At 64.4% G+C, this 97417-nt stretch carries 78 protein-coding genes and 1 pseudogene; 31 read left to right on the top strand and 48 right to left on the bottom strand.

The annotated features are described in order from the left end of the window. The 4 genes from Q1L59_RS14465 to Q1L59_RS14450 form a co-directional block, all read right to left on the bottom strand. On the bottom strand, positions 1–214 hold a 214-nt coding region (locus tag Q1L59_RS14465; RefSeq protein WP_300333458.1), incomplete at its 3' end, for a hypothetical protein. An 11-nt stretch (positions 215–225) separates the two neighbouring features. Further along, entirely contained in the window at positions 226–552 is a 327-nt protein-coding gene (locus Q1L59_RS14460; RefSeq protein ID WP_300333456.1) for a response regulator, read from the bottom strand. Further along, complete coding sequence (locus tag Q1L59_RS14455) at positions 552–2024, bottom strand: PAS domain-containing hybrid sensor histidine kinase/response regulator (protein ID WP_300333454.1); 1473 nt, start codon at positions 2022–2024, stop codon at positions 552–554. Before Q1L59_RS14455 ends, Q1L59_RS14460 begins: the two co-directional genes overlap by 1 nt. A 102-nt stretch (positions 2025–2126) precedes the next feature. Then, positions 2127–3050 carry a DUF3616 domain-containing protein gene (locus Q1L59_RS14450; protein WP_300333452.1) on the bottom strand — a complete coding sequence of 308 codons (924 nt, stop codon included), beginning with the start codon at positions 3048–3050 and terminating at the stop codon, positions 2127–2129. A 374-nt stretch (positions 3051–3424) separates the two neighbouring features. Here Q1L59_RS14450 and Q1L59_RS14445 point away from each other — a divergent pair, with 374 nt between their 5' ends. From Q1L59_RS14445 to Q1L59_RS14430, 4 genes are all read left to right on the top strand, one after another. Beyond that, on the top strand, positions 3425–3913 hold the full coding sequence (locus Q1L59_RS14445; protein ID WP_300333449.1) for a hypothetical protein: 489 nt from the start codon (positions 3425–3427) through the stop codon (positions 3911–3913). 105 nt (positions 3914–4018) lie between these two features. Continuing rightward, positions 4019–4471 (top strand): hypothetical protein, encoded by a 453-nt coding sequence (locus Q1L59_RS14440; protein ID WP_300333446.1) that lies wholly within the window; start codon positions 4019–4021, stop codon positions 4469–4471. Positions 4472–4545: 74 nt separating this feature from the next. Next, positions 4546–6813 (top strand): hypothetical protein, encoded by a 2268-nt coding sequence (locus Q1L59_RS14435; protein WP_300333443.1) that lies wholly within the window; start codon positions 4546–4548, stop codon positions 6811–6813. A gap of 1194 nt (positions 6814–8007) precedes the next feature. After that, positions 8008–9402, top strand: coding sequence for a hypothetical protein (locus Q1L59_RS14430; RefSeq protein ID WP_300333441.1), 1395 nt, complete (start codon positions 8008–8010; stop codon positions 9400–9402). Positions 9403–10169: 767 nt separating this feature from the next. Here the strand turns inward: Q1L59_RS14430 and Q1L59_RS14425 are convergent. The 6 genes from Q1L59_RS14425 to moaC form a co-directional block, all read right to left on the bottom strand. Continuing rightward, positions 10170–11612 (bottom strand): bifunctional 2-methylcitrate dehydratase/aconitate hydratase, encoded by a 1443-nt coding sequence (locus tag Q1L59_RS14425; RefSeq protein ID WP_300333438.1) that lies wholly within the window; start codon positions 11610–11612, stop codon positions 10170–10172. Between the two features lie 106 nt (positions 11613–11718). Continuing rightward, on the bottom strand, positions 11719–12876 hold the full coding sequence (gene prpC, locus Q1L59_RS14420; protein WP_300333435.1) for a 2-methylcitrate synthase: 1158 nt from the start codon (positions 12874–12876) through the stop codon (positions 11719–11721). 117 nt (positions 12877–12993) lie between these two features. Further along, complete coding sequence (locus tag Q1L59_RS14415; RefSeq protein WP_300333432.1) at positions 12994–13443, bottom strand: 6-carboxytetrahydropterin synthase; 450 nt, start codon at positions 13441–13443, stop codon at positions 12994–12996. Positions 13444–13511: 68 nt separating this feature from the next. Then, entirely contained in the window at positions 13512–13832 is a 321-nt protein-coding gene (soxZ, locus tag Q1L59_RS14410; protein ID WP_300333431.1) for a thiosulfate oxidation carrier complex protein SoxZ, read from the bottom strand. 15 nt (positions 13833–13847) lie between these two features. Beyond that, positions 13848–14342, bottom strand: coding sequence for a thiosulfate oxidation carrier protein SoxY (soxY, locus tag Q1L59_RS14405; RefSeq protein WP_300333429.1), 495 nt, complete (start codon positions 14340–14342; stop codon positions 13848–13850). Between the two features lie 4 nt (positions 14343–14346). Beyond that, a complete protein-coding gene (gene moaC, locus Q1L59_RS14400) occupies positions 14347–14829 on the bottom strand; it encodes a cyclic pyranopterin monophosphate synthase MoaC (RefSeq protein ID WP_300333427.1) in 483 nt (160 codons plus the stop codon). A 195-nt stretch (positions 14830–15024) separates the two neighbouring features. Between moaC and Q1L59_RS14395 the strand changes: the two genes are divergently transcribed. Beyond that, positions 15025–16488 carry a M48 family metalloprotease gene (locus Q1L59_RS14395; RefSeq protein WP_300333426.1) on the top strand — a complete coding sequence of 488 codons (1464 nt, stop codon included), beginning with the start codon at positions 15025–15027 and terminating at the stop codon, positions 16486–16488. 32 nt (positions 16489–16520) lie between these two features. Here Q1L59_RS14395 and Q1L59_RS14390 read toward each other — a convergent pair whose 3' ends face one another. The 6 genes from Q1L59_RS14390 to Q1L59_RS14365 form a co-directional block, all read right to left on the bottom strand. Next, positions 16521–17576, bottom strand: a complete 1056-nt coding sequence (locus tag Q1L59_RS14390; protein WP_300333424.1) for a 2-oxoacid:ferredoxin oxidoreductase subunit beta — start codon at positions 17574–17576, stop codon at positions 16521–16523. Position 17577: 1 nt separating this feature from the next. Next, positions 17578–19416, bottom strand: a complete 1839-nt coding sequence (locus Q1L59_RS14385; RefSeq protein WP_300333422.1) for a 2-oxoacid:acceptor oxidoreductase subunit alpha — start codon at positions 19414–19416, stop codon at positions 17578–17580. 9 nt (positions 19417–19425) lie between these two features. Continuing rightward, positions 19426–21279, bottom strand: coding sequence for an FAD-dependent oxidoreductase (locus Q1L59_RS14380; protein WP_300333420.1), 1854 nt, complete (start codon positions 21277–21279; stop codon positions 19426–19428). Between the two features lie 171 nt (positions 21280–21450). Then, positions 21451–21963, bottom strand: coding sequence for an O-acetyl-ADP-ribose deacetylase (locus Q1L59_RS14375; protein WP_300333418.1), 513 nt, complete (start codon positions 21961–21963; stop codon positions 21451–21453). 80 nt (positions 21964–22043) lie between these two features. Next, a complete protein-coding gene (locus Q1L59_RS14370) occupies positions 22044–23687 on the bottom strand; it encodes a methyl-accepting chemotaxis protein (protein ID WP_300333416.1) in 1644 nt (547 codons plus the stop codon). A gap of 193 nt (positions 23688–23880) precedes the next feature. Continuing rightward, complete coding sequence (locus tag Q1L59_RS14365; protein WP_300333413.1) at positions 23881–24354, bottom strand: rhodanese-like domain-containing protein; 474 nt, start codon at positions 24352–24354, stop codon at positions 23881–23883. Positions 24355–24675: 321 nt separating this feature from the next. Here Q1L59_RS14365 and Q1L59_RS16770 point away from each other — a divergent pair, with 321 nt between their 5' ends. From Q1L59_RS16770 to ureG, 13 genes and pseudogenes are all read left to right on the top strand, one after another. Further along, complete coding sequence (locus tag Q1L59_RS16770) at positions 24676–24834, top strand: NUDIX domain-containing protein (protein WP_366145663.1); 159 nt, start codon at positions 24676–24678, stop codon at positions 24832–24834. Positions 24835–25346: 512 nt separating this feature from the next. Next, positions 25347–26615 carry an urea ABC transporter substrate-binding protein gene (gene urtA, locus Q1L59_RS14360; RefSeq protein ID WP_300333410.1) on the top strand — a complete coding sequence of 423 codons (1269 nt, stop codon included), beginning with the start codon at positions 25347–25349 and terminating at the stop codon, positions 26613–26615. A gap of 64 nt (positions 26616–26679) precedes the next feature. Continuing rightward, the gene (gene urtB / locus Q1L59_RS14355) at positions 26680–28278 is read left to right on the top strand and encodes an urea ABC transporter permease subunit UrtB (protein WP_300333407.1); all 1599 of its coding nucleotides are present in this window, start codon (positions 26680–26682) and stop codon (positions 28276–28278) included. An 88-nt stretch (positions 28279–28366) separates the two neighbouring features. Beyond that, positions 28367–29464, top strand: coding sequence for an urea ABC transporter permease subunit UrtC (gene urtC / locus Q1L59_RS14350; protein WP_300333467.1), 1098 nt, complete (start codon positions 28367–28369; stop codon positions 29462–29464). Next, entirely contained in the window at positions 29461–30297 is an 837-nt protein-coding gene (gene urtD, locus Q1L59_RS14345; RefSeq protein ID WP_300333404.1) for an urea ABC transporter ATP-binding protein UrtD, read from the top strand. Before urtC ends, urtD begins: the two co-directional genes overlap by 4 nt. 7 nt (positions 30298–30304) lie before the next feature. After that, positions 30305–30997, top strand: a complete 693-nt coding sequence (gene urtE / locus Q1L59_RS14340; RefSeq protein ID WP_300333401.1) for an urea ABC transporter ATP-binding subunit UrtE — start codon at positions 30305–30307, stop codon at positions 30995–30997. Continuing rightward, on the top strand, positions 30994–31854 hold the full coding sequence (locus Q1L59_RS14335) for an urease accessory protein UreD (RefSeq protein ID WP_300333399.1): 861 nt from the start codon (positions 30994–30996) through the stop codon (positions 31852–31854). The genes urtE and Q1L59_RS14335 overlap by 4 nt, the downstream gene beginning before the upstream one ends. Positions 31855–31873: 19 nt before the next feature. Beyond that, positions 31874–32176, top strand: a complete 303-nt coding sequence (locus Q1L59_RS14330) for an urease subunit gamma (RefSeq protein WP_300333396.1) — start codon at positions 31874–31876, stop codon at positions 32174–32176. 33 nt (positions 32177–32209) lie between these two features. Continuing rightward, positions 32210–32518, top strand: coding sequence for an urease subunit beta (locus tag Q1L59_RS14325; protein ID WP_300333395.1), 309 nt, complete (start codon positions 32210–32212; stop codon positions 32516–32518). Next, positions 32515–34236, top strand: coding sequence for an urease subunit alpha (gene ureC, locus Q1L59_RS14320; protein ID WP_300333393.1), 1722 nt, complete (start codon positions 32515–32517; stop codon positions 34234–34236). The genes Q1L59_RS14325 and ureC overlap by 4 nt, the downstream gene beginning before the upstream one ends. A gap of 11 nt (positions 34237–34247) precedes the next feature. Then, positions 34248–34829, top strand: a complete 582-nt coding sequence (gene ureE, locus Q1L59_RS14315) for an urease accessory protein UreE (protein WP_300333391.1) — start codon at positions 34248–34250, stop codon at positions 34827–34829. A gap of 58 nt (positions 34830–34887) precedes the next feature. Continuing rightward, entirely contained in the window at positions 34888–35559 is a 672-nt protein-coding gene (locus tag Q1L59_RS14310) for an urease accessory UreF family protein (RefSeq protein WP_300333389.1), read from the top strand. Positions 35560–35578: 19 nt separating this feature from the next. After that, a pseudogene (gene ureG / locus Q1L59_RS14305) lies at positions 35579–36190 on the top strand (urease accessory protein UreG); the annotation flags it as partial. A 266-nt stretch (positions 36191–36456) separates the two neighbouring features. Here the strand turns inward: ureG and Q1L59_RS14300 are convergent. Then, positions 36457–42063 (bottom strand): AAA family ATPase, encoded by a 5607-nt coding sequence (locus Q1L59_RS14300; protein WP_300333387.1) that lies wholly within the window; start codon positions 42061–42063, stop codon positions 36457–36459. A gap of 383 nt (positions 42064–42446) precedes the next feature. Here Q1L59_RS14300 and Q1L59_RS14295 point away from each other — a divergent pair, with 383 nt between their 5' ends. From Q1L59_RS14295 to Q1L59_RS14275, 5 genes are all read left to right on the top strand, one after another. Beyond that, complete coding sequence (locus Q1L59_RS14295; protein ID WP_300333385.1) at positions 42447–42821, top strand: NUDIX domain-containing protein; 375 nt, start codon at positions 42447–42449, stop codon at positions 42819–42821. Between the two features lie 102 nt (positions 42822–42923). Continuing rightward, positions 42924–44048: a DegT/DnrJ/EryC1/StrS family aminotransferase gene (locus tag Q1L59_RS14290; RefSeq protein ID WP_300333383.1), complete on the top strand. Its 1125-nt coding sequence runs from the start codon at positions 42924–42926 to the stop codon at positions 44046–44048. 15 nt (positions 44049–44063) lie between these two features. Then, positions 44064–44312, top strand: a complete 249-nt coding sequence (locus Q1L59_RS14285) for an acyl carrier protein (protein ID WP_300333381.1) — start codon at positions 44064–44066, stop codon at positions 44310–44312. Next, positions 44302–45045, top strand: coding sequence for an SDR family oxidoreductase (locus Q1L59_RS14280; RefSeq protein ID WP_300333379.1), 744 nt, complete (start codon positions 44302–44304; stop codon positions 45043–45045). Before Q1L59_RS14285 ends, Q1L59_RS14280 begins: the two co-directional genes overlap by 11 nt. Positions 45046–45187: 142 nt before the next feature. Further along, positions 45188–47089, top strand: coding sequence for a protein kinase (locus Q1L59_RS14275; protein WP_300333377.1), 1902 nt, complete (start codon positions 45188–45190; stop codon positions 47087–47089). Between the two features lie 25 nt (positions 47090–47114). Here the strand turns inward: Q1L59_RS14275 and Q1L59_RS14270 are convergent, their stop codons facing one another. Together Q1L59_RS14270 and Q1L59_RS14265 are read right to left on the bottom strand one after the other, a co-directional pair. Beyond that, complete coding sequence (locus Q1L59_RS14270; RefSeq protein ID WP_300333374.1) at positions 47115–47669, bottom strand: OmpA family protein; 555 nt, start codon at positions 47667–47669, stop codon at positions 47115–47117. Positions 47670–47870: 201 nt separating this feature from the next. Next, the gene (locus Q1L59_RS14265; RefSeq protein WP_300333371.1) at positions 47871–50513 is read right to left on the bottom strand and encodes a CHAT domain-containing tetratricopeptide repeat protein; all 2643 of its coding nucleotides are present in this window, start codon (positions 50511–50513) and stop codon (positions 47871–47873) included. Positions 50514–50598: 85 nt separating this feature from the next. On the opposite strand from Q1L59_RS14265, the gene Q1L59_RS14260 reads away from it, so the two are divergent. Further along, positions 50599–51303, top strand: a complete 705-nt coding sequence (locus tag Q1L59_RS14260; RefSeq protein ID WP_300333368.1) for a thioredoxin domain-containing protein — start codon at positions 50599–50601, stop codon at positions 51301–51303. Continuing rightward, complete coding sequence (locus Q1L59_RS14255; protein ID WP_300333365.1) at positions 51300–51620, top strand: hypothetical protein; 321 nt, start codon at positions 51300–51302, stop codon at positions 51618–51620. The genes Q1L59_RS14260 and Q1L59_RS14255 overlap by 4 nt, the downstream gene beginning before the upstream one ends. Before the next feature lie 28 nt (positions 51621–51648). Here Q1L59_RS14255 and Q1L59_RS14250 read toward each other — a convergent pair whose 3' ends face one another. Genes Q1L59_RS14250 through Q1L59_RS14240 form a run of 3 tightly spaced genes read right to left on the bottom strand, consistent with a single transcriptional unit; the run spans position 51649 to position 55848 of the window. Continuing rightward, the gene (locus Q1L59_RS14250) at positions 51649–52866 is read right to left on the bottom strand and encodes a multifunctional CCA addition/repair protein (protein WP_300333363.1); all 1218 of its coding nucleotides are present in this window, start codon (positions 52864–52866) and stop codon (positions 51649–51651) included. A gap of 32 nt (positions 52867–52898) precedes the next feature. Then, on the bottom strand, positions 52899–53864 hold the full coding sequence (locus tag Q1L59_RS14245) for a complex I NDUFA9 subunit family protein (protein WP_300333360.1): 966 nt from the start codon (positions 53862–53864) through the stop codon (positions 52899–52901). A 40-nt stretch (positions 53865–53904) separates the two neighbouring features. Beyond that, a complete protein-coding gene (locus Q1L59_RS14240; RefSeq protein WP_300333357.1) occupies positions 53905–55848 on the bottom strand; it encodes a lytic transglycosylase domain-containing protein in 1944 nt (647 codons plus the stop codon). A gap of 44 nt (positions 55849–55892) precedes the next feature. Between Q1L59_RS14240 and Q1L59_RS14235 the strand changes: the two genes are divergently transcribed. Continuing rightward, positions 55893–56603 carry a 5-formyltetrahydrofolate cyclo-ligase gene (locus Q1L59_RS14235; protein WP_300333356.1) on the top strand — a complete coding sequence of 237 codons (711 nt, stop codon included), beginning with the start codon at positions 55893–55895 and terminating at the stop codon, positions 56601–56603. On the opposite strand, the gene Q1L59_RS14230 is transcribed toward Q1L59_RS14235, so the two are convergent. From Q1L59_RS14230 to Q1L59_RS14200, 7 genes are all read right to left on the bottom strand, one after another. Then, positions 56525–59671: an EAL domain-containing protein gene (locus Q1L59_RS14230; RefSeq protein ID WP_300333354.1), complete on the bottom strand. Its 3147-nt coding sequence runs from the start codon at positions 59669–59671 to the stop codon at positions 56525–56527. The two genes, Q1L59_RS14235 and Q1L59_RS14230, sit on opposite strands and share 79 nt — an antisense overlap. A 186-nt stretch (positions 59672–59857) precedes the next feature. Beyond that, positions 59858–60790, bottom strand: a complete 933-nt coding sequence (cysK, locus tag Q1L59_RS14225) for a cysteine synthase A (RefSeq protein WP_300333465.1) — start codon at positions 60788–60790, stop codon at positions 59858–59860. Between the two features lie 236 nt (positions 60791–61026). Continuing rightward, positions 61027–62022: a sulfate ABC transporter substrate-binding protein gene (locus tag Q1L59_RS14220; protein WP_300333463.1), complete on the bottom strand. Its 996-nt coding sequence runs from the start codon at positions 62020–62022 to the stop codon at positions 61027–61029. 115 nt (positions 62023–62137) lie between these two features. Continuing rightward, complete coding sequence (gene ilvA, locus Q1L59_RS14215) at positions 62138–63649, bottom strand: threonine ammonia-lyase, biosynthetic (protein ID WP_300333351.1); 1512 nt, start codon at positions 63647–63649, stop codon at positions 62138–62140. A 143-nt stretch (positions 63650–63792) separates the two neighbouring features. After that, complete coding sequence (locus Q1L59_RS14210; protein WP_300333350.1) at positions 63793–66000, bottom strand: EAL domain-containing protein; 2208 nt, start codon at positions 65998–66000, stop codon at positions 63793–63795. 84 nt (positions 66001–66084) lie between these two features. After that, positions 66085–66837 carry a PEP-CTERM/exosortase system-associated acyltransferase gene (locus Q1L59_RS14205; protein WP_300333349.1) on the bottom strand — a complete coding sequence of 251 codons (753 nt, stop codon included), beginning with the start codon at positions 66835–66837 and terminating at the stop codon, positions 66085–66087. Positions 66838–66859: 22 nt separating this feature from the next. Further along, entirely contained in the window at positions 66860–67714 is an 855-nt protein-coding gene (locus Q1L59_RS14200) for an outer membrane lipoprotein-sorting protein (RefSeq protein WP_300333346.1), read from the bottom strand. Between Q1L59_RS14200 and Q1L59_RS14195 the strand changes: the two genes are divergently transcribed. Further along, positions 67713–68552 carry an ABC transporter ATP-binding protein gene (locus Q1L59_RS14195; RefSeq protein ID WP_300333344.1) on the top strand — a complete coding sequence of 280 codons (840 nt, stop codon included), beginning with the start codon at positions 67713–67715 and terminating at the stop codon, positions 68550–68552. The two genes, Q1L59_RS14200 and Q1L59_RS14195, sit on opposite strands and share 2 nt — an antisense overlap. Further along, positions 68536–70065, top strand: a complete 1530-nt coding sequence (locus Q1L59_RS14190) for a DUF1302 family protein (RefSeq protein ID WP_300333343.1) — start codon at positions 68536–68538, stop codon at positions 70063–70065. The genes Q1L59_RS14195 and Q1L59_RS14190 overlap by 17 nt, the downstream gene beginning before the upstream one ends. A 33-nt stretch (positions 70066–70098) precedes the next feature. Here Q1L59_RS14190 and Q1L59_RS14185 read toward each other — a convergent pair whose 3' ends face one another. From Q1L59_RS14185 to Q1L59_RS14105, 17 genes are all read right to left on the bottom strand, one after another. Then, complete coding sequence (locus Q1L59_RS14185) at positions 70099–71085, bottom strand: zinc-dependent alcohol dehydrogenase family protein (protein ID WP_300333339.1); 987 nt, start codon at positions 71083–71085, stop codon at positions 70099–70101. 47 nt (positions 71086–71132) lie between these two features. Next, on the bottom strand, positions 71133–72086 hold the full coding sequence (locus Q1L59_RS14180) for a polysaccharide deacetylase family protein (RefSeq protein WP_300333337.1): 954 nt from the start codon (positions 72084–72086) through the stop codon (positions 71133–71135). 3 nt (positions 72087–72089) lie between these two features. Further along, positions 72090–72779, bottom strand: coding sequence for a hypothetical protein (locus Q1L59_RS14175; protein WP_300333334.1), 690 nt, complete (start codon positions 72777–72779; stop codon positions 72090–72092). Beyond that, positions 72776–74086 carry a putative O-glycosylation ligase, exosortase A system-associated gene (locus Q1L59_RS14170; protein WP_300333330.1) on the bottom strand — a complete coding sequence of 437 codons (1311 nt, stop codon included), beginning with the start codon at positions 74084–74086 and terminating at the stop codon, positions 72776–72778. The genes Q1L59_RS14175 and Q1L59_RS14170 overlap by 4 nt, the downstream gene beginning before the upstream one ends. A 140-nt stretch (positions 74087–74226) precedes the next feature. Beyond that, positions 74227–75447 carry a TIGR04063 family PEP-CTERM/XrtA system glycosyltransferase gene (locus Q1L59_RS14165; RefSeq protein ID WP_300333327.1) on the bottom strand — a complete coding sequence of 407 codons (1221 nt, stop codon included), beginning with the start codon at positions 75445–75447 and terminating at the stop codon, positions 74227–74229. Further along, entirely contained in the window at positions 75444–76664 is a 1221-nt protein-coding gene (locus tag Q1L59_RS14160; RefSeq protein WP_300333324.1) for a TIGR03087 family PEP-CTERM/XrtA system glycosyltransferase, read from the bottom strand. The genes Q1L59_RS14165 and Q1L59_RS14160 overlap by 4 nt, the downstream gene beginning before the upstream one ends. A 21-nt stretch (positions 76665–76685) precedes the next feature. Then, a complete protein-coding gene (locus Q1L59_RS14155) occupies positions 76686–78626 on the bottom strand; it encodes an XrtA/PEP-CTERM system amidotransferase (RefSeq protein ID WP_300333322.1) in 1941 nt (646 codons plus the stop codon). A 3-nt stretch (positions 78627–78629) separates the two neighbouring features. Then, positions 78630–79823: a TIGR03088 family PEP-CTERM/XrtA system glycosyltransferase gene (locus Q1L59_RS14150; RefSeq protein WP_300333319.1), complete on the bottom strand. Its 1194-nt coding sequence runs from the start codon at positions 79821–79823 to the stop codon at positions 78630–78632. Further along, positions 79820–81373 (bottom strand): exosortase A, encoded by a 1554-nt coding sequence (gene xrtA, locus Q1L59_RS14145; RefSeq protein WP_300333317.1) that lies wholly within the window; start codon positions 81371–81373, stop codon positions 79820–79822. The genes Q1L59_RS14150 and xrtA overlap by 4 nt, the downstream gene beginning before the upstream one ends. Before the next feature lie 82 nt (positions 81374–81455). Further along, positions 81456–82511, bottom strand: coding sequence for a FemAB family XrtA/PEP-CTERM system-associated protein (locus Q1L59_RS14140; protein WP_300333460.1), 1056 nt, complete (start codon positions 82509–82511; stop codon positions 81456–81458). A 23-nt stretch (positions 82512–82534) separates the two neighbouring features. Then, on the bottom strand, positions 82535–83401 hold the full coding sequence (locus Q1L59_RS14135; RefSeq protein ID WP_300333314.1) for an XrtA system polysaccharide deacetylase: 867 nt from the start codon (positions 83399–83401) through the stop codon (positions 82535–82537). A gap of 18 nt (positions 83402–83419) precedes the next feature. Further along, on the bottom strand, positions 83420–84589 hold the full coding sequence (gene wecB, locus Q1L59_RS14130) for a UDP-N-acetylglucosamine 2-epimerase (non-hydrolyzing) (RefSeq protein ID WP_300333312.1): 1170 nt from the start codon (positions 84587–84589) through the stop codon (positions 83420–83422). A 19-nt stretch (positions 84590–84608) separates the two neighbouring features. Continuing rightward, the gene (locus Q1L59_RS14125) at positions 84609–85706 is read right to left on the bottom strand and encodes an XrtA/PEP-CTERM system-associated ATPase (protein ID WP_300333311.1); all 1098 of its coding nucleotides are present in this window, start codon (positions 85704–85706) and stop codon (positions 84609–84611) included. Between the two features lie 9 nt (positions 85707–85715). Beyond that, on the bottom strand, positions 85716–87347 hold the full coding sequence (locus Q1L59_RS14120) for a TIGR03016 family PEP-CTERM system-associated outer membrane protein (protein ID WP_300333308.1): 1632 nt from the start codon (positions 87345–87347) through the stop codon (positions 85716–85718). Further along, on the bottom strand, positions 87328–88326 hold the full coding sequence (locus tag Q1L59_RS14115) for an XrtA-associated tyrosine autokinase (protein WP_300333306.1): 999 nt from the start codon (positions 88324–88326) through the stop codon (positions 87328–87330). The genes Q1L59_RS14120 and Q1L59_RS14115 overlap by 20 nt, the downstream gene beginning before the upstream one ends. A gap of 9 nt (positions 88327–88335) precedes the next feature. After that, positions 88336–89898 (bottom strand): XrtA system polysaccharide chain length determinant, encoded by a 1563-nt coding sequence (locus tag Q1L59_RS14110; RefSeq protein WP_300333303.1) that lies wholly within the window; start codon positions 89896–89898, stop codon positions 88336–88338. Positions 89899–90013: 115 nt separating this feature from the next. Then, positions 90014–90643, bottom strand: a complete 630-nt coding sequence (locus Q1L59_RS14105; RefSeq protein ID WP_300333302.1) for an XrtA/PEP-CTERM system exopolysaccharide export protein — start codon at positions 90641–90643, stop codon at positions 90014–90016. Between the two features lie 603 nt (positions 90644–91246). Here Q1L59_RS14105 and aceA point away from each other — a divergent pair. Next, on the top strand, positions 91247–92545 hold the full coding sequence (aceA, locus tag Q1L59_RS14100) for an isocitrate lyase (protein ID WP_300333300.1): 1299 nt from the start codon (positions 91247–91249) through the stop codon (positions 92543–92545). Between the two features lie 148 nt (positions 92546–92693). Here aceA and Q1L59_RS14095 read toward each other — a convergent pair whose 3' ends face one another. Further along, positions 92694–94031, bottom strand: coding sequence for a DUF1615 domain-containing protein (locus Q1L59_RS14095; RefSeq protein WP_300333298.1), 1338 nt, complete (start codon positions 94029–94031; stop codon positions 92694–92696). Continuing rightward, positions 94024–95814: a gamma-glutamyltransferase gene (gene ggt, locus Q1L59_RS14090; protein WP_300333296.1), complete on the bottom strand. Its 1791-nt coding sequence runs from the start codon at positions 95812–95814 to the stop codon at positions 94024–94026. The genes Q1L59_RS14095 and ggt overlap by 8 nt, the downstream gene beginning before the upstream one ends. A 179-nt stretch (positions 95815–95993) precedes the next feature. On the opposite strand from ggt, the gene Q1L59_RS14085 reads away from it, so the two are divergent. Together Q1L59_RS14085 and Q1L59_RS14080 are read left to right on the top strand one after the other, a co-directional pair. Next, a complete protein-coding gene (locus Q1L59_RS14085) occupies positions 95994–97064 on the top strand; it encodes an efflux RND transporter periplasmic adaptor subunit (RefSeq protein ID WP_300333294.1) in 1071 nt (356 codons plus the stop codon). A gap of 3 nt (positions 97065–97067) precedes the next feature. Next, positions 97068–97417 (top strand): efflux RND transporter permease subunit (locus Q1L59_RS14080; protein ID WP_300333292.1); only part of this gene is annotated, 350 nt, incomplete at its 3' end.

Below are 97417 nucleotides of genomic sequence, written 5' to 3'. Positions count from 1 at the left end.
TCTGCGCCGCGATCGGCGATGTCGTCGAGAACTGCTGTTCACCCAGCAGGTGCGTCATGTCCTCGCGCAAGGTGCGCGTGGCATAGCGTGTGAGCGACCAGACGGCAAGCAGAAACGCAGTCAGCGTGAGGACGCTGACGCGCGTCTTCAATGACCAGGAGAGACCTCGCTTGCCCAGGGCGGCGCTGATCGTTTGGCCGATACGTGCGAGCATGCCGGTCGTCGCTACCGCCGATAGCGCAAGGCCTCCTCGACCACGCGCAGGAAAGCGGTGACGTCGATCGGCTTGGTGATGTCGTCGCGAAAGCCGGCCGCCCGCCCACGTTCGATATCGCCCGCCAGAGCGTTGGCCGTAATCGCGATCACTGGTATGCGATGGGTGACTGGATCGCGCCGCAGGACGGCAAGCACCTCGTAGCCGTCCATTCCCGGCATGTTGACATCGAGCAGAATGAGATGCGGACGGTGGGCTAGCGCCAGATCGATTCCGAGCTGCGGTGCGTCCGCCGTCAGCAAGCGAAGGTCGGCGCGGCGACCGGGTATCTGGTTCATCAGCTTGAGGTTCGACGGGTTGTCGTCGATGCACAGGACGCGCCGCTCGTCGCTCGCTGGCAAGACTGCGTTCCCGCGCCTGGGCTCACGTTGCTGTGGTCGTCCGGCCGCGTAACGCTGGCATTGGGTAGTTCGATCCAGAAGCGGCTGCCGGCGCCGGCCTCGCTCTCGGCGCCAATCTCGCCCCCCATCAGTTCGATCAGGCGCTCGTCAGCAATGCCGATTCCGGTGTCCGCGACGCCGATGCGGGTGCGCGCTTCACGCTCGCTCTGGCGCATCTGGACAACGAGGTGAATCCGACCCTGCGCACGATTGTACTTGACGGCATTCGACAGCAGGTTGAGCAGCGCCTGCTTGAGGCGGACGCGATCGGCGGTCACCCACGTACCGGCGGGAACATCGATGAGCAGCGTAATGCCGCAGGGCGCCGCGAGCGGTTCGACCAGGTGCCAACAGTCGTCGACGACGGCGGCAACGTCAGTGGCTTCGAGCGACAGTTCGATGCGCCCCGATTCGATCCGGGCAAGATCGAGAACGTCGTTGATCAGGTGCAGCAGGTGGCGACTCGCCTTGAGAATCTCGTGCACGCTGTCATGCTGATCGGCGTTCAGGTCGCCATCGTACTCGAGCATTTGGGTAAAGCCGATGATCGCGTTCATTGGCGTTCGCAGTTCGTGGCTCATGCGCGAAAGAAAATCGGACTTGCCGCGATTCGCCGTTTCCGCCGCTTCCTTGGCCGCCGACAGCTCCAATGTGCGCTGCCCGACGAGTGCCTCGAGGTGCGTGCGGTAGCGTTCGAGTTCCCGCTCTGCTGCTCTGCGTTCAGTGATGTCCGCGCCTGAACTGAGCGTACCGACGATGCGTCCGGCGCGGTTGATCATCGTGATCCGTCCCTCGCAATCGAGTGCGAGCATCAGGCTTTGCACCGTGTCGAGAGAGAACTGTGCGAGGTCACGCTGATGCTGGACGAGTTGTTCTGCCGCCTTGCGCGCCGTAGCGTGGCGCAGCACGAGCAATACGTGCAAACGGCCGCCCGGCGGCTGCACGATGGTCGAATGTACCTGCAGCGTCCAGCGCTCGCCACTGCTGCAGGGTATTGTCCACTCGTCACCGCGCAGATGGTCGCCGCGGCGCATGCGCCGCGCACGCTGGCGAGCCTCCTGCTGCCGTGCTTCCTCAACCGGTAGCGCGCATTGCCAGCCCTTTTCGTTGACTGCGCTCAGGCTGTAGCCGGTCTGCTCCTGCATGGCCGGATTACAGACGGTAAAACGTACGTAAGGCGGCGTCGGTGGGTCATGGCACACACCGATGCCGTCGCCCATTGCCTCGACCCGGCAGTTGGTGAACTCGGCCTGCCGCTTGAGGACTGATTCCACCGTGGCGCGCAGGATGCCGCGCGCGTTCTGTGACTCGATCAGGATCGTGCGGATCGATTCACTGATCGGCGTTTTCCTCGACGGTACGCAACCCACCTCACGCCGGCGACCGCGGCGCCCCGCGGCGCCATCGGCTACCGCGGTAGACCAGCGCGCGCTCCGCGGGCGCCATGCAGCCAAGTGCCTGGCGCGCCCCGGTCAAGGACCGATGAGCAGTTCTTCGGGGCGCAGTACGAGATATCGCGCGCAGCGCCCGGCTGCTCGATTGCCGTCGTCACTGACCACGACGATGCGCGGCTGTCCGTCGAGCCGCGCCTGCGTCACGCCTTCTGCATGCTCGAGACCGGGTAGACCGGCAATATCGACCCGACGCGGGCGGTCGTGTGCGGCGCCGCTCCAGAACCACAAGGTAAAATCGACCTCCTGGCGCGCCACCGGGCCGCCGATCAACAGATAGCCCGCGAGGCAAGGCGCATACGCCATTGCGCGAATGCCGTTGCCGGTCAGATCGAGCGTCGTCAGCGCGCTGGCGATCTGCGGCTTGGCGCCGTCGTCGAAAATGGCGCGCGGATTCTCCAGGCTGGCGACGATTGCGCGTCCACCGAGCAGTGGACTGCGTAAGCCAATCAACAAGCGATTCTGATCAGCGCTCATCTCCAGAGCCTCGATGTTCAGACCGCCTTCGCGTTTGACGTCGCGGATTTCGGCGGCCACGGCCAGAGCCGGGTGCGCCGCGGTCAGCGCGCGCTTGAGGCTGTCGACGACCTGCGGTTCGACGACAGCGTCGCCCTCGATGCGAAAGCGCACCAGGCGCTCGCGTGCCGCGTGCACCTCGCCGTTACCATCGCGCGAATGCGATGTGATGGCATAGACATGGCCTGCCTGATCGGCGGTGACGCCTTCCAGGTCGTCGAGGTGCCAGAAGTCCCCCCTGCTCCACGGCCAGAACGGTGCTTCCAGCGGCGTGCGGTGAACCTGCCCGTCAGCGATACGAAGCAGGCTGAGCGCGTGCTTTTCTTCGTCCTCGATGACGATGAAGCGGCCGTCGGCGAGTTGCTGAATACCGGAGGGCTCGTAGACGCCGGTCAAGGGCTGAAAACGGGGTACGACTTGTGCGCGCATGTGGAAAAGTCTCCGAGACGATCGCCCGCGCGGCGCCCTGCACCCGAGGCAGGTCCGCTGGCGCTGCCCGCCATCTTAGCCGATCTCGCCGTTCCCGCGAGCGGCGTCGCGCGCGCTGTCCACTTCGAGCAAGGCCGTACCCAGAGCCTGGCGCAGCACAGCGGGCAGCGGCGGCGAGATCCTCCGCCATCTATTGCGTGGCAACGGCGGCCTTGCGGTTCAGCGCCGCATTGCCGCCAATTCGCTACTTTCAGCGCTGAACTCCTCGGTCTGGTACAAGGTTCACGCGATTGTCCGGCAGCACTCGCCAAGGGTCCGGGAAGGCGCGTGCGAATGTGCTAGCATGCGGCAACCGCAACGACCGGAGGGTGACCGTGAAAAAATTCATCGGCTGTCTGCTGCTCTGCTTGTTGACCGCAGCCTGGGGGGGAACCAAGGAGGAGGAAAACGCCGAAGCGCAGCGCGAGGCCGAGGAACTCGTTGCGCGTATCAAGGCCATGCTGGCGGACAAGGAGCGGCGCGCCAAGACGCTGCCCTATCCGGATGCGACGCAGGATATCGACTTGCGGCAAGAGCCCGAATGGATCTCGGGCTGGCGCCAGGAAGAGCAAAGCCGCTTCGCTGGCTATCTGAGTGGCTCCGAGATCGATACTCTGCTGGTCCCTTGTCAGGTTCAGGCGAATGGCATCGATACTGCCAATCGCTCGCTGATGACCGCTAGCCTGGCACAGGCTCTGTCGGGTTCGCTGAGGGTCGCCGACCCTTATCTGGTGGCGCGAGCTCTGGGAGACGGCGAGCGACGCCTCGATCCGCAGAACGTCCTGCGTTTGGCGACCCAGCTTGGCGCCAAACGGATCGTCTGATGCTGGGTCGGTCACAAGAACGACGACCGCCTCCATCTCTATTTTCAGGTGCAGGCACGCGAAGGCCAAAGTGCCTTCAAGGAGGCGAGGAACCTTCCCGGAACCGTGATCGATCACCTGGAGTTCAGCAACGATCTGCCGCCGATCAGCGTTTTTCGACAGCACTTGCCGAAGATCGTCGAGGCGCTCGGCTTCCGCTATGCGACCCCGCCGACCGCCTCGCCGGGACCACTGGCGACTGCACTCCCCGTCGGTATCGCCGCCCTGGTCGAAACGTCGCCGGGCGCCGCCAGCGACGCTTTGTACCTTCAGTTGCTTGGCAGCCTCGTGCCGGCGGACGCATCACGCCTTCGCGAGCGCCTTTACGAGCGTTCACTGTTGATCGCCAGGCAGCTGCCAGCCGATCAGCCGACGACCAGACGTCTGCTGGCGCGGGCGTATCAGGGCTTGCACATGCGCCCAGCCGCGCTGATCGCCCTCCGACCGGGACAAGCGGGTGCGGGTTCTGCCGCCCCAACGATGGCAATGGATTTGCCGGATGCCGAGGAACGAGCCTGATCGCCAGCCTGAACGGTGATCTACCGGCCATTGAGCAGGCGCTGAGCGAGATTCCTATTTCCGCGCAACGGATCATGGCCGAAATTGAGGCCACCGATATCCGATTTGCCTACTATCGCGATCGCGCCCGCCACGCGCAGGCGAGGCAAGCCTTGCTCGACGCGCTGCCAGCCGACTGGCGGCCATTTGTCGCGCGACGTTTCGCCGATGCCGACCCGGTCAAGCTTCGCCGTTTCGACAACTACGCGACGCTGCGCGCTCTCGGTCAGATTTTCCCGGCAGCGGGGGCCGGGATCGAGCAACAGCAGCTCGGCTGGCAGGTCACCGGCCACTCCGAATCGTCCGATCTGGACTTGGCCCTCGGCGCATACTTCTCGCCGGCGCTCGCCGGAGTTGAACGACGGCATTGCTGCGATTCCGCTCAATGGCGGCTTGACCGGCTTGACGTACTGGATTTCCTGGTCCAGAGCGGTGTCGCCAACATCGTTTACAAAGCGCGCCGGATGGCCGTTGCGCAGGCGCTGCCGCGCGAGACCCTGGACTACGTCAACGCCCTCGACGCCGTGTTCGGCACCCACCCGGCAATCATGCGCGTGCGCGCCATCGCCGAGAACGATCTGGCAAAGCGCGCTGCCGGGTACGTCAGACAGTCGATGCTCAACAAGGCGGAACGGAGCGCAGAACTTGCCCGGCACTGGGAAGACAACACAGCGCATACGCCGTCTGATCGTCCCAGCCATGTCACCCGGTGGCACTATGTCGCGGATCCGCACGGGCGGCGCAAACCTGACCCGCTGGGTCTTGACATCGCCCGCGCGGCCTTGGCCAACGCCCGTTTCGACAATGGGCCTCTGGTTGCCGCCTTTCATCTCACCAAGGACTTCGCCGAACGCGAACAACTGCTTCAGGCAATGGCGGGACGTTTCGTCGGCGATTCGACGGTGGTCCTGCTCAAAGCGGACTTGCTGCTTGCGCAGGGTAATCGCCGCGCGGCCATGGAGATTCTGGCCGCCGAGTTGCAGAGCAAGCCGGAGCCCGACGACCTTTATGTTCGACTCGGCGATCTGCTGATCGGCGAGCGCCGCTACCGCGAAGCAGCAGACGTCTTTGCCTCGCTGCCCGGGTTGACCGACGGCAGCGCGAACTCGCTGGCCATCGGCAACTACGCGTATCGCGCCGGATCACGCTTCTACCTGTGCGGCGAAACCGATCTGGCAATTCCCTTCTTCCGCATCGCTGCGGTGCAGAGCAATGGGTCACAGGCTGAAATGATCAGCCGAGCCCGCCTGGCGCTGCTCGACGAGGCCTACCTGCCGGCGCTCGCGGCCTTGTTCGAATCGGTTCAACGCTATTCGCAGCCACGGGATATCGCCGAGTACCTGAGCCTGCTCCATCTGACCGGCCAGTCGGCGGCAGCCGACAACGGCTTTCACTCGCTGGCGACGCGCATTGGCGCGCCGGAGGTGTGGCGCGCGGCGCTGGTCAGCAGCCAACGCCGCGGGTTCGACGAGCGGCGACTGATCGAGTGGAGCGAGCAGTTTGGTCGATCTCAGGGTCCGCAAGTGCACCGGTTGGCGGCCGAATTTCTCGCCATGGCAGTGGTCACCGATCGTACGCCGAGCGCGGAGGCAGGGCCCGCGATCGACCGCCTGCTCCACATGTCGAATACGCACCGCTCCGACCTTCGCGTCTTCGTCGAAGGACTGGCGGCACTGAAAGGCAAGGATTTCGCGGCAGCCAGGAAGGCGCTGTCGCAGACCGGTGAAACGCGCGCTGGCGAAGGCGCTTCGCCGGCGAGGACAGTCCTTGCCTACTACGCGATCGCCGCCATGAAGAGCGGCCAACACGCCGCAGTCGAACAGGTCGTTGCCGCCATTCCGGCCGAAGAACACGATTTGGACTACTGGCTGGCCAAGAGCGTCATCGCTGCGCTAAGTGGGAAGGCAGACGCTGGGAAGGCAGACGCGGTCGCGAACTTCCGGCAGGCCGTCAACCACCTCAACGAGAAGCACTTGCGTCTGCTGGGGGCAGAATACCAGCTCGCCGACGTCGCGCAAATGCTGCACGACCTGACCGGTGACAACGAGTTCCGCAAGTTGGCGCTCGAGGTCGCGCGCTTCAACCAGAAGATCCACCCGTGGGAGGCGTGGTCCTTTGCCTGGGAAGCTGCACTGACTGAAGACCGCGCACGCCGGGTGACGGCTCTGGACAAAGCTGTTTATCTCGATCGCCAATCGCAGATGCTGTTGCGTTTGCCGCCGCAAGAGGTCGAAGCGGCGGCTCGCCGTAGCGGGAAGACGCCACCGTTTCGGCTGGACAAGAAACCCGGACGAGCCGTCTGACCGAAGCGGCGTGCCGCTGTTGCTGCTCTCCAGCCACGAATGGATACGGAGGGGAGATTCAGCGCCGCGTCCCGGCGTGCAAGCGGTCCTTGCCGAGGTTGATCCGGAACGTCCTCGTGCGACCTTGGTCAGGCGATGCGCTGCTCGAATTCGTAGCGCGGTGCCGGTTGGCCTTGCGGGTCGGCCTCGCCCTGCTCGGCATTGGCCATCTCGCACAGCCGTGGACCCCGGGTCGGTATGATAGGCGGCGGTGATGTCGGCTCGCCCAGGTGCGCGAGGATCTCGCGCACGACGCACCAGCGGCGGTGATTTGCGCTGCGATTGGCGCAGTTTCCGTTTCAGTTGCTGTAACGAGAGGTGCGGTCGAACTCTTTGGCACGCCGGCAAGCGCGTTGATCTGTGCGCGTAGCGGAGCGTCGGGTGCCCGTATCCCGTAGCAGCGATGCCGATGACGGCGCGGGGGTGGAATCAGCGCTGCCCGGCGGCCGAACAGTTTGAGCGGCGGCAGCGGAAACGAGGGCTTCTCCGCCGTGCCCTCGCGCATCAGGCCTATCCCTTGCACTTCCGACTGAACGCGCGTGCGAATTGCCCATGGCCAAACTGGCTTTGCGGAAAGCCACTCGCGTCCTTGTTGTGGTCCAGTGGTAGCGAAAGGCGTGGATTGCCTGGAAAGGGCACTAGATTCAGTCCAGAACAGGAGACCCGGCGCCAATTCCACAGGCGTTTCCGCCGCGCAGGCGGGCGATCGTCGGTAGCGCGCCAGCCTTCCGCGGTCGTTCGGGCTGGATCGATGCAGCCTTTCTGTCTGGGCAAGACGCGGGAGGCTCGCGAGGGTGGCGTCCGATCCCATAGTCCTTCCTGGCAACTGTATGGGCACCTGTCGAGATTTCTTACACGAGCGCGCCCAGCCGTCCCGTGCGATCCTCCGACCGCACACGCAAGTCTTTTAGTTTCCGAGGATAATGGCTTTCCAGCACGAATGTTGCTTACCCTCTTGGCGCACTGGGGCAATGTCGTGGCTTTGACTTGGCGCGGCGGTCGCCGGAGCTGGGGAGCGTGCTTGCGCGATGTCCGCTGTGAATTGCTGTCGCGCGAGCCAAATCCGGCAACCCTGGTGCTGCCGGGCGGGTGGGTCGTGAGCGGCGCCGCGCAGCGAAACTCGCATCGCGTTGATACGTTCTCTCGGAGGAGGCCATGTTGGAAAAATGGGGTATGCGGGGCAATGCAAGCGCACTGCTCCTGGGACTTGCAGTGACCGCTGAGGCGGCGGCAGGGGTCGTCGGTTGGGTAAGGCAGGAGGTCGTTCAAGCGTCAGGGGTCTCCTCTCTATCGGCGCCGGCAGTTGCGGCAGGCGAGCTTGCGTACATGTTGGGTGACGCGCGGTTCGGCGGGGGCAGCACGCCGGGGGTTTACGTCCAACAGCCGTTTGTACCAGGTCAGCCGGTACGGCCGGTGGCGCGCACGGGAGAGGCTGCTCCCAATCTGGGAACGAGCTTCGACGATGCTTCGTTTTCTCCCGGCCAGACGCGTCCGGTGGTGTCGCCGGCAATCGACAGAGAACTTGGTGGGGTGAGCTTTCTCGCTACGGTGAATACACCCGCAGGGCGAAGCGGGGTTGTGTTCAGCGAATGGAGTGGCCGCGGCACTCTGGGGGCTGTGGCTGTTCCGGGAGTAACGCAGGTCGGTGGTTCGAACGCGCTGCTCACCGTTGCTGGCGTACCCTCGATCGCCTTTGGCCAGACCGTCTTTCAGGGTAGAGACAGCGTTGGCGAAGGCGTGTTTTCAGCGGACGCTGCCGGGCTGCGGGTTACGAAATGGGTGTCTTCAGGGGATGCAGCACCGACGGACCTGCCAATAAGCGGCGGCAGCTTTACCGGGTTTGGCGCATTTCCGATGGTCGACTGGAACGAGAGCAAGTCTCAGCTGACCACAGCGTTCCAGGCCTCCACGAATTATCTGAGCGGTTCATCCGGCATCTACGTCCGCACCGATCTTGCCGCACCCAAGGTCGTCGTCGAGACTCCGAAATTTCTGCCGGGGCAAAACAGCGAGCGATTCGCCAGTTTCCTGTCGCCAGCGATTGACGACGACATCGTCGCGTTCTACGCGGAGGGAACACTCGGTACAAAGGGAATATATACCGGCACCGCTGGCGCTGAGGTTTCGCTCGTCGCCGACACGCACACGCTGATTCCGGGCACGTCCAGCGTATTCTCCGGATTTGCAGACCGTCGCGGATTTGCTTACCCGTCGATCAATCACGAAGCGGTGGCCTTTATTGGTTTCGACGCCAACGGCGCTCCTGGTGTATACACCAATTATGCCGGCGCACTGAGCAAGGTATTTGATTTCAGTGATTTTCTGGCGCTCTTTCCGAACGAGCAACTGGACATGGACAGCATCGATCTCTTTCGCCAGGGACTCAGTGGCAATCAGATCGCTTTCCGGGTAGAGTCTTTCGACCCTGTTCAGCAAACGATCCGGGATCGGGTCTTCCTCGCTGTTGCCGTCGTGCCTGTTCCGCCCACGTGGTTGCTTGGCCTGACCGGTTTGGCTGTCCTGCTGCTTAGCCGGCGGCGGTTGCGCTAAAGAACTGCGGGCGTGCGGGCCGCATTTCGTGACGCAAGGCGCCGGGCGGCGCGTTCGCGGCCCGCACGCGACAGCGGCCGAAAACAAGGCTGGCTCAGATGACCTTGGCTGATCCGCCTTCGTGTGCTCCCGCACGCCAACCGCCGCCGGTCGGCGGCTGGTCGTGGCCGGCACCCGCTCGCCTCGGAGGCGCCGTTGCCTTGGCCAGGTTCAGGGCGAAGCCCTGCCGCGTGGCTTGCTGCTTGATGCCACATTCCGGGCGCACCGTTCTCTCGACCTTGGTGCGCGCAAACCTGGCGGCTGACCTCACCCACCAAGTGTCAGGCTGATACCGGCTTCGCGGGCAGCCGAGACCTTTCTTCTCCCGTGCGATACTGTCGCGTAGCCGCGACCCGTGCATTGCGCAGCGTTGCACTCGCGCTCGTGTGTGGTCAATTCGTTTCGCCGAAGGATGCAGTTGCGCGCGATCAGATCTTGGGCCGCTGCGAATCATTGGTCGCGACATTTAGCCAGCGTTGGACGACGAATTGGATCAGCGTCGGACGCATTCTTGTATAGGGCGGAACGTAACAAGTGGGCGCAGCGCGATCTCTGCCCGTGTTTACACCCCGCACTGGGGGCGATCGTCGTCAACGGGGCAGAGTTTCAATTTCCGCGTGACAGGTTGCCACGGGCTCCGCTCGAACGGAAGATTCCAGGGGCAGGGTGCCGGGGTTTCCTTAAGCCTGGCCAGCGACGCTTCGCATCCATGGCAAGTGGCTCATCGGCTAGGGCACGTACTGGTCGATGTACTCATTGACCGCCAGGTGGCCGAGGCGCTGCATGTCGAGCGACGATTCGACGATCACCTGCTGCTGCTCCGGGGTGAAGCGCCGTGCCAGATTGCGTCGGAACTTGTCGACCAGCACGGGAATCCCCTCCTGCCGCCGCCGACGGTGACCGAGCGGATACTCGACGAGCAATTCTTCGCTGCGGCTGCCGTCGTTGAAGACCACTTGCAGGGCATTGGCGATCGATCGTTTGTCTGGGTCGAGATAGTCGACCGAGAAGCGCTGATCTTCGCAGACGTGCATCTTTGCGCGCAGGGCGTCGATGCGCGGATCGGCTGCCGCAGCGTCCTCGTACGCTTCGCTGTGCAGGCTGCCATGGATCAGCGCATAGGCCACCATGTACTGCAGACAGTGGTCGCGATCGGCCGGGTTGTGCAGTGGTCCCTGCTTGTCGATAATGCGCAGCGCCGACTCGTGCGTTCGGATCAGCACCTGGTCGATTGCCTCGAGGCGATCCCAGACCAGGGGATGCAACCTGACCGCGCACTCGACCGCCGTCTGTGCGTGGAACTCGGCCGGAAAGCTGATCTTGAAGAGCACGTTCTCCATGACGTAACTGGCGTAGGGACGCGGAAAGCGAAACGCCTGCTGCTTGAACAGCACATCGTAGAAACCCCAGAGCGGCGCGCTGAGTGCGCTGGGATAGCCCATTTCACCTTTGAGCGAGAGAATCGCCAGGAAAACGCCGCGCGCGGTCGCGTCGCCGGCCGCCCACGACTTGCGCGAGCCAGTGTTCGGCGCGTGTCGATACGTGCGCAGCGGTGCGCTGTCGACAAAAGCCTGCGACACGGCGTTGACGATCTGCTCGCGGCTGCCCCCCATGAGCCAGGCGCAGACGGCGGCTGTCGCCACTTTGACGAGCAGGACGTGATCGAGCCCGACTCGGTTGAAACTGTTGTCGAGTGCCAGGATGCCCTGGATCTCGTAGGCTTTGATCGTCGCTTCGAGCACCTTCCACATGCGCAGAGGTTCGTCGCCGTTGGCCGCGCGGCGTCGGGAAAGCCAGTCTGCGGTAGCCAGAATGCCGCCCAGGTTGTCCGACGGATGGCCCCACTCGGCGGCCAGCCACGTATCATTGAAATCCAGCCAGCGGATCGCCGTACCGATGTTGAACGCCGCCTGGACCGGGTCGAGGCGAAAACGCGTGCCGGGAACGCGCACGCCGTGCGGGACGACAGTGCCCGCGACGAGCGGTCCAAGGAGCTTGCTGCAGGCGGGAAAATCCAGCGCTTCGAGCGCGCAGCCAAGCGAGTCGATCAGACAATAGCGCGCCGTATCGTAGGCACTGCTCGAATCGACTTCGAAGTCGAGCACATAATCAGCAATGTCGAGCAGGACCTGGTCCGGCTCAGGGCGGTTGGCAGGAATTCGTGTAGACATCTCGCAACTCTCCGTACCGGGTGGTCAAGTCGCCGCCGGAAGCCGTGCGCCGCTGGCGCAGGATCGTTCCGGAAAGTCTGCTGGTCGACGCGCCGGCCATGCCGCCTCAGTTGCGCTCGGCCAGCGCCGCGAAGTGCTGCGGCTCCGGCCCGACGTAGTTGGCCCACGGACGAATGATTCTCCCGTCGATGCGCTGCTCGATCACGTGCGCGGCCCAGCCGCTCGTCCGAGCAATGGCAAATAGCGGGGTAAACATCGGCGTCGGCACGGCGAGCATGTGGTAGGCGACGGCAGAGAACCAGTCGACGTTCGGGAACATCGCTTTCTGTTCCCACATCACGGACTCGATGCGGCTGGCAATGTCGAACAGCACCAGGTTGTCGCCGTCCGCGCACAACTGCTCGGCAACCGAACGAATGACCTTGTGCCGGGGATCGGCAATCGTATAGACCGGGTGACCAAAACCAATAATGATTTCACGGTTGTCCAGGCGGCGACGAATGTCGTGTTCGGCGTGCGCCGCATCGTTGTAGCGACTCTGGATCTCGAAAGCCACTTCGTTTGCGCCACCGTGCAGGCGACCGCTGAGCGCGCCGATCGCCCCGCCGATCGCGGCGTACATGTCGGCGCCGGTGCCGGTGACCGTGCGTGCGGCGAAGGTCGACGCGTTGAACTCGTGCTCGGCATACAGGATCAGCGACTTGTCCAGGCAGCGCGCATGCAGCGCCGTCGGCGGCTTGCCGCGCAGCAGGTGAAGGAAATGCGCCGCAATCGAATCGTCATCGGTCTCGGTGTCGATCCGACGCCCATTGTGCGACCAGTGATACCAATAAAGCAGCATCGAGCCGAAGCCGGCGATCAGCCGGTCGGCAATCTCGCGCGCGCCTCCCGGATTGTGATCCTGCGCCTCGGGCAGAATCGTGCCGAGCGCCGAACAGCCGCTGCGCAAGACGTCCATCGGATGCGCCGACGCCGGCAGGTTTTCCAGCATCGGCCGGAGCATGACCGGCAGACCGCGCAAGGTCTTGAGCTTTTTCTTGTACTGATTGAGCTGGGTGAGGTTGGGTAGACGCCCATAAAGCAGCAGGTAGGCAACCTCCTCGAAAGTGGCTTGCTCGGCGAGCGCGATGACGTCGTAGCCACGGTAATAGAGATCGTTGCCGGCACTACCAACCGAACAGATCGCCGTATCGGCGGCAACCACGCCGGACAATGCGACCGACTTCTTTATCCTCGGTGACTTCCCTTCAGGCAGTTCATCCATCGTTGTCTCCTCCGTCATGCATGCAGGACGGTCACGGCGGCGCTGGGCGCCTTGGCGGCCGAGCAAGACGGATGAGTATTCCGGGTCTTGCCGCCGGCGTCAACCGGCTGGAGGCGTTCAGTCCGGGCAGCGAACGACTTCTGCCCAGCAGCCGGGCGTTTCGTAGAGGCGCACGCGGGCGAGACGCAAGTGATTGCCGTAGGTATCTCGATACGCCGCGTCGAGGATGACGAAGGCCTGTTGCGCCAGGTTTTCGACGGTCGGTACGCAGTCGAGCAGAACCGTCTTGTGATCCGCCAGCGTACGTAGAAAGTCGACCACTGGGCGGTCGCCGGCGTAGGCCAGGAAGGCGTGGTCCCAAGCCTCGACCAGATGCTGCATGGCCAGCGCCTTGACTTCGGAAAAGTCCATCAGCATGCCGTTCGCCGGGTCTCCCGGCTGCTCGATGACCTCGCCCGCCAAGGTGATCTCAAGCGCATAGCGATGGCCGTGCAGATGTCGACACTGGCTCTTGTGGTCGGGAATGCGGTGGCCGGCGTCGAACTCCAGGCGGCGGGTAATGAACATCGGGAGAGCCGACAAAGGCGCGATTATAGCACTCCGGTTTCGCCCTCTCCCGCGCTGCCCGGCGAGCGCTAGGCGGCGACGACCGTCGCTTCATCGGCCCGCTGCTCGCCCCGGTTGTCCGACCATGCGACGCGCACGCGATCGCCCGGTTGGAGTCCCTTGCTCTGGAAGACGAACAGCGGATTGCGCGCAATCGAGGTATTGAGTTGGGCGTTGATCAGCACCTTGCCGTGCGCACTGACCGTGAACGTGCTAATGAAATGCGCCGGAATCTTCTGCCCGCTCGCCTGATCCCGGCGCAGACCGGTTTCCATCGGATGCTGCAACAGGATGCGAATCTCGGTGCTGTCGCCCTGCTGCACGGCGCGGATCTTGATCGGTTCAGGCACCGCTGCGTGCAGTCCTCAAGCGCCGCACCCGCCCAGCGTCACGCGCACCTCGCGACTGGCGTGATACGTTTTGCCGTCGCCCGCCCGGACGACGACACGGATGCGTGAGGACTCGGCCATCTTCAACTGCAGGCGAACGCGCGGCAGAACCCCCTCGGCGAAACTCAGGCTGGCCGCCAGCGGCATCGGGTTGCGCTCCACCAGAACGGCAATCGATTGTGTATCGGGGATCGAACTGATGACTTCGCAGGGGACCAGCGCGCCGTTTTCCGAGATCTCGACGCTCTTGATCACGATTGCGCCGCTTTCGGCCGAAGCCGCGGCACCGATTGCCTTGAGCGCTTCCGGCAGACTGGTTGCGGCAAAGCCGCTGCGGCCCCATTCGGCCGCCAGCACACGCGTCGGTTTCAGCAGCCCGGCGGCGCACAGTGCGCCGACGGCTGCGCTGGCGGCTGTCGACTTGATCAGCAAACGGCGCAGTCGATCGTCGCCGGTGTGGCGGGCCGACATCCCGCTAGCCTGCCGTCCAGGTGCCTGAACGACCGCCACTCTTGGTCAGCAGGCGGACCCCCTCGATCCGCATGCCGCGGTCGACTGCCTTGCACATGTCGTAGATCGTGAGGAGAGCGACGCTCACCGCGCACAGCGCTTCCATCTCGACACCGGTGCGCGCCAGGCACTCGGTCGTCACGCGGCACGTAATGGCGTTCCCGGCTCGGTCGAGGTCGAAATCGACCGACACCCGGGTCAGCGGGATCGGATGGCACAGCGGAATCAGTTCGGCTGTCCGCTTGCTCGCCTGGATTGCCGCGATGCGCGCCACGCCGAGAACATCGCCCTTGCTCGCCGAGCCTTCGCTGATCAGTTGCAGCGTTGCCGCCTGCATCACGATGCTGCCGCTCGCCTGCGCTTGCCGCAAGCTTTCCGCCTTGCCGCCGACGTCGACCATATGCGCCTGGCCTTGCGAGTTGAAATGGGTCAAAGCATCGGCGGACATCGGCACCTGCAAGCGCGATCGACGGACAAACGGTGTATTTGGTGGAGCGGGAACGAGGCAAAGCCAAGGTAACCCAAGGCAACTCTGAAGGTGCCGGCGGGCGGACGCTAACACTTTGTAACCGGCTTCGCCGCACACTTGGTTATCATAGCATCATCCCTTGCGATGCGTGACGAGTCGCGCCTGGAGTCCAACTTGAAGAGAAGCGTTCGTAATGCCGTGCTCGCCGTTCTCGCCATCACCCTTGGCAGCGCTCCGCCGGCGACCCTGGCCGAAGACCTGCCTGATCTGGGCGAAGCGGCGCGCGCCGAGTTGTCGCCGCAGACCGAGCGCAGGATCGGCGAGCGCATTCTGAACGAGATTCGCTTGCGCGAACCGAGCTATATCGACGATCCGGAGGTCTCGGATTACCTCAATCAACTGGGCAATCGACTGGTTGCGGCAAGTTCGAACCCGGCTGGCGACTGTCAGTTCTTCGCCATTCGCGACAATACGGTCAATGCTTTCGCCATGTTCGGCGGCTTCATCGGTGTCAACACCGGCACTATCCTGACTGCGCAATCGGAGTCCGAACTGGCGGCAGTGCTCGCGCACGAGGTCGCGCACGTGACGCAGAACCACTTGGCGCGGCAGATTGCGCGCGAGAAGCAGCAGTCGATCGCGACCATGATCGCCATGGCGCTGGCGGTTCTCGCCGCGCGCTCGAACTCGCAGGCGGCGAGCGCCGCCATCGCCTCGGCGCAGGCCGGAACGATTCAGGCACAGCTTGCCTACAGCCGCGATTTCGAACGCGAAGCCGATCGCCTTGGGCTGCACACCTTGAGCAATGCCGGCTACGATGTGCGCGCCATGGGCGACTTCTTTGCCCGCCTGCAGCAGGCCGGCCGGGTGTATGAGAACAGTGCGCCGGTCTACCTGCGTTCGCACCCGCTGACCGTCGAGCGCATGTCGGACATGCAGAACCGGGTGGACGGCGCGGTTTACCGCCAGGTGCCCGACAGCCTGGATTTCCATCTGCTACGTGCGAAGCTGCGCGCCCAGATGAGTCCTGCGCGCGAAGCGGCAAACGACTTCGCGCAACAACTGAAGGAAAGGAAGCACGCTTCGGAAGTGGCTGCGCGCTACGGTCTGGCCTACGCGCTGCTCAAGGCGGGCGATGTGGCGGGCGCACAACACGAGCTCGATGTGCTGCTGGCCAGCAAGGCGTCGTCGCCGATGATCGTCCGTCTGGCCGCCGAGGCGAAGATCGCCGGCGGCAACCCGGCCGCCGCGCTGACCCTCTTCCGCCAGGCCTTGCAGCGCTATCCGCAGTCCAGGGCACTGGTTTACGGCTACGCGGAAGCACTGCTCGGCAACCGCGAATACGATCAGGGCGTGCGTTTCCTCGATGCGCAAATCCAGCTCGCAGCGAGCGACTACAAGCTCCACGGCCTGCAGGCAAAGACCTTCGCCGCCGCCGGCAAGCGCCTGCAGCAGCACCGGGCGCAAGCCGAGTTCTATTTTCTGCAAGGTCAGCTCGGCGCTGCGGTCGAACAACTGCAGTTCGCGCAGCAATCCACCGACGGCAACTTCTTCGAGCAATCGGCAGTCGACGCGCGGCTGCGCGAGCTGCGCAAACTGCAGGCCGAAGAAGCGAAGCAGAAACGCGGCGGGAGCTAGCGCCGGCTTCTGGCCCGCTCCCGGCCTGATCCCTAGCGCAGGCTGGCGTTGATCCTGGCGAGCGCCGCCGAGCCCGGGCAGAGTTCAGCCGCACCCAGCGCATTGAGCGCTTCGTCGACGGTATTGAGCTGGCGGTGCAGGTCGCACGCGTCAGGGTCGACGTAGAGCAGGCCGGTAACGACTTCGCCACGCGCCGCGTGCTCCTGGATGTAGCTCATCGCGCCGATGCGATCGGTCGGATCGTACTCGGCGTGCAGCTTGCGCAGACGGACGATAGATCCATCGTGCTGACGCACGTCGGTCACTTCGCCGGGCTCGTACTCGACGGTGATCTGCTCGCGCGTGGGCAGGAAGTCGAGGCGATTGACCGCTTCGTTGTGTTCGCGCACGTAGTCGTAGCTTTTCGTACTGCCGCTGTGGTTGTTGAACGCGATGCACGGCGAGACGACATCGATCACCGCCGCACCCTGGTGCGCCATGGCTGAGCGGATCAGCGGGACGAGTTGTGTCTTGTCGCCGGAAAAGCCGCGCCCGACGAAAGTGGCGCCCATGACCAGCGCGAGCATCGCCAGGTCGATCGGCGTGTCGTTGTTCACCTGACCGCGCTTCGACTTCGAACCCTTGTCGGCAGTGGCCGAGAACTGGCCTTTGGTCAGACCGTAGACGCCGTTGTTTTCGACGATGTAGGTCATGTTGACGCCGCGCCGCATGACGTGGGCGAACTGGCTGAGACCGATCGAGGCGGAATCGCCGTCACCCGATACGCCGAGATAGATCAGCTCGCGATTCGCCATGTAGGCGCCGGTGAGCACCGACGGCATGCGCCCATGTACGGTGTTGAAGCCGTGCGAGTTGCCGAGGAAGTAGTCGGGCGTTTTCGACGAGCAGCCGATCCCGGAAAGCTTGGCGACACGGTGCGGTTCAACGTCGAGCTCCCAGCACGCCTGGATGATCGCGGCCGAAATCGAATCGTGGCCGCAACCGGCACAGAGCGTGGAAATCTTGCCTTCGTAGTCGCGTCGTGTGTAGCCGACGCGGTTCTTGGCCAGTGTCGGGTGATGCAGTCTGGGTTTCGCGATGTAGGTCATTTCAGGCCACCCTGTCTTCTCTGAGCGGACGAACGTTGAGTCGTGAGACGCGTTCGGCGATTTCGTGTGTGATGAAACGCGCGGTAATCGGCGTTCCGTCGTAGTGCAGGACTGGGATCAGGCTGGCCGGATTGACCCCGGCTTCGTTGATCAGCAGCGTGCACAACTGGCCGTCGAAGTTCTGTTCGAGGACGAAGACCTTCGAGTGCGCGGCGATGAAGTCGGCGATCTCGTTCTGGAACGGGAAGGCGCGGATGCGCAGGGCGTTCAGATAGATTCCCTGTTCGGCCAGCGCGTCGAGCGCTTCGTGCATCGCCGGGCTGGTCGAACCGTAGAAGATGGCTGCGAAGCGCGCCGGATAGCGCGATGCGGTGAGCACCGGCAGCGGCAACAGGTCCTTGGCGGTTTCGAATTTGCGGCGCAGGCGCTGCATGTTGTAGGTGTAGTCTGCACCGGCTTCGGAATAGACCGCGTAGGCGTTCTTCGTCGAACCCCGCGTGAAGTAGCCGCCTTTCGTCGGATGCGTCCCGGGATACGTGCGGTAGGGAATCCCGTCGCCATCGACGTCGAGGTAGCGGCCGAATTCGCTGCCCGCGTCGAGGTCCTCGCGCGACATCACCTTGCCGCGGTCATACTGCCGCTGGTCGTCCCAGGCGAACGGCCGGCACAGTCGCTGGTTCATGCCGATGTCGAGGTCGGTCATGACGAAGACCGGCGTCTGCAGCCGTTCGGCCAGGTCGAGCGCGTCGGCCGACATCTCGAAGCACTCGTAAGGATCTTCGGGAAAGAGCATGATGTGCCGCGTGTCGCCGTGCGACGCATAGGCGCAGGCGAGCAGGTCGGCCTGTTGCGTGCGTGTCGGCATGCCGGTCGACGGACCGCCGCGCTGGACGTTGATCACGACGGCCGGGATTTCGGCGAAATACGCCAGACCAATGAACTCGGTCATCAGCGAGACACCGGGACCCGAGGTCGCGGTGAAGGCGCGCGCGCCGTTCCAGCCAGCGCCGATCACCATGCCGATAGAGGCGAGTTCGTCCTCTGCCTGCACCATCGCATAGCGCCGCGCACCGCTTGCCGGATCGATACGCAGCTTCTCGGCGTAGCGCTGAAACGCTTCGGCCACCGACGACGACGGGGTGATCGGGTACCAGGCGCAGACCATCGCGCCGCCATAGATGCAACCGAGAGCGGCTGCGCTGTTGCCGTCGACGAAGATACGGTCGCCCACCTTGTCGCGCCGCTCGACCGAAAGTCCGATCGGCTTGAAATTCTCGCGCGCGTAGTCGAGTCCGAGGTGCAGCGCCTGGACGTTCAGATCGAGGAGCTTTTCCTTCCCCTTGTACTGCTCGCCGAACAGCTTTTCGATTTCTGCTGCATCGACGCCGAGCAGCCCGGCCAGCGCGCCGAGGTAGATGATGTTCCTGAACAACTGACGCTGCTTGGGGTCGCTGTACGTGCCGTTGCAGATTTCGGTCAGCGGCATGCCGAGGACGTGAATGTCGCTGCGCAAGCGCGAACGCGGGATCGTCTTCGTGTTGTCGAAAAAGAGATAGCCGCCGGGATCGATCTCGCGCACGTCCTGATCCCAGGTCTGCGGATTCATCGCCACCATCAGGTCGACGCCACCGCGCCGGCCGAGGTAGCCGTGCTCGGTGACCCGCACCTCGAACCAGGTTGGCAGCCCCTGGATGTTCGACGGGAAGATGTTGCGCGGCGAAACCGGTACGCCCATGCGGAGGACGGCGCGGGCCAGCAACTCGTTGGCTGACGCCGAGCCGGAACCGTTGATGTTGGCGAACTTGACGACGAAATCGTTGACTGCTTCGATCTTCTGCATGGCGGCTCCTTACGCGGCTTCCGGCTGCACTGTCGGGGCGCCGGCGGCAGCGCGGTCGTGACAGCGCGGTCCGGCGTGGGTCATTTCGAGGAAAAACTTCTGCATGTCCCAGGCGCCGGTCGGGCAGCGCTCGGCGCACAGACTGCAGTGCAGGCAGACGTCCTCGTCCTTGACCATGATGCGGCCGGTCTTCAGCACGTCCGACACGTAGAGCGCCTGCGTTGTATTGGTCGCCGGCGCGCGCAGCCGGCGGCGCAGATCGTCCTCCTCGCCGTTGTCGGTGAAACTGATGCAATCCATCGGGCAGACGTCCATGCAGGCGTCGCATTCGATGCACAACCGACCGGCAAAGACCGTCTGCACGTCGCAGTTGAGGCAGCGCTGCGCCTCCTTGAACGCCAACTGCGGATCGAAGCCGAGTTCGACTTCGATGCGGATATTCTTCAGCGCGGCGTTGACGTCACGCAAGGGAACGCGCAGACGCCGGTCGTGCGAGACGGCGTTGTCGTATGTCCAGGCGTGAATGCCCATCTTCTGCGAGATCAGCGAAGTCATTGGCGGCGGCCGCTGGCTGATCTCCTCGCCGTTGAGCAGGCGATCGATCGAAACTGCCGCCTCGTGCCCGTGCGCGACGGCCCAGATGATGTTCTTCGGGCCGAAAGCTGCGTCGCCGCCGAAGAAGACGTTCGGCAGCGTGGATTGCATCGTCGCTTCATCGAGTTTCGGCAGGCCCCACTTGTCGAACTCGATACCCAGATCGCGCTCTATCCACGGGAAAGCGTTTTCCTGCCCGACGGCGACGAGGACCACATCGCACTCGAAGTGCGGGTCGGGCTCGCCGGTCGGCACCAGCGTCCGCCGGCCCTTCTCGTCGTATACCGAGCGCACCTTCTCGAAGGTCACGCCGGTCAGCCGGCCGCCGTTATGGGTAAATTTCTTCGGCACGAGGTTGTTCAGGATCGGGATGCCTTCGTGCATGGCATCCTCCTTCTCCCACGGGCTGGCTTTCATCTGCTCGAAACCCGAGCGGACGATCACCTTGACGTCCTGGCCGCCGAGTCGCCGCGCCGAACGGCAGCAGTCCATCGCCGTATTGCCGCCGCCGAGGACGATGACGCGGCGGGCGATCGAGGTCACGTGCCCGAAAGCAACGTTCGCCAGCCAGTCGATGCCCAGGTGGATCGACTGGGCGGCTTCCTTGCGCCCGGGAATGTCGAGGTCCTGCCCGCGCGGCGCACCGCAGCCGACGAAGACGGCGTCGTAACCCTCGCTGAGCAGACTCTTCATCGACTTGATGTACTGCCCGCTGCGAAACTCGACGCCCAGATCGAGAATGTAGCCCGTTTCCTCGTCGATGACCTGCTCGGGCAGGCGAAACTTCGGGATCTGCGTGCGGATCATGCCGCCGGCCTTGGCGTCGCCGTCGTAGACCACGACATGGTAACCGAGCGGCGCCAGATCGCGTGCCACGGTGAGCGATGCCGGACCGGCACCGATACAGGCGACGCGCCGTCCGTTCTTCTGCGCCGCCGCTTTCGGCAGGCGCTCGCGGATGTCTTCCTTGTAGTCGGCGGCGACGCGCTTCAGGCGGCAGATGGCAACCGGCTCCTTGCGCGCCTGACCGTCAGGCGAATCCTCCTCGACGCGGCCACGCCGGCACGCCGGCTCGCAGGGTCGGTCGCAGGTTCGCCCGAGAATGCCCGGGAAAACGTTCGACACCCAGTTCACCATGTAGGCGTCGCTGTAACGTCCGGCGGCGATCAGGCGAATGTACTCGGGAACAGGCGTGTGCGCCGGGCACGCCCACTGGCAATCAACGACTTTGTGGAAATACTCGGGCGTGCCGATATCGGTGGGCTTCAAGACGGAACACTCCTTTCTTCGCGCGGAGGCGGGCGCCACGGCCGCGCGCCCGAGGAAAAACGAACTGCCATGGTAACGCGCCGTGCCGGCCGTGAAAAGAGCCACGTTTCATGGCGATGTCCTGCTCGTCGGCGAGCCCGCCGAGCGTCGCCGATCCGCCGCCGGTGCGCCTCAGCGCTCGCCCAGCAAGCTCTGGTAGACGCGCAGATCGCTCGCCGAGAAGCAGCAGAAGATGACCTCGCGCAGTGTCGGGCAGGCCGGCGCCGCGGCGCGTACCGTAGCCACGGCGAGCGCCGCCGCCGACTCGACCGGATAGCCGAAAATGCCCGTGCTGATGCTCGGGAAAGCGATCGTGGACAAGCTGTGCGCCGCCGCCAGAGCGAGTGAATTTCGATAGCAGGCAGCGAGCAGTTCGGCTTCGCCGCTCGCCCCGCCGCGCCAGACCGGGCCGACGGTATGGATGACGTAGGTCGCCGGCAGGCGATGACCGCGCGTCAACCTCGCCTCGCCGGTCGGGCAGCCGCCGAGGCGGCGGCACTCGTCGAGCAGGCCTGGTCCGGCTGCCCGGTGGATCGCGCCATCGACGCCACCCCCGCCGAGCAGCGACGAATTGGCGGCATTGACGATGGCATCGACGGCGAGCGTCGTAAGGTCAGCCTGCAGTGTATTCAGCGAGGTCGGCATGCGGCAGACTCCTTCAGCGGTCGGCAGCGCTGGGTCGCGGCAGCAGTGCCCACCGCGCCGCAGGCCGACCCGGCAGATGATCAGGCACGAAAATAGTTGACCAGCTCGTGCAGGCGCCCGGCAACGGTCGACATTTCCCGCGTCGCACCGACCGCCTCGCGAATGCTGCCGGCATTGCTTTCGGAAAGCGCGGCGATCTCGGCGATGCGGCGTGACATCTCCGCGGTTGCCGTCGATTGCGCGTGCATCCGGGCGGCGATCTGGCGCACCTGCCGGGTAGACTCCTGTGCGCCGGAGACGATCCCGGCCAGGGTCCGGCCCGTCGACTGGTTGTAGTTCGCCGCCTCGTCAACGCGTTGCGACACCTTCTGCATGGCGACCACCGTGGCCTCGGTCTCCTGCCGGATGCTGGTGATTACACGACTGATTTCATTCGTACTCAGCGCCGTTCTTTCGGCCAGCTTGCGGACCTCGTCGGCGACCACGGCAAAGCCGCGGCCGGCTTCGCCGGCGCGCGCCGCTTCGATCGCCGCATTCAAGGCGAGGAGGTTGGTCTGATCGGCGATCTCCTTGATCACGACGGCAATTTTACCGATTTCCTGAATCGAGCCGTGCAGCCGTTCGACGGTAGTCGCCGACTCGCGAGCAACGTCTACGACCTCGCGGGTGATTTCCAGACCCTTGGCCATGTCGTTGCTACCGGCCAGTGCCGCCTCCTCGTTATGGGTCGCCGCCACTTCTGAAACGGCGGCGAACTCTGCCACCTCGCGGCTCGAGGTACTGATCTCTCCGGCCGCCTGGCCAACGTGCAACATGGCGTCATTGCGCGCACTTCCCCGCTCCATCACGGTCGACATCCGGCCCAGCAGGTCGTTGGCGGTGGCCGCGACCTGGTCGGCCAGGCGGCTGACGCCGCTCGTCACCTCGGCCAGTTTGCCGACCGCGGTTTGCAGATGCTGGTTCATCTGACCAAACTCGTCGTTTCTCTCCAGGTGCTTGTCTTTCTGCGCAACGCTCAGCCGTCCTTGCGCGACCTCGGCGAGTGAGGTCTGAATCGAACGTACGCCGACATCGATGCGCCGCGCGACGCGCAAGAGAACGAAAGCCAAGGCGAGCATGAGGACAACACCGGTCGCCGTCGCGCCAAAGGCGAGTGCCAGCAGACGCGCGCCGACCTGGCGGTTCTCCTCGAAAATGCGCTTGACCGCCGCCTGCTGGAGCGGCAGCAACTCGCCGAGCGGCTTGATCAGATTGGCATGAAAGACCGGCCATTCGTCTTCCAGCAAGGAGGCAAGCAGCTTCTTGTCGTCATTGGCGTAGGCGCCGTCCACCTTGTCCAGGAAGGCCGGCAGCGCAGCCATTGGCTGGTCGATCCGTTCCAGCAGCTTGCCGGTCGCCTGGTCGGCCTGCATGTCGTGCGCGGCGACGGTCGCCTTGAATGCCTGCCAGCGCTCGTCGATCGTCGTGCGCGCTTCACGCAGGTGATTGCGCGAGCCGACGGTCGGCATGTGATCGAGCAACACGGCCGCAATGCGGAAGCGAATTTCCTTCAGGTTGCGCTCAATTTCCTGAATCTGTCCGGCGGGCTCAACGTGATGCTCAAATACCGTCTCGAGAATGTCGAGGCCGTTGCGAATTCCGAACACGCCCACCACACCCAGGACGACGACGATCAACAGCCCCATCGCGCCGGCTGCCACTACTCTTGTCTTGATGCTTTGCATCGTCATCTCACCCCGCTGCGGTCAAACGACCGTTGGTGATACCGACCGCCCGCGCTGCCGGCATGGCGCCACCAGGGCGCAGTCCGGCACGCGTCGGGCGTCCAGTTCACAGATTCGGTAGGCGTGATCTCGCCCGTCAGACGAATCGTTGCTTGCTCAGCGACGACCCGGCGTGCCTGCGCACGTCCGCGGATCACTCCGTCGGGAACTTTGCTGCCACCCAGGCGGGCAGACCGTCGCGGAACCAGTACACGGACTTATAGCCGGCCTTGATGGCGGCGCTCGCCGCTTTGTAGCCTTTCCAGCAGGGCGAGCCATTGCAGTAGAAGACCATCGGTTTGGACTTGTCGGCGGGCAGTTTGCCGAGATCGAAGGTGTCCTCCGGCGCGACCTTGGCGACCTTGGGGTGGGTTTCCTTATAGACGACGTTGATCGCGCCCTTGATGTGTTTCTCGGCGTATTCGGCGGCAACGCGATTATCCAGGACGACACCGCCCTTGCTCATGATTTCCATGGTTTTCGCGGCATCGACCATGGTCCCGCCAGCGATGCTTTGCGGCGTCTCCTCCACTGCCACGGCCGGTAAGGTGAATCCCGCAAGCACGCCAGCAAAGCTGGCGATGGTGAGGAAGCGGGTGAAAGTCGTGTTACGGGCTGCGACGGGCATACGGTCTCTCCTTGGATTGGGGTTGGGAAATGGGCAGGGCAAGCGCCCGAGTCCGCCGCGCTACGTGACCACCCCCCGCCACGCCGTCCCGCCAAGCTCGGTGATTCGAAACCGCTGCCGTACTGGTGCAGGTTTCGCTTCACTAACGGCTGGGACGCGGCCAGGCTTTAGTGCCAATTTGTCGCTGCTGCAGCGAGCCTGCACCCGACGAGCGGCAGCGGACGGCTGCCTCGTCGGGTGACTCGCACCGGCCGACGCTGAGTTCGTCGCCAGGCGAGCGGCGCTGGCGCCACGGGCGCGGTAAGCTCTGCCGTAGTCGGCATACGCCAGCCACGCCCGTCACTGCCCAGCGGCAGGATCAACCCGAACGAGGCGCTTGCCCAGGCGGCAGTTCGCGACCTTGGCGAGGAAACCGGCCTGACGGCAGCGGCGCCAGGCTCACCGATGCCGAGACGATGCTGGCGCGGGCAAGAAGCGTGACCTGGAAAGGCACCCATCGCGTCGTCCAAGCGAGCCGCACCACCCATGCCAGAGGTGTCACCCTGACCGGGCATGTCATTCCGTCTGTCGAGTCCCGGCGGGAGGGACATCCGTCCCTCGCCGAGTGGGACATTCTGATCCGAGCAGCTTGCCGGGCATGCCCATTTCCGCTGATCGCCGAACGCGAGGTCTGATGGTTTTCAAGCGCGAGCCTGGTGCACCCATGGCGCCCTTGTTCCAGCGTCTGATTTTCCGGTTTTCGCCGCTTCGTCTGGCCACCCTCCCGAGGCACCGCATGTCCAGTGTTGGTGCTCGCCCGGTGCGTGCGCACTGCTCTTGTGCGACGCGCTCGCGCTACCCTCGCGACGGCTTCCGGAGGCTCTGCCTGGCCAGACGCAAGTCTATGATGCGGCGCGAGTTTCTCCCTTTCTCTGGGCGTGGCACGGTGCTTGCTTTGATCTTCTCGGCGGAATATTGCTTCCCGTTTATCAACCTTCGAGGAGAGTTTTCAGATGGTACGTCGCAATTTTGTGAAGACGCTTCCGGCACTCGCCGTGTCGGCTGCATTTGCCTTGACCTCGTTCGGCGTGCGGGCCGCCGAGACGATCAAAGTAGGCGTTCTGCATTCGCTGTCGGGGACGATGGCGATCTCCGAGACGGCGCTCAAGGAGACCGTTCTGATGGCGATCGACGAGATCAACGCCAAGGGCGGCGTGCTCGGTCGGAAGCTTGAGCCGGTGGTCGTCGATCCGGCATCGAACTGGCCGCTGTTCGCCGAAAAAGCGCGTCAGTTGCTGAGCAAGGACAAGGTAGCGGTGACTTTCGGCTGCTGGACTTCGGTTTCGCGCAAGTCGGTTCTCCCGGTTTACAAGGAGCTCAACGGTCTGTTGTTCTATCCGGTGCAGTACGAAGGTGAAGAGCTCGAACGCAACGTCTTCTACACCGGCGCAGCGCCAAACCAGCAGGCAATTCCGGCTGTCGAGTACCTGATGAGCAAGGACGGCGGCGAAGCCAGGCGGTTCGTCCTGCTCGGCACGGACTACGTCTATCCGCGCACGACGAACAAGATTCTGCGCGCGTTTCTGAAGTCGAAGGGGGTCGCCGAAGCCGACATCATGGAGGAATACACGCCTTTCGGCCACAGCGATTACCAGACGATCATCGCCAAGATCAAGAAGTTTGCTGGCGAGGGCAAGAAGACAGCGGTCGTGTCGACCATCAACGGCGACTCCAATGTGCCATTTTACAAGGAGCTCGGCAACGCCGGTCTGAAGGCGACCGATGTACCGGTGGTTGCCTTCTCGGTCGGCGAGGAGGAACTGCGCGGGGTCGACACGAAGCCGCTGGTCGGCCACCTGGCGTCGTGGAACTACTTCATGTCGCTCAAGAACCCGGAGAACGAGAAGTTCACCAAGCTGTACAAGAGCTGGGCGGTCAAGCAGAAGCTGCCGAATGCCGCCAAGGTGGTGACCAACGATCCGATGGAAGCGACCTATGTCGGCATCTACATGTGGAAGCAGGCCGTCGAGAAGGCCAAGTCGACGGACGTCGACAAGGTGATCGCGGCGATGGGCGGACAGACGTTCAAGGCACCGTCCGGCTTCACGATCAAGATGGACGAGAAAAACCACCATTTGCACAAGCCGGTGTTCATCGGGGAAATCAAGGCAGACGGACAGTTCAACGTCGTCTGGAAGACGCCGGGACCGGTCAAGGCAGCCCCGTGGAGCCCCTATATTCCGGGTAACGATACGAAGAAGGGCGAGCCGGAAGGCAAGTAATCGTTCGGCTTCCTGTTCTGGTCTGGCGCCGCGGGCTTGCCGCCCGCGGCGCAATGGAGAAAGTATGCGCAAGTTTGGCTTACTGCTCGGCGGCTGGCTATTTTACGTCTCGTCGCTCTGCGCAGCGATCGATCCGGCGCTGCTCGCGCCGCTCGCGGTCGACGATTCCGAGAAGCGGATCGCGGCGATCGCTGCGCTGGCGCAGGCGGCCCCCGAAGCAGCCCTGCCGGTGCTCACGGCCTTGGCCGATGAGTCTCTGGCGGTGGCCGGCGAGCGCATTGTGCGCCTCGACGGGGAGCGCGTGTTCGACGCGGCGAGCAACCGCGAAATCGCTCCGCCGCCGGCAGAACGCGAACCGATTTCGATCAACAACCGGGTGCGGCGTGAATTGGCGGCCGCGCTCGCCGCGCTGCGCCTGTTCTCGAGCGAGCGCGAAGTGCGTTGGCAGGCGGTGCAGGAAGTGGCTGCAAGCGCCGACGCGAAGATGCTGCCGTTGCTCGACAAGGCTCTGGCCGGCGAGACCGATCCGGCGATCAGGAACCGCTTGCGCCTCGCCCACGCGCAGGCCAGCCTGGGGTCCGACGACCCGGCCATTCGTCTCGGCGCCGTCGTGGCGCTCGGCGAAAGCAGCGATCCGAAAGTGCGGCAGTTGCTGCTGCCCTTGACCGAGAAGCGCACCGAGACCTGGGTCGAGGCCGACAGCGCAGTGCGTGCGGCTGCCAGGACCTCGCTGCGCGCCATCGAACAGCGTCTGGCCTGGGCCGACAATCTGACGCGCGCCTTTACCGGGCTGTCTCTCGGCTCGATTCTGCTGCTGGCGGCGCTCGGCCTGGCCATCACCTACGGCGTGATGGGCGTCATCAATATGGCGCACGGCGAACTGCTGATGGTGGGCGCCTACGCGGCGTGGGCGACGCAAAGTGTTTTCCGCGCCCATCTGCCCGATCTGCTCGACTGGTATCTGCTGGCGGCGATTCCGACCGGTTTCCTCGCGGCGGCGCTCGTCGGTGTCCTGATGGAACGTGTCGTCATCCGCCACCTCTACGGTCGGCCGCTCGAAACGCTGCTCGCCACGTGGGGAATCTCGCTCTTCCTGATGCAGGTGGCCCGCACGCTTTTTGGCGCGCAGAACGTCGAGGTGGCCAATCCCGTGTGGATGGCTGGCGGAATCGAAGTTGTGCCGAATCTGCTGCTACCCTGGAATCGCATCATGATCATCGCTTTCTCGATCGCCGTACTGACCGCCGTGTGGGCGATGCTGAACCTCTCGCGTCTCGGCATGTTTGTTCGTGCCGTGACGCAGAATCGCGCGATGGCCGGCTGCGTGGGTGTACCGACCGGCCGCGTCGATACGCTGGCCTTTGGCCTCGGTGCTGGAATTGCCGGACTCGGCGGAGTAGCCTTATCGCAGATCGCCAATGTCGGCCCCGACATGGGCCAGGGCTATATCGTCGACTCGTTCATGGTCGTCGTTCTCGGCGGCGTCGGACAACTCGCTGGTGCCGTCTGGGCGGCTCTCGGCCTGGGCGTGTTCACCAAGTTTCTGGAAGGCTGGACAGGTGCGGTAGTCGCCAAGATCATTGTCCTCGTCCTGATCATCATCTTCATTCAGAAGCGCCCACAGGGTCTGTTTGCCCTCAAGGGCCGTTTCGTCGACGCGTGACGCAAGGAGAACGATCGTGCACCCATCGCTTCCCCGGCAGCCCTTCATCGTCCGTCTGGCGTGCGCCTTCGGCGTGCGCGGCTGGCAGATGGCCGGGTTGTTCCTCGCTTTTGCCCTGATCGCCGTACCGGTCATGCACCTCGTCGTGCCGCCCGAGAGCCCACTGCACCTGTCTACGTACTTCATCACGCTGACCGGCAAGATCCTGTGCTACGCCATCGTCGCCGTCGCCATGGACCTCATCTGGGGCTACGGCGGAATTCTTTCGCTTGGTCATGGACTCTTCTTTGCCCTCGGTGGCTACGCTTTCGGCATGTACCTGATGCGGCAGATCGGACGTGACGGCAGCTACCAGAGCGACCTGCCGGACTTCATGGTCTTCCTCGACTGGCCGGAACTGCCCTGGTTCTGGCTGGGCAGCGACAGCATCCTCTGGGTCGCCCTGCTGGTTCTCGTCGTACCGGCGCTGATTGCCTTCATCTTCGGCTACTTCGCTTTCCGCTCGCGCATCAAGGGCGTCTATTTTTCGATCATCACGCAGGCCCTGACCTACGCCTCGATGCTGCTTTTCTTCCGCAACGAAACCGGTTTCGGCGGCAACAACGGCTTCACCGACTTCAAGCGCATTCTCGGCTTTTCGATTACCGCGCCGGAGACGCGCGTCGTGCTTTTCGCGCTCTCCGCGCTGGCGCTCGTCGCCACCTTGCTGCTCGCCCGCTATCTGGTCACCTCAAGGTTCGGTCGCGTACTGACGGCGATTCGCGATGCCGAGGCGCGCGTCATGTTCATCGGCTACGATCCGCTGTGGTACAAGCTCTTCGTCTGGACGCTGTCGGCGCTGCTCTGCGCGCTTGCCGGGGCGCTTTACGTGCCGCAGGTGGGAATCATCAATCCGTCGGAAATGTCGGTTGCCAATTCGATCGAGATCGCCATCTGGGTCGCGGTCGGAGGACGCGGCACGCTGATTGGGCCGGTCCTCGGTGCGTTCCTGGTCAACCTGGCGAAAAGCTGGTTTACCGTCAGCTTTCCCGAGTACTGGTTGTTCTTTCTGGGTACGCTGTTCATCGTCGCGACGCTTTATCTGCCGCAGGGCGTGATCGGTCTGTACGCGCGCCTGCGCGCCGGCCGGCAGCGCCCGCCGGGCAATCCGACAGTCGGCGCGGCAAGCGGAGCGCAGCCGTCATGAGCGCGCTTGCCCTGCCCGCCAACGACAATCCCGACTGGGACAGCGGCACGGCAGAGCTGGGCCATGTTCTGAAGCCCGGCCAGCTCGACCTGTCGCACAAGGTCATCCTCTATCTCGAGGACATTACGGTCAGTTTCGACGGCTTCCGTGCCCTCAACAAACTGTCGCTCACCATCGACAGCGGCGAGCTGCGCTGCATCATCGGACCGAATGGGGCCGGCAAGACGACGATGATGGACGTCATCACCGGCAAGACGCGGCCCGACGAGGGAACGATATTCTTTGGTCAGACGATCGACCTGACGCGGCTGAGCGAGCCTGAAATAGCGCACATCGGGATCGGGCGCAAATTTCAGAAGCCGACCATCTTCGAGAACCACACGGTGTTCGAGAACCTCGAACTGGCGATGAAGACCGACAAGCGCGTCTGGCGCAGCCTGTTTGCCGTGCTCGATTCGGCCGCCAGCGACCGCATTGCCGAGACGCTCGGCTTGATCCGTCTGAGCGCACACGCCGCCCGCCCGGCCGGTCTGCTTTCGCACGGCGAGAAGCAGTGGCTGGAAATCGGCATGCTGCTGATGCAGGAGCCGAAACTCCTGCTGCTCGACGAACCGGTCGCCGGGATGACCGACGAAGAAAGCGAGCGTACCGGCGAGCTCTTCCTCTCCCTGGCCGGTCGCCATTCGCTGGTTGTCGTCGAACACGACATGGCTTTCGTCCGCCAGCTCGGCGGCAAGGTCAGCGTGCTGCACGAAGGTAGCGTGCTCGCCGAGGGACGCTTGGAGGAAGTCCAGGCCGACCCGCGGGTGATCGAAGTCTATCTGGGGCGTTAGTCGAGCGATGTTGAAAATCAGCAACCTGAACCAGTACTACGGCGGCAGCCACATCCTGCGAAATCTCAGTTTCACCGCCGAAGCGGGCAAGGTGACGGCGATCCTCGGGCGCAACGGCGTCGGCAAGTCGACGCTGCTCAAGTCGCTGATGGGCCTGCTGCCGGTGAGAAGCGGCGTCGTCGAGTTCGCTGGCCGCGATCTGACGCACGCGGCGCCGCACCAGCGGGTACAGGCCGGCATCGGCTACGTGCCGCAGGGCCGGGAAATCTTCCCGCGCCTGACGGTGCAGGAAAACCTCCTGATGGGGCTGGCGACGTGTTCCGGCAAGGCGCCGGTACCCGAGCGCATCTTCGAGATGTTTCCGGTCTTGCGGCAGATGCTGCGTCGGCGGGGCGGCGACCTCTCGGGCGGGCAGCAACAGCAGCTTGCCATTGGCCGGGCACTGGCCATGGGGCCCAGACTGTTGATCCTTGACGAACCCACCGAGGGCATCCAGCCGTCGATCATCAAGGACATCGAGCGGGCGATCCGCGCCCTGGCAGAGGGCGGCGAGATGGCCATTCTGCTCGTCGAGCAATACTATGACTTTGCCCGTTCGCTGGCCGACCAGTACCTGGTCATGGAGCGGGGCGAAATCGTTCTGCGTGGGCGCGGTGAGGATATGGAAAAGGACGGGGTGCTGGCGACCCTGGCGGTTTGAGCGAGGCGGCCAGGCGCGCGGCTGAAGAAAGCGCGCGACCCGCCTGGCAGGCCAGGCTCGATCTCGGCTTTGCCTGCCGGGCCGGGCGTAGCACGCTCGTGCGTTGCCGACACGAAGGTCCGCTGCGCGTGCAGAAAGCGCTCTATCCGGAAGGACCCGAGGTTTGTCAGGTGATCGTTCTCCATCCGCCAGGCGGCATCGCCGGCGGCGACGCGCTGCACATCGAGGTCGAGGCCGCGCCGGCGGCGCGCGTTCTGCTGACGACGCCGGGCGCCGGCAAGTGGTACCGTTCGGGCGGCCGGAGGGCTGGTCAGACGCTCGCCGTGCGCATCGGCGAGGGGGCGGAAGTCGAATGGTTGCCGCAGGAAACCATCATCTTTGCCGGAGCCGACGCCTGCCTGCAGACGCAGGTCGAGCTGGCCGTCGGCGGCGTGTTTTGCGGCTGGGAAATCCTCTGCCTCGGGCGGACTGCTGCCGGCGAGCGCTTCACTGGCGGAATGCTCGAGCTGACGACCCGCATCGAAAAAGCGGGGCGACCGCTCTGGCTGGAGCGCGCCCGCTTGCCCGGCGGTTCGCCCTGGATGCAGGCGGCGGCCGGCCTGGCCGGTTTGCCGGTCAGCGCGACGCTGCTCCTTGCCGGGCGGGTGATCGAGCCCGAGTGGCTGGCCGCCTGCCGCGCCGTCGGCGCCGGTGGCGGAGTATTCTGTGGCGCCAGCGCTCTGCCCGAACTGCTCGTGGCGCGTTGCCTGGCGCCGGGCAGCGAAGCGGCGCGTGCCTGGCTGGGCGCCGTTTGGCGGGCGCTGCGCCCTTTGGCGCTGGGTCGGGCGGCCGTGCCGCCACGAATCTGGAACACCTGAAGCTGATCGAGGAGGATGCATGGAACTGACGCCAAGAGAGAAGGACAAGCTGCTGCTGTTCACTGCGGCGCTGCTCGCCGAACGGCGGCGCGCGCGCGGCCTCAAACTCAACTATCCGGAGTCCGTCGCGCTGATCAGCGCGGCGATCGTCGAGGGCGCGCGCGACGGGCGGACGGTGGCCGAACTGATGAGCTACGGCACGACGCTGCTGACGCGCGACGATGTCATGGAGGGCGTGGCCAACATGATCCATGACATCCAGGTCGAAGCAAGCTTTCCGGACGGGACGAAGCTGGTCACCGTCCACCATCCGATCATTTGACGATCGCCTTTTCAGTCAGTCAGGAGAGCAGGCATGATTCCCGGAGAACTACAGGTCGAGGCCGGCGAGATCGAGCTCAACGCCGGCCGGCCAACGATCCGCCTCGGCGTCGCCAACACCGGCGACCGGCCGATCCAGGTCGGTTCGCACTTCCACTTCGCCGAAACGAACGCCGCGCTCGCTTTCGACCGCGCTGCGGCGCTGGGTTTTCGGCTTGACATTGCTGCTGGTACGGCAGTCCGCTTCGAGCCCGGCCAGACGCGCGAGGTGCAACTGGTTGCCCTGGCCGGCGAGCGGCGCGTCTATGGTTTCAATGGTCTGGTGATGGGGAAACTGGCATGAGCCTGCGTCTCTCGCGGCAAGCCTACGCCGAGATGTTCGGCCCGACGGTGGGCGACCGCGTGCGCCTTGCCGATACCGATCTGTGGATCACCGTCGAGCGCGATTTCACCGTCTATGGCGAGGAAGTCAAGTTCGGCGGCGGCAAAGTCATCCGCGACGGAATGGGCCAGGGCCAAAGGACGGCCGACGAGGTGGCCGACACGGTGATTACCAATGCGCTGATCGTCGACCACTGGGGAATCGTCAAAGCCGACATCGCGCTCAAAGGGGGCTATATCGCGGCCATCGGCAAGGCCGGCAACGCCGATATCCAGCCCGGCGTGACGATCCATATCGGCGGTGGCACCGAGATCATCGCCGGCGAGGGTATGATCGTCACAGCCGGCGGTATCGACAGCCACATCCATTTCATCTGCCCGCAGCAGATCGAAGAAGCGCTGATGTCGGGCATCACGACCATGCTTGGTGGCGGCACGGGTCCGGCGACGGGGACCTGCGCGACGACGTGCACGCCGGGAGCATGGCATATTCAGCGCATGCTGCAGGCTGCCGACGCTTTTCCAATGAACCTCGGCTTCTTCGGCAAGGGCAACGTCTCGCTGCCGGAACCCTTGCGCGAACAGGTGCGCGCCGGAGCGATCGGGCTCAAACTGCATGAGGACTGGGGAACGACGCCGACGGCGATCGACAACTGCCTGTCGGTCGCCGACGAGATGGACGTGCAGGTGGCGATCCACAGCGACACACTGAACGAAGCGGGCTTCGTCGAAACGACGCTGGCGGCATGCAAGGAACGTACGATTCACACTTTTCACACCGAAGGCGCCGGCGGCGGGCACGCACCCGACATCCTGCGCGCCGTCGGCGAAGCTTACGTCCTGCCGTCGTCGACGAATCCGACGCGGCCATATACGGTCAATACGGTCGACGAGCACCTCGACATGCTGATGGTCTGCCACCATCTTGACCCGGCGATTGCCGAGGATGTCGCCTTCGCCGAAAGCCGCATCCGGCGCGAGACGATTGCCGCCGAGGACATTCTGCACGACCTCGGCGCGCTGTCGATGATGTCGTCCGATTCGCAGGCGATGGGGCGGGTCGGCGAGGTGATCCTCCGGACCTGGCAGACGGCGCACAAGATGAAGGTCCAGCGCGGCCCTTTGCCGGCGGCGGGGGCAGGCGACGCTACGGCAACGGTCGGCGACAATTTCCGGGTCAAGCGCTACCTCGCCAAGTACACGATCAATCCAGCGATCACGCACGGCATCAGCCATCTCGTCGGCTCGCTCGAAGTCGGCAAGCTGGCCGATCTGGTCCTCTGGAAGCCCGCCTTTTTCGGCGTCAAGCCGTCGCTGGTGATCAAAGGCGGGATGATCGCTGCGGCGGCCATGGGCGACGCGAATGCCTCGATCCCGACGCCGCAGCCGGTGCACTACCGGCCGATGTTCGGCGCCTTTGGCGGCGCTCTGGAGACCTCGGTCACCTTCGTCTCGCAGGCCGCATTCGACCATCCGGCAACCGCCGCCTTGCGTCTGCGCAAGCCGCTGGTCGCCGTGCACCGGACGCGCGGCATCGGCAAGGCGGATATGCGGCACAACTCGGCCACGCCGAAAATGGAAGTCGACCCGGAAACCTACGCCGTGCGCGCCGACGGCGAACTGCTGGTTTGTCAGCCAGCCAGCGTCTTGCCGCTGGCGCAGCGCTATTTCCTGTTCTGAGACGAGCCGCCATGTTGTTCGCCGAATCTTTCGCCCCTGCCGACGACACGCGCGGCCCCGCCGACCGCTTGCGTTTGCCGTACGAGGCGCGCCGCAAGAGCCGCCAACGCGTCACGCTCGTCAGTGGCGAGGAAATGGGCTACGCCTTGCCCCCCGGCACCGTGCTGCGCGGCGGCGATCGCTTGCTCACCGGCAATGGCCGCATCGTCGAAGTCGAGGCGGCGCGCGAGACTTTGCTCGAAGTCCGCGCTGTCGACGCGCTGCAACTCATGCGCGCCGCCTACCATCTCGGCAATCGGCATGTACCGGTGCAACTCGGCGAAGCGCTGCTGCGCCTGCAACCCGACCATGTGCTTGCCGAAATGCTCGGCGGGCTCGGTTGCGCGGTGTACCCGGTCGAGGCACCATTCGACCCCGAGGGCGGCGCGTATGGGACAGGTGCACACGGCACGCGGCAGCCGTATGCCCATCGGCATGCGCATGCGCATGGCCATCACCCGGCGCAGGGCGGAGCACTGGATGTTGCCGCCGATGCATCCGCTGAACTCGGCGATGAGCCGCGGTCGACGGCGCGGATTCACGAGTTCAAATGAAGGGCCGGATGAGTTCTTCTGCCGTCGCGCGCGGCGTGCGGGATGGGCGGCGGGCGTGGTGAACCGGGCCTTGCCGCGCCTGCTGCAGCTCGCCAGCCCGACCTTGCCGGTGGGCGCCTACGCCTACTCGCAAGGTCTGGAGTGGGCGGTCGACACGGGCCGGGTGGCGGACGAGGCCGGCACCTTGGCCTGGGTCGGCGCCCTGCTCGAGCACTGCGTCTGCCTTTACGAAGCGCCGCTGCTGGTCTGCCTGCAGCAGGCCTGGGCGGCGCGCGCGCATGAACGGGTCGAGCGCCTCAATGCGGACTTCATCGCCAGCCGAGAAACAGCCGAGCTGCGCGCCGAGACGCTGCAGATGGGCTATTCATTGCGTTGCCTGCTGCGCGAGGTAGAGGGTGTGCCTCTGCCGGCGGCTTTCGAGGCACTGCCCGAAGTCGCCTTTCCCACCGCTTGGGCACTGGCTGCCGTGCTCTGGGCAATTCCTCCGGCGGAATCGGTCACCGCCTACCTCTGGTCGTGGTGCGAAAACCAGGTCATGGCTGCGCTGAAGACGGTGCCGCTCGGTCAGGCTGCCGGCCAGCGCATCCTCCTCGCCCTTGGCGAGCGCATTCCGCCCCTTGCCGAGCAGGCGCTCGAGCTGCCCGAGGCGATGTGGAGCAACTTTGCTCCGGCCTTTGCGCTTGCCTGCTCTGCGCACGAAACCCAGTATTCGCGCCTCTTCCGCTCCTGATACACGAAAGCATTGCCCCATGATCAGACACTCTGCCCTGCGCGTCGGCATCGGCGGCCCGGTCGGCTCCGGCAAGACCGCGCTCACCCTGTCGCTCTGCATCGCCTTGCGCGACAAGTACAGCCTCGGCGTCGTCACGAACGACATCTATACCGCCGAAGACGCCAGGTTCCTAGTCCGCCACGCGGCGCTGCCGCAAGCAAGGATTCTCGGTGTCGAGACCGGCGGTTGTCCGCACACCGCGATCCGCGAGGACGCGTCAATCAACCTGGAAGCCGTTTCCCGCCTGACCACCGCCTTTCCCGACCTGCAGGTGGTCTTCGTCGAATCGGGCGGCGACAATCTTGCCGCGACGTTCAGCCCCGAACTTTCCGACCTGACGATCTACGTCATCGACGTTGCTGCCGGCGACAAGATTCCGCGCAAGGGCGGACCCGGTATCACCAGGTCGGACCTGCTGGTAATCAACAAGACCGATCTGGCACCGCTCGTTGGCGCTTCGCTCGAAGTCATGGCGGACGACAGCCGGCGCATGCGCGCCGGACGCCCTTTCGTCTTCAGCAACATGAAAACCGGTGAGGGGCTGCGCGAGATCATCGCCTTCATCGAGGCGCAGGGCATGCTCAGCGCGCCGGATGACGACCCGAACGAATCTGCTGCCGGCAGCACTGTCGAACCGGTCGATCGGCGGATCGTCGAAGCGGTCCGGCATCCACCCGAACCCGATCGCGGACTGGCGGCGGCTACTGACGGAGCGTGCGGCCCGGGCTCTTGGTGACGCGAGCCACCCCACGAGCGCTGATCCCGACCTGACGAAACTGCGCGCCATGCGAAGTCTCGCATCTCCGGGGAAGCGCGCCGAATGCGGCGGGCTGGCTTCGGCCAACTACCGGGGAGTCAGCCATGGTGTTGGTCAGTTCCATCGGCGAGAAAGGCGAGAATCTGGTCGAACCGGAACTCGTCGACGAGCGAGCCGAGCGCGCTCGCCACGGCGGCATATTGGTCCGCCAGATCACCCAGTTCGCGTTTGAATTCTACGGCGTCGAGGAGCTCGGCCGCTTCCGCCAGCCTGGCTCGCGCCGCTGCCGGCAAAGTGGCGAGGCTTGCCCGCAGCACCGGCTCGGCCATCGCACCGTCGGGCGCTGGCGCGTGCGCGGTCGGCGCCTGGTGTTCGTAACGTGCTCCGAGCCACCGGGCCATTGCATCAAAAATGTTGCCCGCCCGGTACGGTTTGTGCATTACCTCGTCGCAGCCGGCCCGCAAGACCTCGTCGCGCTGCTCGCGGAAGGCGCTGGCGGTGAGGGCCACGATCCTGACTTTGCTCCCGCCGGAAAGAGCACGGATGCGCCGCGTCGCTTCGTAGCCGTCCATCACCGGCATGCGCATGTCCATCCAGATGAAGTGGGGCTGCCACTCGCGAAACCGCTCGATGGCTTCCGCACCGTCGGCTGCCTGCCGCACGTCGAAGCCGGCGCGCGCCAGCAAGCTGACCAGCAGCAGCCGGTTTTCCGGGCTGTCCTCGACGACCAGCACCCGCCAAGTCGGCTGGCCCGCCGCCAGCCGGATTACCGGCGGGCGGTCGGGCACGCCGCGCACCTGCTCGGCACTCGCCAGCGGAACCGGCGCTTCGACGCGGAACAGGGAACCTTGGCCGGGAACGCTGTCGACCACGATGCGACCGCCCATCAGCTCGGCGAACGATTTCGCGATCGCCAGTCCGAGGCCGGTGCCCTTGGCGCCGGGGCGGTTCGCCCGCACCTGCGCGAACGGGTCGAAGATGTGCTTCCGGTGTTCCGCGGCGATACCCGGACCGCTGTCCTCGATATCCAGTTGCAGCAAGGCCAGGCGCGAATCGTCCGGCACGGGCAGCGCGCGCGCGCGCAGGGCGAAGCCGCCCTCGCGCGTGAATTTGGCGGCGTTGCCGAGCAGGTTGATGAGCACCTGGCGCAGCTTGCCGGCGTCGGCGTTGACGTAGCGGGCCAGGTCCGGCTCGAGATCCAGCTCGAAAATCAGCCCGGCGGCCTTCGCCTGTAGCTCGAACATGCGACCGATGTCGTGCAGTAGCGCGAGCAGGTCAAACGCCTCCGGCTCCAGTTCGACTCGGCCCGCGTCGATCTTGGACAGGTCCAGCACGTCGTTGATCATCTGCAGCAGGTGCTCGCCGCTGCGGTTGATGATCGCCAACTTGTCGCGCTGCTCGCTGCTGGTTTCGCCCGAGCGCGCCAGCAGGTCGGAAAAGCCGAGAATGGCGTTCAGCGGCGTGCGCAGCTCGTGGCTCATGTTGGCCAGGAACACGCTCTTGGCGCGGTTGGCCGACTCGGCTTCCTCCTTGGCCTGCGCCAGCTCGATCTGCTGCTCGCGCAGGCGGGCGTTGGCCTCGGTCAGCGCCTGCGTGCGCCGGGCCACCTCGTGCTCGAGGTTGCCGTAGACCTGCGCGTTGTCGATCGAGATGGCGGCCTGGGCGGCCAGCCACTCCACGAGACGCTTGCGCTTGGCGGTGAATACGCCCGGTAACGTCCGATGTTCGAGGTACAGCGCCCGGTTCAGCGGTGGGCGCCGCCCGATTGCGTGGCATAGAACGCTGGCCGGGCGGGTCTCGGCGAAGTAGGGGTCCTCGTCGAATTCGCTGCATGTGCCGTCCTCGCGGTGGCCGCCTGGGCGATCGAGCCCCATCGCTTCGCCGGAATTCATCACGTAGCGCAGCAGTGCCTGCGGTAGTCCGCCGGTGGCGATGTGGTGCGAGAGTTCAACGTTCGCCTGGTCGCCGCTGCGCAGCGCGATTGCTCCGCGCTCGGCGCCGGAGACGTCGATGATCAGTTTCATCAATTGCAGCAGCAGTCGCGGCAGATCCGTCTCGGCGCTGATCGCCTGCACTGCGCGCAGGACGGCCAGCATCTCCGCGTAGTCGAGCGTCTCGCCATCGGCCGTCTCACGGTCGCCACCATGCACCGCCAAGCGCTGCTCGACGCGCTCCGCCAGGACGCGCGCACCCACCCGATCGTACAGCGCACGCGCCCGGCGCAGCGCGACTTGCTGCGTTTCGCGGGCTTCCGGTTGCGTTTCCAGCCAATGCGCCAGTCGTTCGTATGCGTAGGCCTGCTCGAGCCGATAGCCAGCGCGCGCGGCCAGTTGTCCGGCCTGCTCGTAGAGGCTGGGCACCGAGGCAACGGACTGCGGCTCGTAGCGGGCCAGTTCCGCGCGCAGGAAGGCCAGGCGGTGCGCGACGTTGGCAGGCGAGGCGTGATCGTTGATGCCGGTGAGCAGGTCGAAGGTTTCGCCAAGGGAATGCTGCAGATACGTCCGCCGGGTTTCGTCGACCGCCTCCGCGAGCAGATTGGCGCAGGCCATGCCGCGCCAGAAAGCCACCACGACGTGTTGCGGGAAAGGCGCCAACTCGCGCAGGTTCGGGTCGGCGGCGGCCTCGAGCACGCCTTCCCAGTCCCCGGCGAGGCCGAGCAGCGGGATGCGCGCCCCCAGGTAAAAGCCGATGATCAGGGGCATGTCGTGAAAGTGCGCACAATACGCCGGCTCGTCCATGTGTTCGCCACTGAGCGAGGTGAGGGCGGCAGTCTGCCCCTGCAATGCCGATGCGGCTGCAGCATAGCACTGCGTGAAACCCATGATCACCTCGAGCGCATACGGGCGGCAGTGGTCGACCGCCCGCGCGTAGGCAGCGAGGACGTCGCTCGTGCTGCGCCCCATGCAGTACAAGGTGAAGGTGATGATGGTGAGCGAGTAGCCGGCGTACAGCGGATCATGTGCGCGCCGGGCGATCGCCAGCGCCTCCTCGAGCTGCGGCACGATCTCCTCGATGTGCTGCGACCAGTGCAGGATGAACGCCAGTTGGTGTACGCGGCTACGCCCGAATGTCCACAGATCCGGCAGCTTTTCGTCCGACAGGCGCATCGCCACTTGCGCGAGCTGGCGCGCCTCGCGATAGGCGCGCTGGTGCACCACCAGGCTCTGCCCCAACAGCGTGTACAGCAGCGGCGAGAGCAGCGTGTTGCCGAACTCCAGGCTGCGGTTGCTGCCGACCACCGCAAGCAGGTTGAGCAGCGGCACGCTGGTGTTCGTTGCCGCGTCACACATGGCGCCGATCAGGCGCATGATCTTCTCGCTGAGGTCGTCACTGGCGTAGGGCAGCGAATACAGCAACTGCTCGAGGTCGTTCCCGGCAGTCCTGGCGCGGAAGTCGGCCAGCCCGTGCTCGAAGGCGCGTGCCAGCCCCTCGTCGTCGCGCAGGCCGGGCAGCCGGATGCCCACTTCCGCCAAGCCCGCGCGGCCGACCGCCAAACCCTCGTGCATGCGGCTCGACAGGCAAAGGTGAGCGGTCTGCACGATGCGCACCGCCAGCCGGTCGGCACGGTCGCGCGCCTGTTGCAGGGTGCGTTGCACCACTTCCTGAAACGCCGTCTCGCGGTTGAGCACCGAAAGAACCTCGGCCAGCAGCAGGTGCATCGCGTAGCACAGCGGATAATGCGTTTGCCACGCGTCTTTGGCTGGCAACAGGGTCAACCCCGTCTCCAGGTACTGGGCTGCTGCGCTGTAGGCCATCGAGCTCTTGGCGCGTGCGGCAGCGCGATAGCTGAGCTTGGCCACGGCAACGCGTTCGCTGTCGTCGAGCAGCGCCAGGGCATGGTTGAACTGGTCGACAATGACGAAAACGGCGTTGTCGATCGCGTCGTCGGCGATCTGCCGCCGCAAGCTGCGGCCGATCGCCAGATGGATCGCCTGTGGCGCGGCGCCGCCTTTGAGCGAGTAAGCGGCTTGTTGCACGCGGTCATGCACGAACTGGAATTCGCGCCGCGCATCGTCGTTGGCGACCGGAAGCAGCAGCTCGTCCTGCACCGCCGGCGCCAGACTGGCCAGGGCATCGCCCGCCGTGTCGGCCATCGCGTCGGCCAGCAGCGCCAGCTCGAAGCGCTTGCCGATGCACGCGCCGACCTTCATCGCTTCCTGTGTTGCGGCCGAGAAGCGTGACAAGCGCTGCAGCATGAACTCGGCGACGTTGTCGGCCGCATCATGCAGGCGGATCGCCTCGGGCTTCCAGCGCCAGGTGCCGGCAGCCGCATCGTAGTAGAGATCGCCCTGTTTGCGCATGGCCTGCAGGAACTGGCGCACATAGAACGGGTTGCCCTCGGTCTTGCGGACCACCAGCGAGGCCAGCGCGTCCGCATCGTCGATCGCCAGGCAGCTGTCGCGAATGAGCTGCGCCACGTGCGGCGTGCCGAGTGGCCCGATGGTGATTTCGACGATCTGATCGCCGTCGTTGCGCAACTCGTCGACCATTTGCCGCAGCGGGTGGCCGGCGCCGACTTCGTTGTCGCGAAACGCCGACACCATCAGCAGGTGCGCGCCGACGCCCTGCTTGACAAACGCCTTGATCAGCGCCAGCGAGGCAAAATCCGCCCATTGCGGGTCATCGAGGAACAGGACGAGAGGGTGCTCGCGGCTGGCGAACTGCTTGAGCAGCGCCGAGAAAACGGTGTTGAACCGCTGTTGGGCGGCGTTGCCTACCAGCTTGGCGGCTGGCGCCTTGGCGCCGATCAGGCGTTCAATTTCGGGGAGTACGTCGATCACCACACTGGCGTTTTCACCGAGCACCGCATCCAGCCGCGCGCGCCACTGCGCCAGCTCGTCCTGCGGCTTGGACAACACCTGGCGAAGCAAGGTGCGGAACGCCTCGATCAGGGCCGAGTAGGGCTGGTCGCGGTGGAACTGGTCGAATTTGCCCTCCACCAGGCTGCCGGCGTTGGCCACCACGTACGGTCGCAGTGCGCGCACGAGCGCGCTCTTGCCGACGCCCGAATAGCCGCCGACCATGCACAGCACAATCTCTCCCCGCACCGAGCGCTCGTAGATGTCGGCCAGCGTTGCCAGTTCGGTCTCGCGGCCATACAGGCGATCGGGAATGCGGAACTGTCGGCCCTGCTCGGCCAGGTCGAGCGGGAAGTCGTCGATCCAGTGCTTGGCGTGCCATTGGTCGAGGCACTTCTCCAGATCCTGACCCAGGCCTTCCGCGCTGGCGTAGCGGGCGGCCGGCAACTTCTCCAGCAACCGATGCACCAGGCGCCCCAGCACGCGCGGCAAGTGCGGCAACAGGGCGTGCAACTCGGCCGGCTGCACGGCCATCTGGCAATGGCAAAGCTCCAGCGGGTCGCTGGTGTCGAACAACGGCCTCCCGCTCAGCGACTCGTACAGAATGACACCGAGGGCATACAGATCGCTGGCGGGCTCGAAAGGAGGCTTCTGTCCCACCTGCTCGGGAGCGAGGTAGTGCCAGCGTTCGGCCTCATCCTGCCGCCTGGCAGGGAGCGAGCGCAGGTGCACGCCCCCTTCCGCTTCCTCGACGAAGGCGTGCGGCGCAAGGTGGCCGTGTGCGCCGTACGATGCATGCCAAAGGGCCAACGCGCGGGCGCAGGCTAAGGCGTCGGTCAACCAATCACCCAGCGTGTCCAGTTCCGGCGTTTTCGCTCCGGCCTGCCGCATGTTGACGAGTGACATGCTTTTTCTCCACAGAAGAACTGCTTACGACCCGTTCCGGGTCCACTGCCGCAATCCGGTTGGCCCGTGTTGGTTCCCGGTTTTTTGGACAGGTAGCCAACAGTCCACATTCCCTTTGGGAGAATGGGGTGAGCGAACTGTACCTCCGGCAGGCCGCCCCAGGCAAGCATTGCCGGGCCCACATCGCCGGCCGCGCTGACGAGCGAACGCAATGCTTTGGCCCGAGCACCGACCGCAGGAAGCGGCTCCTTTGACGTGTCGCGCCGGTCGACGCGGAATGTCTCGCCAGGCAACCGGCGTTGGCGCCGCGCGCGCGGTAGAATCCGCCGCATCCGGCGGGCGCGCCTGCTGGCGCGCTGTTCGACAACCAGAAGGGAACGAGAGTGAAACGACAAAGAGCCACGGTGATCGTCGAAATCGAGCGCCGCATTCTGCTCGTCGAGAACCGCGGCGGACTGGTTCTGCTGCCCGGTGGCGGGATCAACCCGGATGAGTCGCCCGCTCAGGCGGCGATCCGCGAACTTGGCGAGGAGACCGGCCTGACCGCCGCGTCGATAGGCTTCCTCTTCGTGCACGAGTCGGCGACCAATTCTCACCAGGTCTACCTGGCGCAGGCGGCGGGACAGCCGCGCGCCGGCGATGATGCCTGTGCGCTGCATTTCCTGGGCGCCAGCGACGAGCGGCTGGACGAGCGCATGTCGCTGGCTACGCGGACGATCATCGAGCGCTTTCGACGGCTCGCGCCAGGCGCGCTTTAGCACCCGCCCGATGGCGAGCAATACGGCCTTAATTCAAGGATCGCGACGAGCGCTGGGCAGTGCATAATAGGGCCATACATCTTTTCGGTTGCACGCCGCGCCATGGAAACCAAGACCGAAGCCACGACGACCTTCCTCACTCGCCCGTATCTTCCCCCGCTGGAGGAATTCCTGCCCTACCTCGCGCAGATCTGGGAGAGCCGGCGGCTGACCAATGGCGGCCCGTTTCACCAGCAGTTCGAGGAAGCATTGCGCGAGTATCTGGGCGTCCCGCATGTCTGCCTGTTCGCCAACGGTACGCTGGCGCTGATCACTGCACTGCAGGCACTGCGCATCACCGGCGAGGTGATCACCACCCCGTACACTTTCGCCGCGACGACGCACGCGCTGCTCTGGAACGGCATCAAGCCGGTTTTCGTCGATATCCGGCGCGACACCTGCAACCTCGACGAGGAACAGGTCGAGGCGGCAATCAGCCCGCGCACGACTGCCATCCTGCCCGTACATTGTTACGGCAATCCCTGCGCCGGCGAACGCTTGCAGCAGATCGCCGATACTTATGGCATCAAACTGATCTACGACGCAGCGCATGCCTTCGGCGTGACGCTCGACGGGCGCTCGTTGCTGGCGCTGGGCGACCTCTCGGTGTTGAGTTTTCATGCGACCAAGGTGTTCAACACCTTCGAAGGTGGCGCCATCGTTTGCCACGATGCGAAACTGAAGCAGCGGATCGACTATCTGAAGAATTTCGGCTTTGCCGACGAGGTGACGGTCGTCGCACCGGGGATCAACGGCAAGATGAACGAGTTCCAGGCGGCGCTCGGTTTGTTGCAGATCAGGTACGTTCACCACGCGATCGCTGCGCGCCTGGCCATCGATCGCCGCTACCGGGCGGCGATTGCCGACATTCCGGGCGTCCGCTGCCTGCCGCAGGTCGTCGGCGTCACGCCAAACGGCGGATACTTCCCGGTCCTCATCGGTGCTGACTATCCGCTTTCCCGCGATCAGCTTTATGATGTGTTTCGGCGCAATCACATCCACGTTCGACGCTACTTCTATCCCTTGATCAGCGATCTCCCGATGTATCGCGGAATTGCCTCGGCAACGCACGCCAACCTGCCGGTAGCGACCCGAATGGCCGCGCAGGTTCTTTGCCTGCCGACGTATCCCGACCTCGAAGCAAGCATCGTCGATCGCGTGATCGACATTCTTGCCTGCGGCCAATGACCGACGCTCGCCACCATGACGACAAGCAACGAACTCTTCCGGCTGATCGCAGCCGCACTCAAACTCCCGCTCAGCGCGATCGACCTGACGACATCGATGCAAACCACCGAGGCCTGGGATTCGCTGGCGCACATGGAACTGATCATCAGCCTCGAAGAGCACTATCGGATCATGTTGGAGGCCGACCAGATCGCCGAGATGACGTCGGTTGCCGCCGTTGTCGACCAGCTTCGCCAGCGAGGATTGCTTGACGATGAAGCTTGAGGGTGCGGTAGCAGTGGTGACCGGGGCAGCCCAGAACATCGGGCGCTGCATCGCCCTGACGCTGGCCGACGCCGGATGCCGGGTAGCGGCGCTCGATCTCAACGAGGATCTGCTCGGCGAACTGACGAGCGAGCGGATCACGGTCTTCAAGTGCGATGTCGCCGACCCCGAGCAGGCGGCAAGGGTTGTCGAGACCGTCGTTCAGGAGCATGGACGCATCGATCTCCTGGTTAATGCCGCCGGCTGGATCTGCAGCGCGCCGCTGTTCAATCTGCTCGACCGGGCAGGCGGTCGGCACGATCTTGCGCTTTGGGAGAAGTCGCTGCGACTCAATCTGACGACCGCCCTCGTCATGGGAGCGTGCGTTGCCGAACAGATGATCCGCCGCCGTACGCGCGGCTTGATCATCAATATCAGTTCGGTAGCCGCACGCGGCAACGCCGGCCAGAGCGCGTATGCCGCAGCCAAGGCGGGCAGCAATGCGCTGGCGCTATCGTGGGCGAAGGAACTGGGCGCGCTGGGCATCCGCGCGCTGGCGATCGCGCCGGGCTTCATCGACACCGCGTCGACGCACGCGGCGATGAGTCGGCAACGCCTTGACGAATGGCTTGCGCGGATTCCGCTGCGTCGACTCGGCACGCCCGAGCAAGTGGCCGACGCGGTGATGTTTGCTGCCGCGAACGACTATCTGACGGGAACCGTTATCGAACTCGACGGCGGCCTGAAGATCTGACTGCCGGCTTCGCACCGACGCGCGCTGCCACGCTGGCGCCAGGCGCGGGCCGCTTTGCCGCTCCCGCCAATGGCTTTGCCGGGCGAGAAAACTGCGGCAGAATGCACGGCTGGCGTCCGTAGCCGTGAAACCGGGGAGATTCATGCCTGCCTCAGAAGAAGACCAAGACAAGACCTGGGTCCTGCCCGCCAAGGCAGCTCCCGCGTCGCCCGCAGCCGCGGCGGCGATAGCCGTCGACAAGGAGAGCAACGCGCTGTCGGTCGGCACCATGATTGGCGAGTTCGAGATCACCGGGCTGATCGGCATCGGCGGTTTCGGCATTGTCTATCTCGCGCACGATCAATCGCTCGGGCGCAACATCGCGCTCAAGGAGTACATGCCGGCGTCGCTGGCGGCGCGCATCGACGGACTGACCGTCTCGGTCCAGTCGGACCGTCTGGCCGAAACCTTTGCCATTGGCCTGCGCAGTTTCGTCAACGAGGCGCGTATCCTGGCGCAGTTCGACCATCCGGCACTGGTCAAGGTATACCGCTTCTGGGAAGCCAACGGCACAGCCTACATGGTGATGCCGTTCTACGAAGGGATCACGCTCAAGCAGGCCTTGCAGAAGATGCCGCAAGCGCCGAGCGAGGACTGGCTGCGCGCGATCATCAATCCGCTGCTCGACGCGCTGGAAGTCATCCATCGCGACAATTGCTTCCACCGCGACATTGCGCCCGACAATATCCTGCTGCTCGCCGACGGTCGTCCGCTGTTGCTGGATTTCGGCGCAGCGCGGCGCGTCATCAGCGACCGCACGCAGGCGCTGACGGTCATTCTGAAGCCGGGCTACGCGCCGCTCGAACAGTATGCCGAAGTGCCGCAGGTCAAACAGGGGGCGTGGACCGACATCTACGCGATGGCAGCGGTCGTCTACAACGCGATTACCGGGCGGCCGCCGATGCCGTCGGTCGCCCGTTCGATGAACGACACGATGCCGCCGTTGAGCAAGGTAGCCGCCGGCCGCTACAGTGCGGGTTTCCTTGCCGCGATCGATCGCGCACTCGCGGTCAAGCCGGGAGATCGCCCGCAGACGATCGCCGAGTGGCGCACGCTCCTGGCGCAGAAGGATGCCGCAACGCCGCCTGCCCAGCCTGCGCTGGCCGAAAGGGGAACTGCCGGCGAAGCGGCTCGCGAAGCCGCGCCGCTGTCGGGGAAGAAGCGGACCGGGCTGCTCGCTGGCTTGGCGGGCGCCGCGCTGTTGGCGAGCGCGGGAGCGTATTACGCGCTGCGCCCGCAGCCGGCGACGCCAGTCGCGCCGACCCCTCAGTCGGCGGCGACGACGCCCACACCGGCAGCCTTGCCGACGGCTGCGCAGCCGCCCGCTAGCGCGGCCGGCACCTCATCGACGCGCGCCGACGAGCCGACGACACCGTCTGGCCAGACGAAAGTGGCCACGGCAGGGGGGCAGGGCGTCACCGAGAAGGAACTGGTCGACCTGCTGCTCGGCAAGAACGGCGCGGCCGGACGTGGCGGGAAGACTTTCGATCCGGTGGACATGCTGGAAGAGATTCACCGCCAGCGCGATGTCGAACATCTGGTCACCGTCCTGCCCGAAAAGGCAAAGGTAAGGATCGGTCAGGACAAGCTGCGCTTTCGGGTGACTTCGCTCAAGCCCGGTTACCTTTACATCCTGATGGTGGGGACCGACCGCAGTCACTTCAATCTGCTCTTTCCAAACGCGATCGATGCGGACAACGCGATTGCTGGCGACGGCGAACTGAATCTGCCGCGTTCGGGTTGGGCAATGACGGCTGCCGGACCTGCCGGGACCAACCGTTTCGTCGCCTTCGTCTCGGAAAACCGCCGCGACTTCACTGCCGCCGGACTGAAAAAGATTGATCCGTTTGCCGAATTTCCGCTCAAACAGGCAGCAAAGATCGCCGCCGAGGCGCCGACGGGTGCCGGCAATCCGTTTGCCGGCAAGGTCATCTGCCCCTCCGGCCAGCAGAAGTGCTCGTCGCGCTACGGCGCTGCTGTCTTCAGTATCGAAGAAATCGACTGACCGGCTGGCGCCTGAGCCGGGTAGGCTAGTTGTCCAGGCGCTTGATCGTGACGCGACGGTTTTCCGGTGCCTCGGGTCGTGCCGGATTGAGCAGTTGGGTCGGTCCCTTGCCAACGGGCGTCAGTCGACCGCGTTCGATCTGGTGATTCTCGGCGAGATAACCGACCACGCTTTCGGCGCGCGACTGCGATAGACGCATGTTGTAGGCCTCGCCGCCGCGCGGATCGGAATGCCCTTCGATGGCAAAACGGTACGAAGACAGCTTTTCCGAGCTCAATGCGCGACCGACAACATCCAGCGATTGCTTGCCGGCCGGTGTCAGGCCGGCCGAATTGGTTTCGAAAGTGATCAACAGGGAGGCTGCCGCCGGTTTGGCGGCCGGCTGCGCACTTTCCTCGCGCGTCACGTTGATCGAACGTGTCCGTCGCTTGGCCGGGGCTCCCGTTTCCTCTGGAGCGAGCAGTTCGACGAGTGCTTTTTCATTGATTTCCTCAGGCTTGAGCAGACGTTCTGTCTGCGCAAGCGCGACCATTGGCACCAGCGTGCCCAAGACCAACGCGAGAAGCGCGCGAAATTTCATTTCCATTCCTCCCAGTGCAGACCACTCGATACGGGTTCCGACCACCGCCATCCGGCTTCAGTTTCACCGCCGTGGCCCGCGTTCGCACGCGCGCCTCCCGGCGGCACGGTCGGTGCCGCAACAATGCAAAGCATACGCTGTTCGCCGGACTCGGGGGAGAGAAAAAATCTTCGGCCTGGCGCGTCCGCCCGCGAGTGGGCGTCAGCGCCCCTCGCCAACGAGAACGAACGGCGCCCAAAATACCGGGTGACGATAGCGCTCGTCGTTCATCACCTGCACGACCGCCTTGTGCAGTGCCCGAATCCTGCCGTGTTGTGGCTGCGCCGCCAGCTCGCGGAAAGCACCGGTGGTGATCAGGACGGTAGACTCGGAGACCACCGCCCAGTGCGAGACGAGCAGGTTGCGGGCGCCGGCATGAAAGAACGATTTGGCGAGGCCAGAAAGGCCTTCGGCGCCAGGCGTGCCGTCAGCGGCAGCGGTGTTGCACGCCGAGAGCAGAACCCAGTCGGCGTTCAGCCGCAGGCTGGCGATCTCGTTCGCCGACAACAGACCATCGTCGAGCTCGCTGGCAACCGCCGGCGGAGTCATCACCAGCGCCGGCTCGCCAAAATCGACGAAATCGCTGGCCATCGCGCCGTGCGTCGCGAAGAGTACATTTCGATAAAGCGACAGGTCGATGCTTTTCACCTTGCTTTCGCGGGTTTCCTCGCGCAGAAAGATGCGCCCGCCACCCAGCGCGGCAGCCACGGCCCGGGCTTCATCGGCGGTTTCCGGCAAGGGCGCGAGCGCCCGTATCCGGGTCGGATCGGCGACCCGCTGCTCGCCCCACAGGCCGCGCTTCAGCGGCCGTCGGGTCGCCCGGGTCGCGCCCGGGCTCGGCGCGCCGAGCGCCGGATCGGCAAAAGCGAGCAGGGGCTCGGGCGCCGGAGTGGGCAGGCTCTGTGTGCGGGCAAGCGCCAGCGCGCTGACCGAGGGCAAGGTCGCCAACGCGTGTTGCCGCCCGACCCAGGGCAGGCGCAACCACTCCGCGTGACTGCGCGCAGCCGCGCTCGGCGATTTCAACAGCAAGCTGAGCGGCAGACTTTCCAGCGGGCCGTCCGGCAGGACGAACCAGACCGCCTTTTCGGCCAGAACGTCGGCGGCCGGCGCAAGCAGCTGTTGGTAGAGTTGACTGGCCTCCTGAAAGGCAAAAGCTACCTCATCGTCGCTCTCCGGATCAACCGTCGAACGAATGCGGCGAACGAGCGCGTCGAGGCTCGTCCGGCCAACAGGCAAAGCAAAAAAACGCAGATCGCTGCGCGTCGCGACGACCAGGAAGGTCTGCTGTCCGCCGACCAGGAAAGCGAGCAGTGCTTCATCATCGCGCAGCAGTGTGGGCAATGCCTCTGCTGCAACGACGCGTCCTGAAACGAGTTCGTGATAGCGTGGATGCGCCTGCGCCAGTTGCTCCTGCATGCGCTCGAGCGTCTCGCGCTCACGCGCCAGTTGGGTGCGCAGGGCAAGTTGCCGGTCGCCGAGCGAGCGCGTGTCCTGCAACTGCTGGAGTAGCTCGCGCTCCTTCTGTTGGTAACGCGCCACCTGGGCGCGAATTTCACGTGTTCGCCGGCCAAGGTCGCCGGGTGCTCCGACACCGGCGGCAGAGTCGGCAAAGACGCGCGCCAGTTCGCCGTGTTTGGCTGCCTGGATCAACTGAAACGCTTCGCCAGCGCGCCGCTGCACGTCCTTTTCCGCCTTCGCCAGCAGGCTGAGGTGGGTGAGGAAACCCTCCCGCCACTCGCGCCGCTCCTGCGCCAAGGCGCTTGCCGCCGACGTTCCCGCACTGGCGAGCAGGCTAGCCGTCATGCCCGAGCTGCCGGAGCGCGCCGCCACCAAACCCGCTTCCGCCTGGCCCTGTCGCTCGAGCAGCAGCGCCAGAGCAAGCAGCGTGCGCGCAGTGTCGCGATGCTGCTCGCCGAGCAGCGCGCGCCGTCGTGCCTCGGCCTCGCGCAGGTGGCGGCCGGCGCTCTCGAGCTCACCCGCCTGCAGTTCGATGGTCCCCAGGTTGTGCTGCAGCGAGGCGGCAAGCAGCGCGCTGCTGCCCGCGTCCAGGCCTTGGAGCGCTTCGCTCAGGCGCTGACGTGCTTCCGGCAGGCGACCGAGACGGTAGAGCAGCGTGCCCAGGTTGTTAGCGAGCTGCGCCCGGGCCAGCGGCGAGTCGGTCGGCAGATGCTGCTCGGCACGCTGATACAGTTCGAGCGCCCGAGCAGAATCCCCGCGGCGGTCGACCAGGCCGGCAAGATTCAACCAGAGGGCGAAGCGCGCCTGCGTTTGCGCGCCCGGCAGCGAATCGCGCAATTTCATCGCGGTCACGTAGTTCCGTTCAGCCCCGGCCAGGTCGCCGCGCTGGTCGAGCACCGTACCCAGATTGTTGTGCAGCGTCGCTTTCTCCTCGGTGAGCATGCCGGGGATGCGATCGATCACCTCGATCGCTTGGCGCAGTGCACGTTCTGCCTGGGCCAGATCGCCCGCCTCGTGTTCGATGCGGGCGAGTAACGCCAGGCTGCTGACCAGACGGTCGGCATTCTCGTACTCGGCGAGGCGGGCCGCCTGCGTCGTCGCCTGCCGCGCGGCAGCCAGATCCTCGCGGGCCAGCGAGATCGACGCCTGCTCCATCAGGTCGTCCCAGCGGTCGCTCTCCTGGGCGGCAGCGGGGCTCGGAAACACCAGCCAGCTACTCAGGAATAGGGCGTAGCACGCGAAAAGTACGGCAAGGCGCCGAGCTGGCTGGCCGGCAATCCACCACTGCAGACTGCATGTGGCGCGCGCCAGCAGTGGTCGGAGAACCGCGTTCAAAGCATTGGTCATATTCCGGCCTGTCCCCGAAAAGGCTCGCAAAGCGAAAAAAACTGATTATAATTTTTTTGTCACCTTTACATTTTGGACTAAGCAGATGAATACCCGAAAGCGCTTGGCGGGTGGTGCGAGGCCTTGGTTGGCGGGCGCTGCGTTTGCCTTCGCGGCCACTCTGGCTGCGGCTCAGCCAGCGCCCACACCGGCTAAGCTCCCGACCGATCTGGTCGAGCTTGTCGCGACGTTCAACGACGACGTGATCCCGTTCAACGACCAGTTGGTCGTTCTCGGCAAGGCAGACGCGAAAGTGACCGCAGTGCTGATCTATGGTTTGTCGGGCGACACGTCCTATCTGATGGATAGAATTTTTGCCCGGATCAAGGAGAAGTACGTCGACACCGGCAAGCTGCGCCTGATCGTCTACGATTTTCCGTTGACCTGGCACGACATGCAGGCGCTGGCCGGCTTCCGCTGTCTGCCCGCTGAACAGCACCTGGCCGCCATGCAGGCCGCCGTGCGCTATCCGTCGTTTGCCGACGGGATGAAACGAGGGTCGTACGTGGCGACTCCAGCGCGCGTCTGGCGGGTGCTGAAGGACTTCGACATCACGCCCGAGAAGGCGGAAAGATGCATGCGCAATACTGCCATCATCGGACACGTCGAGGCGCTGCGGCGGACTGCGACGAACACCTGGGGCGTCACGCGCGCGCCCAGCCTGATTGTCAATGACCGAGTAATCGCCAGCCCGTCGTCGCTGCCACTGATCGAGGATGCGCTGAATAGTGCGCTGAAGGAATCAAGATGACCATGAAAAGTCGGCTCGCGCTCACCCTGCTGCTTGCGGGCTTGCTCGCAACGCCTTGTGCGCTGGCACAAAGCAGCGGTTCGGATGGACACAGTGGCTCGTCGGTCGGTGGCGACGGCGCCGGCTCCTCGGGCGGCGACGGGGCTCCGGGTTCATCCGACTCGTCGGTCAGCGCCACCGAGGGCGCCAGCGGCGACGGTGGCACTGGCGAGGGCAACAAGCCGATCGAAAGAATCAATCGGCACGCCATCAAGAGCATGGTGCTGGTCCGCCAACTGCTGGCGCAGGCAAACGTCTCGCTGCCCGCTGCGCGCTGACCCGAAGCGCCCTTTCCGACGCCGGCCGTTACTCGCCGACGATCATTGCCTTGACTGCCGCGACGCGTGCTTGGTGCAGGCGCGCGGCGATCTCCTGCGGCTGAGCGCAGGCCGCAGCAATGGCCGCTGCGTCGACCCCGCGTATTGCATGCTGTGCCTGGCGGAGACGTTCAGCGGCCGGATAAGGAACCTCGCGCCAGCCGAGGCGGCCGTGAAAGTCGCAGATACAGGCTTCGAGCAGTTGTTCGAAGCGTTCTGGACGGCGCAAGGCGTCGGTCGTTTCGAGCAGGCGAACCAGGCTCGCCGGGGTCATTTCGACGGCGCGGTGGACCGTGCCGTGATGGCGGGCGACGAGCAGAGCCAGATCGCGGCATTCGACCGGTACTTTCAGACGTCGGCAGACGGCGTCTACCAGGTCGGCGCTGCGCGCCTCGTGTCCCGGATGGCGGGGCAGGTCGGCCGCCGCTGTCGTCCCTTTGCCGAGATCGTGCAGCAGCGCGGCAAAGCGCACCGGCAAGGAGCAGCGAAGCTCGGCCGCGAGGTCGACGACCATCATGACATGCTTGCCGGTGTCGATTTCCGGATGGTAGTCGGCGCGCTGAGGAACACCGAACAGGCGATCGATTTCCGGCAACAGTCGTGCCAGTGCGCCGCACTCTCGCAGGATGTCAAACATGCGCGAGGGCTTGATCTCGCCCAGGCCCTTGGCCAGCTCCTGCCAGACGCGCTCGGCGACCAGGTGGTCGACCTCGCCCTGGTCGACCATGCTGCGCATCAGCGCGAGCGTTTCGGGCGCAACGCTGAAGTCAGCGAAGCGGGCCGCGAAGCGGGCCAGACGCAGGATGCGCACCGGGTCTTCGACGAAGGCTGGACCGACATGGCGTAGAACGCGCGCGACGAGATCCTCGCGTCCACCGTAAGGGTCGATCAGCCGCCCGTCGGCGGCGCGCGCGATCGCGTTGATCGTCAGATCGCGGCGCGCCAGATCGTCGGCCAGGCTGACCTCGGGCGAAGCATGGACGGTAAAGCCCTTGTAGCCTTGCCCGGTCTTCCGTTCGCTGCGTGCGAGCGCGTACTCCTCGCGCGTCGTCGGGTGGAGAAAGACCGGGAAATCCTTGCCCACCGGTTTGAAGCCCAGCGCCAGCAGCTGATCGGCCGACGCACCGACGACGACATGGTCGCGATCCTGCACGGGCAGGCCAAGCAGTTCGTCACGGACCGCGCCGCCCACCACGAAGATCTGCATGCTATTCGCTGCCGATCGCCGTGGTCAATCGTTCACCGCCCGGCCCGATAGCGGTAACGGTCAAGACGAAACTGCTCGATCTCGTCCGGCGAGAGATAGCTCGGGGCGATCGCTTCAAGCGAGGTCGGTTGCCAGCCCGGGTAGTTGTGCTCGCCATCGCTGACGCTGTCGACTTCCATTGATCGCAGGTTGTCTGGCGAAAGCGGCGGGTTTGGTAGCAGCCACATCAGGCCGGCTTGCAGATAGGCCCAGCCACCCGTTCCGAGGTCGATGATGCGTCGCCGCTTGCCGACGAGCTGGGCGGTGTAGTCGACCAGTTCGCGCAATGTGTAAACTCGCGGTCCCGCCAGTTCGTAGGTCTTTCCAAAAGTCGTGCGTTGCTGCAGACAGTCCACGAAGACGTTTGCCACATCGCCGACGAAAACCGGCTGGAAGCACGCCTCGCCGCCGGCCAGCGGCAGGACCGGCAGGAGCCTGAGCAACTTGCCGAACATGTTGAGAAAGGCATCGCCCGGTCCAAAAATCACCGAGGGGCGGAAGATGGTTACATCCAGCGCGCCAGCGGCCGCTTTGGCGAGAGCTTCGCCCTCGCCCTTGGAGCGTAGATACTCGGATGGCGCGTCGACCGCCGCTTTGAGCGCGCTCATATGCACCAGACGGCGCACGCCGCTCGCCTGCATTGCCGCGATGATCTTGCCTGGCAGCTCGACATGCGCGGCGGCAAATCCCTTGCCGTAAGGGAGTCGCGAATCTCCGTCGTGGAGGATGCCGACCAGGTTGATCACCGCATCCTGGCCCTGCATCAGTTGGCGCAGCGCCAGCGCGTCGTGCACGTTTGCCTCGACCATGCTGACCATCGGTACGGTCGTCAAGCGTTTGGTGTTTTCGCGGTGACGGGTCGGTATGGTCACCCGGACGCCGCGTCCCGAAAGACAGTTGGCGATCCACCCGCCGACAAAGCCGCTGCCGCCGATCAACAGCACATTTTCCACTTCCATCGCCTCCTACTGCTTGCACAAGTGTCGGAAAAATACGATTTTACGGCAATTCGTCAGCCTTCGCTTCGCTGCCGCTGCGCGGCGGGACGACGCCCAGTCGCCCCTTGATCGTTTGCGGCTTGCCGTCGAACAAGGCCGAGTAATAGACCGCGTTGCTCATTACCTTCTTGACGTAGTCGCGCGTTTCGCTGAACGGAATCGTTTCGGCGTAGATGGCGCCTTCCAGCGGCCGATCGGCGCGCCAGCGGCGGGCGCGGCCCGGCCCGGCGTTGTAGGCGGCTGAGGCGACGACCGGCTGATTGTCCAGACTATCGAGGACGAGCCGCATATAGGTCGTACCGAGCAGGACGTTGGTCTCCGTGTCGTTCACCCTTGCCGGACTGAAGTCTTTCAGGCCGATCTTGTTGGCTACCCATCGGGCGGTCGCCGGCATCAGTTGCATGAGTCCGGAAGCGCCGACGGCTGAGCGTGCGCTGCTGACGAAGCGGCTCTCCTGTCGCATCAGACCATAAACCCAGGCATCGTCGAGCGCCTGGTTACGCGCCGCCGGCCGCACGTGCTCGGAAAATGGGCTGAGGTAGCGCAGCGTGAAGTCGTGCTCCTCGCGCGTGCGATCGGCTGCCGCGATAGCCCGGTCGTAAATTCCGGCGCGCTTCGCCAGTTCCGAGGCCGCCAGAAGTTCGCGGTCGCTCATCTCGCGTAGCGCCCAGTTCCACTCCCGGGTACCTTCCGTGCGCAGGTTGAGGCGGAAGAAGGCGAGCGCGCGCTGCACGCCGACGTTGGCCCTCAGTCTGGCCAGTTCCTCCGCGCTCGGTGGCGTTGCCCGAACTGGCGGGCTTGTCGGTCGACCCAGTTCGTCGTTGGCCAGATTGCCGTAGAAGTCGGGTCGCCCGGCGATTTTCGCGAAGAGCGCATTGGCTTCTTCCAGGCGTCCGCCGGCACGATAAGCGCGCCCCAGCCAGTAGACCCAGGCCGGTTGGGCAGCCAGCGGCGCTGGCATGCGCTCGATCGTCGCCCGGACGCTGGCCCAGTCGTGCGCGCGCAACGCCGCCCGTACCTTCCATTGTGCGGTCTCGTCGGACAACGGCGTGTCGCCCGCCTGGCGGTACCAGTCGAGCGCTTCCGGCACGTGGCGCTGGGCCGCCTGCCAGCCGATCTGGCTCCAGGCCCAGCCCTTCTCGCGCGCGCCCAGTGCTCCGGCCAGCCGGCTCAACTGCTCGGCCGCCATCCGGGGATCGTTGCGTGCAACGCGTTGGATGGCCAGGGCGGCCAACTCGCGCTGCAGGCGACTGCTCGCGAAATCGCTCGGCAAGCGGCTCAGCCAGGGCATTGGCGCGTCGGCGACGGCCTGCGCCTGCTTCTTTTCAGGTGTCTGACTCGCCGGAAGATAGTTCATGCTGAACAGGGCAGCGGCGATCTTGTTGGCTTCAAACTGAATGCGGATGCGCTCCCAGACCGAATCGGCAAGGACTCGCTTGTCGACGATCAGCGCTTCGAGCACCGGATAGCACGATTCGGGCGGCTCGAGCAGCGTCAGCCAGAGCGACAGCGCGTCGTCGGCGACACGTTTGTCGCCCTGCGCTCGCCGGCTCTGCAGCGCATAGCAGGCGAGTTCCTGATCGGCTTGCACGAGACGCGGGTACTCGCCATCGAAGCTGGCCCATTGCTGCTTCCTTCCCTGCTGGCGCAGCCAGTCGGCGCGCAACTTTTCGCCAACGTAGGTCGTTTCGTGGCGGGCGAGGAAGGCGTTGATGGTGCTTGCGTCGGCGTCCTTCAGGTCGAGCAGGAGGCGCCAGTAATCGACATAGGCGGCGAGCTCATGCTCCTCGAGGGTGGGTGCCAGACGTTCGAGCCTGGCTTTGTCGGCGCTCCGCGCTGCCTCCCGGGCAGCGAGAAACTGTTCATCCGAGGGCACGCCGAAGGCCAGTGTAGCCACCCCGAAAAATGCCCAGTGAATAAGCAGGAGGGTGCGACGAAACTTCATGATATGCTGGTTTTCTGGAAATTGAAGCGAGTGGAGGATAGCACATGGCGGAGAGCCGGACGGCGGAAATCAGCGCCTGGCCAGCGAGCGACGGGGCTGCCAATCAGCGTCGTAGACTGCGACGACGCGAACTGCTCGCGGCTCGCCGGGCTCTACCGGCGAGCGAGTGGCTTCGCCTTTCGCAACTGATCCGCACGCACGTGCGCCAGGGTTTCCCCGACCTGTGCACCATGCGCGTCGGCTTCTGCTGGCCGGTACACAACGAACCCGATCTGCGGCCGTTGCTCGCCGAATGGTGCGCGCGTGCCAATCCGGGTTTTTGCGCCTTGCTCCCGGTAGCCACAGGCGGACAGCGCACGCTGGCTTTCCGCGTCTGGCGACCGGATACGCTGCTGCGCCCGGACGTTTACGGGATTCCGGCTCCGGCGACCGGCGATTTCGTGGAGCCGCAAGCACTACTCATCCCGCTCGTCGGTTTCGACGCAGCCGGCTACCGCCTCGGTTACGGCGGCGGGCACTTCGACTGTACGCTGGCAAGCCTGTCGCCGCGTCCGTTGGCGATCGGCGTCGGTTTTGAACTGGGGCGGCTAGATTCGATATTTCCCGCAGCGCATGATCAGCCGCTCGACGCGATCGTCAGCGAGGCTGGCGTCTTTCCGGGCCGGCGTGCGGACGCTCAGGACGCTCCGGACGGCGGGCGGGTGCGCACGAACGCGGCCACATCGTCAGCCGGCATCGGCCGAGCCAGCCAATAGCCCTGAATCTCGTCGCAGGCGAAGGCGCCTAACTGTTCCGCCTGCTCGACCGTTTCGACGCCCTCGGCGATGGCCCGCAGCTTCAGGCTATGCGCCATCTGGATGATCGCACGAACGATCGCAGCATCGTCGGCGTCGCGCACCACATCCTGCACAAAGGGTTGGGCGACTTTCAGCTTGTCAACGGCGAAGCGTTTCAGATACGCCAGGCTCGAGTATCCGGTGCCGAAGTCGTCGACCGAAAGTCGGACACCGATCGCTTTCAGCCGACGCGCCGTTTCCAGCGCCGCTTCGCTATCCTGGATGAGGATGGACTCGGTGAGTTCGAGCTCGAGCCAGCGCGAATCGAGGTCGGCAAGCACCAGAGCGTTGATTACCGTGTCGACCAGGTCGCTGCGCCGATATTGCATCGCCGAGAGGTTGACGGCGACGGTAAACGGCGGCAGGCCGGCGTCTTGCCACGCGCGCGCCTGCCGGCACGCTTCGCCGATCACCCACTTGCCGATCGGTACGATGAGACCCGTTTCCTCGGCGATCGGAATGAAGCGGCCAGGTCCGACGATGCCACGCTCGGCGCTGCGCCAGCGCACCAGCGCTTCGACACCGGAGATCTCGCCGCTGTCCAGCTTGATCTGCGGCTGATAGTGGAGGACGAACTCATTACGTTCGAGCGCTTGCCGCAGGTCGGTCTCGAGTTTCATATGCTCGACCACCTGCACGTTCATCTGTTCGGTGAAGAAGCGGTGCGCGCTGCGGCCGGCCTGCTTGGCGTGATACATCGCCGTATCGGCTTTCTGCGTCAGGTCGTCGAAGTTGTCGCCATCCTCCGGAAACATCGCGATGCCGATCGAAAACGAGGTCGACAAGGCGTGCGTGTCGATCAGAAACGTTTCGGACATTCGCCGATGGATCTTGTCGGCCAGGCGTGATACGGCATCTCCGTCGCGTGCGTCCCGAAGCAGGATGATGAACTCGTCGCCGCCCTGTCGACTGATCGTGTCGGATTCGCGCACGCACGATCGCAAGCGCTCGACGATGGCCTTGAGCAACTTGTCTCCCGTCGGATGACCGAGCGAGTCGTTGATCGTCTTGAAGCGGTCCAGGTCGAGAAACATCAACGCCAGGCGGCTATGCGAACGCTTGGCCGCGGCCATCGCCTGCTCGACCCGGTCGCGCAGCAGAACGCGGTTGGGCAGTTCGGTCAGCGCGTCGTGGTGAGCCAGAAATTCCACCCGCTGCTGCGCCGCTTTGCGCTCGGTAATGTCGGTAAACGTCACCACCGCCGCGTTGCGCCGCGTTGCCTCGCTCGCGGCGAGCGGCGATGCGTTGATCAGAATCCAGCGTAAGCTGCCATCGGACGAGCGCAGGCCCATGACCACGCCGCGCACATCGCGCCCTTCGCGCATGGCAACGAGCCATGGCCGCTCGTCCGGGGGAAATATGGATCCATCCTCGCGCAGCTTCTCGCTGCCTGATTCGTCCGCCGCTGCGCCCTGCAGGCGGGTTTGCGCCTTGGCAAAAATCTCTTCGGCGGCGGGATTGGCAAAGATCAGGCTACCGTCGTCGGCGCACACCATCAGGCCCTCGGCCATCACCGAAACGACACTGCGAAAGCGATTTTCGCTTTCATGCAGGCGATCGATCATCTGGCGCAGTTCGGTGATGTCTTCCTTGATCGCCAGGTAGTTTGCCGTTCTGCCCAGGGCATCCTGGATCGGCGCGATCATCGCACGTTCCAGGTAGTGCGTTCCGTCGCGTCGCCGGTTCTCGAACTCACCGCGCCAGACTCGGCCGCTCTTGATCGTGGTCCACAGATCAGCGTAGGTTGCGGCGTCTGTCCGCCCCGATTTCAGAATACGCGGGTTGCGGCCGAGCACCTCGGCTTTGGCATAGCCGGTCGACTCTACGAAGTGTTCATTGACGTATTCGATTTTTCCTTCGAGGTCGGTGATGATGATCGTTGCCGGATTCTGTTCGACGGCGAGAGAAAGCTTGCGCGTCCACGCTTCGGCCCTGCGCCGCTCGCCCAGCTCGCGCAGTAGGCGGGTTGCCAGCGTGCGCCGCTTGAGCAGCAGGCTGATCTGCGTCAGTACGAGGAGTGCAAGGAGGGCACCGACCAGCGGCGCATAGCGGGTCGCCGGCGAAGCCTGGTCGGCACGCCAGACATCGCTGGCCTCGACGACGATCGACGAGCGCCGCCCACCGAGAACGAAGTCGTATTCGTAGCTGAGCGCGGCGGCTGGGGGGGAAGCGCCCGCGCTGCCGTCAGGCGGCCAGGCGTGGATGAGGCCTTGTTCTGGCGGGAGTGAGCGGTCCACCAGGCGCACGCGCAGGCCCGTTTCGTCCGCGCGCAAGCTGGCCTGTTCGAAGGTCTGTAGCGGGTTGATGATCGCCATGACCAGGCCGTAGTTGGTGGCGCGTCGCGTGTCTACAGTCGCTGCCGGGTTTCCCGGGCGATAGACGGGGACGATCAGGGCAATGGCTTCGGCTGGCCAATGCCCGGCGACGGTCGGGCTCAGTGCGCAGAAGACGACCAGCCCGGAATCGATCGCCTGCCCGATCAGCGACGGCTGCTTGAGCATGGTTTCGCCCGATTGGTCGATCACCCAGCGGTGGGTTTCTTGGGGCGCCAGATAGGAAACCGGAAAGTGGCGCGCTGCGGCCGGGGTGCCGGCAAGCTGCTCGCTTGACGGCCGACCCGGGTTGGCCTCTGGTCCTTCGGGCTGGTCGGCAGTCGTCGCCGGCAACCAGGCGAGCAGGAAGATGTTTCGCTCATCGAGCAGTCGTTGAGCAAACGCCTGAAATGCGTTCGCGTTCGGCGACTGATCGGCGGCGAACAGACGCTGTGCCGGAGCAAGCTTGTCGACCTGCATCCGCAAGTGCCGACTGACCTGTGTTGCGCGATGCGTTGCCGCCGCTTGGAAGCGTTCGGCGATCAGTTCATCGTCGGCCTCGTACAGTAACCTGCTGATCGATGTGACGAGCAGCAGCAGGCCAAGGCTGGCGCCGACGAGGACGGCCCCGACGCCGCTGGCCGATCGGCCGCGTATACGCGAGATCAGGGCCATCGCCCATTAGCGGGTCGTGCCGCAGGCGCGGCCGGCCGGCGGACTCCGGCTGGCGCGCGTGCGCGAACGGCATCGGCGGACCCGACGGGGACCGGGGCCGGAGGCGGCGACGCGATGGAATCGTCGACCGGCATGTTGCCTCGCGCGCGGCTGCGGCGTGTTTGGCAGGCGTTTCGGCGCGCGAAGTCAGGCCTCGAGATGAGCGTAAAGCTGGGTCGACAAATAGCGTTCGCCAAACGACGGGATAACGACGACGGTCAGCTTGCCGGCGTTTTCCGCCCGACGCGCGACTTCCAGCGCCGCCCAGACGGCGGCACCCGACGAAATGCCGACCAGCAAACCTTCTTCACTCGCCATACGGCGCGCTATGGCGAACGCGTCATCCGCCTTGACGCGCAGCACTTCATTGAAAACCGCAGTGTTGAGAACGCGCGGCACAAAACCCGCGCCGATTCCCTGGATCGGATGTGGGCCCTTCTGGCCGCCGGAAAGGACGGGCGAGGCGTCGGGCTCGACGGCAACTACGTGCACCTGGGGTTTGCGCGCCTTGAGGACTTCGCCCACCCCGGTGATCGTCCCACCCGTACCGACACCGGCCACGAAGATATCGACCTGACCATCGGTGTCGCGCCAGACTTCTTCGGCCGTCGTTACCCGGTGAATTGCCGGATTGGCGGGATTCTCGAATTGCTGAGGTACCAGATAGCGAGAATCGGCAGCGGCCATTTCCTCGGCCCGGCGAATCGCCCCGGCCATTCCGTCCGGCCCCGGCGTGAGGACGAGTTCAGCACCGTAGGCCTTGAGCAGCAGGCGCCGTTCGCGGCTCATCGTCTCCGGCATGACAAAGCAGCACTTGATGCCACGTGCGGCGCAGACCATCGCCAAGCCGATTCCCGTGTTGCCGGAAGTGGGTTCCAGAATGATGGTATCCGGCGTCAGCCGGCCCGCCGCTTGGGCAGCGTCGAGCATCGCGGCCGCGATGCGGTCCTTGACGCTGTGCGCCGGGTTGTAGAACTCGAGTTTGGCGGCGATCGTACCGTTGATTCCGTGCGCGAGACGATTGAGGCGAACGAGCGGTGTGTTGCCGATCAATTCGCTGACGTTTCCGGCGATGTTCATGGGCATGTTGCGGACCTCCTGGATTGTTGAGCGATTAGTTCCTGCTCGCTAGCCACTAATCGCTAGCTTAGCAGGCAATCGCAAAAACCGGAAAAAAGACGCCGGTGATGGCGGTGTGGCGCTGCCATCGCCGGGCAGCGCTTGCGCAGTTCACTTCGCTACGCTTCGCGCACGCCATCCTGCCGGGCCGGACGGGGGCACCGCGATCCCGGCACGTGCGTGCGGATCCTCAGCGCTCAACGGCGGCCAAACAGTCGATCAAACGTGCCCCCATCGGCAAAGTGCACCCGCTGCGCCTGTTTCCAGCCGCCGAACACCTCGTCCACCGTAAACAAGCGCAAGTTCGGGAAGTTCCCGCTGTAGCGCGCGCCAATCCTGGCGTCGCGCGGTCGATAGAAATTGCGTGCAGCGATTTCCTGGCCCTCGGGCGAGTACAGGTGGGCCAGGTAAGCCTCGGCCAGTTTGCGTGTGCCGTGTTTGTCGGCATACCGGTCGATCACCGCGACCGCCGGCTCGGCCAGGATAGACTGCGATGGGGTAACGATCTCGACCTTGTCCGGCCCAAGTTCCTTCACCGCCAGATGCGCTTCGTTCTCCCAGGTGAGCAAGGCATCACCGATACCGCGCTCGACGAAGGTCGTGGTCGCTGCGCGTGCCCCCGCATCGAGGACGGGAACATTGCGCAGCAGCTTGCCGACGAACTCCTGCGCCTTGCCTTCGTCACCGGCTGCCTGGCGAAGCGCGGAGCCCCAGGCGGCAAGATAGGCCCAACGCGCCCCGCCGGAGGTCTTCGGGTTGGGCATGACGACCGCGACACCCGGGCGGACAAGGTCGGCCCAGTCGCGAATCTGTTTCGGATTGCCCTTGCGCACGAGGAAGACGATCGTCGAGGTATAGGGCGCCGAGTTGTGCGGCAGGCGATTTTGCCAATTGGCGGGCAGCAGCTCGCGCTGCGCCAGTGCATCGATGTCGTAGGCCAGCGCGAGGGTCGCTACGTCGGCCTCCAGACCGTCGACGATGGCTCGCGCCTGTTTGCCCGAACCACCGTGCGACTGCCGGATGGAAACGTTTTCCCCGTTGCGCGCCTTGTGCTGGCGCAGGAAAGCGGCGTTGAACTGTTGGTAGAGCTCGCGCGTGGGATCGTAAGACACGTTGAGCAGCGTGGTCTGGCCAGCCACTGGCGAAGCGCCGGCCGCGCAGAAGAGAAGACCGGCAAGAAGAGCGGAAGACAGTTTGAACACGGCGACTCCGGCGCGTCAGGAAATGAACACGCAGCGCAGTGTATGCGGAAATGTTTATTCCAAGAAAGAATGAATAGTTAGATTATTATTACATTCAAACATAACGCTAGCCAAGAAAGAGCTTGTAGGCGGGGTTGTCGCTTTCATTCCAGTACGCGTAGCCAAGCGAATCGAGGAAGCGGGCGAACTCGCTCATCTCATCCTTGGGCACCTGCATACCGACCAGAACGCGCCCATAGTCGGCACCGTGGTTCCGGTAGTGAAAGAGGCTGATGTTCCACCCTGAGCTCATCCGGTTGAGGAAGTTCATCAAGGCGCCAGGGCGTTCGGGAAATTCGAAACGGTAGAGCAACTCGTTGCCGATCAGCGGCGAGTGACCGCCGACCAGGTGTCGGACGTGCCCCTTGGCCATTTCGTCGTCAGTCAGATCAAGCGTCGGGTAACCGTGCTCGCGCAGGTGCGCCAGGAGCTGCTGCGCTTCGTTGCGCGAGGCGACCTGCACACCGACGAAGACGTGCGCCTGGCGCACATCGTTGAAGCGATAGTTGAATTCGGTGATGTGCCGCGGTCCGAGGAGCGCGACGAAGCGCTTGTAGGCGCCGGGTTGCTCAGGCAGCGTCACGGCAAAGACGGCTTCGCGCTGCTCGCCGATTTCTGCACGTTCGGCGACGAAGCGCAGGCGATCGAAGTTCAGGTTGGCGCCAGAAGCGACAGCAACCAGCGTCTGCTCGCGCAGCTGGTGTACCTGAACATAAGCCTTGGCCCCAGCTACAGCCAGCGCGCCAGCCGGTTCGAGGACTGCGCGCGTGTCTTCGAAGACATCCTTGATTGCCGCACAGATGGCATCGGTATCGACGAGCACCATCTCGTCGACGTACATTCGACAGAGCCGAAAGGTCTCCTCGCCGACGTACTTGACTGCCGCTCCGTCGGCAAACAGGCCGACGTGCTCGAGTCGTACCCGCTCACCCGAGCGCAGCGAGCGTGCCATGGCATCGGCATCGGCAGCTTCGACCCCGATGATCCGCGTCTGCGGTCTGACCCGTTTGATGAAAGCGGCGACGCCGGCAATCAGACCGCCGCCGCCGACGGCACAAAAGACGGCATGAATGGGTTTCGCGTGCTGGCGGAGGATTTCCATGCCGATCGTTCCCTGGCCAGCGATCACCTCGGGGTCGTCGAAGGGGTGGACGAAGCTGAGCTTTTCGGCCCGCTCGAGGTCGACGGCATGCCGGTACGCCTCGTCGTACGACTCGCCGGCGAGAACGACCTCGCCGCCACGCGCGCGAACTGCCTGCACCTTGATCTGTGGCGTCGTCGTCGGCATGACGATCACCGCCCGGCAGCCGAGCGTTGCCGCCGCCAGCGCAACGCCTTGGGCGTGATTGCCAGCGGAAGCGCAAATCACGCCGCGGGCGAGCTTTTCGGGCGCCAGGCGGACGATCTTGTTGTACGCGCCACGCAGCTTGAACGAGAACACCGGCTGCAGATCCTCGCGTTTGAGCAACAGGCGGTTGCCTAGACGCTCGGTCAGGCCCGGGCTTGGATCCAGCGGGGTTTCGCTCGCGACATCGTAGACCTGGGCGTTGAGAATTCTTTCGAGATAGTCGGTGGGCATGGTGCAAGCAGTCGTTGCGGGATCGGCGGTGGCGATTCCAGCCGCCGCCCCGGGTTGGCCGGCCAAGCCGCTGGCAGGGCTCGGCTGGGCCGGGCGCGCCGCTTCTGCGCGGTGGCGACTGGCGGTGGTCGGCCGGCGTGTGTTCAGTGCGCGGTCGACGAGCCGGTCGAGGGAAACGCTCCGGCGGCCAGAAACTCCTCGAACTCGGCCGCCGAGAGTGGGCGACTGAACAGGAAGCCCTGCATTTCGTCGCACATCAGTCCGCGCAGCAATTGTTTCTGAAGGTCGGTTTCGACGCCTTCGGCGAGCGTGCGCAGGCCGAAACTGCGCGCAATGCCAAAGATGGCGTCGACGATCGCGGTCGACTTCCGGTTATGCGGGTTGAGGTCGCGAATGAACGACTGGTCGATCTTCAGGCTGCTGATCGGAAAACGCCGCAAGTGATTGAGCGACGAATAGCGCGTGCCGAAGTCATCGATCGACACGCGCAGTCCTTCATGGTGCAGGCGCTTGACGATGTCGATGTGGCGCTCGGCGTCCTCGGTCAGCAGGTGTTCGCTGATCTCGATGTCGAGCGCCTCGGCCGGCACCGCGTGCACGTCAAGTCCGCGCATCAGGCGTTCGTACAGGTCGCTGCCGGCAAACTCTCTAGGCGAGATGTTGAGCGCCATTCGGAGCTCGCGCATTCCCTTGCCACGCCAATGAGCAAGCTGGCGCAGAGCCTGGTTGAGCACCCAGTTGCTCAGGTCGACGATCATCCCGCTGTCTTCCGCCAGCGGGATGAAGAGATCCGGCGCCATCAGCCCGTGCTCTGGGTGGTGCCAGCGCAGCAGTGCCTCGACGCCTATCGTCTGCTGTCGACTCATGCTGATCAAGGGCTGGTAGTAGACCTCGAACTGGTCGCCGTGCGCCAGCGCCCGGCGTAGATCACGCTCGAGCGTGACCCGATGGCTGTGCCCGCTGCGCATTGCCGGCTGGTACTGCTGGTAGCCGTTCTTGCCGCGTCCCTTGATCTGATACATGGCAATATCGGCATTGCCAAGCAGCGCATCCGGCGTCTCGCCATCGTCCGGAAAGAGCGCGATACCGATGCTGGCGGTGGCGAGCAGCGGCTGGCCGGCGATGGTGAAGGGTCGCTGCAGTTCGCCAAGGATCTTGCCGGCGATCGCCCCGGCGTCGTCGCCCGAATGGACATCGGGCAGCAAGACGGTGAACTCGTCGCCGCCCTGCCGCGCCAGGGTGTCGCCCGAGCGCAAGCACGCGCGCGCGCGTTTGGCGAAGCACTTGAGTAGTTCGTCTCCCTCGTGGTGACCGTAGGTATCGTTCACCAGCTTGAAGCGATCGATGTCGATGAACATCACGGCCAGCCGTTGGCCCTGCCGCTTCGCTTGGCGCAGCGCCAGGGTGAGACGGTCCTTGAAGAGGACTCGATTCGGCAGGCCGGTCAACAGGTCGTGGAAAGCCTGAAAGGTGATCGCTTCCTCGGCCTTCTTCCGTTCGCTGATGTCGCGTGCGACGCCTGAAGTGCCGATGAAATGCGGCTGCGCGAGTTGGTTGGGACTCGCGTACAGGCCGCGCGCGCTGAGCACGGTGACGATCGTCCGGTTTTCGAAATGACGGACGCCCGGGACCTTGCCCTGCAAGCGGATCTCGACGTTGGTGCTGGCGCGGTCGCCGATACGCCGCTCGTTGAAGGCGAAGCGCGCGTGCTCGACGTCATCGGGATGAACGATCACCGAGTAGTGCTGGCCGATCAACTCCTCCTGCGAGTGACCCAGCAGGAATTGCACCCGACCATTGACGAACAGGAAACAGCCCTTCTCGTCGAGCGTGTAGATGATGTCCGGCGACTGCTCGACGAGCAGGCGGTAGAGGCGCTCCGAGTGTTCGAGGCGAACGACCATCAGCGCACACTCACGTTCGCGCCGGTGGCGAAGCAAGGCGCGTTCGACGCTCTCGACGACTTCCGCCGGCTCGTCGTGTTGCCGGATGAACTCGTAGGCGCCGTAGCGTAGCGCACCAATGGCCGACTCGACGGTCGGTTGGCGGCTGAAAATGATCACTGCGGTCGGGATCTCCTTCTGCCGCATCCATTCCATGATCTCGCTGCCCTGCATGTCGGGCAGGTCGAGATCGAGGATCAGCAGGTCGATATCGCCGCGGTCGAGGCGCGTGAAAGCTTCGTTCCCTGTGTGGCACTCCTCGAGATGACGGTCTTTGGCGCCGAGCAGGTGATCGTAGGCAAAGCCGCTCAATCCCTGATCGCCAACGACAAGGATATGGTCGGTCGCCGGCACCGACACACGAGCAGGAATCTGTGGGCGAAAATCGACGTTTGGTGTGGCGTTCATCAGTCCTCCGGAACGATCCAGGGAGAGGAGGATACCGCTACCCAGGCCGGCGGGCTGAGCCCTGGCCAGGGTCGGTATTGGCATCTATCCGGCTGCGCGCAGGCCCGTCTCGACTTCATCGGCAATCACGGTAAAGACCGCGCGAACAAGAAAGTTCATGCCGTCGATGATTTCGGACACCGACATCACCGATGGAACACGAATCCCACGGTGCTCAATCTCGCCGCCGATCCGCCTGATGTTTACTCCGAGTCGAGCGAGATTCGCCGCCAGACGCGGTTCGGTGAGGACGAAGAGCGTCGTGATGCCGTGGTGCCGGGCAAGCGCAATCAGCGCCAGGTATACCGCCATCGCCAGATAAGGCTGGCGCGGCCGATCCGGCGTGCCAAAATCCTCCTCGGAGAGCGAGATCGGTTTGTCCTGTTCGCCTCGCCGGCGCCGATAGTTGCCAACAACCGCCAGGCGCGAAATTTCCGCAATGCGTGATCGATCGAGGGCTCGCGGGTCGACGACCGACCGGTCGAGAACGGCGTCACAGGCAATCTCGAACGGCAGCGGGCTTTGCCGTTCCGCCTGCCTGGTCAGCACGAGACGCGCGCAGCCGACGTACTCGCCGGTCGACACGGACTGTACGAGGCAATGGATCGACTGCGCATCGAAAGCGTCGGTTTCCAGGCCATCCGCACGCACCGGTTCGAACCCCAGTTCGCGGCAATACACCTGATGTCGGACGCGATAGTTTTCTGCCCGCAGCGCGTCGGTGGTCGCTGGAACGACCCGGAAGAAGCGCCGATACCCCTGGCTCATCGCCCGTTCGGTCAAACTGGAAAGAAACACGTGAATTCTTCCTTGCGTTGGGTTAATCAAGCTTCTTGAGATAGTCTTTGGTGAAGATCTTGTCCGGCAGGTCGCGCAGCTTCATGCTTCCGTACTCCAGCACCGACTGCTCGCCTCCCCGCAGGGCATCCTCCATGACCAGCCGGGTCGGCCGTTTCCGACCCTCCATCATCTTGAAGTTCTCGTACTTGCAGGTCTTCAACAAACGGTTCGACAGCGAGTAGAACTCGGCCTTGTACGGCGCGAAGTCTTTTTCGCGCACCCAGTACACTACACGCTGGTAAGTCACCCCGCGGTCCACGCCAGTCAGTTCCAGGACGTAGTGCTCGTCGCCGCCAAGCTTTTCCTTGCGCAGCAGCGTCGGATTGTAATCAGCGGCAAAGTTGGCACGCGCCAGATCGCCATTGGCCACCTGGCCGGTCAGCCGCTGCGAGAGAGCGAGGCGTATGGGCTGCGACACGTCCGGCATGAAGACCCATAGATCACGGCCCTTCATAAGGAGAATCTGGCCGCGTTCGGAGGCCGGCTCGGTGACCCGCACGATGCTGTTGCTATTGCCCTTGGCAAGGACGCGATACTTGCGCACGTCGCTGTTCTGGTCGCTACCGGTGGTGGTGATCGTCACATCGACCTGAAAGCCCTCGGCCGGAAAGCGCACCTGATCGGCCTTCTCGACGATCTGGCGAGCTTCGGCATCGGCCTCCTCGGTAGGCGTGGCGGCGTTTGCCGCCGTGCAGGCGAAGAACGCAAACACCGCGGCAAGCAGCGCAGTGTTGACACGACAATGACGGCTGGTCATGATTTCCATAGTTTTCACTCCATAGTGCCGATCGTTGATGCGGTTGGCAGGACAAGTTGACACCGATTGCCACTGCATGAGCCCTGACCCCGACAAAACGCCCGTTGTCCGCATAGAACGCGTATTTAAGGATTATCTGCTCGGAGAGCAGAAAGTCCAAGCCCTTAAGGGCATTACTTTGTCTTTTGACCCGGGTGTCTTCCTCGCGATCGCCGGTCCATCGGGCAGCGGCAAGACCACGCTGCTCAATCTGATCGGCTGCATCGACACACCGACGAGCGGCAAAATCTACATCAATGAACAGGATGTTAGCGGCCGTACGCCCGATCAGCTGGCTGATCTGCGTGCCCATACGATCGGCTTCATCTTTCAGACCTTCAATTTGCTGCCCGTCCTCTCGGCTGCCGAGAACGTCGAATACCCACTGCTGCATCGTCGCGACGTGTCACCAGCCGAACGCCAGAAGCGGGTTGCTTTCTTCCTTGACGTGGTGGGCCTGTCGAAGTTTGCCAACCATCGGCCAAGCCAGTTGAGCGGCGGCCAGCGACAACGGGTGGCAATTGCCCGCGCGCTGGCGATCCGGCCGGCGATCGTCCTTGCTGACGAGCCGACCGCCAACCTTGACCACAAGACCGGGGAGGAGATCCTCCTGCTGATGAAGAGCATCAATCGCTCGTCGCTACGCACAACGTTCATTTTTTCCACCCACGACAAACGCGTGATTGCCAAGGCCGATCGTCTGGTCCGCATCGAAGACGGCGAAATCGCCTTGCTCGGCATCCGTCAGCGTTCGCAGACCCGCTGGTCGGTCGTCCGCCGTCCACCTTCCGATGTCCATGGCGATAACCAAACCGATAGCCAGTCGACTGCCGAGTCGGCGTCTCCAGGGGAGAACAACAATGCCGATGCGCCCTAACCAATTTTCGATGCTCCAGTTCGCCTTCGCCGTGGCCGCATTTTCCCTGCCGGCGATGGCGGACAGCTTGGCGGGCCAGGGCAGCAGCGATAGCTTGACCGTCGAGCGTGCGCGGCCAGGCTCGGTAAACGCCGTTCGTCTGGCGGCGGCAGCGGGTGATGCCTTGCCGAAGAGCAAGGACGCGTTGTTCGACGACGACGCTGCTGAGCCAGCCGAAGCACCGGCAACGCGCGACAGTCTGTTTGACGACGATGAGTCGAGCAAGACGCAGAAGCCGGCCGTCGGCGGTCGCAGTGCGCCGGCTGCGCCGGCCGGGATCCGAGGTTTCGTCCAGAACGAGATGGCTTATACCGTGGCCAAGCCGCGACATTGGTCGGCCATGATGACTCGCGCGGATGTGACGGCCCAGGGGAATCTGGCGAGCAACGTCAAGTGGAAGCTGGGCGCGCGTGTCGACTATGACGCGAACTATGCGCTGACCGACTATTACCCACACGCCGTTGCCCGCGATCAGCGTGCCAACGTCCTGCTACGCGAGAACTACATCGATATCGGTGCGGGGGATTGGGATTTCCGCCTTGGCCGGCAACACGTCGTCTGGGGAGAGATGGTCGGGCTTTTTTTTGCCGACGTGGTTTCGGCACGCGACATGCGTCAGTTCATCCTGCCCGAGTTCGACATCCTGCGCATTCCACAATGGGCCGCGCGCGCCGAGTACTTCCGGGACGACTTCCACGCCGAATTCCTCTGGATTCCCGTCCCCAGCTACGACGAGATCGGCAAGCCCTATTCCGAGTTTTTCGCCCACACACTGGTGCCGCCGGGAAGCGCAGTCTTCCGCAACGAGAAGAGGCCTTCGCGCAGCTTGTCGCACACCAATTACGGTTTGCGCCTATCGGTCCTGCGTGACGGTTGGGATCTTGCCGCTTTTGCCTACAGCAGCATGAACGTCGCGCCGACCTTCTACCGCCAGAACGTCGCCAACGCGCAACCGACGCTCGTCTATCAGGGTCGGCACGAAAGAATCGATCAGTTCGGGGCGACCCTTGGCAAGGATCTCGGGCGTGTCGTGATCAAGGCCGAAGCCGTCTATACGCGCGGGCAGCGCTACGAGGTCAAGGACTTCAACGACCCCGACGGCCTGGTTCGCCAGGACACGCTGAACTGGATTCTTGGACTCGATTACACCGAGTTCACCGACACGCGAATCAATCTGCAACTGTTCCAAAGCCATGTCATCGATCACAACTCCGCGATCATTCCCGACCGGAATGAAAATGGCTTCAGCGTGCTGTTCAACCGCAAGTTTGGTGATCGGGTCGAAGCGCAGGCGCTGTGGATAGCCAGCCTGAACCGCACGGACTGGTTGCTGCGCCCGCGTGTCCTCTGGAACTTTGAGAAGAACTGGCGTCTGGCGCTCGGCGCCGATGTCTTCAAGGGGCCAGCGCTCGGTTTCTTTGGTCGCTACGATGCCAAGGATCGCGTCTATACCGAACTGCGCTATAGCTTCTGAAGCTTCGCGCAGCGACGTCGTGTGCTCTCTCGCTCAGTCCATGACGAGAACTGCGGCACCCTGCACCTGACCAGTGCGCAGGCGCTGGAGCGCTTCGTTCGCGGCGGCGAGCGGAAACGTCGTCACCTCGGTGCGTACGCCGGCCAGCGGGGCGACGGCGAAGAACTCCTCGCCATCACGGCGCGTCAGATTGGCGATCGAACGTACGCAGCGTTCGCCCCACAGGATGGCGTAGGGAAAGGCCGGAATGTCGCTCATGTGAATTCCCGCACAGACGACCGTTCCACCCTTTGCCGTATGGCGCAGTGCCTGCGGCACGAGCTCGCCGGCCGGGGCGAAGATGATTGCCGCGTCGAGTTCATCCGGCGGCTCCGCGTCGGCTCCACCAGCCCAGTCGGCGCCCATTTGGCGGGCAAAATCCTGTCCGGCGAGATCGCCAGGTTTGGTGAATGCGTAAATCTCTCGCTCCTGCCAGCGCGCCACTTGGGCGACAATGTGGGCTGCCGCGCCGAAGCCATAGATGCCGAGACGGCGCGCCTCGCCGGTCGCCATCAGCGAGCGATAGCCGATCAGCCCGGCACAGAGCAGGGGCGCCGCCTCGGTATCGGAATAGCAATCGGGCAGCGCGAAGCAATAGTTTTGATCGGCAAGAGCGAATTCGGCGTAGCCGCCGTCCAGCGTATACCCGGTGAACTCGGCCGCCGCGCAAAGGTTCTCGGTCCCGCGAGCGCAGTGCGGGCAGCGGCCACACGTACGCCCCAGCCAGGGGACGCCGACCCGCTGACCGAGCGCAAAACGTTCGACACCGGCGCCTCTCTCGACCACTCGGCCGACGATTTCGTGTCCCAGGACAAGCGGGAGTTTGCCCTGCCAGAGTTCGCCGTCGAAGACGTGCAGGTCCGTACGGCAGACGCCGCATGCGCGTACCGCGAGCAGCAGCTGTCCCGCTGCGGGCTGTGGCCGCGGCCATTCGACGAGTCGCAGCGGGCGACCGGGTGCTTCAAGCAGCATCGCCTTCATCGTGTGCTCTCCCTCTCTGCAGGCGACTGACCCGCCAGAAATCCAGCTTACAAGCGGCCGGCCAGAGCCATGCTACAGCGCATCGCGAAGCGCCCGGGCGTTCGGTCCCAGGGCGTGAATCTGGGTAGCAGGTACGGGTTCGTCGCCGCCACAGCAAAACCCGGATCGGTAATGACCGCACAGGCGAAGCCGAGGTCGCGCACCAAGTCCACATCGCGCTGCCCGAGATCGCGCCGTGTGTCGCCATTTGGATAAGCGAACAGGCGGATCGGGTGGCCGGTCATGCGCTCGAGTTCGCTTCGGCCACGGGCAACCTCGGCGCGCGCTTCCTCGGGTCCGATCTGGCCGAGTATCGGATGGCTGTGGGTGTGCGCGCCGATCTCCATGCCGCTGGCAATCAGCTGCGCAAGGTGCTCGGCTTCCATCATCATGCTGCTTTCTTCGGCGACTCCGGCGGCACGCGCAACCTCCCGCGCCACGCTGGCGCGCTCGGCGTGCGGAAAATACTTCAGCCGAGGCAGAACGTCGGCCAGGCACTGCAGACGATCGGCGGGCGTTGTCAGACGGTGCACACCCAAGCCGTACGCGCGCCAGTCGGCATCCGCCGAGCCGAGCTGGCGCACCGCTTCGATGAGGTCATCGTTCCACATGCGCCCCTGTCCCAAGAAGCCGCTGGCGACGAAGAACGTCGCCACCGCTCCGTGTCGGCGGAGGATCGGCAAAGCGAGTTCGGCGTTGTTGCGGTAGCCATCGTCAAACGTGATACAGGCAGCCGCCGGCGGCAGCGAGCCGGCGGCCAGACGAGCCGCCGCGTCGGCGAGGGGCAGAACACTAAAGTTTCGCGCGATGTGCTGCACCATCCAGTCAAACTGTTCGGCATCCGGCTCGTAGGGACGCAGTGGGTCGGGTTCGCGCAGAACCTGATGAAAAATGAAGATCAGGAGTTTGCCGCGCCGCCCGCCGGGCGCCAGCATCCGGTACGCGGTCTTCCAGAGGGCCATCGGCTACTTCGCCTTCGCCTTGCCAGGGCCGCGAATCTCGAGCATGAGCTTGTCCAGTCCACGCGCTCCGGGAGCGTTGCGCTGCCCCTCTTCAATCACCTTGATCGCTTCACCCGTCTTGCCGTTCTTGTTCAGCCAGTAGGCCCACCACCAGTAAGCGCGCCAATATTTGGCATCGGCCTGCACAGCGGCGCGATAGGCGTCGGCCGCGGCCAGGTTGTTGCGCTGCAGGACGGCCACCTGCAGGCGCCTGGTCCATAGCTCGGCCAGCAAGGGCGTCTTAGAACTGCTGTTCTGGATGACATACAGAAACCCTCCGTCGGCCTCGCGCAGGTCCCACTCCCGTTCCTTTGCGCTGCGGTCGACACGGTACGAGCGGGCCAGGCGAACGAGACCCCAGCAATAGTGGTGTACGGGCAGGAAATCGGACTTCCCGAAGTAGGCCTCCCATTTCTCCGAGCCGGGTGGGTTCATGTTCTGACTCCAGACCCATGCCTTGTGGTGGCAAATCTCGGGCAGCAGCGCGTACTCTTCTTTCGTCATATCGTTCTGTGTATCCGCCTGCACGTGCGTACCGCCGAGCACGCTGGCGGCTACGCTTACGGCGACCAACACTCGTCTCAGGCTGGACGCCGTCGGCGAACGGTACACTCGCCATCGCCGGAGCAGGATGCGGGTAAGGAATGCCCTCATTTGAGTGGATCTCCATGATGGGTCAGGCCAGTCGCGGGAGGCTCTGCCGCAGGTGCAGCGCCGCCCGCGGTAGTCGCGTGCATCTCGCGGCGAGCCAGCACAATCAGCCCGATAAGATAGTAGGGAAGGTCAAAATGCAGCAAGCCGAGGAAGGCGCCGCCAACCGCAAAGCCTATCATGCTCGTCTGCACCATGCGCATGAGTTGCGGCACCCAGCAATCCGTCTCCGCGTTGCCGGTCTTCCGGGCAAGCTTCGCCGCCCAGCGCCAACTCGTGTAACCCAGGCACAGGTAGAGGGCGAGGCCGACGAAGCCGTGCTCGCCGAGAGCCTGAAAATAGATGCTGTGAGCGGCGTGTGCGGTCACCTCCTTGTTTTCGGCGTAGAGATGGTACAAGAGCGGATTGCTCAGGTCGAAGCCGGCGCCGACGATCGGGCGGTCGAGCGCCAGCGTCCAGACCATTCGCCAGGTGTGCAGGCGTGCCATCGCCGAAGTGTCTTCCTGGTAGGTCTCGATCGTCTCCATCCGGGCCCACCAGCTCTCCGGCATGACAAACAGCAGGATCGCGCCAACCAGCGGGGCGAGAAGTAACAACGTCACCTGGCGGCCGCTTTTCACGATCAGGAAAGCCACCATGGCGGTGATCGCCAGCAGCGCGCCGCGCGAATGGCTGCCGAGCGCGGCGAGTGCGCAAGTGCAAATGGCAAAAAGCAGTCCATGGCGCAGCCAGCGCTGGGTATTGGTCGACCAAAGGTAGTACAGCAATGGGATGAGTACGACCAGTGCGAGAGCCAGTTCGTTGTTGCCGCCGATGAAAGAGCCCTGGGGTCCCCAGACGCGATGCGCGCCACCCGTCAACGCAGTGAAGACGCCGCCCTTGACGCCGTAGTAGCCAATTGAAGCGGCGATCGTCCAGATCAACTGGTCGATCTGCCGGCGACCGGAAATCAGCATCAAGGTGACCCACAGCATCAACTGAATCTTGAACACACGTCCCCACATCTCGTTCACGACATCGTCCGTATTGAGCGCGAAGATGCGGGTGACGCACATCCAGAGAAAGAACGAAACGAGCAGGGCAGTGATCGTGTTGAGTGGAAACGCCTGCTTGCGCCGGGTGAAGGCGAAGCCAACCAGTGTCGTCAACGCAACCAACTGAGCAAAGGGTATGCGTGCGGCGAAACCGAAGGTCAGCAGGTGTGGATTCATCATGCCGATCCACACCCACATCAGGGCGCCGATGTGCGGTCGGTAAAGAATCAGCGGCAAGGCGCCGAAGACGATTGCCGAAAGCAGGAGATCGCGCATCAGTTACCTAGGGCATCGCGGCGGTCACGCTGGCCGTGGCTGACGCCAGCGTCGCGTGGCTGGCGACGGATGAGGGTTGGGAACAAGTCACGCATTGGTCGGAGAGAGATCGGTCTTGATCGAGCGCCCGGCTGCCCACATCAAGCGTTTGCGTTCTTGGCGATGCGTGCGTAGGCCGTGGCGTAGCGCGCCACGCTCGCTGTCCAGTTGCGCTCGTTCTCGACGAACTGCCGACCAGCCGCGCGCAGCGCCGGCCAGCGTTCGCGCTCGGTCAGCAGTTGCCCGACGGCGTCCGCCAGAGCCTCCTTGCTGCCTGCCCGAAAAAGGATGCCGTTTTCCCCGTGGCGAATCAGCTCGCGGTGTCCCCCGACATCCGAGGCGACCAGAAGACGGCCCTGCGCCATCGCTTCGAGCGGTTTGAGTGGCGTCACCAGGTCGGTCAGGCGCATCGAATGTCGCGGGTAAGCCAGCACATCGACCAGATCGTAGTAGCGCTGCACTTCGCTGTGCGGCACGCGCCCGGCGATGACGACCTTGGACTCGACGCCGAGGCGAGCGATCTGTTGTCTGAGCGCTGCTTCCTGTGGTCCGCCGCCGACGAGCAGAACGCGCACGTCGGGTCGTTGGCGCAGAATCTCGGGCAAGGCATCGATCAGCAGATCGAGCCCCTCATAGGCATAGAACGACCCGATGAAGCCGATTACAGTTGCTCCGCTCAGGCCAAGCTGGCTCTTCAGCCGCGCGTCGGCCGGCCCGCCGCCGACAAACGATTCGATGTCGACAGCGTTCGGAATGACGGTGACCTTTTCGGCAGGAATTCCCCGCTGGACGATGTCGTTACGCAGTCCTTCACAAATTGTGAACACCTGATCGGCGCGCTTCAGCGCCCAGGTTTCCAAGCCGCGCGTCAGACGGTAACGCAGGCTCCCTTCGCTCGTCGTGCCGTGGTCTACCGCAGCATCCTCCCAGAACGCGCGTACCTCGTAGGCAACCGGCAGGCCGAGACGGCGGCCAACGCGCAAGGCGGGAATGGCGTTGAGCACCGGCGAATGCGCATGCAGGATTTGCGGTCTGACCTTTTGCGCCACCTCCAGCAGCCGTTGCTCGACACGCCGCATCAAGGCAAGTTCATCGAGGCCCGGCCAGCGCCGGCTACCTGCTTCGCTTACCGGCGTGCGAAAGAAATGCCAGCCATCGACCTCCTCCTCCAGCGAGCGACCAAGCAGATGCCGCGGCGTCGTCAGATGAAACGTTTGCCAGCCGAGCTTGCGCTGTTCGCGCAGAATCGACAGCGTGCGAAAGGTATAGCCGCTGTGCAGCGGAATCGAATGATCGAGGACGTGCAGAATGCGCAGGCTCATCGGACCGACTCCCTGCCGGCTGCGGTCAGTCCGATATGGCGGTCGATGGTCGACAGGTGCGCATCCCAACTGTAGCGTTCGAGCACCCGCTCTCGCCCGGCGACGGCGATCGCCGCAGCGCGTGCGGGTTCGCGCAGCAGGCTGTCGACCTGCGCGACGAAATCGTCGATGCCTCCCGCGGTCAGGAAATCGCGTTCGGCGACAGCGTCAATCGGCGTCGCGCACTCCTGTGAGGCGATCACGGGTCGGCCCATCGACATGGCTTCGAGAATCTTGTTCTGCACGCCGCGCGCCAGGCGCAGGGGGGCAACGACGACCGCCGCGTGGCGCAGGTATGGGCGAACGTCAGGGACCGTTCCGGTGACCACGATGCGGTTGTTGGCGAGCCCCTGTACGGCTGGGGTCGGGCTTCGCCCAACGATGAAGAAACGCAGCGTCGGCCAGGCACGCGCCAGTTGCGGGAAGGCCTCCTTGGCGAACCAGCTCGCCCCGTCGATGTTCGGCCAATAGTCCATCGCGCCGGTGAACACGACCGGCAGCTCGTCGGCGGCAAAGGGCGAGGGCAGTTCGTGCGCCGGCGAAAAATAGTCGGCGTCCACGCCGTTGCACATCGCCTCGATCTTGCCGGCGCATTCGGGCGCCAGTCCAGCGAACAGGTCGACTTCCGCCGGCGTGACGAAGAACGAGCGACTGGAGCGAGCAGCGACCATGCGCTCGAAGGCGAGCAGACGCTCGCCTTCGCGTCGGTAGAGCGAGGACATCGGCCAGCGATGGCGCCCCGCGTACTGCGTCCACTTGTACGAGTCGACGTCGCAGAAATCAACCAGACTGACGACTTCCGTGTGGCGCTCGACGAACTGCGCCATGACCGAGGAAAAGATGACCGTCGCGTCGATTTTTTCGGTTCGCAGGGTGCGATCGACCCAGGCCTGCAGGCCCGCGTTGCGGTAGTAGGGAAGGCTCAGTGCCTGGTCGCTGAGCAGGCCGCGCAGGCTGAGTATCCGGGCAAGTTTCGGGTCGAGGCGGGCGACATGCAGGTCGGCGCAATAGCCGCGCACGGTTTCGACGTAACGCTCGTCCTCTGGATCGTCGATGAACGTCCCCAGGAAAACGCGGTGTCGCGCGGCCAGATGCTTGAGCAGATGAAACGAGCGTACCTTGTCCCCCTTGTTCGGCGGATAGGGGAGGCGATGGACGAGATAAAGGAGAGTGCTCATCAGAGGGCAAAGCCGGTCAGATCAGACCACCGCGTTCGCGTTGGCGCGAGTTTCCGCAGGGCCTGTAGTCGAATCGAGAACATTGCGCAGGAACGCGTCGAACATGAGGACCGTCCAGAGCGGTGCGCTGTGGTCGGCCGTGCCCGACTGATGTGCATCGACCACCTGGCGCAGATAGGCCTGATCAAACCAGCCGGTTTCGGCCAGACGCGGACCAAGGACCGCTTGCCGGATCCGTTCCTTGAGCGGGCCGCGAAACCAGCGCGCCAAGGGTACGGCAAAGCCCATCTTGGGACGATACAGCACGTCGTACGGCAGGCTGGGCTCCATCGCCTTCTTCAGCAGGAACTTTCCTTCCTGGCTGCGCAACTTGAGCGCGGAGGGTAGGGTCGCCATCCATTCGACCAGTTCGTGATCCATCAGCGGCTCGCGCACTTCGAGCGAGTGTGCCATGCTCGCCCGATCGACCTTGGTGTTGATGTCGCCAACCAGGTACGTCTTGAGATCGAGATACTGGATCAAGGCCAGCGGATCATCGGTGGCCGCCCGCTGTGCATGGCTGCGAAATACCTCCTCTGCGGAATAGCCACCTATCTGTCGCCGGAAACGGTCGGTGAACAATTGCCGGCGCATCGGAGCACGCAGAATCGAGACGGAATGGAAGTACGCTTCGACGGCCGTTCTCGCCATCCCCTCGAAGGTCGTCTTGGCGCGAAAGACGCGTGGCGCCCAGTCGGCTTTCGGATACACCCGACCGAGCAGACCGAACAAGGGTCGCCGCAAGGCCAGCGGCAGCGCCGAGCGCATGCGCTCTTCCATCATGTGCAGGCGATAGCGACGATAACCGCCGAAAGTTTCGTCGCCGCCGTCGCCGGAAAGCGCCACCGTGACATGCTGGCGCGCGAGTTGGCAGACGCGGTAGGTGGGAATCGCCGAACTGTCGGCGTACGGCTCATCGTACAGCCGGGCAAGCGTGTCAACCAGATCAAAATCGTCGCTGGCAACCATTTCGCAGTGGTGGTTGGTCTGGTAGCGATCGGCGACGATTCTGGCGAACTTTGCTTCGTCGAAAGCAGGATCGTCAAAGGCGATCGAACAGGTGTTCACCGGAGCCGGCGACAGCCCGGCCATCAATGCCACGACCGCGCTCGAATCGACGCCGCCGGAGAGGAAGGCGCCGAGCGGAACTTCGGAAATCATGCGCAGGCGAACCGATTCGCGCAGCCGCTTGTTGAGTTCGTCGCAAGCCTCCTCGAGCGCCAGCGGTTGATGCAGGCTGAAGCGCAGGTCCCAGTAGGCTTTCGGTTCGGCCGGCGGCTGGCCCCGGCGCAGGGTCAGCGTGTGGCCCGGTGGGAGCTTTCTGGCCTGGCAAAAGATCGTCCGCGGCTCGGCCACGTAGCCCAGGGCAAAGTACTCCTCGACCGCCAGCGGATCGATCTCGCGCGGCAAGCCGCCATGCGCGAGCAGCGACTTCAGCTCCGAACCAAAGAGAAACAGCCCATCGGCGAGGTGTGCGTAGAAGAGCGGCTTGACCGCCAGGCGGTCGCGGGCAAGGAAGAGGGTTTGCCGATTGCGATCCCACAAGGCAAAGGCGAACATGCCGCGAAAGCGTTGCACACAGGCTTCGCCCCAGGACTCCCAGGCATGCACGATGACCTCGGTGTCGCTGCGCGTGTGAAAGACGTGGCCGAGCGAAAGCAACTCGGGAATGAGTTCCTGGTAGTTGTAGATCTCGCCGTTGAATACCACGCAGACGCTCTTGTCTTCGTTGTACAGGGGCTGCTGGCCGGTCGACAGGTCGATGATCGACAGCCGGCGATGGCCGAGACCGAGGCCGGGCTCGAGGTGTGTCCCTCCTTCGTCGGGGCCGCGGTGGTGCTGTGACTCGTTCATCCGCGCGAGTGTGCCGCGATCTAGCTCGCGTTGCCCGCGCAGATCGAAGATACCGGTAATCCCACACATACCCTAGCTCTCAGAGGTTGTGAACGGCGGCCGGTGCCGGCCGGTTTGCGCGCGCAACTGGCCGTCATAAACCGCCAGGTAGCTTGCGCACATCGCTTGCATGCTGAACTGGCGCTCAACCAAAGCCCGTCCAGCCAGTCCCGCCGCGCGTGCGGCTTGCGGATCAGCCGCGTAGGCGGCGATCCGTTCAGCCATTGCCTCGACATCTCCCGCCGGCACGATCTCACCCGTTCGCCCATGATCGATCAATTCGCGGTTGCCGCCGACATCGGTGGCGACCACTGGCAAGCCACTGGCCATCGCTTCGAGGATGGTGTTGGATATGCCCTCGGCCAGCGACGGCAGCACGAAGCAGTCCAATCCGCGCATGATCTCCGGTACGTCGTCGCGTGCACCAGGCAGCCACGCGTAGTCGGCAACGCCGGCCTGCGCGAGCAGCGCCTGGGCTTCGGCGCGCAGTGGACCTGCACCGACGATGACCAGCCGCAAACGCGCGACCAGCTCCGGGTGGGCCTGCAAGATTCGTATGAAAGCCCGCGCCAAGTCGGTCTGGTTCTTCACCACCTGCATGCGTCCGACGCTGCCGACCAGCCACAAGCCGGGCTCGACAAAAGGGCAGCCGGCCGGTACCTGGCGCGACGCAACCGGATGGAAACGCATTATATCGACCCCATTGTAAATCTGTTCGATCTTGCCCCGCGGAACACCCACGGCCGTGATCAGATAGTCTTCGAGATCGCGTGAAAGCGCTATGTACTTGGTCACGAAGGGTCGGTAAAAACGGCGCACCCAGCGATACTTGCGGCTCGATCCATCGAGGTCGCCAACGTCGCGTCCGTGCTCGCCGTGGATGCGCACCGCGACGCCAGACAGCCAGGCAGGAATGACCACCTCGAGCGCGGCCAGGTTGCGACTGTGCACGATGGCCGGCCGCAGCTCCCTGAACAGCCGGTAGAGGCGTGGATAGACCCAGAACGTGTGTCCGGGCGCCTTCTCCAGGGCAATGAACTGCACGTCGTGCCGGGCAATGCGCTTGCGAAAATCGGTAATGTCGGTCAGCGCTATGATCACGTGCCGATACGCTTCGGAGGGCAGGCGATTGAGCAGATTGACCACACCGTTCTCAAGGCCGCCAACATCGAAGCGGAAAACGACATGGGCAATCAGCGGACGTCGATCGTCCGCTCCTTTGCTCATCGGCTTTCCGCTGTCTGCCGCAGCGCATTTCCGATCGGCGCAGCGGCCGCTGCCGCAAACTCCTCGAGTATCGCCTGCGCCTCTACGCCTTGTTCGTGCGCCGCGTAGAGAATCACCACCGCCGAGTCATCCCCTTTGCCCATCAGGCGCGCGAGCGCCATGTACGCCTTGGCCAGAGAATCGCTGGCCGTCCATCGTCCGTCAATCCAGTACCACTGCCAGACCGTCAGGCGCGCGTGCGAGCTGCCGCGCAATTGCGCCCAACGCACCTTGAGATCCTGGTTGTCGAAGCCAATGCCGCGCGCGCCGCTCGCCGTCATTACCCAGAGCTGATCGTTGCTGCGCACCAGGCCGTTGGTCGAGGTGACCAGCTTGCGTCGGTTGTCTTGCTGACGATAGTAGCCAATGAACAGCCCGGCGACGCGCCCCTCCTTCTCGTAAGCCGTGTGCATTTGCGCATTCGCCCCGGCATAGCTGGGTTGCCAATTTGCCGTAGCCTGCTCCGCTGGCTGCCAGCCGGGGATGGTCGCCAGCGCGGCGATCTGGCTGAGCGGTGACGAGTGACGGTCATCAAGATGCCCGCTGATCAGGGGACCAGTGGCTGCGATCATGACGGTTGCCGCCGCGCCGATGAGCAGCAGCGGAACGCTCGCTGCACCGCCAGCAGGCACTTCTGGATCGCGTTTGACCGGGCGCGGCAGATGGTCCTCGCGCCAGCGCCCGCCGACCCAGAACATGGCCATCATGACGAGCCCGAAGAAGAGCCAACCGTAGACCACGTGGTCTACGCCAACCGCCAGGCGGTTGCTCGACAGATGGCCGATCATGACGATCATGTAGGCACGCAGCCAGTTGGCGATGACGGGGACGATGATCGACGCGAGCACGAAGAGGATGCGCCGCTTCAGCGAGTGATACGTCAGATAGGCGAACAGGGTGCCGACAGTGATCGACGCGATCAGGTAGCGCACGCCGCTGCACGCCTCGACGACCGACCAGCTGCCGCTTGGAATGACGAAACGGAGACCTTCGGCATGCACGGGTATGCCGGTGAGACGCAAGCCGAAAATGGTCATCGCTGCCGTCCAGTCCATCAGCTTCGGCATGGCAAAGTCACCCAGCGGCACCGAGAAGAAGAGGAACAGCAAGGAAAAGGCAAGCGCACGTGCGACCGGCCAGCCGAGCACGGCGGGGACGGCCAGGACGAGCATCCCGACGGCGGCAAACTGGGTCAGCGAGTTCACTGCGGCAAGGTCGCCGAGCAGCCAGGAGAAACCAACGCCAGCGAGAAGCAACCACGCCGAATAGCTCGGTCGAGGCGTCAGTCGGGCAACTTCGGAACGCTTGCGCCAGATCAACCAGAGCGTGATCGGCAGCACGACAAAGCCGTGCGCGTAGGTGTCGGAGCGCGCCCAGATACCCGCCATGCCCAGGAAGGTGTGGCGAAAAATGAGCAGAATTGCGATGACGACCAGAGAGAACAAAGGCAGGATCAGGCGCCACTGATGATCGTCAGCCTGCATTGTCCGACTTGCGGCGATGTGGTTCATAGCAAAGCTTTCGTTGATCCGACTCGGCGGCTCATTCTGGATTTCGCTCGCTCGCGGCATTGACTCCGGCAGGCGCGCCGGATCATCCAAGGTTGCGCACGATGAATGGTCCGAGCCGGTTGGCGAGGCCAATCGGCAACTTGCGCCAGGTTTCGATGAGCAACTTGTACTTGGTGTTCGATGGGTTGTTCTGGGGAATCGAGTCGCGCCGGTAAAGGCAGTACTCGTAATGCAGGGCTTGTGCCTCAAACCCCCAGTTCTTCTTGAAAGCAAAGGAGCCGGTACCACGCTTGCTGCGACCGTAGTCGAAGACCTTCAGGCCGCGTTCGCAGGCGCGGCGCATCAGCTCCCAATACTTGAAATCGTTGGCCGCGAGTTCGCGAGCGGAAAGCTCGTCCCCGGCCGAATAGGGCAGCACCTCGTCGCGAAAGTAGAAGCTCAAGACGCTGCTCAGTGGCCGCTGCATCGCGTCAACCACGGTGAGCACCTCGCAATCGGCAGCGAAGACCTCGCGTAGGGCCTGGAAGTAGCGGCGCGGGAACGCCGGCGTGCCATGCCGATGAACGTTATCGGCGTAGAGGGCAAAGAAGCGGTCGATGTCGGCATCAAGCTCGCTGCGCAAGCCGTTCTTGATGCCCTTGCGGACCATGGCACGCTGCTTGCGGGGAATGGCCAGCATGTTTGCCTCCACTTCCGGCGCAATCTCCTTGCGGAAGCGTACATAGAGATCCTGCGTCGGCCAATCGGCATGACGTTGCTCGACGTTGCGCATTTCCAGATGGTCTACGCGCAGCCGGCGCGCGCGCGTCTGTGCTTCCTGCTCGAGCAGTTCCACCGCCTCCTGACTGAGCGCGGCGACTCCGCCGTACATGGCAAAGGGCAGCGAGACGAGCGAATTGCCGAACAGCAGGCTCTTTACCTGGGCGAGGGGCAGAACGCCTTCGAGGGTGCCAGCCCGCTCGGCGTAAAGAAAATGCGTCCGGTGCTTGAAGACCTCACTGACAATTCTCTGCCAGCCCGCCTTGTGGAAGAACGTTGCTTGGGGACAGGTGTCAACAAACGCGTCCCAGCGTGCTGCGGTTGCCGCATCGCCTGCCTTCAACTCCTTGAGGTGCAGCGGCGCCGATCCGGGAGCCATTTTGTCGGTCGCTGGCGTGCTGGTCATCTGTGAGCTCCCGGTACCACCGGATCGGCGGGGAGAAACACCTGGTCTACCCGTCCCCAGTGAAAGTCGGTCAGGAGTCGCCGCAGGCGGCCTTCCATATGCTGCAGATTGACGTAGTGGCGAAAGCGCGTCTTGGCATCGATGCCAGCAACGCGTGGCTGCCGCGGATCGATCTCCCAGGGATGGAAATAGAAAATTGCCGGCTGTCGGTCAGTCGTGTTGACCCGTCGCAGCAGCCAGCGCGACAGGGCGTAGGGCAGCAGACGAAAGTACCCGCCACCGCTGGCGGGCCAGTTTCGTTCGAAAAAACGCGCTGTGGTGACCGGCAATTCAAGCAAACCCGCGCGGACGCGATGCGCGAAGCGCGGTGCGTCCGGCATGCCATAGTGGTCGTGTCGAATCGGGTAAATGCTCGAGCTGTAACGATAGCCGGTACGTTCCAGGCAGTCGAAAGCCCACAGGTTGTGCTCGCCGATCGAAAAGCTTGGCGCGCGGTAGCCTTTGACCTCTTGCCCGGAAATGTCTTCGAGCAAGCGCTTGGCCGAGCCGATGTCGGCCGAGAATTCTGCCGGGCTCAGATCGCTTGCACGCGCGTGCCCGTAACCATGGCTGGCCAGTTCGTGGCCGTCGGCGACGATGCGACGGACGAGCTGCGGGTAGCGCTCGGCAATCCAGCCCAGGGTGAAGAATGTCGCTTTGGTCCCTTGCTCGTTGAGCATCGCCAGAATGCGCTCGACGTTGCGCTCGACCCGGCACTCGCGCGTTTCCCACTCGCTGCGCGCAATGTAGGGCGCTAGCGCCGAGACCTGAAAGTAGTCCTCGACATCGATCGTCAAGGCGTTGGTGATCAGTTGATCCGCCATCGTGCGGTGATGTCGCCGTCAGTGCCGACTTGCCGAGTGCCGCGCGAGCAGCCACGGCGCCAAGTCGGCGGCGATCCGTTCGGCCGCCCGCCCGTCCCACAGCTCGGGAACACGGCCGCTCTTGCCGGCGCCGCGCAGAATCTGGTCTACGCCTTGGCGAATCGCCAGCGGGTCGCTGCCGACGAGCGTATTGGTTCCCTGGTCGACGGTAATCGGCCGCTCGGTGTTCGCGCGCAAGGTCAGGCAGGGAACACCGAGCGCGGTCGTTTCCTCCTGCAGGCCACCCGAGTCGGATAGCACCAAGCGAGCGCCGGCGAGCAAACCGAGCATCTCGAGATAGCCTTGCGGCGGCAACAGCACGACGCGCGGACTGCACAGCAGATGAGCCAGGCCGAACCGTTCGATGTTGCCACGCGTGCGCGGGTGCAGCGCGAGGACCAGCGGAATACGCTGTGCGGTTTCACTGAGCACGGCGAGCAGTGGCGCCAGCGTTTCGACCTGATCGACATTCGACGGACGATGCAGCGTGACGACGCCATAACCCTGTGGGTCGCTCACGAGGGCCGGGTCAAATCCCGCCTGCTGCAGGGTTTGCGTGGGAGGATGAGCGAACTGCCGGTTGGCAAGCAAGGAGTCGATCATCACGTTGCCGACAAACGACACGCGCTCCGCGGCGATGCCTTCGCGCGCCAGGTTATCGTGCGCGCTGCGTTCCGTCGTGTACAGGCGATCGGCTAGCTGGTCGGTCAACACGCGGTTGATTTCTTCCGGCATCGCGCGGTCGTGGCTGCGCAGCCCCGCTTCGACGTGTACGACCGGCACCTGCTTCTTGGCGCAGACCAGGGCGCAGGCGAGCGTCGAATTGACATCGCCGACGACCAGCACGCACGACGGTCGTTGCGCGTCGAGCAGCGGTTCAAAGCGGCGCATGACCTCGGCCGTCTGCACCGCATGCGTTCCCGATCCGACTTCGAGGTTGATATCGGGATGCGGCAGCCGGAGGTCGACGAACAGCCGATCGTTCATGTCCTTGTCGTAGTGCTGGCCGGTATGGACGAGCAGCGTCGGTACGGCCGGGCAATGCGCACTGAAGGCGCGCAGGATGGGCGCCATCTTCATGAAATTCGGTCGCGCGCCAACGATGCAGGCGACCGGACCCAGGTCGCTGGGCCATTGTTTGTCTGCCACGGGAGATCGCCCTTTCAGCCTATTGTTGTCTTGCCCGGACAGCGTCGATGAGCTGCTGGAGCAAGGAAAGAAGCGCTGCGTTATTACGTTCCAGGCGGAGAATGCCGCGTTCGATGCGAATCATTCGTTGCTCGGCCTGCCCGCTCTTCATGTCGGCGATCACCCGCGAGGCCTGATCGGCCGTGCTCGCGTCGAGCGAGAGGCGCGACAGATCGACTTCGAGGACGTTGCTGTCAGTCAACTGCATGTTCATCCCGCCATGCTCGCTGTCGCTTACCCGGCTCGCCGTCATTGACACGCTCGATTGCGTCTCCTCCTTGATCTCGCGCGCGACCTCTTCGACGTCCGAGCGAACGAATTCGCTCTTCCCGCTCAGATAGCCGGAGAGCAGAAGCCGGTCGCAGTGCGCATTGATCCGCCGCGGTACGCCGCCGCTGGCGTGAAAGATCGCGTCGTAAGCCTCGCTGTCGAAACGCGGCAGGCCGCTTGACCCGGCGCAGCGAAGCCGGTGCTCGATATACGCCTGCGTTTCCTCGCGGTCCATCGGTCCAATGTGGCACGCCGCAATCACGCGCTGGCGCAACTGGACCATCTCGTGGCTCTGCATGATCTTGCGGAACTCGGGCTGACCGATCAGGAAGCTCTGCAGCAGAGCTTGCGTGCCAAACTGGAAGTTCGACAGCATGCGTAGTTCTTCGACCGCCCGCGGAGTCAGGTTTTGCGCCTCGTCGACGACTAGCAGGCAGCGCTTTCCCTGGCGTGTGACATCGATCAGATAGGCTTCCAGCGAGAGCAACATGTCGGACTTGCCGGCATTCTTCGTCGGCACACCGAATGCCGCCGCCACCATGCGCAAGGTATCTTCGGCGCCAAGCTGAGTTGTCACCAGTTGCCCCGCGACCACCTTGGTCTGATCCAGATCGTTGAGCAGGCCGCGCACGATCGTCGTCTTGCCCGCTCCGACCTCGCCGGTGACCACAATGAAGCCTTCATTCTGGCTCAGGCCGTACTCGAGGTAAGCCATCGCGCGCCGGTGCTGCTTGCTGGCGTAGTAGAAGGAGGGATCAGGATTCAACTGAAAAGGCTTGCTGGTCAAGCCGTAGAACGATTCGTACATGGCAAACGATCAGAAACTGTGCGAGAGTCCGCCGCTGAGCGCACTCTCCGTGTAGCCGCCGACGCCGCTTCCAACGACCCGGCGCAAGCCGACGCTGGCGCTCGTCTTCGGCGAAATCCGCGTGGTCAGAAACAGGTACGCAGCTTGTGTTTTGGTTTCCGGCGAACCGGTAGTGAAAGTCGTGCTTTGTTGCTGATTGAGCAGGAGCGACAGGGCGGACAGGCCGGACAACTGGTGTCCCCAACTGATGCCAAGTCCACGTTGGCGCGTTCCATCGGATCTGACGGCACTTCCCGTTGTTCCGCTGGCCAGACCCAGGGGTTCCTGCTCGGTCTGATTCGCCGTCAGCGTCACAGTATTGCGCGCGCCGAGCAGTGCCACCGAGAACTGCTGCCGCTTCTGCAGATTGGCGGTGTTCGTCAGGTAGCCATTGACCACGCTACCATCGACCGGCAAGCCTCGACTCTGCAGAAACTGTATCACCTGCGCCCGAATGGCATCGGGGGCCATTCCCGGATTGATCGCGGCGACGAGCGAATACACCGCGTCGTAGTTCGAGCCGACGCTGGTGCTGGTTGCGCTCGACGGCTGAAACGACACGTCCCGCGTTGCGCTGTAGGTCCACAGCGAGCGTGGCATGCGGTGGCTGAGCTCAACCGAATAGCCGTCGCCGAAGAAGCGCTTGGTCTTGCTCGCGGCAAGCTTGGTGCGCGGATCGGGCGTCCACACAAAACCATAAGCGCCAGTCGTGTTGCTTTCCTGCTGCTGGCTGACATAGTTGTTGGATTCCCGGCCATTGCTCAACCAGATCTGCCACTGTGGGTTCAACCGATAGATCAGAGTCAGCGCATAGCGTGTTGCCTCGAGATTCCTGCCGCGCGTGTAGTCGGTGGTCGAGTTGCTCGCGTCGATCGCCCAATCCAGAGGTCCCCAGCGCGTATTGCCGGAGAGCTTTCCTTGCCACTCGCGCGTGTCCATGTCACCCTGACCCGACTTCGAGCGGCTGACACCGGCTTTGTAGCGTAGCCGGTAGTCCACCGACGAGAAGAGCTGGCCCCGAATGTAGGGCGACAGACTATAGGTCGAGGTTTCCGTCTGGTTGGCATTCACGTTGACGTTACTGCTTGGGGAGACGGCTCCGAGCGGGGTCAGATACTGCTGCGAAATGTTTCCCATTCCGTCGATGAACAGCCAATCCTCGATCGCCTCTAGCATGCCGACAGCATTCAACGCGTTCTGGTGGTTATTCGCCGAGGACTCGCGCGCATAAAGGTTTTGTGTCAGCCCGTAGCTGAGCCGCAGCTTGCTGCGCGCACCCGCACCGTCGATCGAAATCCCGGGCGTCAGGCTGGTCACGAGATCGCTCGTCCGGTTGCCGCCGGCAGCCAGAAAGACGTTGTCGCTGAGCGTCGCACTGACCGCGAGTGTCGGCGTCACGTGCCAGTTTTCGGCGTACGCCGGGAAAGCTGCCGACAACGCAAGAACACCTGCTCGCCAGGCGCGCGCCGGCAGCAGCGGCTTCCGCGGGTGGTCGGTCTGGCCGAAGACGCGCGCCACTTCGTGCCAACGAGGAATCCGTCCGCCCGCACGCTGGTCGCCGTGTGGCGGGCCAACAGTGGGATCAACTGCGCTCGGAGCCATAACCATAGCCGTAACCGTAGCCATAACCGTAACCGTAACCGTAGCCATCCTGCGTGCTGGCGCGCGCCTGATTGAGCAGCAGGAGTTTGACCGGACACGAATCGATGGCGGCCAAGGCGTGCTTGACGTCATTCTTGGTCGTGCTCTCGGCCCTCACCACAACCACCACCTGCCCCATGTGCGTGGCCAGAACGCGTGCCTCGGTGGTCATCAGCAACGGCGGCGAGTCAAAAATGATGATCCGGTCCGGATAGCGATTAGCCATTTCGTCGAGCAAGGCGATCATCGCTTCGCTGGCAAGAAATTCGGTCGCGCGCTGATGTTGCGTGCCGCTGGGCAGGAGCGTCAGCTTCTCGACGTTGGTCCTCAGCAGTACATCCGACAGGGTGCTGGTTTCATTCGTCAGCACGTCAAGCAGGCCGGCCGACGCGGTCAATCCGAGCATCTTGAGCACCGAGGGTTTGGGCACATCGGCGTCGACCAGCATCACCGTGTTGTCCAGTTCCATGGCAATGCTCATGGCCAGGTTGATTGCCGTAAAGCTCTTGCCTTCGCCGGGCAGCGCGCTGGTAACCATGATCAGGTTGCCACGCCTGATCGGCGCAGCGCCGCGGCCCATCGCATTGGCGATCAGGGGTCGCTTGATTACGCGATACTGATCGGCCAGTTGCGAGCGCGGCGCATCCGGGCTGATCAGACCGATCGTCGCCAGCGTCGCCAGGTCGAGTTCGACCCGGCGCGAAACCATCCCTGTCGGCGCAGCGCTGGCAACGGCCGAAGGTGGCGTGCGTTGTTCCTCTACTTTGGGAGTTGCTGCCGCCGGCGGCTCGGTCACCGCGGCCGGCGGAGCCAACGAAGTGGCCACTGTCGAGTCAGCTTGCGCCGGCTCCGCTGCCGTGTCGCCAGCCGGCTGCGGGATGTCCACTCCCGCCCGCCGTAGTTGTTCCAGGCGCTTGGCGGCTTGTTCGATGAGGCTCATGGATCTTCCTCAGACAGTACGGATGGAAAACACGAACAGAACGACCAGTCCGGCTCCGTAAATCGCGACGAGCGCCACGCTGGCCGCGAGAAAACGAAGCAGATCCTTCTTCTGCCGACGCTTGCTGTCTGCGTTGACCAGCATCGAAACAGTTCCCAGAAGCGGTAGGCCGCACTCTTCGCGCAAGGAACGCGAGTCGAAGAAGACCGGGCGGATCTGACTGGCGGCGAAGGTGGACAGGATACCGGCGGCGAGTGCGAGGACCAGCGTCAGCGGCAACAGCAAGGTGCGATTCGGTGCCACCGGTTTCGGCGAGACGCGCGGCGGGTCGATCAGGCGGAAGTCGACCCCCGCCGTGCTGTCCATTTCGCTACCCATGGTCGCCGATTCGCGGCGCTGAACCAGTTGCTCATAGTTCTTCTTGTTGATGTCGTAATCGCGGTTGAGCTGAGCGAACTCGGCTTCGATCTGCGGAACCAGGTTGATCGACGCCTTCATCCGGTCGTAGCGTGACTGGTACTCGGCAACCCTGGTCTGCAAGGCAGCAACCCTGGCCTCCGTTTCCGACAGGGCAACCTTCAGTTGCTGGTACACCGGATTACTGCTGGCGGCGGTCGATGGACTACTCAGCGCTGTCTTGCGGCGGGCGATGATCTCCTGCTGCTTCTGCTCCTCGAGTTCCTTGATCAGTCGGCGGGTGCTGATCACGTCCGGATGCTGTTCGGTAAAGCGCTGCAGCATGGCGTCCAGGTTACGCCGCATGGCATCAATGCGACCGTCAATCTCGGGCACCGAAACGCCAGCGATTGCCTCGGGCGCGACGGCGTCGGACTGGACGACGGGTTCCTCGCCGACGATCTGGTGCTTCAGCGCATCGCGCGACTCCTGTGCTTCGCGCAGCTCGAGTCGGCTTTGTTCGAGCAATCCAGCCAGCTCGCCCATCCGCGTGAGATGGTCCTTACCTTCCGATCCCTGCAGGTTCAGGTTGCGCAGCTTGAATTCCTTCAGCCGCGACTCGGCCTCTTCCAGCTTCTTCTCGTAAGTCTTGATCTGTTCTTCGAGAAACTTCTTGGCCGACTCGGCGTCGCGGCGTGTGTCGCCTAGGTTGGACTCGACGAAGATCGAGACCAGCGACTGCACGACGCGCTTGGCCTGCTGCGGATTGCTGTCGCGGAAGACGATCGTGTAAATGTTGTCGCGCGTTGTATTCTGGATCTTCAGGGCGGTCATCAGGTCCTCGGCCAGCGCGTCGCGTTCCGCCTTGGATTGAACCTTGAGGTCGAGGTCGGCCATCCGGATGAGCTTGTCGACGTTTGGCCGCGAGATCAGCGTGCGGCTGAGCATCATGACCTGCTGATCGAAGTTCGGTTGCGTCACCAGGCCAGACATCAGCGGCCGCAAGATCGATTGCGTATCGACATAGATGCGGGCCGATGCCTCGTACTTGTCCGGCATGAGCAGGACCAGGGCCACGCTGGCCACGCTGACCACCCAGGCGACGCCCACTCCGAGCCAGCGGCGCTTCCACATGCCGCGCAGCACTGCAGTCGCTTGTCGAAGCAGTTCATCCATTGGATTCAGACTCTAGCAAGAAGATGTGACAAAGGACAAAAGGAGCGGCGGCTACCTTGCGCCGCAGGGCAGAAGGCAGCAACCACCCGGCCAGGCGGGGCAACAGGCCGCCGGCTCAGAACCAGCTCTGCGGGATGATCAGGACATCGCCCGGTCGCATATCGACGTTGGCGGAGATGTCGCCACGTCGGATCAGATCAGCCAGGCGGACGCTGTACTGCGTATTGCCTTCCGCACTGCGCAGCAGCTTGGCGCCGTTGCCGTCAGCGAAGTCGGTCAGACCGCCGACGGCGATCATCACGTCGAGCAGGGTCATGTTTTGCCGGTAGGGAAGGGTCTGCGGTTTGGAGGCCTCGCCGACTACCCTGATCTGCTCGCTTTGCGTTCCGACGAAGCTGGTCACGACGACGGTCACCACCGGGTCGCGGATAAAGGTGCCGAGCGCCTTCTCCATGTCGCGCGCGAGGGCGGTCGGTGTCTTGCCCATCGCCTGCAGGTCTTCGATCAGCGGCGCGGCAATCAGTCCATCCGGGCGCACCGGGACGGTCATCGACAGCTCCGGGTTACGCCAGACGATAATGTTTACGCTGTCGCCGGGTCCGATGATGTAACGATAGTCTGGCGACGCCGCGCTGGTCGGCGCTGGCGGAAACGAGCTGGCACAGCCGCCCACCAGCAGGCCGAAAACGCCAAGGGCAAACCAGCGCAGCCCAGCGCCCAACACAGTACACAGGCGTGTCAACATCCGTTTCTCCTTATCTCCGTTCGCGCTCGGCCGCCGGCTGATTGCGCTGCCGTCTTGCCGGCGCGGCAAGCACATGTTCGATGGGCATCATGCAGAGCGTGACAGTATAGTGGAAATCGCTCGGCAAGCAACGTCGTTCGGCCGCCAGCTCAGCCATCACCGAATGCCTGCAGAATACCTGCTGCGCAGTGCCGCGCGCGTCAATTACTCCACACTTTGCTGCACAGCGCGCCGCAGCGGCTGTGGCTGTGCGCGGGTTGCACGGCAAACATCTACGGCCCGCGCACGTTCAGAGCATCGGCCAGCCGACCGGAGACTGCCGGTGCGAGCGCAGCGGTCAGCAGGATAATCGTGTTGTTGGTGTGATGGCGATTTCACAAGCGAGCCTTCGTTTTCGCAATACGAAACGTGGCGAATAAGGCCATGTTTTCTTGACACAAAAAATATCTCTTATGTCTTATATAAGACTGTTGATTGCGTGGGGAAAGCTCTCTATACTTCTCGCCATTGGTCGCCCGCGCAGTACGTGCCAGGGTCGTTTTCCTGACGCGAGGGTGTCGCCATAGTCCCGACCGCACTTCGTTATCTTTGGAGAGGTAAACCATGAGTACTAGAGAGCAGCAGATCGCCGAGCTGGAGAAAGACTGGGCGGAGAACCCCCGCTGGAAAGGAATCAAACGTGGCTATTCAGCTGCCGATGTCGTCCGTCTGCGCGGCTCCTTCCCGATCGAGTACACCGTGGCCCGGCGCGGCGCCGAAAAGCTGTGGCATCTCGTCAATAACGAACCCTACGTCAACTGCCTTGGCGCGCTGACCGGTGGCCAGGCGATGCAGCAGGTGAAAGCGGGGGTCAAGGCGATCTACCTTTCGGGCTGGCAGGTTGCCGCCGACAACAACTCGTACGCTGCAATGTATCCCGACCAGTCGCTCTATCCCGTGGATTCGGTGCCGAAAGTGGTCGAACGGATCAACAACTCGTTCCGCCGCGCCGACGAGATCCAGTTCTCGAAGGGCGTCAACCCCGGCGACCCGGGCTATATCGACTACTTTGCGCCGATTGTCGGCGACGCGGAAGCCGGTTTTGGCGGTGTGCTGAACGCCTTCGAGCTGATGAAGGCGATGATTCGCGCTGGCGCTGCCGGCGTTCACTGGGAAGACCAGCTCGCTTCGGTGAAGAAGTGCGGTCATATGGGCGGCAAGGTTCTGGTGCCGACGCAGGAAGCCGTGCAGAAGCTGATTGCCGCCCGCTTTGCTGCCGACGTCTGCGGCGTTCCGACGCTGGTCATTGCCCGCACCGACGCCGAAGCAGCCGACCTGCTGACTTCCGACTGCGACAGCAACGACCAGCCCTTCGTCACCGGCGAGCGCACTTCGGAAGGCTTCTACAAGACGCGCAAGGGTCTGCAGCAGGCGATTTCGCGTGCCGTCGCCTACGCCGAATACGCCGACATGGTCTGGTGCGAAACCGGTACGCCCGACCTCGACTTCGCGCGCAAGTTTGCCGAGGCTGTGCGCACCGCCTATCCGGGCAAACTGCTCGCCTATAACTGCTCGCCGTCGTTCAACTGGAAGAAGAACCTGGACGACGCGACGATCGCCAAGTTCCAGAAGGAACTCGGCGCGATGGGCTACAAGTACCAGTTCATCACGCTGGCCGGCATCCACAACATGTGGTACCACATGTTCGATCTCGCACAGGACTACGTGGCGCGCGGCATGACCGCCTACGTCGAGAAGGTGCAGGAACCCGAGTTCGCCGCGCGCGAGCGGGGCTACACCTTCGTTTCACACCAGCAGGAAGTTGGCACCGGGTATTTCGACGAAGTGACGACGGTCATCCAGGGCGGCGCGTCGTCGGTCACCGCGTTGACCGGTTCGACCGAAGAAGAGCAGTTCCACTAAAGAGCGCATTCCCGGCCGACGTCCCTCCGTCGGCCGGCCGAGGTTCTGGATAGGGAACGAAAAAGCCGCGTGCGAGCGCGGCTTTTTCGTTCCGGCCACTCGGTCTACGGCTTGCTGGCCGCTGCCGAACGACGCTGCGGCAGCCCGCCTAGGCCCGTGCCAGACAGTTGCGATAGCGCGTGTCAACCCGGCGAGCGAACCACTCGGTGGTCAGCGGACGGGTGATCTTCGGACTCTTCAGGGCAATCCGCGGCAGCATCTCACGCGCCGCCAGCCCTCCGCCGCTCGTGTCGGCGAGTAGATAGACGCGCTGGTAGAGCGCACTTTGTTCGAAAGCCAGCGTCTTTTCCAGCAGGAGGTCACGCCCGATCGCCGCCTCGCTCAGCCCCAGGCGCGCGCGCAAGGCGAGCACGGCGCGTTGCGTGGCGCTGCTTTCGGCGGTTGGTTGACCGTCCTTGTAGCGCAGCAGATCGCCGTCAAGCTCTAGCGGTTGGCCACCCAGACGGCTAACGGCGGCCTGAAACGCGGCGTTGCGGCTGGCGTAACGTCCGGCGTTGAAGTCGGCAAAGCGATGCAGCATCTGCCGGTAGGTCGTCGGATAATCGAGCAGGAAGGCGATGCCGAAGTAGACGCCGCCGCGCCGGGTGAACACCTCGTCGCGTACGCTGCCGCTACGCCGATACGGATAGGGTCGGCGGCGCAACTGTTCCTCGGCGAATTCTATGCTGACCTGCATCGGGCCGCCGGTGCGCACCGGATTGTAGCCCGAGAACAAGGTCTTGCCGAAAGGCAACTCGGAGATCATGTCGTCGAACAGCGCGTTCATCTGTTTCTCGGTACGCAGCGCGTCGATGCGTGCCTTGTAGCTGCGCCCATCGGGTGAAGGCTTGAGCAGGGCAAGCTCGACGACGAGCTTGGGGATACCATAGCTCGTGCGTCTTCGCTCGATCTCCCGCCAGACGATGCGACCCAGACCAGCCACCGGCGGGTCGGCGACGAAACCCGATTCCTGCTCGATGACGGCCATCGCCGCACACAGCTTTTCCGGTATCAGCGGCAACTGCAGGGCGTCAAAGGCGGTGGCGATGTCGGCGGCCCAGGCCGAGCGGTCGCCCACGTTGGCGGGCAGCAGGCGGCTGACCAGGGCGCGTGCCTCGCCGGAATCGGCGGGCAGCAGCACCAGCGGCGCGCGCGCTGGCGGCTGCTGCTGCGCGGCGGTCGCTGGCGGCGGCAAGGGCAGTGGCGTTGGCGCCGGCTGAGGCTTTGCCGTCTCGCGCGGTGGCGAAGGCAATGGCAGCGGCGAAGGCAGCGGTAGCGTCGACGAGGGCGCCGGGCGAACCGGTGGCGATGGCCGCGATTCGAAGCTGCCATCGCTGGCGCACCCGGACAGGCCGGCGGCGACCATCAGACAGGCGATCAGGCTGCGCCGCCGACGGAGGCAGTCGGGCGAGCGCGCGGCTCGCCCCGGCGTGTCCGGCCTATTCACCGGCGACCCGGCCCTCACGCCGCAAGTCCGCTCCTCCCGAGAGGACACCGGCACGATGCCGCCGAATCGCTTGCAGGCCGCTCACCATGCCGATCTCCTTGACCTCGTGGCCGCGCGCCTGCAGCGCTTCGCTGGTCGATGGCGGGAAACGCTTTTCTTCGAGCAGGGTCGGTCCGTTCAGCGAGCCGAAGTTGGGCAGGTCGATCGCCTGTTGCAGCGGGAAGCCCCAGTTCAGCGTGGCGTAAAGCAGCTTGGCCGTGTAGTGGATGATCAGCGCGCCGCCCGGCGAGCCGCCGCTGAGCACGAGATCGCCGCTATCGTCGTCAAAGACCAGCGTCGGACTCATCGACGAGCGCGGGCGCTTGCCGGGCTGGACGCGGTTGGCGATCGGCACGCCGTTGGCGTCGGTCGGGGCAAAGGAAAAATCGCTCAACTCGTTGTTGAGCAGAAAGCCCCGGACCATCTGACGCGCGCCGAAAGCATCCTCGATCGTCGTCGTCATCGCCAGCGCGTTGCCATAGGCGTCGACGATGCTCAGGTGCGAGGTGCCCTGCTCGAACTGTTCGGGCATCGGCGCGTAGCTCAGCATCGCCCCGCGCGGCTGACCCGGTGGCGCGACGCGCATGCTTTGCTCGCCGATCAGTTGCGCGCGCGCGAACAGGTAATCCGGGTTGATCAGGGACTGCCAGCCGTCGGCCGGCGCGGCGACGAAGTCCGGATCGGCGACGTACTGCGCGCGGTCGGCGAAAGCGAGGCGCGCGGCCTCGGTGTAATAGTGCAGCCAGAGCGGGTCTTCCGCCTTCAGGCTCGCGGCCCCCGTCTGTTCGAGGATGCCGAGGATCTGGGCGATGGCGATGCCGCCCGAGCTGGGTGGCGGAAAACCGCAGATGCGGTAGGTGCGCGGCGGGTCGACTTCCTTCGGCGAATAGCGGTGGCAGAGCGGCGTCCGCTTTTTCGCCTGATAGGCAGCCAGATCGGCCAAGCTGAGGCGGCCCGGGTTGGCGTGCTTCTGCACCTTGTCGACGATCGCCTGGGCGATGTCGCCCTCGTGCAGCGCGCGGGCGCCTTCGCTCGCGATGCGCCGCAGGACGGCCGCCAGTTCCGGATTGCGCAGGATGCTGCCGATCGCCCGCGGCTCGCCGTCGGCGCCGTAGAAATACGCCGCGGCGCTCGGGTCGCGTGCCAGATGCGGGTCGCTGCGCAATTGCTCGTGCAGGCGCCGGCTGACCGGGAAACCGCCCTCGGCCAGCGCGATCGCCGGGCCGAACAGGCTTCCCCAGGGCAGCCTGCCGTACTCGGCATGCGCCATTTCGAGCATGCGCAGCGTGCCCGGAACGCCGACTGCGCGGCCGCCGATGATCGCTTCGTGAAAAGTCATCGGCTGCCCGTCGGGCATCAGGAACAGCTTCTCGCTGGCCGCCGCCGGTGCCGTTTCGCGGCCGTCGTAAGCCAGCGTGCGGCGCCCGTCGTCGTGCAGCAGGAAGGCGCCGCCGCCGATACCGCTCGACTGCGGTTCGACCAGCGTGAGCACCATTTGCGCGGCAATGGCGGCGTCCACCGCCGAACCTCCGGCGTGCAGCATCTGTTGTCCGGCCTCGCTGGCCAGCGGATGCGCCGTGGCCACGGCATACTTGCGGCCGCGCCAGCCAGTCGGGGCAACCTCGCCGGCGGCAGTTTTCGCCGGCTGCAGCTCGCTGTCCGCGGCGTCCGGCGTCGGCGTGCTCGAACAGGCGGCAGCCAGCAGCGTGGCAAGGAAGAGAAGGGAGAGGGAGACAGGTTTCATGGCGGGCCTCCAGGTCGACGTATCCCGAATTTGTCTCATCCAAGCCACCTGTGCGTCAAGCGACATTTGCTCCCCGGCTGGCCGCGCAGCGCTGCCATCAATCACGCAGGACGTCGCCGACGATTGGCCGATTGGCTGCCGACTTGCGTGCAACAATGTATTAGTATATCCTAATATTCATGCCGAACGACACTCGACCCGTCTCCCTCCCGATCGCTCAGCGGATCGTCCACCGACCCTCAGGCCGACTCGCCAGCGTCGGCCGCCTGCTGTTTGCCGCCGGCTTGGCGGCGGCGTCGGCTGCCGCCCACGGACAGGCGACGAACGACACCCTCGTGCAGGCGAAGCCCGTCGAGGCGAGCCTGTCGGCCGACGCGGTCGTCGAGGCGGCGCGTCAGGCGACGGTCGCGGCGCAGGTTTCCGGTCGGTTGGTCGAAGTGCATGTCGATGCCGGCCAGAGCGTGCGCAAGGGCGACCTGCTGATGCGCATCGACGCGCGCGAAGCGAGCGAGGCAGCGGCGGCGGCGGCCGCGTCGTATATCAATGCCCGGGCCAACCATGAACGGCTGCTCAGACTGCAGCGGCAGGGCTTCATCAGTCAGGCCGCGCTCGACAAGGCAAAGGCCGAGTTCGACGCAGCGTCGGCGACGCACAAACAGGCAAGCGTCGGCGTCAGCCACGCGACAGTGCGCGCGCCGATTGGCGGCGTCGTCGCCGAGCGGCTGAGCGAACTCGGTGAAATGGCGACCCCGGGCAAACCGCTGCTCTCGATCTACGATCCGCAGAGCCTGCGCCTGAGCGCGGGCATCGCGCAACACCGCCTGCCGCAGATCCGCCGTGTGCGCCAGGCGCGTATCGAATTTCCCGGCTTGGGCAAGTGGCTGGAGGCGAGCAGCGTCAGCCTGCTGCCCAGCGCCGATCCGTCAACGCACGTCTCGCTGGTGCGCGTCGGCTTGCCTGAAGCGGCACGCGAGATCGTTCCCGGCATGCACGCGCGCGTGCACTTCGTGCTCGGCAGCGCTCCCCGGCTGAGCATTCCGCAAGCCGCTGTCGTCCGCCGCGGCGAGATCACCGCGGTTTATGTCCGGCAGGCAGACGGCAAGCTGACGCTGCGCCAGTTGCGCCTGGGCGAAGCGGTCAGCGAGAACGAAGTCGAGGTGCTCGCCGGCCTGCACGCGGGCGAGCGCATCGCGCTCGATCCGCGCCAGGCGGCCGTCGAACTGAAGTCCGCCAGACCGACGGGCCGCTAGGCGATGGGCGTCTCCGGGCGCATCGCCCGCCTCTTCGTCAGTTCGCAGATGACCCCGCTGCTGGCGCTCGTCGCGCTGCTGCTCGGCGTCTTTGCGACGCTGATCACGCCGCGCGAAGAAGAGCCGCAGATCGACGTGACGATGGCCGACATCCTCATCCCCTTCCCCGGGGCATCGGTGCGCGACGTTGAAAGCCTCGTGACCACGCCGGCCGAGCAGGTGCTCTCGCGCATGTCCGGCGTCGAGCACGTCTATTCCATGGCGCGTCCGGGAATGGCCGTGGTTACCGTGCAGTTCGCCGTCGGCGTCAAGTACAACGACGCCGTCCTGCGCCTGCACGAAACAGTGAACTC

Origin of the sequence: Accumulibacter sp. (genome assembly GCF_029255125.1) — a bacterium.
Classification (GTDB): domain Bacteria; phylum Pseudomonadota; class Gammaproteobacteria; order Burkholderiales; family Rhodocyclaceae; genus Accumulibacter.
The sequence above is the reverse complement of the archived record's forward strand: the minus strand, read 5'-3'. Positions and strand labels throughout refer to the sequence as shown.

Coding starts and splice junctions, on each gene's coding strand:
- Q1L59_RS14435 (WP_300333443.1), top strand. CDS start 4,546: ATGGCCGAAATTGAGGCCACCGATATCCGATTTGCCTACTATCGCGAT.
- Q1L59_RS14195 (WP_300333344.1), top strand. CDS start 67,713: ATGAGCCCTGACCCCGACAAAACGCCCGTTGTCCGCATAGAACGCGTA.
- Q1L59_RS14140 (WP_300333460.1), bottom strand. CDS start 82,511: ATGGCTCCCGGATCGGCGCCGCTGCACCTCAAGGAGTTGAAGGCAGGC.
- Q1L59_RS14285 (WP_300333381.1), top strand. CDS start 44,064: ATGACGACAAGCAACGAACTCTTCCGGCTGATCGCAGCCGCACTCAAA.
- Q1L59_RS14125 (WP_300333311.1), bottom strand. CDS start 85,706: ATGTACGAATCGTTCTACGGCTTGACCAGCAAGCCTTTTCAGTTGAAT.
- Q1L59_RS14270 (WP_300333374.1), bottom strand. CDS start 47,669: ATGAAATTTCGCGCGCTTCTCGCGTTGGTCTTGGGCACGCTGGTGCCA.
- ureC (WP_300333393.1), top strand. CDS start 32,515: ATGAGCCTGCGTCTCTCGCGGCAAGCCTACGCCGAGATGTTCGGCCCG.
- Q1L59_RS14460 (WP_300333456.1), bottom strand. CDS start 552: ATGAACCAGATACCCGGTCGCCGCGCCGACCTTCGCTTGCTGACGGCG.
- Q1L59_RS14170 (WP_300333330.1), bottom strand. CDS start 74,086: ATGCGCGATCTCCTGCTTTCGGCAATCGTCTTCGGCGCCTTGCCGCTG.
- Q1L59_RS14085 (WP_300333294.1), top strand. CDS start 95,994: ATGCCGAACGACACTCGACCCGTCTCCCTCCCGATCGCTCAGCGGATC.
- Q1L59_RS14190 (WP_300333343.1), top strand. CDS start 68,536: ATGCCGATGCGCCCTAACCAATTTTCGATGCTCCAGTTCGCCTTCGCC.
- Q1L59_RS14185 (WP_300333339.1), bottom strand. CDS start 71,085: ATGAAGGCGATGCTGCTTGAAGCACCCGGTCGCCCGCTGCGACTCGTC.
- Q1L59_RS14150 (WP_300333319.1), bottom strand. CDS start 79,823: ATGAGCAAAGGAGCGGACGATCGACGTCCGCTGATTGCCCATGTCGTT.
- Q1L59_RS14165 (WP_300333327.1), bottom strand. CDS start 75,447: ATGAGCCTGCGCATTCTGCACGTCCTCGATCATTCGATTCCGCTGCAC.
- Q1L59_RS14370 (WP_300333416.1), bottom strand. CDS start 23,687: ATGCAAAGCATCAAGACAAGAGTAGTGGCAGCCGGCGCGATGGGGCTG.
- Q1L59_RS14415 (WP_300333432.1), bottom strand. CDS start 13,443: ATGTTCATTACCCGCCGCCTGGAGTTCGACGCCGGCCACCGCATTCCC.
- Q1L59_RS14430 (WP_300333441.1), top strand. CDS start 8,008: ATGTTGGAAAAATGGGGTATGCGGGGCAATGCAAGCGCACTGCTCCTG.
- Q1L59_RS14325 (WP_300333395.1), top strand. CDS start 32,210: ATGATTCCCGGAGAACTACAGGTCGAGGCCGGCGAGATCGAGCTCAAC.
- Q1L59_RS14365 (WP_300333413.1), bottom strand. CDS start 24,354: ATGCCCGTCGCAGCCCGTAACACGACTTTCACCCGCTTCCTCACCATC.
- Q1L59_RS14180 (WP_300333337.1), bottom strand. CDS start 72,086: ATGGCCCTCTGGAAGACCGCGTACCGGATGCTGGCGCCCGGCGGGCGG.
- Q1L59_RS14385 (WP_300333422.1), bottom strand. CDS start 19,416: ATGCAGAAGATCGAAGCAGTCAACGATTTCGTCGTCAAGTTCGCCAAC.
- urtE (WP_300333401.1), top strand. CDS start 30,305: ATGTTGAAAATCAGCAACCTGAACCAGTACTACGGCGGCAGCCACATC.
- Q1L59_RS14330 (WP_300333396.1), top strand. CDS start 31,874: ATGGAACTGACGCCAAGAGAGAAGGACAAGCTGCTGCTGTTCACTGCG.
- urtD (WP_300333404.1), top strand. CDS start 29,461: ATGAGCGCGCTTGCCCTGCCCGCCAACGACAATCCCGACTGGGACAGC.
- Q1L59_RS14120 (WP_300333308.1), bottom strand. CDS start 87,347: ATGGCTCCGAGCGCAGTTGATCCCACTGTTGGCCCGCCACACGGCGAC.
- Q1L59_RS14255 (WP_300333365.1), top strand. CDS start 51,300: ATGACCATGAAAAGTCGGCTCGCGCTCACCCTGCTGCTTGCGGGCTTG.
- Q1L59_RS14240 (WP_300333357.1), bottom strand. CDS start 55,848: ATGAAGTTTCGTCGCACCCTCCTGCTTATTCACTGGGCATTTTTCGGG.
- Q1L59_RS14135 (WP_300333314.1), bottom strand. CDS start 83,401: ATGGCGGATCAACTGATCACCAACGCCTTGACGATCGATGTCGAGGAC.
- Q1L59_RS14235 (WP_300333356.1), top strand. CDS start 55,893: ATGGCGGAGAGCCGGACGGCGGAAATCAGCGCCTGGCCAGCGAGCGAC.
- Q1L59_RS14105 (WP_300333302.1), bottom strand. CDS start 90,643: ATGTTGACACGCCTGTGTACTGTGTTGGGCGCTGGGCTGCGCTGGTTT.
- Q1L59_RS14275 (WP_300333377.1), top strand. CDS start 45,188: ATGCCTGCCTCAGAAGAAGACCAAGACAAGACCTGGGTCCTGCCCGCC.
- moaC (WP_300333427.1), bottom strand. CDS start 14,829: ATGTCCGCCGATGCTTTGACCCATTTCAACTCGCAAGGCCAGGCGCAT.
- Q1L59_RS14260 (WP_300333368.1), top strand. CDS start 50,599: ATGAATACCCGAAAGCGCTTGGCGGGTGGTGCGAGGCCTTGGTTGGCG.
- prpC (WP_300333435.1), bottom strand. CDS start 12,876: ATGGATGAACTGCCTGAAGGGAAGTCACCGAGGATAAAGAAGTCGGTC.
- xrtA (WP_300333317.1), bottom strand. CDS start 81,373: ATGAACCACATCGCCGCAAGTCGGACAATGCAGGCTGACGATCATCAG.
- Q1L59_RS14210 (WP_300333350.1), bottom strand. CDS start 66,000: ATGAACGCCACACCAAACGTCGATTTTCGCCCACAGATTCCTGCTCGT.
- Q1L59_RS14110 (WP_300333303.1), bottom strand. CDS start 89,898: ATGGATGAACTGCTTCGACAAGCGACTGCAGTGCTGCGCGGCATGTGG.
- urtB (WP_300333407.1), top strand. CDS start 26,680: ATGCGCAAGTTTGGCTTACTGCTCGGCGGCTGGCTATTTTACGTCTCG.
- Q1L59_RS14160 (WP_300333324.1), bottom strand. CDS start 76,664: ATGAGCACTCTCCTTTATCTCGTCCATCGCCTCCCCTATCCGCCGAAC.
- Q1L59_RS14300 (WP_300333387.1), bottom strand. CDS start 42,063: ATGTCACTCGTCAACATGCGGCAGGCCGGAGCGAAAACGCCGGAACTG.
- Q1L59_RS14425 (WP_300333438.1), bottom strand. CDS start 11,612: ATGTCTACACGAATTCCTGCCAACCGCCCTGAGCCGGACCAGGTCCTG.
- soxY (WP_300333429.1), bottom strand. CDS start 14,342: ATGTCGGCCCGCCACACCGGCGACGATCGACTGCGCCGTTTGCTGATC.
- Q1L59_RS14250 (WP_300333363.1), bottom strand. CDS start 52,866: ATGCAGATCTTCGTGGTGGGCGGCGCGGTCCGTGACGAACTGCTTGGC.
- urtA (WP_300333410.1), top strand. CDS start 25,347: ATGGTACGTCGCAATTTTGTGAAGACGCTTCCGGCACTCGCCGTGTCG.
- cysK (WP_300333465.1), bottom strand. CDS start 60,790: ATGAACATCGCCGGAAACGTCAGCGAATTGATCGGCAACACACCGCTC.
- Q1L59_RS14290 (WP_300333383.1), top strand. CDS start 42,924: ATGGAAACCAAGACCGAAGCCACGACGACCTTCCTCACTCGCCCGTAT.
- aceA (WP_300333300.1), top strand. CDS start 91,247: ATGAGTACTAGAGAGCAGCAGATCGCCGAGCTGGAGAAAGACTGGGCG.
- ggt (WP_300333296.1), bottom strand. CDS start 95,814: ATGAAACCTGTCTCCCTCTCCCTTCTCTTCCTTGCCACGCTGCTGGCT.
- Q1L59_RS14230 (WP_300333354.1), bottom strand. CDS start 59,671: ATGGCCCTGATCTCGCGTATACGCGGCCGATCGGCCAGCGGCGTCGGG.
- Q1L59_RS14280 (WP_300333379.1), top strand. CDS start 44,302: ATGAAGCTTGAGGGTGCGGTAGCAGTGGTGACCGGGGCAGCCCAGAAC.
- Q1L59_RS14175 (WP_300333334.1), bottom strand. CDS start 72,779: ATGAGGGCATTCCTTACCCGCATCCTGCTCCGGCGATGGCGAGTGTAC.
- Q1L59_RS14375 (WP_300333418.1), bottom strand. CDS start 21,963: ATGCCGACCTCGCTGAATACACTGCAGGCTGACCTTACGACGCTCGCC.
- Q1L59_RS14450 (WP_300333452.1), bottom strand. CDS start 3,050: ATGCGCGCACAAGTCGTACCCCGTTTTCAGCCCTTGACCGGCGTCTAC.
- Q1L59_RS14265 (WP_300333371.1), bottom strand. CDS start 50,513: ATGACCAATGCTTTGAACGCGGTTCTCCGACCACTGCTGGCGCGCGCC.
- Q1L59_RS14245 (WP_300333360.1), bottom strand. CDS start 53,864: ATGGAAGTGGAAAATGTGCTGTTGATCGGCGGCAGCGGCTTTGTCGGC.
- Q1L59_RS14115 (WP_300333306.1), bottom strand. CDS start 88,326: ATGAGCCTCATCGAACAAGCCGCCAAGCGCCTGGAACAACTACGGCGG.
- Q1L59_RS14155 (WP_300333322.1), bottom strand. CDS start 78,626: ATGTGTGGGATTACCGGTATCTTCGATCTGCGCGGGCAACGCGAGCTA.
- ureE (WP_300333391.1), top strand. CDS start 34,248: ATGTTGTTCGCCGAATCTTTCGCCCCTGCCGACGACACGCGCGGCCCC.
- urtC (WP_300333467.1), top strand. CDS start 28,367: ATGGCCGGGTTGTTCCTCGCTTTTGCCCTGATCGCCGTACCGGTCATG.
- Q1L59_RS14390 (WP_300333424.1), bottom strand. CDS start 17,576: ATGACCTACATCGCGAAACCCAGACTGCATCACCCGACACTGGCCAAG.
- Q1L59_RS14200 (WP_300333346.1), bottom strand. CDS start 67,714: ATGCAGTGGCAATCGGTGTCAACTTGTCCTGCCAACCGCATCAACGAT.
- ilvA (WP_300333351.1), bottom strand. CDS start 63,649: ATGCCCACCGACTATCTCGAAAGAATTCTCAACGCCCAGGTCTACGAT.